This is a genomic window from Komagataeibacter medellinensis NBRC 3288 (assembly GCF_000182745.2).
Taxonomy (GTDB): Bacteria; Pseudomonadota; Alphaproteobacteria; order Acetobacterales; family Acetobacteraceae; genus Komagataeibacter; species Komagataeibacter medellinensis.
Genome location: NC_016027.1, coordinates 1,417,501 through 1,531,749, shown reverse-complemented (window position 1 = coordinate 1,531,749; position 114,249 = coordinate 1,417,501). Strand labels below are relative to the sequence as shown.

Here is a 114,249-nt window from a genome sequence, read left to right as displayed (position 1 = left end):
AGGGCAAGAAGGCCGCTCCCTGCATCATCTTCATTGACGAAATCGATGCTGTTGGCCGCCATCGTGGCGCGGGTCTGGGCGGCGGCAATGACGAGCGCGAGCAGACCCTGAACCAGATGCTGGTCGAGATGGACGGTTTTGACAGCAATGAGGGCGTGATCCTGATTGCCGCGACCAACCGCCCCGACGTGCTTGACCCCGCCCTGCTGCGGCCTGGCCGCTTCGACCGGCAGGTTGTGGTGCCCAACCCCGATGTGGCGGGCCGGGAGAAGATCCTGCGCGTGCATATGCGTAAGGTGCCGCTGGCATCTGACGTGGACCCCAAGGTCATTGCCCGTGGCACCCCCGGTTTCTCGGGTGCGGATCTGGCCAACCTTGTCAACGAAGCGGCCCTGATGGCTGCCCGCCTTGGCAAGCGCACGGTTGCCATGCTGGAGTTCGAGAACGCCAAGGACAAGGTGATGATGGGGGCCGAACGCCGGTCGCTTGTCATGACCGAGGATGAAAAGAAGATGACCGCCTATCATGAAGGTGGTCATGCGCTGGTAGGTATCCTGACCCCTGGTTCCGACCCGGTGCACAAGGCTACCATCATTCCACGCGGCCGTGCGCTGGGTATGGTGATGAGCCTGCCGGAGAAGGACCGTTATTCTGAAAGCCGGTCGTGGTGCATCGGCAAACTGACGCTGGCCATGGGTGGGCGTGCGGCGGAAGAAATCATCTTTGGTCCAGATAACGTGTCTACTGGTGCTTCGGGTGACATCAAGATGGCGACCGATGTGGCCCGCCGCATGGTGACCGAATGGGGCATGAGCGAAAAGCTGGGCATGGTTGCCTATGGTGGTAACGGGCAGGAAGTTTTCCTTGGCCATAGTGTGACGCAGAACAAGAATGTGTCTGAAGAGACGGCACGCGAGATCGATAACGAGGTCCGCAAGCTGATTGATGCTGCCTATGACCGCGCCCGGACCCTGCTGCTTGATCATATTGACCAGTTGCACAGGCTTGGTTCCGCCCTGCTGGAATATGAAACCCTGACCGGTGAGGAAATCCGGCAGGTGCTGCGCGGTGAGAAGATCGAGCGCGTGGTGGTGGATGACCCGATGCCGGAAAATCGTCGCCCGTCCGTGCCGCCTTCGGCCCCTTCAGCCCCCGTGGCACCGTTGCCCGTGGCAAAGGGAGATGATGGCGTGGGTACTACGGCCCCGGCGGGCTAGTCCTGCGGGCCTCTGTATGGAGAAAGCATGGCGGGGTGGCCGGTGGCTGTCCCGCCATGTCTGTTTGTAGTGCACCGGAACCGGACCCGCAGGATAAGGCATGGATAACCCGCTGATCGAACCCCTGGCGCTGCTGCGTGGCAGTGCAGCACAGCAGGCCGTGGCGGCGGGGCAGGCGCGCTGGCTGGCAGGGGGACCACACGCCTATGCGCTGGCGCGACTGCTGGGAGGTGATGGCGCGGGGCGGATCGTACCGGCCTGCATGATCGCGCCGCATTGGGCGGAGGCGGCCCTGCGCGTCAGCCTGCCAGCACCTGACGCCGGCCTGCCACCGGGGCCGCAGGTGATGGGGATCATCAACGTGACCCCCGACAGTTTCAGTGATGGCGGGCAGCATTATCGGGTACGCCCGGCCCTTGAATCCATACAAGCCATGTATGCGGCTGGTTGCCGGATTGTTGACATTGGTGGCGAAAGCACCCGCCCCGGTGCCCCGGCTGTGTCCGTGGATGAAGAATGGCGGCGCATCGGGCCGGTCATTCGCGCAGTCAGGGACTGCTCCACACTGGCTGACCTGCGGTTGTCCATTGATACGCGACAGGCTTCGGTCATGGATCGTGCACTCGATGCGGGGGCCGATGTGATCAATGATGTCTCGGCCCTGACCCATGACCCCGCGGCTCGCACGGTGGTGGCGCGTCATGGCTGCCCGGTCATGCTCATGCATATGCGCGGCACGCCGGCCACCATGGCGGCACATGCCGAATATGAAGATGTGGCGGTTGACGTGCTGCGTGAGATATCCGTCCGGGTGGATGAAGCCGTGGCGGCAGGTATTGACCGGGCGCGGATACTGGTTGATCCCGGTATCGGTTTTGCCAAGACCATGGCGGACAATCTGAACCTGCTGGCGCGCCTGCCGCTACTGGCCAATCTGGGTTGCCGGGTTGTCGTGGGGGTATCACGCAAGCGGATGCTGGGCGAGATCTGTCACGAACCCGATGCACTGCTGCGTGATCCGGCCACGGTGGCGGCAAGCCTGTCGGCCATGGTGTTTCCCCATCCCGTGCTGCGTGTTCATAATGTTGGTGCGATGATGCAGGCCGTCCAGGTCAGTCAGGGGCTGGATCGGCCCTGATAGGTAAGGTAGGTCGATGTACGACAGGAACGTATCTGGAGATCCCCGTTAATGGTAAAGACACGCAGGCTTTTCGGCACGGATGGAATTCGGGGTACCGCCAACCGTTTCCCCATGACGGTCGAAGTGGCGCAGAAGCTGGGCCAGGCTGCCGGGCTGCGGTTCATACAGGGTACGCACCGTCACAGCGTGCTGCTGGGCAAGGATACGCGCCTGTCGGGCTACATGATCGAATGCGCGCTTGTATCGGGCTTCCTGTCGGCGGGCATGGATGTGACTCTGGTAGGCCCCATGCCCACACCGGCCATCGCCATGCTCACCCGCTCGCTACGGGCGGATTTGGGGGTCATGATCTCGGCATCCCACAATCCGTATGGTGATAATGGCATCAAGCTGTTCGGGCCGGACGGGTTCAAGCTGTCAGACGAGACGGAGGCCGGGATCGAAGAAGATATGGGCATGGACCTGACAGACAGGCTGGCCGCCCCTGACCAGATCGGCCGTGCCTCGCGCCTTAATGATGCGGCGGGCCGGTATGTTGAAAATGCCAAGTCTGCCTTCCCGCGCGGGCTGCGGCTGGATGGGTTGCGCATCGTGATCGACTGCGCCAATGGCGCCGCTTATCGCGTGGCCCCCACTGCCCTGTGGGAACTGGGGGCGGAAGTCGTACGCATTGGCTGTGACCCCGATGGCATCAACATCAACGAAGGTTGTGGCTCCACCCGGCCGGAGGCGCTGTGCGCCGCCGTGCTGCGCCATCGCGCCGATATCGGCATAGCGCTGGATGGGGATGCGGACCGGGTGCTGATTTCCGATGAAAAGGGGCGGCTGATCGACGGGGACCAGATTCTGGCACTGATTTCCACTTCCTGGGCGCGGCAGGGGCGCCTGTCGGGGCGGCATATCGTTGCGACCGTCATGTCCAACATGGGACTTGAACGCTATCTGCACACGCAGGGGCTGGAACTGGTGCGCACGGCGGTGGGCGATCGCTACGTGGTGGAAAAGATGCGTGAACTGGGCGCCAATATCGGGGGTGAACAGTCTGGCCACATGGTACTGTCCGATTTCGCCACTACGGGTGACGGGCTGATCGCAGCGTTGCAGGTGTTGGCCGAGGTAGTGGAGACAGGTCGCCCCGCCAGTGCGGTCTGCCGCATGTTCAGGCCCTATCCGCAGTTGCTGCGCAATATCCGGTTTGTTGGCAAGAGCCCGCTGAACGAACCGCAGGTGCATGAAGCCCGCAAGGCGGCGGAAAAGCGGTTGGGCGAGCACGGGCGCCTGCTGCTGCGTGAAAGCGGGACCGAGCCGCTGGTGCGCGTCATGGTGGAAGCGGAAGACGAAGCGCTGGTAAAAGAAGTGGTGGAAGACATGTGCGACTCCATCAACGCCATCCAGATGGCGAACTGAGACCATGCGCGGGCGTATTCTCATCATGGCTGGCAGTGATAGTGGCGGTGGCGCGGGTATTCAGGCTGATATCAAGACCGTGACGGTTCTGGGCGGCTTTGCCATGACCGCCATTACCGCGCTTACGGCACAGAATACGCTTGGCGTGCACGATGTCATGCCGGTCTCGCCTGAATTCATTGTGGCGCAGATGCGCTGTGTCATGGATGACCTGGGTGTGGATGCGTTCAAGAGCGGCATGCTGGACCGACCGGAAGTGATCGAGGCGATCGCTGCCGTGCTGATGACATCGGCTGACATCCCTTACGTGCTTGACCCGGTCATGGTGGCCAAGGGGGGCGCTGCCCTGCTGCATGATACGGCGCTGACGACCCTGCGTGACCGTCTGGTGCCGCTGGCCACCGTGCTTACCCCCAACCTGCCCGAGGCCGAAGCCCTGCTGGGCCACACCATTATTGGCCGGCCGGATGGAATGGTGGCGGCTGCGCATGACCTGCTGGCCCTTGGCCCGCGTGCCGTACTGCTCAAGGGTGGGCATATGGATGGGGACGACCTGGTGGACATACTGGTGGAACAGGGCGGGCGGATGGAAGCCTTTGCCGGGACGCGCATTCCCACCCGGCATACCCATGGTACCGGCTGCACGCTTGCCAGTGCCATTGCCACCGGGCTGGGACAGGGCATGACGCTACGCGATGCGGTGGTACGGGCACGGACCTATGTTCGCAAGGCGATTGCAGCCGCTCCCGGCTATGGTGCGGGTGCTGGGCCGCTGGATCATGCGGCGGGCGCGTTCAGTTAACTGTTTATTAATTAAATATAAATCTTTTAATTCATAAAACGTATTAAATGCTCCTAATATATTGTCAACTTTAGGTTGTTAAAATTAATACTCACACCTATAGGTAGATACAGGACAAATATCTACTGGATGGTCGATATGCGGATTTTGCTAGTTGAGCCCTGTGCCAGAAAGGTCGAAGAGACCACCCGGCATATGGAAAAAGCCGGATTTACGGTGGATCATGTCGACACCGGTCATGATGCCCTGGGGATGTTAAAATCCTATAATTATGACCTTGCAGTCATGAACGTGGATCTGCCCGATATGGATGGGTTTGAAGTGATCCGCATAAGCCGTGCCGCACGGCTCCCCACCCCGGTCATGATCCTGTCGGAGGAAAAGGCAGCGACCTCGAAGGTAAAGGCGTTTTCAACTGGCGCGGATGACTATGTGACCCGCCCCTATGAATCCATGGAACTGACCGCGCGGATGCAGGCGGTCATTCGCCGCTCGAAGGGGTACAGTGAGCCGACTCTGCGTGCTGGCCACCTGGAACTATGCCTTGGTAGCCGGGAGGTCAGCGTGCACGGGCATGGGGTGCACCTGACGGGCAAGGAATACATGATCCTGGAACTGCTGCTGCTGCGCAAGGGCATGGTCCTGACAAAAGACGCCTTCCTCAACCACCTGTATGGCGGCATGGACGAGCCGGAAATGAAGATCATTGATGTCTTCATCTGCAAGCTGCGCAAGAAACTGCAGAGCGCGGGCACGGGGCATCTTATCACGACCGTATGGGGGCAGGGCTACGTACTGCGTGATGAAGTCAGCCCCGTGCACATGCATCAGGGCAACGCGATGGCGCAGGCCACGACGGCCTGAAAACAGCCCGGCTACCATCCAGGTATCATGATCCTTTTCTGCCCGTGCGGGGCGCGAACAGGCAGGTGTTCATAAAAAAATGGCAGGCTCCCATGAAAGGAACCTGCCAAGGTTTTTAAGTGATGATTCGATATGCGATGCCCCCATCGCCCTTATGTTATGGCATTGGCGTTCCCGTTCTGGACATGAGATAAATCAAACTCTACGGGAATAATGCATCTGTTTTTTCCGTCACGTCTTTATTCCGTGCGTGGCATGAGACAGGATGCACCCATTAACCATGATGGAAATAGGCAGCATGTCGATCGGAATAAAAAGGGTGCTGAGTCATCTTTATGCAGGCAGTGCTTTGCTGCTGGTTGCATCTACCGGGCTTGCAGGGTGCGAAAGCGTGCATGACCAGATTACGGACAAGGAAAACAGCCTTGCCGCTGCTGGTTTTGTGGCCCGGCCTGCCAACAACCCTGAGCGGCAGTTGATGCTGCAGAAACTGCCACCCAACCGGTTCCTGCAGAAATCATTCGGGGACCACATGCTCTACATCTATTCCGATCCCAAGGTCTGCAACTGCCTGTATGTTGGCAATCAGGCAGCCTATGGGCGCTACATGTCCTATGTGCAGGCGCAGAATCTGGCTGACCAGCAGCAGATGACGGCTGATATGTACCAAGATGCCTCATGGAACTGGGGCATGTGGGGTTGGGGCGGCGGCTGGGGCGGGCCGTGGGGCGGCGGTTGGTGGTGATAGCCAACCGATACATGCGCAACGGCTGAATATTCAGCCCGGTTTGTGGCGGTGGTCGGCATAGACGATCATCTGCCATGCCTCTCTCGTGCCAAGCCGGTGTGGGTGGGCATGGATAGAGGGGAGCAGTTGCCCTTCCACCACCGCTATTTCTACCCCGCAGCCCACGCAGCGGTAAATGCCGGAATGAGGGGCAACAGTACGGGGAGGATGGATCTTGTCGAATTCAGGATCTGTCCACAGGTCGATAAACTGTGCCGACTGGTAGAGCGCCATCCCTTTCTCCATGATTTCCATCAGTTGCCCGGACTGCCCTGCATATCTCAGGTCTTATAAAATTACCTTTAACATGCATGTTATGTTTCCCTATGGGAACAGCCCTGTATCGGTTCCATGGTGGGTTGTATACCCCCGGTGGGGGTAAAGGCCACGACTGAAACGGAGTAAGCGCACCCCTAAAATATGGCCCTGCCGCCATGCCGCCCGGTTCAGGGCATGTCGGGCGAATGCAGGGTTACCGCCTGATCAACCGTCTGTGTGACAATGGCGTTTATGCCGCCACGCGCCGCGATCTGCTGGAAGGGATCGGCATCGTTATTGAATGTCGGGTCAAGCTGCTGGTCATGCACGGTACCATAAACCTGGAAATACATGTCAGGACGGGCAGGAATGCTTTCCATTGTCCATGTCCAGTCAGCGGACAGGAGCGCCTGCGCTCCAATGCGGGCGCAGGGATGGGCGGGTGACAGCGTCACGGCGCCGGTGGTCATAAGACCGGCCTGGGGGCGGTGATAGGCGCCATCTCCCCCGATGTCTTCCATCTGCAGGTTACGGCGGCGGGTTTCTTCCGTAGGGGAAATGCCACGCCAGCCATCTCCATCAGGATTGGCATGCGCCCGGTCAAGCGGGTCGTCGGCCGGGCCAAACGCATGGCCCGCGTAATTGAATACGGTACCTGCGGGCACTGGCACGGATTTCGGTTCAGGCTGGGCCTGCACGAAGCTATTGTTCACGGGATGGCGCTCGAGGCAGAGCATGATCTCACCCGCAGCGCGGGCAGCTTGCGTGGGCAGGCCGATGGCTACCCCGACCATGCCCGCCCCGACTAGCAGGACAGGCAGGGCAGGGCAGTGCATCGACATGACTGGGAACAACCAGCAGGTCAGTTGTTGGCGGCTTTTTTGCCGTGACCCGTCGGCTTCTGGCCGTCAGGCGTGCCGACCATGTCTTCCGATACGAAGCGGATGCTGTTCTGGGCTTCCTGCAGGGCGTTGTCGGCCCCCTTGGTATCCTTGCCCGCCAGCAGGTTGGTGGCGCGGTAGACATCGCTGGCGCTGGTATCAAGCGGGGCGATGGCCAGAACGAAATCAACATCCACAGCCGCAACCTGCAGGTTCTGCGCCGCCTGTGCGGGCTGGCCCTTGTTCAGGCTGGTATTGGCGGAAGTAACGGCAGTGGCCTTGGTGGAGCTGGGCTCAAGGTCTTCGGTTACGATGTATTCGCCATCAACCGGCAGCCAGGCGACCGGCTTGGTGGAGGCGGCAGCCGCAGGGGCCGGTGCGCCAGCCGGGGCCTTCTTGGGCGGGGTCAGCTGGGCTTCGGCCTTCATGAACACCTTGTTGTCGCTTTTGGCGCGCTTGAGGGCATTGTTGGCGTCGGTCAGCAGTTTTACGGCACCGGCTGTGTCGTTGTTGGCCAGTGCCGTGCGGGCCATGGCAATGTCGTCAAACGCGCGGCTGCCATCGACCGACAGCTTGGCGAAATCACGGTTGACCGCACGCCCGGCAGACGGCGTGGCATGGGCAGCGCCAGCCGCCGTTCCAAGCATAAGCAGGGCGGCGGGCAGCAGGGCGATTTTCTTCATGGGTCATATTCTCCGGTCTTTGTCGGGCCATCATTGCCCGCCGCTTCACGTAACAAAAGATAGCACAACGCAATGCGGCTGCCCTGTCATCGCATGTCAGGCCGCAAGGGGCGGGGAGATGTAAAATGCGGTATGGTCATGTTTCAGGCATGCGGTAGTATGGGGATGCGCCGTCCCCATCTGGAGCGGCCCTGTTTATCAAGGAATGAACCATGTCTGACTGTACGACCAAGTGCCCCTCCAAGTGCCCCAGCATGAAGGGCATCCTGGTTTTCGGCGCGATTGCCGGCCTTATCGTATTTTTCCTCAAGAAAAAGAAGTGCAACGGCTGATCCAGCCTGATTGCCTGCCGGCCGTGCCCTGCGGGGGCATGGCCGTGCAGGGTTGCAGCCCCGGTGTGGCATGACGCAGGCGTGCCGCCGAATCATCCATGTGGACATGGATGCATTCTACGCATCGGTGGAACAGCGCGACAATCCGGCCCTGCGTGGCCGACCGGTTGCCGTAGGCAGCGCCGGACGCCGTGGCGTTGTGGCTGCAGCCAGTTATGAAGCCCGGCGCTTCGGGGTCCGATCTGCCATGCCTTCGGTCACGGCGCTGCGCAAGTGCCCTGATCTTGTGTTCGTGCCACCCCGATTTGAGGTGTACCGTGCGGTCTCGGCGCAGGTGCAGGCAATCTTTGCCCGCTTTACCAGCCTGATCCAGCCGCTTTCGCTTGATGAAGCCTATCTGGATGTAACGCAGCCGCTATTGCCTTACCCATCGGCGACCGCCATGGCTACTGCCATCCGGGGGTTTATCCATGCCCAGACGGGGCTGACCGCATCGGCGGGTGTATCCTACAATAAATTCCTGGCCAAGCTGGCATCGGATTATCGCAAGCCCAATGGCCAGTTTGTCATTACACCGGCCATGGGTGCGGATTTTGTGGCCAGCCTGCCGGTGAGCAGCTTCCATGGTATCGGGCCTGCTACTGCCGCGCGCATGAACGCGCTGGGCATTCGCACGGGGCTGGACCTGCGTAGACAGCCGCTATCGCGCCTGCTGCGGCATTTTGGCAAGGCCGCCGGTTTTTATCATGGTATTGCGCGCGGAATTGATGACCGTCCCGTGGAGGTCAACCGCCCACGCCGTTCCGTAGGGGCTGAAAAGACGTTCGATACCGATATCCATGAATGGCTGGCAGCGCAGGCCAGCATTCATGATCTTGCGCACAAGGTCTGGAACCGCTGCCAGGCGCGTGATCTGACTGGCGTGACCGTAACCGTCAAGGTCAAGTATAATGATTTCAGGCAGATCGTGCGCGGGCGCACCGGGCCGGATGCAGTGCGTGATGCGGCCGACGTGCAGCAGCGTGCCGCCTTGCTGTTCGCACCATGCTTTCCGCCCCCGCGCGGCATACGGCTGATGGGCATTACGGTCTCGGGGTTACGGACCGCCGGTGGCATGCCTGCGCCGCAGCAACTGGCCCTTTTTGGCTGAAGTGAAAAGGGAATAAAAGTTTTTGAGTGCTACCTTTTTTCAAAAAGGCAGCGTTCTTCGCAGCTTATTGAAAAAAGCTTCACCAAAAACTTCTCTACGTTTTCTGGTTTATAGAGCGGGCAGTGGCGTGGGGCGCAGCGTGCCGGGCAGGTAGAGTGGGTGCTCGGGCCGGCCCGAGCGCGCACTCAACCGCATGGCGCTTATGGTTATGCCGTGCTTCTGCAACATGCGCACCACTTCCGGCCCACGTGGCAGCAGGCTTTTGATCTGGGGTGAGCCATAGGCTGCCACCACCAGGTCGGCCCGGCGCGCCATGGCCAACAGGTTGGTATCGTTTTCGGGGCCGACCGGGTCGGGCACTTCAGTCAGGCGCTTCTGGTCGGTGCAGCGGTAGGCGAAGGTGTTGCCAACCAGCAGCGTGCCGTAACCCCAGGCGCGGGCATAGCGCTGGCACTTGGCCACGGTGCGGTCATCTCCATCTTCCGTGGCAACGGATGGGTTCATCATGAGCCACATCACGGCGGGGCGCGATGCATCCCATGTCCGTGTCAGGGCATAGCGGTAACATTTGTCCGGGCCGCCATAGATGGCATGGCTGACAACATCATCGGCCAGACGCAACGGGCGCGAGGATCCCACATTGTGGGCGGAAGGCTGCTTGGTATCCATGGCCGTATTCATACGCATGGCCGCGCGCAGGTCCACCCCGCGGCACGGCCATGCCATGTACCAACCCTGTTACGATCAGCGCGGTGTGCCGATCTTGTGGGGGGCGACCATCAGTTCACGGCCCTTGAGCATGCCATCCCAGTACAGTACCGGCATCACCCATTCCTTGAGGAACCATGCCATATGGGTGGGCTTGCGGCCATTGAGCAGCCATGTCGGCAGGGTGGGGTCCAGCTTGCCGCCATAGGCGAATTCGGCCAGTACGATCTTGCCGCGCTCCACCGTAAGCGGGCAGGCGCCATAACCATCGTAATCGGCAGCCATGGGCTTGTGGTCCAGTGTGGCCAGTACGTTGACCGCAACCACCGGCGCCTGCACGCGCACGGCGGCGGCCGTCTTGGCGTTGGATGTGCCCGCTACATCGCCCAGTGCGAAAACATTCTCGAATTTGGTGTGGCGCAGGGTGGCGGGATCAACCGATACCCAGCCGCCATCGCCCGCAAGCGGACTGTTGCGGATCACTTCAGGCGCGCACTGGGGCGGGACGACATGCAGCATGTCGAATTCGGTCTCGGTGGTGGTCTTGCTGCCATCCTCGGCCACGTTCTCGAACGTGGCGATGCGGTTCTTGCCGTCCACCTTCTTCAGGTTGGATTTCAGGCACAGGTCAATGTGGTAGCGGTGGATGTATTCCATCAGCGGCGGCACGAATTCCTTCACCCCGAACAGCCCCGGCGTGGCGGTGTGGAAGGAGACGTTGATATTGTCGGCAAGCCCGCGCCTGCGCCATGCGTCACAGGCCAGGTACATCGCCTTCTGCGGTGCGCCCGCGCACTTGATGGGCATGGGCGGCTGGGTGAATACCGCGTTGCCACGCCCCAGTGTCTGCACCATCTGCCAGGTGTAGGGGGCCAGGTCGTAGCGGTAGTTCGACGTAACGCCATTGCGGCCCAGCGTCTCGCTCAGCCCCTCGATCCCATCCCAGTTCAGGGTCAGGCCGGTAGCCACCACCAGCACGCTGTAGCGGATGGAGGACCCGGTGGACAGGTGCACGAGGTTGGCTTCAGGCTCAAACCCGGTAGCCGCCGCCTGCACCCAGTCGGCACCGGCCGGGATCAGCCGGCTTTCCGACCGCCGCGTCTGGGACTGCTTGAACACACCGCCGCCCACCAGTGTCCAGCCAGGCTGGTAGAAATGCGAGGTAGAGGGCTCGATGATGGCAACCGTAATGCCGCCGCGGCGCTTGAGGATGCTGGCGGCGGTGGACAGGCCCGCAGCCCCTCCGCCCACCACGACAACGTCATAGGTCAGTCCCCGCACGGCGCTGGACAGGCTGGGGGCGGATGGCGCGGTGTCTGTCATGAATGATCTCCGTAAGCACGATAAGGGGGAAAGTAATTAAGGATACAGGGCCTGTCAGGAACCGCTGACCGGTATCTTGATGTAACTTACACCATTGTCTTCCGGTTCGGGCAGGTGGCCGCCGCGCATGTTGACCTGCACGGATGGCATGATCAGGTTCGGCAGCGACAGCGTGGCATCGCGTGCCGTGCGCATGGCAACGAATGTTTCTTCATCCACTCCATTATGAACGTGGACGTTATGGGCCCGTTCCGCGCCGATGGTGGTTTCCCATGCATAGGTGTCGCGCCCCGGTGCCTTGTAGTCGTGACACAGGAAAAGCCGTGTCTCCTCGGGCAGGGAGAGAAGCCTGCGGATGGACTGGTATAGCGTGCGCGCATTGCCGCCCGGAAAGTCGGCCCGCGCCGTACCGTAGTCGGGCATGAACAGGGTATCGCCAATGAAGGCGGCATCCCCGATCACGTAGGCCATATCCGCCGGTGTGTGGCCGGGCACATGCAGGGCGATGGCGGGCAGGCTGCCAAGCGTGAAGGTCTCGCCATCATGGAACAGGTGGTCGAACTGCGAACCATCACGCGCAAAGCGCGTGCCAGCGTTGAACAGCTTGCCGAAGATATTCTGTACGGTCTTGATATCGGCGCCGATGGCCAGCCTGCCACCCAGACGTTCCTGCAGCCAGGGTGCTGCGGACAGGTGGTCGGCATGGACATGGGTCTCGAGCAGCCAGTCCACCTTCAGCTTTTCGGCTGTGATATAATCCACCACTTCCTGCGCCATGGCGTAATCGATTTTGCCCGATGCGGGATCGTAGTCCATCACGCTGTCCACCACGGCACAGGCGCGTGTGGCCGGATCGTGCACGATATGGGTGGCGGTGAAGGTCGGGTTGTCAAAAAATGTTTTGATAACGGGTGCCCTGCCTGTTGCGCGGCATGTGGCAATCTGGCGCGTGGCGGCCTGAATGGCAGGGTCTGGCATGGAAAGTCTTCCATAGTTTATGAATTACATAATAAATGTATGTTATGAGATGGCTTGCGTCAAGCCACGTCAGATGCAAAAGGGCAGAGGATGAATACCGAGGGTAGCATATCCACAGGTGGCAGCGCGCTTGCGATGCGTCCGTTGCATATTGGCGATATGGCGCCTGATTTCACGGCCCGTACCACCAGAGGGGAGATACGTCTGTCGGATTTCCGCGGGCGCTGGCTCCTGTTTTTCTCGCATCCGGCTGATTTCACGCCCGTCTGCACCAGCGAATTCATGGCGCTGGCCAAGGCTGCCGACCGTTTTGAAAAACTGGACTGTGCCTTGCTCGGCCTGTCGGTTGACAGCCTGTACGCCCATCTTGCCTGGCTGGAGACGATACAGGAACGTTTTGGCGTGCAGATCCCGTTTCCGCTGGTGGAAGATCCATCCATGGCGGTCTGCCGCGCCTATGGCATGCTGGACCAGACCGCGCAGAACAGCGCGACGGTGCGGGCAACCTATGTGATCGATCCGCACGGGGTCATCCGCGCGCTGGTCTGGTACCCCATGTCGGTTGGCCGTTCGGTGGAGGAGCTGCTCCGCCTTGTCGAAGCCCTGCGCCGCAGCGATGGCAATACCGTCATGACCCCCGAAGGCTGGACACCGGGCTGCGATGTGGTCAGGCCCGTACCCACCACGCAGGCTGCCGTAAGCAAGGCCACGGGCCGGTGCTGGTTCTATGACACCATGCCCGATACGGACCGTACGCGTTAGCGCCATGGCGGGAAGCGGGAGAAAGCATCATGCCCGACCGTAAGCCTGCCCCGGACAGGGGCCGTGGCGCGCGCGGGCAGGCCATGATGGATGCGGATATGCAGTCCGCCGGTTTCCGTCAGGCGCGTCTGGCGCGCAAGACGGCGCTGGTCGAGGATTATGTCGAACTGATCGCCGACCTGCTCCATGACGGGCAGGAGGCGCGTCAGGTCGATATCGCGACAAGGCTTGGCGTCTCGCAGCCAACGGTGGCCAAGATGCTTGTGCGGCTGGAGGCGGAAGGACTGGTCACGCGTCGTCGCTACCGTGGCATTTTCCTGACTGATACCGGCCATGACATGGCGCGCGAAAGCCGCGAGCGCCATGTGGTGGTCGAGCAGTTCCTGCGTGCGCTGGGTGTGAGCGAGGCCAGCGCGTGCGTTGATGCCGAGGGCATGGAACATTATGTAGGCAAGGAAACGCTGGCGGCCCTGCGCCATGCGCTTGATGCGGGGCTCGCCACCTTCATGCAGGCAGCATCCCGTCGTGACTGATCCATCCCGCCGGGCATGGCGGGCGGCGGATACCCCGCAGGCCACCCCATGACCCGGCGCGCGGGTGCTGCCGACCTGCCGCTCCATACCGGCCGGGTGCCCGCATGGCTGGGCCAGCGCATGGCCCGGTTGGGTGCGGTCATCACGCAGGCGGTCATCCATCATTACGGGCGTGACGAATTCCTGTGCCGCCTTGCCCATCCGTTCTGGTTCCAGTCCTTTGGCGCGGTTATGGGCATGGACTGGCATTCATCAGGCATGACCACCGCCGTGATCGGGGCGCTCAAGCGCGGGCTGGCCCCGCTATCGGGTGAATTGGGGCTGTATGTATGCGGCGGGCGTGGCCGCCATTCCCGCCGTACGCCTGATGAACTGCGGGCGATTGGGGATGCGACTGGCCTTGATGCGGCCCCGTTGGTGGCAACCAGCAAGATGGTGGCCAAGGTGGACAGTGCCGCCGTGCAGGACGGGTTCGACCTGTACCTGCATGGTTTTGTTGTGGCGACGGATGGCCGGTGGGCAGTCATCCAGCAGGGCATGCATACCGGGCAGCGCATGGCGCGGCGTTATCACTGGCTTTCTGAAGGGCTGAACAGTTTTGTTGAGACCCCGCATGCGGCCATTGATGGGCGCAGGGCAGGCAGCGCGATCATGAACCTGACGGACCGACGCGCCGCTCCTTCGCGCCAGGGGCAGATGGACCTGCTGCATGCTATGGGGCCGGACCGTCTGGTCCAGGAAGTCATGCGCATCGAAGGCAGGGCGCCGCCTGCCCCGGTGCAGGCGGAACTGCCGCACCTGTTCCTGCCCGCTCACCATGATGTACGTCCGGCAGATGTGAACATGCGCCGCCTGCACGGTGCGCTTGCGGCGGCAAGCGAGGCGGGACCGCAGGATTTTGCCGACCTGCTGCGCGTGCCCGGCGTGGGGGCGCGCACGGTGCGCGCGCTGGCGCTGGTGGCGGAAGTGGTGCATGGCGCGCCATGCCGTTTTTCTGATCCGGCGCGTTTCTCCCTTGCCCATGGTGGCAAGGACCGTCACCCCTATCCTGTGCCGGTGGCGGTGTATGACCGCACGCTGTCGGTCATGAAGGCGGCCATCTCAGCCGCAAGACTGGGACGGGAGGAACGGCTGGAAGCCATCCGCAGGCTGGACAGTGCCACACGACGGCTGGAGCGGAAGGCGACCGGGCCTTCGCTTTCCGCAATTATGGCAGGGGAACGTGAGCGTTCGCATGAATATGGCGGCCGGTCGGTATTCGGATACGAACCCCCACCGTCCCGACGGGTTTCAGAAGGGCAGGGAAACCGGGTCGTGCGCCATGATGACCAGCCACAGGACCAGCAGCGACATGAAGGTGATGCGTCCCGCCACGCGGGATAGGGGTGCGTCTGTCATGCAGGCATGATACCGGGCGAAATGCGGCAGAACTGCGGAGCATTCCGGCCCGCGATGTTACAGGGGCATCACCATTTCATGACGACACCCACCAGTTATCCGACCGAACAGCCGCCCCGGCCCGACCATGCGGATGCGGCCATCCTTCAACGCTACCGTCACCGCCCGCTGGCCTTTATCGGCCATTATGTGCGGCTGCATGCGCGCTGGCATGCCATCATCATCACCGCCATCGCGGTTGCGGTTGCGTGCAACGTGGGCATGTCCGCCATCATCCGTCATCTCGTCAACGGCATGACGCAGGGCGGGCAGGGCATGGGGGCAGTGTGGGTGTCCATCATCCTGTTCTGCCTGACCATCGTGTGTGACAACGCCGCCTGGCGCGTGGCGGGGTGGATGGCATCGGGCGTGTTCGTGCGCGTGGGCAGCGATGTACGCCAGGACCTGTTCCGCTACCTGACCGGGCATGCTGCTACCTATTTTGCCGACCGGCTTTCGGGCGCGTTGGCGGCCCGTGTTTCGGCTGCCGCCAATGCCGTGGTGGCGCTGGAAAACATGGCCGCGTGGAACCTGCTGCCTTCCGCGCTGAACATGGTGCTGGCTATCATCACCCTTGGCACCGTCAGCCCGCTGATGGTGGTGGTTCTGGTGGGCATGACCGTGTTGCTGGGGCTTGGCATCTACCGGCTGGCGGGCCGGGGGCAGGGGCTGCATCTGGCTTATGCGGCGGAAGCGGCGGAGGTGGATGGCGAGATGCTGGACGTTATGCAGAACCTGCCACTGGTGCGCGCCTATGGCATGATTGGCACCGAGCACGGGCGCATGCGCGCGCGTATTGGTGGCGAGACCGCGCTGCATACGCGCTCGCTGCGGTACATGGAAAAGCTGCGCATGATCCATTCCATTGTCACTGCCGTCATGACCACGGGGCTGCTGTTGTGGGCGGTGCTGCTGTGGCGGTGGCACAAGGCCACCACGGGCGACGTGGTGATGGTGACCACGCTGGGCTTCCTGATCCTGAACTGCACGCGCGACCTCGCCTTTTCCATGGTAGAGGCGATGAAGCACGTCACCCGCCTGGATGAGACGCTGGGCCACCTGCTGGTTCCGCATGAGCGCAGTGGCGTGCCCGAGACCGTGCGCCTGCATCCTGCCGACTGCCACGGTCACGTCAGGCTGCGCGACGTGACATTCGCCTATCCCGGTGCCCCGCCGGTCCTGTCCCATTTTGACCTGGATATTCCGGCGGGTATGCGCGTCGGGCTTGTCGGGGTGTCGGGTTCGGGCAAGAGCACGGTGCTGGCCCTGCTGCAGCGCCAGCGCTTTGTGCAGGAAGGAGCGGTGGAGATTGATGGCATCAACATCCTTGAACTAGACGAGGCCAGCCTGCGTGCCAGCATGGCGGTGGTGCCGCAGGATGTGTCCCTGCTGCGCCGCTCGGTGCTTGAGAATATCCGCTACGGCTGTCCCGATGCGTCCGATGCGGCGATCAGGGCCGCAGCGGAAGCAGCAGGGTGTACCGGTTTCATCGCTGCCATGCCGCACGGGTTCGATACGGTGGTGGGGGAGCGTGGGGTCATGCTTTCGGGTGGACAGCGCCAGCGCCTTGCCATTGCACGCGCCTTTCTGCGCAATGCGCCGATCCTGATACTGGATGAGGCGACCAGTGCGCTTGATGGCGAGAGCGAGCGCCATGTGCATGCCGCCCTTGAACGGCTGATGGTCGGGCGCACCGTGATTGCGGTGGCGCACCGGCTTTCCACCCTGCGCGGGTTTGACCGTATTGTGGTGATGGAACACGGCCAGATCGCCCAGCAGGGCAGTATGGCAGAACTGGAGCGCGTGCCCGGTCCCTATCGTGATCGGCTGCTGGCTGTTGGGCTGGCATAGGCCATTGGATCTTTTGGTGAAGCTTTTTTAAAAAAACTTTGAAGGATATTGCCTTCCCGCACAAAGAAGGCACGCAGGAGCCTTGATCGGTAAACCGCCGGATGTTCAGTGTGCGGGTGCCTGCGCGCCGGAGGTGGGTGCAGGCGTGTCGGGCTGGATCAGGGTGCGCACCTTCACGCTATCTGGCACGGGCATGGGTAGGGGCTGCGGTGTGTCAACCATGCGGGCGATGGCGGTGCGGGTGCTCAGCATGCCGTGCGTGGCCTGTCCCCGGTCATCGGGGGTATCCTGCTGCGGGGTCAGGAACAGCATGTTCTGCGGGAAGGCCAGCAGGACGCGCCTGCGACGCAGGAAGTTCATGGCCAGGATGCTGTAGCTGGTCTTTTCCACATTGACGTCCAGCGCAAAGTCCCGCCCGCCCCCCAGCATGACATGGTCAAAATGGTGCCGCCGCCCGTTCAGGATCCTGCCCGCATTGGTGCGGACATGCATGTCCTCATGCAGGATGGCGGGTGTCAGGCCCAGTGTTTTCGCATCCCGCCGTGAGAGGGAGGATATATCCGCCCCCGGTTCAATCTCCATCCGCACGGCCTGGTCGCCCACCTGCATGACAACGCCGGTCATGCGACCCATCGAGTCGGGCAGAAGGGGCATACCCATACCGTCCGTGCCCAGCCACTCAGCCACAGGGGGGCAGGCCGGGGCATGCACGGGCATGAACATGACCATGCGGCGCTGCTGGAAATCCAGCAAAAGGTCGTAATTGCCCAGCACATCGTAGCCGATCACGCCCAGTACCGGTTGGGTGCCGATATGGGGCAGGGTGGAGCCGATCAGCAGGGCGGGGACGTCACTGGCTACACCGTTGCTGATGCGCAGGGTATGCAGCGTCGTGGCGTAAGTCGTATCCTGACCCGCGATGGTGCGGATGTTCACGACGGATTCGACCGGGAATTCCTTTCCCACCGTGCCATAGACGCCTATTTCGTCCTGTGTCACGCTCAGATAGGCCAGTCCGGTGGTGTCATTGAAGGTGGCAGGCACGACGGGGCTGCCGCTGTTGGTCAGCAATGGCGCGGTAATGACATGGCTCAGGCAGGCAGCAGGCAGACCATACAGCATGGCCGGGATCGAGGCTGGGGTCTGGGCTTGCAGGGGTATGGTATGGCGGGCATGCGGGGCCGCGCGGGCCACGCCTGCGGGGCAGGTACCGGCCATCAGCAACAGTACCAGCGCATGCAGGCGCCGACTGGGCGCCCTATGGCCCATAGGGCGCTCAGTCGGGCTGGTCGGACAGGTATTCCGCGCGGATTGCGTTTTCATCCTGTGGGGATTCGGTATGGTCAAAGCGGGTATAATCAACGGTGATCCGCCCATCCGGCCCGGCGTTTATGATGTCAACGAAACGATGATTATACAGCATCCGGTCAAATCCGTAAGCCGAACGTGCGAAGACTGTCTGGCCAGAGGCTTCATCCGTGCCGGTCAGACTGACGATGACTTCCGCCTCCTGCGCTGCGAGGTCGGCTTCGCTCAGGCCATGCAGCGGGCTTTGCGTGTTGATGATATGGGTGGGCATGCAGGCAAAGCGTAGTACGGGCACATGCGACTGTTGCAATACCAGCGGGTCGAACTGGCGCACAACTCTTCCTGTGGGCATGCGGATCAGGCGGGCCAGGGCGAACTCCACATCAACCGACAGGATCGGGCTGCGTCGGCAGTTGGCAATGCGGATATCAAGGTGCATCTGCCCGTTTTCAAGCAGGATGAGCGCCTTGTCGCTGAACATGACCCGCGCGCGCGGGCGGGAAAAGCGGGCAAAGATCAGCCCCGTGGCCAGGGCATTGATCATCATGCCGCCCAGCACTTCGAATGTTGCGATCAGGTTGGCGGTGCGGCTGACCGGGACCATGCCGCCATAACCGACGGTGGAAAGTGTCTGCACGCTGAAAAAGAAGAAATCGGCAAAGCTGTCCGCCTGCGCGCCCCTGACCCCGTCGCCATCAACCATGTAAAGCAGCGCAAAGATCAAATTCACCACCACATAGACCAGCAGCGAACCCCAGAAGAACGTGCTCCATGGCGCGGTCAGCGCATGGTGGTAGAAATCTGACCAGATCCGGTCCACCTGCCCTACGCGCACGATCCTGTCGTGGCCATGGTCCTCCACATGGTGGGGGTGTCGGGTCTGGCGGGATAGCGGGTCGGTGCTGTCGGGTGGGGAAGGGGGTATGGGCCCGGCGGTGCGTGCCATGGCATATCCTGTCTGTGCATGACGGAGTGAGTCAGTTTCGGGAAACCTGACAATGTTTGTAATATTACAGCATATGTCTATCTGCAATGTCACTTCTGTCTGGACAGGTGTGTGCACGCTTCGCATACCCATGAAATCCCGCCAGGAGAGATGATGCATGGATGATCCAGCCGTAACCGATCCCGACCCCGTGCAGATGGAACGGATGGCCCGTACGCTGGAAGGCAGCGGGCGTTACCGTATCCTGCGCCCGCTCGCCCCGCGCGTGCTGGAACATTACCCGGCGGATGATGGACCGCAGGGTAGTGGCACGCGGCTTGGCATGTTTCTTGACCTTGAGACAACGGGACTGAGTGCGGCGAAGGACGAGATCATCGAATTTGGTATCGTACCCTTCGTTTACACGCTTGAGGGGAAAATTCTGGGCACGCTGGAACCGTTTAGCCGCCTGCGCGAGCCGTCCTGCCCCATCCCCCCCCAGATCACGTCGCTGACCGGCATCACGCCCGAGATGGTGGCCGGGCAGAGTGTTACGGCGGATGAAGTGGCGCAGTTCGTCGCCCCCGCCTCCCTGATCATTGCGCATAATGCCAGCTTTGACCGTAGGTTTGCCGAGCGTTTCAGCGCCGTTTTCATCACCAAGCCCTGGGCATGTTCCATGCAGGATGTGGACTGGGCGGCGGAAGGGTACGAGGGGCGCAAGCTGTCCTATCTGGGCATGCAGGCAGGGTTCTGGTTTGACGGGCACCGCGCGGCGGATGACTGCCAGGCGGGTATTGCCATCCTGGACCGGGTGTTACCGGTATCAGGTCGTCCGGCGCTAGCGGCGCTGCTGGAAAACGCACGCCAGATCCGTTGCCGGATCTGGGCTGAGAACGCCCCTTATGAATACAAGGACATACTGCGCCAGCGTGGCTACCGGTGGAATGACGGTACCGATGGCAACCCGCGCGCGTGGTCCATCTCCCTGGTCGAAAATGCCGTGGAGGCGGAACTGGCTTTCCTTTCGGCTGAGGTATACGGCCACCCGGTGGAACTGCCCGTAACCCGCATCACGCCGTGGGACCGTTTTTCTACCCGTTGCTAGCGGGCAGATGCATCAGCGCATGAACTCATCACCCAGATAGGCCGGTGGGCCACCATCCAGCCCTTCAGCTTCAAAGCCGTCGTCATATGGGCCGGAATAATAGCCCATGCCGTAATTATGTTCATTCCAGTCATTGTTGGCGATCGGCGGTCCATCGGGGCCTGTCAACTGTGGTCCGGTGGGGCCTGCGCAGGCCGCAAGCGGTGCCGCCAGTATCACGAGCAGTGCGGCAAGGCGCGGGGTAGGCCGGGCCTTCTGTTCTGGCATGGGGTGGGTCCTGTCATGGTGTGGAGGGGTTTTCTGGTTCAGGGCAGGCTGGCCTGATGCTGGCCAGGTAGCGGGCCAGGGACCAGCCTGCCATGGTGCCACACCTGTCGCAGGCGGTCGAACGCACGCGGGTCCGCCAGCGGATCTCCCTGTACCACCAGCAGGTCCGCCAGTTGTCCCGGCGCGATCGTGCCCCGGTCGGATAGCTGCATGAGGCGGGCCGCATCGCCCGTTGCCAGGGTTATGGCCTGTAGTGGTGTCAGTCCCGCCATGATGGACAGGTGCAGTTCCCGATGTTCCGCAAAGCCGGGAATACGGGTGGGCGTTGCCCCCGAATCCGTGCCAAAGCCGATGGTAATGCCCGCGCGGTACAGCGTGAGCAGGTTGTGCATGTTCAGCGCCAGCGCCTTGCGTGATGCTGCGGTAAGCGGGGCGGCCAACACTTTGTGCCGCCACGCGGGATCGGCAAACTGCTGGCGCAGCGCGGGTGACAGCCCGTAGGACAGGAAGGGATCATCCAGCCATTCCGGGTGTTCGGCAAAGATGTAATTGGCTTCATCAAGGTCCAGCGTTGCGATGTAGCTGGTGCGCTGCTGGGTCATGGCGCTGATCAGGGCTTCATCAACAGGTTTGTCGCGCACGCCGTGGGCCAGGATGTCCACGCCTGCCGCCACCAGCGCGCGGGCATCGGACAGGTCATGGATATGGGCTGCTACCCGTTTGCCGCGCAGATGCGCCTGCGCAATAACGGCGCGGTATATGACAGGCCGCATCTTGGGCAGGGGATGCGCGCCGGGTACGCCATTGCGGAAGTCATCCACCCACAGCTTTATCAGGTCCGTGCCTTCATCGGCCATTTTATCGACGGCCGCCCGGGCTTCTTCGGGGGAGGTGGGGCGGAAGATCTGGTCGGCGCCCAGATGGAACATGTTCTGCGGTGGTACGCCATCGGGCGCGCCAATGCCCTGGTCCACGCCATACAGGTCGGCGCCTGGGTTGAGGGCGGCATGCTGCTCATGGCGCAGGTCATCGAACAGGGGCGAGCGGTTGAGGCCCAGCGCGGTAATGGTCAGCACGCCATAATGTTCGTACTGCGCCAGTGCGGCCAGGATGTTGGCACGGGTGTAGTTGACTTCCCCGTTCTGCATGCCGCTGACCTGCCCCACATGGCTGTGGTCGGAAACAAGCCCCGGCAGCACCGTCTGACCGCGCAGTTCAACCACGCGGGCATGGGCGGGTACGGGCAACGCGTGGCCTACCTGTGTGATGTGCCCCTGCTGTATAAGGATATCCGTATCGGGTCGGGCGGCACTGCCGGTCCCGTCGATGACGGTGGCGTTGCGCAGCAGGACCGGCCTGTCATCCGCACGCGCCGAGGCCGCGCAGGCGGGCAGAGCGGCATGGGTGGCCAGCAGGCCGGTTGCAAGGACGATCAGAGCATGGCGGCGGGGGGACATGGCGGGAACTCCATCCGGCTGTGGTGGGCAGTGTTGTGCACACGCCCCGCCCGCGTCCAGTCACGTCTATGACGGCAGGGGCTGGGCGCCGCCTTCAATCAGGTCCGTGTAAGCATCGGGCACATCTCCGCTTTCGGGAAAGCAGACAAGGATGTCGTCACTCTCCGCCTTTGCCGTGCGCGCGGGGGTGATCACGCTGTCCCATTCCCCCGCCAGTGACGTAACGGTGCCGATGGCAGGTTCCACAAACTGCCATGATCCACCCCTGGCCGTTGAGCCCATAACGGTTGTCAGCAAAAAGACGGCCGCCTGCGCGGGCCGGGGTGAGGGCACGCGCCGGAACTGGTAGATCGTGCCGGATTTTCCGAACAGGGTGAATGAAGTCCACGGTTCCATGAGTTCTGTCTACCTCGTTGAAGGATGGGGCAATATGCCACGATCTGGGGCGGCAGGGGGATGGGTCGTGCCCGTACACCAGCCATGCGGCGACAATGCAGGGTTGTCCCTTGCGTGCTTGAATAGGGATTACGGACTATGTTGTTTATAAAATTAAATTAAAATATTTTGTTTTAATAATATTTTAATTGAATTTAATGAAAATATTTCAAAAAAAGACATAATTATTTCAAATGTTCAGGTTTTTACAGGATTCCTGCATGACTGAACTTCCTCTGCTGCGTGAACTTGAGCGACCGGATTCGCCAGTACTGGACCGGTTGGGGCAGCATTATGCAACCGCACGGCCCTTTCCGTATCTGGTTATGGATGATCTGTTTCCGGCAGACCTGCTGGAAAGCGCGTTGCGGGAATTTAACCTCTCCAGACTAAATGACGTGAATGACTTCCGTAACCAGATGCAGACCAAACGTTCCACCAGCATGGCCACCGTCCTGCCGCCGACCGTGCAGCGGTTTTTCAATATCGTACATGCGGCGCCGTTCCTGCGCCTGCTTACGCGCCTGACCGGCATAACGGGGCTGGTGCCTGATCCGTATCTGTATGGTGGCGGCATGCATGAAGTGGCGGGGCAGGGGCATTTTCAGGTGCATCTTGATTTCAGCCACCATCCTGTCACCCAACTGGAAAATCGCCTGGTCCTGATTACCTACCTCAATACGGACTGGAAGCACGACGATGGCGGCGGCCTGGAACTGTGGCACGCTACGCCCCGGCGGCGGGCGGTGGCAATCCGTCCGTCCTTTGCGCGCACGGTGCTGATGGAGCAGTCGGCCCGCTCATGGCACGGGCATCCGCAGGTGGTGCGGTCCGGCCGTGTGCGGCGGGCGTTGATCGCGTATTTCTATACCGCCCCCCGCACCGGGGCGGGGGCGCGCAGCAGGCAGACGCAGTACCTGACCACTGCCGGGCAATCGCTTTCACAGCGGCTTGAAGTGATCCTGCGCCGCCTTGCTCCCCCGCTGCTTATGGATGTCGCCCGTGCACATCGTCGCCGCCATTAACCTGCGCGGGGCAGATGGCATGTACACGTAACGCCTCCCTGCGATCGGCGGGAAGGGATCGTGTCATTCATCCGGTCAGGAAAAGACCTATGCCGGAACTGCTTTCATGCCAGGCAGGACGGTTAGGGCCAGTCTCCTGTCGAGGAGGCATGATGTGTTATGCCGTAGGGATGGTGTTATGCTTGGTGGTGCCTGTAACAGGCGTCCCTGACGGATTCATCTGGGCAAGAAGCTGCTCGGCTTCCTGTGGCCGTCCCGTGGCGCGATACAGTACGGCAAGACTGTCCACCGTTATGGCGGCATGATCGGAGAACCGCCGTGCGTGATGAAAACACGCCGGACTGGTTGCCTGATAAACTATAAAACAGGAAAAGTGCCTGTAATTCAGCCAATACCCGCATAGACTGCGGCGAAGTGGCTGGCGTCCCGTACGGGATTCGAACCCGTGTTGCCGCCGTGAAAGGGCGGTGTCCTAGGCCTCTAGACGAACGGGACTAAAGGCGTGAGCGGTAGGTATCCCGACACAGGGGGAGCGGTCAACCCCCTGTAGCAAAAATATTGAAATTATTGGGCGATGGCTACGTCACGGATGAAGAATGTGGCTGATGTGCGCCCATTCCAGCTTTCCGCGCGCAGCCAGCCCGCAAGATGCAGGGGCGGGGCATCGCGGTCTTCCAGCACGGGGGCAAGCGGGCTTTCATTGGCGCGGAACACCAGCGCTTTCAGCCGTGGGCCACGGCCTTCTCCCTCCAGCGTCAGGCGCAGGGTATTGCGCTCGCTGCCAATACGCTCGGCATAGGCTACGCGCACGCGGGGCAGGGCGATCAGCGGTTCATCATTGCCGGTGCCAAAGGGGGCCAGCCGGTTCATGTCCTCGGCCAGCGCCACGTCGGCGGCGGCCACATTCACCACCGCATCGATGGTCAGGTCCACCGCATCGGGCAGGTTGGCGGCGGTGGCCAGGTGGCGGTCAAGGAATTCCTGCAATGCGGCAAGACCCGTGGCTGGCAGGCCAAAGCCCGCCGCCATGGCATGGCCCCCACCGGTGGACAGCAGCCCCGCCTGCCGTGCGGCAATGATGGCGCCCCCAAGGTCCTGTCCGGGTACCGAGCGGGCGGAGCCTTTCACGCTGCCATCATCCAGTTCCGCGCCGACCAGCACGGGACGGTTGAATTTTTCCTTGATACGCCCGGCCACGATCCCCACCACGCCGGGATGCCAGTCCCGCCCGCTCAGTACCAGCACGGCATGGCCCTGCGCGCGCTGGGCGGCGGCCAGCTCCATCGCACGGTCCAGAATGCCGGATTCGACACCCTGGCGGCTGTGGTTGACGGAGTTGAGCCGTTCGGCCAGCACGCGGGCCTCGGCGGGGTTGGTGCACAGCAGCAGGCGTAGCCCCAGTCCCGAATCGGCAATGCGGCCGCCTGCGTTGATGCGCGGCCCCACCCCGAAGCCACAGGTAAAGGCGGAAAGCGGGTTGCGTGCCCCCGCCACCTCCAGCAGGGCCGCCAGCCCCACGCGCTGGCGCCGGGCCATGATGGTCAGCCCCTGTGTGACAAAGGCCCGGTTCAGTCCGCTCAGCGGCATCACGTCGCATACGGTGGCCAGCGCCACCAGGTCCAGGCATTCCATCAGGTCGGGCTTGGGCCGGGAGGCAAACCATCCCGCCTCATCCAGGGCGCGGCGGGTTGCGACAAGGGTCATGAACGTGACCGCCGCCGCACACAGGCCATGCAGGCGCGAGGGGCAGTCCGGCCGGTTGGGATTGACCGTCGCCACCACTTGGGGCAGCGGGCCCTGGACCTGGTGGTGATCGAGAATGATCACATCACTGCGCAGGCTTGCATGCTCCAGCACCTCTACCGCCGCCGTGCCGCAGTCCAGGCATATGATCAGACTGGCACCATTATCCTGCATGGCGGCAATGGCGGGGGTGTTGGGGCCGTAGCCTTCCGTCATGCGGTCGGGGATGTGGGTCAGGACCGTGCAGCCCTGTTCCTGTAAAAAGGTGGCCAGCAGGGCGGTGGAACACGCGCCATCCACGTCATAATCGCCAAACAGGCCCACCGTTTCACCATTGCGGATGGCGGTGGCAAGGCGACCTGCTGCGGTTTCCATCTCCACCATCACGGATGGATTGGGCATGAGTGCCCGTAGGGTAGGGGAAAGGTAGGTAGCCACCTGTTCGGGGGGGACACCCCGCAGAGCCAGCATCCGACCCACGATTTCAGGCAGGTCCGCCTGCTGGGCAATGGCCATACCCATGCGGTCGGTCTGGCTGGCCTGGCTGCCTGCGCGCCAGTGCCACTGGCGGCCTGTCACGCTGCATGTCACACCCAGAACGACCGGTGTCTGCCCGTCCTCTCCGACATGTGTGGCGGAAGGGGAAGGCAGCAGGTCAGCGGGCATGGAATCGATCCTTTTGTACGGTCACCGGATAAAAATGGGACAGATGGCCTCGAAAACCGCCCGGTCCCGCAAGGACTGTCTGAAAGCAACCGGTGATAAAAAAAGTTTCCGGTGCCTCCTCTTTCCTCAAAGGCGGCCTTCCCTGGCGTTTCCGGAGGGAAGGCTTGACCAGAAACGAGCGTATGGTTGCTTGATGTTTTCCAGGCAGGTTTTTCAAACAGCTGCCTGATTCAACCTGCCTCGATGCGGATCAGGGCAGGTTCGTCCAGAACTGCTTCCAGTTCGGCAATGTGATGCAGGGCGTGCTGCATGGCGGCTTCGCTGGTTTTGTGCGTCAGCAGCACCAGGGGCACGGCATGGGTGCCATCGGGGCGGACTTCATGGGCATCCGCGTGCTGGAGCATGCTGCGCAGCGATACGCCGTTATCACGCAGTACCGCCGTAATGTCGGCAATCACACCTGGACGGTCACGAACATTCAGCCGCAGGTAGTACTCACCCGTAAACGCCTTCGCCGGCAGGGCCACGGCCTGTGTCAGGCTGTCGGCATCGCAGCCCCAGACCGGAATGGCGGCACCACGGGCAATGTCGATCAGGTCGGCACAGACGGCGGTGGCTGTTGGCCCTTCACCCGCTCCGCGACCTTCAAGCATCAGGCGGCCAACAAAGGCGCCTTCCGCCACCACGGCGTTGAACACGCCGTTGACCTGTGCGAGCGAAGCATCCTGCGGCACCAGGCAGGGATGCACGCGGGCCTCGATTCCGTCTTCGCGCTGGCGGGCGATGCCCAGCAGCTTGATACGGTAGCCCATCTTGTGGGCGAACTGCAGGTCAAGCGCACCAATGCGGCGGATCCCCTCGATATAGAGCGAGGCGAACACCACCGGCCGCCCGAAGGCCAGTCCCGCCAGGATAGCCAGCTTGTGGGCGGTGTCGATGCCGTCCACATCGGTCGAGGGATCGGCCTCGGCATAGCCCAGCTTCTGGGCATCGGCCAGGATCTCGGCAAAGTCGCGCCCGGTCTCGTGCATGACGCTGAGGATATAGTTGCAGGTGCCATTCAGGATGCCGCCAATCCGCAGGATGCGGTCGGCCGCCAAGCCCTCACGCACGGTCTTGATGGCGGGAATGCCACCGGCCACCGCTGCCTCGAACATCAGCGGCACACCGGCCTGCTGCGCCGTGCAGGCCAACTCCGCCCCATGGATGGCGATTAGCGCCTTGTTGGCGGTTACTACGGGGCGGCGGTGCTCCAGCGCGCGGCTGACGGTCAGCCGCGCAGTGCCTTCTGCCCCCCCGATCAGTTCGGCCACCACATCCACATCGGGGTGGGTGGCCAGTTCCTCGGGTGTGTCGCACCATGCCACGCTGGACAGGTCGATGCCGCGGTCGCGCGTGCGGTCGCGTGCGCTTACGGCGGTTACGACCAGTTCGCGGCCCGCGCGGGCGCGGATCAGGGTCGCATTCTCGCGCAGCAGCCTGACAACGCCGGCGCCAACCGTGCCAAGCCCCGCAATGCCGATGCGCAGGGGCTTGGGTTCAGACATGGGGGGAGTAGATGTCATTTCTTTTCCGTTAACCGATAGGGCAGTCATGAATGGGCGGGCTGTTCATCAGGCAGGGGCGGGGCCTGCTGCGTGGTGGGGGCAATGCCGCCATGCTCCGCCATGAAGTGGCGGATGGAGCGCGTGGCCTGACGCAGGCGCTGGGTATTTTCCACCAAGCCGATGCGCACGAAGCCTTCGCCGTGTTCACCAAAACCAAGGCCGGGGGCCACGGCCACGCCTGCCTTCTGCAGCAGAAGCTTGGAAAAGCCGACACTGCCCAGTTCCCTAAACCGCTGCGGAATCGGTGCCCAGGCGAACATTGAGCCTTCGGGCGAGGGTACGTCCCACCCCGCTGCGTGCAGGCCATGGATCAGCACGTCGCGGCGCTTGCGGTAGATGTCACGAATTTCGGCAACGCAGTCCTGCGGGCCGCTCAGGGCGGCAACGGCAGCGACCTGGATGGGTGTGAACGCGCCATAATCCAGATAGGACTTGATGCGCGTAAGCGCTGCGATCAGCTTGGGGTTGCCCGCGGCAAACCCCATGCGCCAGCCTGCCATGGAATACGTCTTGGACAGTGACGTGAACTCCACCGCAATGTCCTTCGCCCCCGGCACCGCCAGGATCGAGGGTGGCACATTGTCGCCAAAATAGATTTCGGCATATGCCAGGTCGGACAGGATCCAGATCTCGTGCTTGCGGGCAAATGCCACCAGCTTGCGGTAGAAATCGATGTCCGCCAGGTAAGCCGTGGGGTTGGAGGGGAAGTTGACGATCAGCGCCGTGGGCTTGGGCACCGAATGGCGCACCGCACGCTCCAGCGCCTCCAGCATTTCATCATCCGGTGTGGCCGGGATGGAGCGCACGGAGGCGCCCGCAATGATGAAGCCGAACTGGTGGATCGGGTAGGACGGGTTGGGCACCAGGATGGTGTCGCCCGGACTGGTAATGGCGGAGGCAAGGTTGGCCAGCCCTTCCTTGGAACCAAGGGTGGCGATCACTTCCGTCTCGGGGTCGAGCTTTACGTTGAAGCGGCGTTCGTAATACCCTGCCAGTGCCCGCCGCAGGCCGGGAATGCCGCGGCTGACCGAATAGCGGTGCGCACGCGGGTCGGCCACCGTCTCCACCAATTTCTGCACGATATGCGGTGGGGTGGGGGTATCGGGGTTGCCCATGCCCAGGTCAATAATATCCTCCCCCCGCGCTCGGGCCTGGGCCTTGGCCTTGTTGACTTCAGCGAAGACATAGGGCGGCAGGCGGCGGATACGGTGGAATTCTTCGGTCATGGGACGCTCTGTTGAGGGCGCACGATACGCGCGCCAGGTTGGAAAACAAGGCCGGTACTGCCTGGGGGCAGGCCCGCCGCGCCAGTCTAGCGCACGATGGCCAGTCTTGCACCATTACCAAAGGCATGGGCGTGCACCGTGATGCGACTGGCGGGTACGCCACGCGCCTGCAGCAGGCGCGAAAGCGTGCGGGCACGCAGTATGGCAAGCTTCAGTGCCGCGGTCTGTCCTTCTGCCGTGGCGGTGGCGGCATTGCCATAACCGTTTACGATCACGAATTTATTGCCGCGTTCCTTCACGGTGGCATCCACCACGTCTTCTTCCCCCGGCTCGATCTGGTCCGATCCGGGCAGGAAGTGCACGGAGGTGCCATCATCGGGGCTGGCAAGGTGGTAGGTGGGCAGGGTCATGCCATCGCGCGGCGCGTTGTCGGGCAGGTTGATCCCGCCCACGCTGGGCAGTTCCGGCGGGGCAGCGGCAACAGGAGGCAGGTTGGCCGGCACCGCTTCGGGGTGGTCGGGCACCGTTGTGGTGATTTCGGGCATGAGCAGTTGCCCGTTACCGTCACGCGCGGGTTCGGGCTGACCCGCCATGCCGCGCGCGCTCCGGGGCGTGTCATGGGTGGCAGGGCTTCCCCCGGTCGTGGCGCCGTTTCCGGTCCCGCCAGTGCTGTCGGCTGCCTGGAGCGAGGCGGACTGGCTGCCCGCTGCCGGGTGGGTGGGAATGGGCGGGATGTCAGCTGCCGTGGGCATTGTGCCCATGATCGCGTCCTGGCGCTGGTTGAGTTCGCGCTGGGCCTCAAGGTCGGCGGTAATGTCCTCGCGCAGGTCAGGCGAGGGGAGTTGCGGCAGCCTGTTCGGCCCCAGCCCGATCTTGGGATAGGGCTGGTGTGTGCCCGGCGGCGGTGGGCGCTGCTCGCTGATCACGCCGCCCTGGTAGCGGTGGTACCAGTCCGACAGGCTGTCGACCGTATCTTCATGGTGCGCGCACGCCCCCAGGCCCATGACCAGCAGTGCTGCGCATGCGGCCCGTGCGGGGGGTATGAGTCCGGCTGGCGGAAAAAAAAATCTTCCGGGACTTGGCGATGCGGCCCGCTTTCCCAATCTCTAGCTCCCATGGCCGGTTTCGGCCTGCACACGACATAACGCGGACAAACTAGCCTGCAATGCCGATCTTAGCGAGGGGGTAAGCCCTTACGGCTGTGCCACCGGGGGACTTGGCACCGGGCGCAAGGCGGCGCAGGATAAGGGCATGACCAGGACAGTCCCGGAGAATAGGGAGAACCCGATGAACGGCATGCAGCCGAAAGACCGCATCCGCATGGATGATGAAGATCCGAGAGATCCCGATATCCCCGAACCCCAGGGTCCGGAAACCGAGGAACCTGACAAGAACCGCACGCTTTCCTCGCCCATTGGCGAACTGGAAAACCGCCTGTTCGATCAGCGCAAGGTTCTGGTGTTCGGCCCGATCAACGACAAGATCGCCCGTGATGTGACCGGCCGCCTGCTTGCGCTGGCCGGGGCGTCGGACAAGCCGATTGATGTGTACGTGAACTCACCCGGCGGCCATGTGGAAAGTGGCGACACCATTCACGACATGATCCGCTTTGTCGATTCGCTTGCTCCGGTCAACATAATCGGAACGGGCTGGGTCGCTTCCGCCGGTGCGCTGATCTTTGCCGCGGGCAACAAGGCACGCCGTTTCTGCCTGCCTAATACGCGCTTCCTGCTGCATCAGCCCATGGGTGGCGTGCGTGGACCAGCGACCGATATCGACATCGAGGCACGCGAGATCATCAAGATGCGCGCGCGCCTCAACCACATCTTCGCGCGTGAGACCGGTCAGCCTTACGAGAAGGTCTGCAAGGATACGGACCGCAATTACTGGATGTCCGCCCCCGAAGCGATCGAATACGGCCTGGTCACCCGCGTGATCGACAAGATCTCCGACCTGCATTGATCCAGAACAAGGCGGCCGTTCCGGCTCGCCCATAATGCTGGCGTTGTATCCGGCAGGGGTGCCTCCGGGTGTTCCCTGCAGGTTTTCGATAACAGTACGGCACCGGTTGGTGTCTTTAAATGAACGGGAACCGGCGACAGGGGTGTCAGGCCGGGGGGATGTACGCCGCCGCGTGCGGCATATCCACCCGACGCCGGTCCGAGCAGCGAGCCGACATGACGAAATCACTTTCCGATATTTATACAACCCTGCCCGAAGCCCGTGATCCGGGTGCTGCCACCGCCGATGCGGTGGCGAAGGCCGATTTCAACGCCCGCCACTGGTCCAGTCCGGTGCCGGGACCGCTCAAGCCGGGGTCGAATGCACACAAGAAGGCAGTGGCGGACATGTTCCGCGATACCTTCAATCCCTACAAGCCATCGGTTATTGAATGGCCGAAGCTGGACCCTGAAACGCTCAAGCGCGTGACCTCGCTGCCCATCTGGGATATTGCGGTCCAGACCGAAGGCAAGGCCCGCCTGCGTATGGCCGCCTATGCCCGGCTGATCGATGACCCGGACATGAAGGATGCCCTGTCCCGCAATGCGTGGGAGGAAAACCGCCATAAGGAAGTCCTGTCCAAGATGGTGGCGGCCTATGACATCCCGCTGGCATCCGAACCGCCCTACATCGAGCCGCGCGATGTGGAATGGGCCTATATGGTTACCGGTTTTTCGGAATGTGTGGACAGCTTCTTCGCCTTTGGCCTGTTCGCCATTGCCCAGAAATCCGCTTTCTTCCCTCCCGCGTTGATCGATACGTTCGAGCCGGTGATGCAGGAGGAATGCCGCCATATCCTGCTGTTCGCCAACTGGCTGGCGTGGCACCGCGCCACCATGCCGCTGTGGAAGCGCCCGTGGTTCGAGGCGCGTGTGATCGGCGTGTGGTTCTTCCTGCTGTACGAGCGGCTGGGCATGGTCACCACCTTCGATGCCGATGGCAACAAGCACGAGCAGGACAACAACTTTACCGTAAATGGCACCAAGGAAGTAGCCGATATTGATGTGCCGCTGCGCGACATGATCGATATCTGCCTGATCGAGAACGAACGCCGCTTCTCGGGTTACGATCCGCGCCTGCTGCGGCCGAAACTCGCACCCAACCTTGCGCGCTTCATCCGGCTGTTCCTCAAGCGCACGCCCAATTCAGCCAGCCTTGAAAGCCAGCCCGGCGCGGCATGAGCCATCTACCCCTTTGCGCCCATGGGCCTTGCCATGGGCGCAAAGGCGGGAAGAGTTCAGCCCAGCGTAGGCACGGCGGGCCCTGCGCCAAAATCAAGCTGGCCCAGATAGGCGACCCGGGTTGCGGGCACGATCTCGCCAATCCGTCCGCCTTCGATGTGGGCATAGGCGGAGACCTTGCTTTCCTCTTCATCGGATGAATTGATGGCCAGACCTACGAATTCCTTGCCGGATTCATCGCGCAACTGCCATACGTCGCCCCGCACCACGGCATCATATTCATAACGGAAGCCGGGCAGGATTTTCGTCAGCAGCAATGGCATGACGGCGGTTACATCCAGTGCGGTACGAACGAATGCCGAGCAGGCGTCGTCAGGCACGAAATAGCCCTTCGTCTTGGCTGCCATCATGATCAGGCCGGGCGTTGAGCCGCTGGCCGAGATCTGGCGGCTGCGGATGACGATCTTCTGCTCGTCACGCGATTTTTCGGAGGTGATCATCACCGTGCCGACGGGGGCGGCCAGCAGGTCGGGCACGACGGTCATCTGACTTAGGGGGAGGGTGGCGAGTGTGGTCATTCTTGCTGTCTCCATCACGGTACGGACCATTAGTACAGTGGCATGGACTGTGCGCCCCGTTCCGTTTCATGACAACCATGCGCCCGCCCATGTGTTTCATGCTGCATGGCACACGCGCGTGACATGCGTGGCAGAACTGTCCCGATCTGCGTGCAGGCGCGGTAATGTTGATCTGTCGAGGCAGGTGTTCCCATGTAGATGTGAAACACCATGGAGCACGCACCATGGCATGCAACGGGAGAGAAGTCAGATGTCGGTTTACATGAAGAAGAGTCTTGTGGCGCTGGCCATCGGGGTCATGCTTGCAGGGAGTGCCGGGGCCGCGCAGGCACGTGGGCAGTCAGGCGGCAGTACTGCTGGCGGTTACATGCCGGGCGAGACGGCAGGCCAGAGTGCTGCTGCTGGCGTATCGCGCTACAGCGCGCCGGAAACAGGCGCAGGCGGCGATATGCCGCAGTTCGGTCAGGAAGGCAACGGTGAAGCCGACCAGATGACCGGTGCGATGATGATGCCCGGTTCCGCTTCCGGTAGCCGTGCCCCCGGCATGACGGATGGCAGTTATTCCAATATGAATATCGGTGGCGAGGACAGCGCCCTGCTGCCCGGCGTCAACTGAACACGGCAACGCGGACCGGCCCCTGCGGGCCGTCTGTAACAACCGGCCATTTGGATCATGGGTGACCGAAATGACCGTACATTCCCCTGCTTCCCCACGGCTGCCCGTGCGCTACAGCTGGGAAACCCGTTGGCTGCACTGGCTGACCGCTGTGCTGGTGATCGAACAGTTTGCCGTGGGGCAGGTGGGCTGGCACCTCCTTGACCACGGGTTGCCGTTGCGTGCCTTCCTTGTAACGACCCATACGTCTTTGGGCGTGGTGCTGGCGGCCGTATTCGTGACCCGCATTGCGTGGGGCCTGACCGGGGGGCGAGCTATTCGCTTTCCTGTCATAACCTTTCAGGAACGCGTGGCGCGGAGCATGCACCGGGTGCTGTATCTGCTGCTGGGGGGTGAAATCATATTTGGCTACATGGCGCGCTGGTCTGCCGGTCGCCCGGTAATGGCCTTTGGCGTGCCGATCAATTCGCCTTTTCCTGTCCTGATACGCGGAACGCATTCCTTTTTCGCATGGTTACATCACTGGAATGCATGGTTACTGGTTGTTGTGGTGCTTTTGCATGCGGGTGCCGCCCTGTACCATCTGTGCGTCCACCGTGACCGGATATTCCAGCGCATGTTACCTTGATTGGGCCTGATATAAATGGGCCTTTGTGTAAATTCCTATGGAATTGCAATTCACTGGATAAGTGTAACATATACAAGTATAAATATAGGAATATAAACCTATAACTTGTTATGAAGAGGCTATTGCGTGCTGGTGAAATGGTTGACCGCTATGCACTTTTTGCAGAAATTCGTAACATATCGCTATTAGAGTGGTCACCAATATTTTTTTGTTGCATATGAGAAGAATGTTTACTAACATCTGGTTAATCTCAGCAAATAAAAAATAAAACAGCTGAATCGCCTGTTTTGATGTCCCTGTTGTAGGCGGTTAATGCCATATAATTTTTCGCATTTTTCCCATGCGGCGTCAGATATTATCCAAAATCTGCCGATTGTTGTTATGGTAATGGCCGCTCAAAAATGGAAACCATGAGCAATCATATTTATGAATTGAGGGTTTATAATCCCTTCCTGCTTGCTGGCGCGTTCATTGTCTGCCTGGCCGGTGCGTGGATTACCATGCGCCTGGTTGTTCGTGTGTCGGAAACCGCGGGCAGGCAGCGTATCGGCTGGTATTTCCTTGCGGCTATGGCGGGTGCCAGCTTTGTGTGGTGCACGCATTTCGCCGCCATGCTGGCTTATAACTGCAGTGCCAGTGTCCATCTTGATCCGTTCGAGACGGTACTGTCCTTGCTGGCCATGTTTATAGCCATTCCATTCGCGATCATGGCGGCGGTCCGTCTGCATGGCCGTGGTGGCTGCCTGCTGGGTGGTGTGATCCTCGGGCTCGGCATCGCCAGCATGCACTACATCGGCATGCTCGCCTATCATGTGGATGCCCTGGTGGTATGGAACCCGTGGCTGGTTGGCCTGTCGGTCGTGATCGGCATCGGGCTGTCGGTGGTTGCGCTTACGCTTGCGCTGCAAAGCGCAAGCCTGCACCGCCAGGTCGAGATGACGCTTGCCATGGTCGGTGCCGTGGCCGGGCTGCATTTCACCGGTATGGCCGCCATGCATATCGTAGCCCAGCCCCACATGGACATGACGGGCGACAGCGTCCAGTTCCAGGCCATCGGTTTTGCGGTTATCGGCGGCTCCATGCTGACGATCATCGCCGGGATCGCCTGCTACGTGATTGACGGCAGCCTGCGGCAGGATTCCTACCGCGAACTGCACCGCATGGCGATGTCGGATGCGTTGACGGGGCTGCCCAACCGCATCAGTTTCAATGAACGGCTGGAGCAGGAAGTCGCGATGGCCGACCAGAGCGGCCAGCAGTTCGCGCTGATCGGTATCGACCTGAACAAATTTAAGGAAATCAATGATACCCGTGGCCATGCGGCAGGCGATGTTGTCCTGATCACGCTTGCGGAGCGTTTCAGCGCCCTGCTGGGTAAGGGGGAGTTCGTGGCCCGTCTGGGTGGGGATGAGTTCATTGCCATCCATCGCACTTCCGACCGTGCCGAACTGCATGATTTTGTCGAGCGCATCCGGCATGCGCTCAACCAGCCCATTCCCATTGATGATTATATCGTAACCAGTGGGGGCAGTATCGGTGTTGCGGTCTATCCGGTCGATGCGAAGGACAGTGAAACCCTGATCTCGCGTGCGGACCTGGCCATGTATCGTGCCAAGACCGACCCGCACGAGACCGTATGGTATTACGAAAGCTCGCTTGACCGGAATATCTGCGTCCGTCGTGCCCTGGGTGAGGATCTGAAGAAAGCCATGGCGGAAGGTCAGCTTTCGCTGTTCTTCCAGGTTCAGACCGTGGTCGCCACGGGTGCGGTATCGGGCTACGAGGCCCTGCTGCGCTGGGAACATCCGGTGCGTGGCGCCATTGCGCCAGAGGAGATACTGGAGCTTGCTGATGAGCACGGCCTGATCATCCAGTTGGGTGAATGGGTGCTGGATCGTGCCTGCCATGCCGCAGTGAAGTGGGACGGGAATGTGCGCGTTGCGGTCAACATGTCCGCCACCCAGTTTCTCCAGCTCGGTTTTGACCAGATCGTGGCTAATACCCTTGCCAGCAGTGGCCTGCCCGCTGACCGGTTGGTTATCGAGATCAGTGAAGCCACGGTGCAGCGTGACCGCCGCCGTGCGCTTGCCATGGCGCACAAGGTGCATGCGCTGGGGGTACGTCTGGCGCTTGATGAGTTCGGTGGCCCGCATTCCGTCCTGTCGATGCTGTGCGACTTCCCGTTCGACAAGATCAAGATTGACCGTTCCATCATGCAGAAGGTGGATACCGATCCTGCCATGGCCGAACTGGTCCGTTCGGTCCTGGTGGCGGGGCATGCGCTGCGTATTTCCGTGCTGGCGCAGGGAATCGAGACGGCGGCCCAGCTTGCTGTGGTATCGGCCAAAGGGTGTGACGAAGGACAGGGCTACCTGCTGGGCCTTCCGGATCAGGTGGTAGCCGTGCCTCTCCGGTCCCCGGCCTGATGATGCACATGGCATGCGCCAGGTCTTTGCTGGCCGCCTGCTATGGGCAGTAGCCCTTTCGCTTTTCTGTCATCCCGAGATCTGAGCGTCCCGGAACCCCTCATGAAACAGTACGAGCATGTAATGAACCTACATGAAGCACCCCTGACGACTGAAGAAAAACCGGCCGACCGTGAACTGGACATGACTGCTGATGTCAGCCTGCAGCTTCTAGAGCAGGCGACGGACGGCGTTGTCATCATTAACGAACGCAACGAGGTGGTATTCTTCAATCCGGCTGCGGAAAAGTTGTGGGGCTTTACCGAAAGCGAAGTGCTGGGTCGCAATGTCAGTTGCCTCGTACCTTCCGTCTACCGTGGCGATCATGACAGCTATATCTACAAGAACCGCAAGACCGGCGTGAACCGCATTGTCGGTACCTCGCGTGAGGTCACGTTCGAGAACAAGGCCGGGGATTACATCTCGGGTGAGATGTCGATTTCCACAGCCCTGCTCGGCCCGGAGAAGAAACGCTATTACATGGCCTTCATGAAGGGCGTGACCGAGGAGAGCCACCGCCGCAAGCTGCTGGACCTGCAGAATACGGTGTTCCAGGCCATCTCTAACGACATGCAGGTGGAGGACGTGGCCGATCTGGTATGCCGCGAAGTGGAAAGCTTCGTGCCCAATACCGTATCCGTCATCATGCTGCTTGATGAGAACAACCGGCTGAGCATCCTGTCCGGTCCCGGCCTGCCACGCCGCTATGCTGCCGCACTTGAGAACATGTCGCTGACCGAAGGCGACCTTGCAGCGTTGGGCAATGACCTGTCGGAAGCCAACTCCATCGTATGGGACAGCTACCGCTCGCTTGGCATCTCGCTGGGGCTGCATAACTGCTGGGCATCAGCAATCAAGTCGCGCAACGGGCGGATTTCGGGCATTTTCGCACTGTATTCGCGCAACCAGTACAAACTGAGCGACTGGCCTCAGAAGATCGTAAGTGGGTGCGTGCCGTTCTGTAGCGTGGTGATTGAGAACTACGAAGCCCAGCAGCACATCTCGCAACTGGCCAACCATGATTCCCTGACCGGTTTCCTCAACCGCACGGCGATCCACAAGATCATCAAGTCAATGATCGACCGCCCGGGCGATAACCAGTTCGCGGTCTTCATGATTGATATCGACCGCTTTCGTGACATTAACGATACCCTGGGCCACATGAATGGCGACGCCTTCCTGCGCGCCATTGCCGAGCGGCTCAAGATGATGTCGCGCAGTAACTACATCCTCAGCCGCTCGGGGGGGGACGAGTTCATCATTGTCGTGCCCGACAGTGATGAGGAAAGGGCAACCATCTTTGCCGAAAGCCTGATCAAGGCCATGCAGGAACCCATCGAGATCGCGGGTAACCTGCTGGTTGTATCCCTTGGCATCGGCATCAGCCTGTTCCCCGAGAACGGGCCGGACGGGGAATCCCTGCTTGGCCATGCCGAGATTGCCATGCGCCGGTGCAAGAAGGAATCCCGTGGCGGGTACTGTGTGTCCAGCACCGCAGACAATCGCGCCGCACAGGACCGCCTGCTGCTGGGTTCCGCGCTGCGTGAATCCCTGGCCAAAGGCATGCTCAACCTGCACTACCAGCCGCAGATCGATATCCAGACCGGGCGCCTGTATGGTGTTGAGGCGCTGTCGCGATGGAACCACCCCACGCTGGGCAACATCTATCCCTCGCGCTTCATTGCCGTGGCGGAAGATACTGGCCAGATCGAGACGATTGGCACATGGTCGCTGGAGGAGGCGACGCGTCAGATCCTGGAGTGGGAAAGCAAGGGCCTGCATGTTCCCACCGTTTCGGTCAACCTTTCCGCCGCGCATTTCCGCAATCGTGGGCTTCCCGCGCTGATCGAGCGGATTCTCAAGGAGCGCAGGCTCTCGCCCGAGCGTCTGTGTGTTGAAATCACGGAAAGCGTGATGATGGATGAAAACGAGGATACGATGGCCGGCCTTGCCGCCATCCGCAACCTTGGAGTCGGTCTGTCGATGGACGATTTCGGTACGGGATATTCCAGCCTGTCGCGCCTGACGCGCCTGCCATTGACCGAGATCAAGATTGATCGCAGCTTCATCATGAACCTTGAGCATGATCCCAATGCTCAGGCTGTTACAACTGCGGTAATCGGCATCGGCAACCGCCTGGGCATGACGGTCGTGACCGAGGGTGTGGAGACCGAGGCCCAACTCAAGTTGCTGCAGGGGCTGAACTGCGATGTGGTACAGGGCTACCTGTTTGCCCGCCCCATGGCGCCGGGGGACCTGTTGGAGTGGTCACGCGGGGCTGGTCGCCTGCTGGAGGCCAGTATAAGCGAGGCCACGGCGCGCGAAGGCGGACAGACGACATAAACCCTGCCATGATCACATGGCTGCCTCTTTATCCCGGTACCTGGTTGGAAACAGGTGTTCATCATTTTGGATTACCATGAAACCCAAGAATTCCATTCCTCTACCCGCCGCTGAAACCATTCCTGACATTAGTTTCGAACTGCTTAGTCAGGCAAAGGATGGCATGGTCATCATTGATGACCACAATACGATCCTCTATGCCAACCCGGCAGCCGAGACATTATGGGGGTATGACCCGGGTGTGCTGGCGGGCAAACCGGTCAGCGAACTGCTTGCGGCGTCGGTTGAAAACAGCCGCCTGCCATTCAGCATGGAAGCGCCGGACAGCACGCAGGAGCCTGTTGCGGGCGAGGTCACGTTCGAGAACCGTAGCGGCGATTACATCTCTGCCGAGGTCAGCCTGAGTGCAGCCAGAGTTGGGGCGTCGGGCCGGAATTACCGGCTGATGATGGTGCGCGGCATTACCGGTGCGGGCCATCGCAGCCGGGTGATGGAACTGCAGAACACGGTTTTCCGCTCGCTTTCCAGCGAAATCCAGATCCAGGACGTGGCCGACATGGTCTGCCGCGAAGTGGAAGTGCTGGTGCCCAACTCGGTCGCCGTACTGATCCTGCTGGATGAGCAGAACCGTCTGCGTATCCTGTCCGGCCCCGGCATGCCGCGCCGCTTTGCCGCAGCACTGGAAGAGATGCGCCTGACGGAGGCAGACATCGCGGCACTGGCTAATGACCTGAATGAGGCCACCACCATCGTGTGGGACAGCTATCGCTCCGTTGGCATCTCGCTGGGGCTGCACCATTGCTGGGCGTCGGCCATCCGTACGCGTAATGGTCGCATTACCGGCATCTTTGCGCTGTATTCGCGTTCCGAGCGTAATCGTGGGGAATGGCCAGCGCAGATCGTGAGCAGCTGCGTGCCCTTCTGTGGTGTGCTGATCGAGCAGCATGAGGCGCGCCAGCACATCTCACAGCTGTCCAATTTTGATCCGCTGACGGGTTTCCTCAACCGTACCGCCGTGCATAAGGTAATCCGGTCCATGATCGGCCAGCCCGGTGACAACCACTTCGCGCTGTACATGATTGATATCGACCGCTTCCGCGATATCAATGATGCGCTGGGCCATATCAATGGCGACGGGTTCCTCAAATCCGTGTCGGAGCGGCTGAAGGGTGTCTCACGCAGCAACTACGTACTCAGCCGGTCCGGTCCGAACGAATTCCTGATCATCGTGCCGAACACCCGCAAGGAAGATGCGGTCAAGTTCGCCACCATGCTGCATGATTCCGTCAAGCAGCCGATCGAGATCGGCGGCAACATGATCGTGCCCACGCTGGGTATCGGCATCAGTGTCTTCCCCGAAAACGGGCCGGATGGCGAATCCCTGCTCAGCTACGCCGAGCAGGCCATGCGCCATGCCAAGCGCGCGGGCCTGGGCATGACCCACCTTGCCCGTTCGGAAGATAACAAGGCGGCGCAGGACCGGCTGCTGCTGGGGTCTGCCCTGCGTGAATCCCTTGCCAAAGGGCTGCTCAACCTGCATTACCAGCCGCAGGTCGACGTACGTAACAACACGCTGTATGGCGTGGAGGCGCTCTCGCGGTGGAACCATCCCACTCTGGGCAACATCTATCCCTCACGCTTCATTGCGGTGGCGGAGGAGACCGGCCAGATCGAGGCGATCGGCACATGGTCACTTGAACGCGCTGTGCAGCAGATACTGGAATGGGATGCCCATGGCGTGCATGTGCCCACCGTTGCGGTCAACCTGTCGGCTGGGCATTTCCGCAATCGTAACCTGCCCGGTTTTATTGCCCGCCTGCTCAATGACAGTAAACTGGAACCGCATCGCCTGACGGTGGAGATTACCGAAAGCGTCATGATGACGGAAAACGAGGATACGAACATGGTCCTGCAGGCCATCCGTAACCTCGGCGTAGCCCTGTCCATGGATGATTTCGGCACGGGATATTCCAGCCTGTCGCGCCTGCCGCTGACCGAGATCAAGATCGACCGTAGTTTCATCATGAACCTTGAGCATGATGCTAATGCACAGGCGGTCACTACCGCTGTGATCGGCATTGGTGGCCGTCTGGACATGACGGTGGTGACGGAAGGGGTGGAAACCATTCGCCAGCTTGACCTGCTGTGCCAGCTCGGGTGTGACGTGGTGCAGGGTTATCTGTTTGCCCGGCCCATGACGCCGGACAAGTTGGAGGAGTGGATTCGTGATGGCAGGCTGGCGGCCGTGCTGAAGGAAGCAAAGGAGACTTCGGTCGCCATTCCTTCAGGCGAGTGAGCCTATTGTCCGCACGTAGTGCCAATGCACCCCGGTCCGCATGGATCGGGGTGTTTTTGTATCCGGGGTGCATATGGTTTCATGTATTGGCCCGAACGGTTTGCACGCTGGCGGGTGCATGCCATACATCGAATGACCGGCATGTGGGGTCACGCAGCATCTGGCCCACCACGCCATCCGTTGCCCGTATCCCGCCCTTGGGCTGCGGGACATGACCACAGGATATGTCCATGACCCTCCCCGTTTTTGATCTGTGCCTGAAAAATGGCAGCGTTGTCCTGCCTGATGCCACGGTCGTGACCGATGTGTACGTGCGTGATGGACGCATTGCCCGCATTGGCGGGCAGGGTGATGCGGGGCGTGTGATCGATTGCACGGGGCTGACCATCCTGCCCGGCGTGATTGATACGCAGGTCCATTTCCGTGAACCCGGCCTGACTGGGGCGGAAGACCTGGCAACGGGCAGCATGGCCGCCGTTATGGGTGGTGTGACTGCCGTGTTCGAGATGCCCAATACAAAGCCCGCGACCGACTGCCCCGAAGCCGTGGTGAGCAAGCTGGAACATGCGCGTGGGCGCATGTGGTGTGACCATGCCTTTTATGTTGGCGCCACGACCGATAATGCCGATCGCTGCGGGGAGCTGGAAATGTTACCCGGCACGGCGGGGATCAAGATCTTTATGGGCTCATCCACCGGCAACTTGCTGGTATCGGATGATGGCGTGCTGGAGCGTGTGCTGCGCTCGGGCCGCCGTCGTGTGGCCATCCATGCCGAGGACGAGAGCCGCCTGCATGAACGCCTGTCCGAACGCAGGCCGGGCGATCCGTCCTCCCACCCCGTATGGCGCGATGATGAGACGGCGCTGCGGGCTACGCGGCGTATCGTGCACCTGGCGCGGCGCACGGGGCGGCGCATTCATGTGCTGCATATCACCACGCCTGCCGAACTGGAATTCCTGTCAGGCCACAAGGATATCGCCAGTTGCGAGGTAACCCCCCAGCACCTGACGCTGGCGGGAGAGGAAGCCTATGCTGAACTGGGTACGCTGGCGCAGATGAACCCACCCATTCGTGGCCGGGCATGGCGTGACGGGCTGTGGTACTGGCTGGGGCAGGGGGTACCCGACATCATCGGTTCCGATCATGCCCCCCACACGTTGGAAGCCAAGCAGCGCAGCTATCCTGAAACGCCTTCAGGCATGCCCGGCGTGCAGACCCTGCTGCCGCTCATGCTGGATCACGTGGCCCATGGGCGTCTGTCGCTGCGCCGGGTGGTGGACATGACATCTGCCGGCCCGCAGCGGCTGTTCGGGCTGGTGCGCAAGGGGCGTATCGCGGTGGGATATGATGCCGATTTCTCGGTAGTGGACCTTGCCGCGCGCTGGACGGTGCAGCAGGAATGGCTGGCCTCGAAATGTGGCTGGTCGCCGTTTGTCGGGCGGGAACTGATGGGCCGCCCCATGGGTACGATCATTCGTGGCAATGTGGTGATGTGGGAAGGTCAGCTTGCCCCGACCGCACAGGGCGCGCCGCTGCTGTTCGAGGCCACGGATCGCCCGCAGGGCGCGTGAGTGGCATGACCTGCCGATAGAAAGCGATAAAAGTTTTTGGGTGTCGCCTTTTTTCAAAAAGGCGACGTTCCTGAAGCTTTTTGGAAAAAGCTTTACCAAAAACTTCTTTATGTTTTTGAAGGGTATGGCGTTGAGCCGTCCTGCTAGATGACATGCGGGCAGGACACGGGCATCGACCGATCCGTAAGAAACTATTATTTTTTAAGGGAATTGAATGGTGCCCAAGGGCGGGATCGAACCACCGACACTGCGATTTTCAGTCGCATGCTCTACCAACTGAGCTACTTGGGCACCGGGCCGTCTGTCCGGCTTAATCAGAGCAACCAAGGCCGCTCTGACGTTGGACAAGCGTTTAACCTACCTCATCATCGGGATCAACCCGTCTTGTGTATTTTTCATCCGCTTCGGATGGAATCTCTGTCGAGGGAACGCGGTACTGGCCGGAAAACCAGCGGCCAAGGTCCACATCCGCGCAGCGGCGCGAGCAGAACGGCCGGTAACGCGCCTGCGCGGGCTGACCGCAGATGGGGCAGGAGGGCAGGGTTGTCGTGGGTTCAGTCATGACCAAATCTCCAGCCATTGGCAGGTAGCGCCGGGTCGGTAACAGGGTGCAGCACGCGGCCCGTTAGCCGCACGAAATCCGCTACCCAGCCCGGATGGGCCTGCATCAGTCGCATGATGGCATGGCCACAGGCCAGAGTTACGGGCTGTCCCGTCGGCGGCATGCCACGATAGACCTGCATCTGCCCGCGCAGGGCACTGAGCACCCGCCCTTCGGGTGAATGCAACAGTTCATGCAGTGGCGGATGCACGCGTGGGCGTACGATTTCCGCAAGCCCCAGCGCGGTAAAGCCGAGGAAGCGCGGGCGTAGCGGATCCTCTTTCAGCACGGTCTCCACCGTTTCCGTCAGGGCGCGGCGCTTGCGTATGGCCAGACCCGCCACATCCACAATGATCGCCCCCGACAGGTTGCGCAGGCGCAACTGGCGCAGCAGGTCGGGCAGGGCATCACGGTTGGCGGCGAACTGCGCGGTCTGCTTGGGGCGGCGGTCCATGCTGGCGGCTCCGCCATCCATGTCGATCGCAACCAGTGCCGGTGTGGGGGTAATGCTGGCCGACATACCGCCGGGCAGGGCTACGACCGGGTCTTCCAGCGCATCAACCCGTGCGCGGATATCGCTGTCGAATGCGGCCCCCGAGCGTGTTAGGCGGGGATGGAGGTTGGCGGGCAGCGCTGCGGCAATGGCAGCATCATCAAGGACAATGGGCGCATCAGGGTAGGACCGGGCCAGCCGCTCCAGCGGGGTCGGGCCGCAGCGCAGCAGGCTGGGTTCGGACCCACCGGGCAGGTCGGGCGGGAGGTTGCGCGCACCCAGTCGCACCCCCTTGCCGCCCTGTGCGCTGCGGGTCACGCTAACCAGTACCGTCTGGCCCTGTGTCAGTGGACCCAGCCCTTCCGAATCGGGCAGGAATCCGGCATGTTCCAGCCCCGGCAGGGTAATGAAGGTGCCCCCAAGGGCCGGTACGTGCGCACTGACACGTGCACGGTAGATATCGCCCACGCCATCGGCCATGTCCGGCCGCCATAGTGCGAAATCAAGCAGGCTGTCCCTGTCGGTTACGGCAATGCGGACCTCTCCGGGGCTGCTGCTGGCGCAGATGCGCATGCTCACCGCAGCCAGCACCCCTTCTGCCCGCGCAGCATCTGTGCCGTCTCGAACAGGGGAAGGCCCACAATGCCGCTATAGCTGCCCGACATGAACCGCACAAACGCCGCTGCATGGCCCTGTATGGCATAGCCGCCAGCCTTGCCCTGCCAGTCCCCCGCTTCGATCAGCGCATCGATCTGCCGTGGGGTCAGGCGCGCGAAGGCGACCGTGCTGGCCACCAGTCGGTTGCCCGCGCGCCCGTCCTTCCATGCGGCGGTGGGACGCAGGGCTACGGCGGTAAAAACGGTATGACGCCGCCCAGAAAGCAGGTTAAGGCAGGCGCGTGCCGTTGCCGCATCCTCTGCCTTGGGCAGGATGCGCCGACCCAGGGCAACAACGGTGTCGGCTGCAAGGACGAGAGCCGGAATATCCATCAGGCCTGCCACATGATCGGCCTTTTCCATCGCAAGGCGCTGGGCATATGGCCGGGGCAGTTCGTCGCGTCGGGGTGTTTCATCAAGATCGGCCGGGCACACCCGGTCGGGAATGATCCCGATCTGGCGCAGGAGTTCAAGCCTGCGGGGCGAGGCCGAGCCAAGGATAAGTTGCGCGCCCGCATCCGCCCCGGTGGGAGCGGTGTTTTCGGTCATGACCGGCAAGGGCGGCTTACTTGAAGCGGAAGGTGATGCGACCCTTTGTCAGGTCATAGGGCGTCATTTCCACGTTCACGCGGTCACCCGCCAGTACGCGGATACGGTTCTTGCGCATCTTGCCGCTGGTATGCGCCAGGATGGTATGCTCATTATCCAGTGTAACGCGGAACATGGCGTTGGGCAGCAGTTCGGTAACTGTGCCGCTGAACTCAATCATGTCTTCTTTCGACATCGTGTCCTTCAATCATCAAGGTTTGCCGTCCTGCGGCAAGGGCTGCACGCAGTACGGTTGGTTTATGTGGGGATGCACGCGGTCCGGGTCAAGCTCCGTTGTGCGCGTGCATCAGGCTGTCAAGCCGGATCGACACGCTTAGCGCATGGGCATCAAGGCCTTCCGCCTCGGCCAGGCTTACGGCGGCGGGCCCGATTTCACGTAGCGACTCGGCCTGTGCTTCAATGAACGTGGTGCGTTTGATAAAGTCGAACACCGACAGGCCGGATGAGAAACGCGCCGTGCGACTGGTTGGCAGCACATGGTTCGGACCACCGACATAATCGCCAATGGCTTCGGGACAGTACCGTCCGATGAAGATCGCGCCCGCGTGTCGCACCCGCTCGAAAACCGGCTCAGGTGTGTCCACCATCAGTTCCAGATGTTCGGGTGCGATCTCGTTTACAAGGTCTGCCGCCTCATCAAGGTTGCGTACGGTCATGATCGCGCCGTGGGCATCCCAGCTGGCACGGGCGATTTCGGCACGCGGCAGGGTTTCAAGCTCGGTCGCGACGGCGCGTGCGACCCTGTCCGCCAGATCTGCATTGGGCGTGATCAGGATGGACTGGGCCATGGGGTCATGTTCCGCCTGCGCCAGCAGGTCGAGGGCGATGGCGCGTGGGTCATTGTTGGCATCGGCTATCACCACGACTTCCGATGGGCCGGCAATGCTGTCGATTCCCACCTTGCCGAACACCTGCCGCTTGGCTTCGGCCACATAAGCGTTGCCCGGACCCACCACGCGGTCAACCGGGGCGATGGTGGCCGTGCCGTAGGCCATGGCGCCTACGGCCTGCGCTCCACCCACGCGGTAGATTTCGGTCACGCCCGCGCGGCGGGCCGCCGCCAGTACCAGCGGGTTGAGCACGCCATCAGGTGTTGGTACGCACATGGCAATGCGCCCCACGCCTGCCACATGGGCGGGGATGGCGTTCATTAGCACGGAAGAAGGATAGGCCGCCTTGCCACCGGGCACGTAAAGGCCAACCGAATCCAGAGCCGTCCAGCGCATGCCCAGCGTAACCCCGGCACCATCCACGTAACGCAGGTCGGCGGGCATCTGCGCGCGGTGGAAGGATTCAATACGGGTGGCGGCTACTTCAAGGGCCGCCAGCAGTTCGGTCGGCACCTTGGCGCAGGCGGCCTCGATCTCGGCTTCGGTAATGCGCAGGGTGGCGGGGGTGACACGGGTGCGGTCAAAGCGGTTGGTGAATTCGCACAGGGCTTCATCACCACGCGCGCGCACGGCGGCCAGGATCTCGGTTACCGGGCCATCAACGCGGGCGGTGTCGCTGTCACGGTCAGCCAGCAGTGCTGCAAACTGGGCACGGAAGTCGGGCTGCGTGGTATCGAGGCGCTTCATGCCTGCTGGTCCTTGGCTTGCGCTGTGCCAGAGGCCAGCGCCGTACGGAATCGGTTGATGATGGCGGTAATGCGCTCGGGCTGGGTCTTGAGCGCCGTACGGTTCACGATCAGGCGGCTGGTGATGTGGGCGATGGTGTGCGTTTCTTCCAACCCGTTGGCGCGCAGGGTGGAGCCGGTATCCACCAGGTCCACGATCAGGTGCGAAAGGTCAAGCACCGGGGCCAGTTCCATCGCGCCATGCAGGTGGACGATGCTGGCGTTGATGCCCCGCGCCGCGAAATGCCGCCGCGTCAGGGCGGGGTACTTGGTCGCCACCCGTACCTGTGAGAGGCGGTTGGGGTTGTCTTCGCGCCCTGTGCGGTCCTTGGGCTGGGCGATGGAAATGCGGCACCCGCCAATCCCCAGGTCAAGTGGGGCATAGATTTCGGGGTAGTCGAACTCCATCAGCACATCCGCGCCGCAGATGCCGACCTGTGCGCCGCCAAAGGCCACGAAGGTCGCGACATCGAACGAGCGCACGCGCACCACGTCTATGCCGGGGTCGTTGGTTTCAAAGCGCAGCAGGCGGCTTTTCTCGTCATTGAAGTCCGGTCCGGGCACGATGCCCGCCATATGCAGAAGCGGCGCCGCAGCTTTGAGGATACGGCCCTTGGGCAGGGCCAGTATCAGCGGGCTATCCGTTTGCGGAACGGCGTTGTGGGCCGGTGACAGGACGGTCAATGCATTCTCCGACATGAAGGCACGCACCCCCACAATACAGGGCACGCCTTTGGTGACATGCGCGCATACCACATTCAGCCATCATGCAGGAAGGGCAGTTTTCTCGGGGCAGCGGCCCGTCAGCCCGAAACGCGCTCGATATGCGCGCCACACTGCGCCAGCTTGCGTTCCACCGCTTCATATCCCCGGTCCAGGTGGTAGACACGGCTCAGGATCGTCTCGCCATGGGCGGCAAGCCCCGCAAGGATGAGCGAGAACGAGGCCCGCAGGTCAGTTGCCATGACCGGCGCGCCCGAGAGCGAGTGCACGCCCCGGATAATGGCCGAGGAACCATGTACGTTGATGCGCGCACCCATGCGGTTGAGTTCGGGTACATGCATGAAGCGGTTTTCGAAAATGGTTTCGGTCACCATGGATGCCCCTTCGGCTACCGAGAGCAGCGCCATGAACTGGGCCTGCATGTCGGTCGGGAAGCCGGGATAGGGCTCGGTCATGATATCGACCCCGCGCAGCGCGCCGGTGCGCTGCACACGTACGGCACCTTCTTCCTGCACCATTTCCACGCCAGCTTCCTCCAGCGCGCGCACCACGGCGCCAAGGTGCTCGATCTGCCCGCCAACCAGCCGCAGTTCACCCCCGGTAATGGCGGCGGCACAGGCATAGGTGCCGCATTCGATCCGGTCGGGCATGACACGGTAACGCGCACCATGCAGCCCTTCTACCCCGTCAATCACCAGCTTGCCGGTGCCAATGCCGGTAATCCGCGCTCCCATGGCGTTGAGGCAGCCGACAAGATCCCCGATTTCGGGCTCGCGCGCGGCATTGACGATCTCGGTCCGCCCTTTTGCCAGAGTTGCGGCCATGAGCAGGTTTTCCGTGGCTCCGACCGAGGCGAACGGCAGGATTACCCGCTCGCCCTTCAGTCCGTTCGGGGCTTCGGCATGGATATAGCCGTTCTCGAGCGTGATTTTCGCGCCCAGCGTTTCCAGCGCCTTGAGGTGCATGTCTACCGGGCGGGTGCCGATGGCGCAGCCACCGGGCAGGGACACGCGCGCTTCCCCACAACGGGCCAGTAGCGGGCCGAGCACCAGGATGGAGGCGCGCATCATGGACACGATATCGTACGGGGCTTCGGTATTGGTAATGGCACCGCCTACCGCCAGCGTGCCGCCATCGCCGTTCACATCCTCCACATCCAGCCCATGCTGCGCGAGCAGCCTGCGCATGGTACGGATATCGGCAATGCGGGGCACGTTGTCCAGCACCAGGCGTTCGGGAGTGAGCAGTCCCGCCACCAGCAGCTTGAGGGCGGAATTCTTCGCCCCGCCAATAACAATGTCCCCACGCAGCGGGTGGCCACCGTGAATAATGAAACGGTCCATGATATGCGCTTCCTGCCCTTACATACGCGGAGGGGCGACGCCAACCTGCCCCATGTATTTGCCCTTGCGGTCGGCGTAGCTGACTTCACATGGCGATGCGCCCTGGAAGAACAGGAACTGGCAGATCCCCTCATTGGCGTAGATGCGCGCGGGTAGGGGGGTGGTGTTGCTGATCTCGATCGTGACCTGGCCTTCCCATTCCGGCTCCAGCGGGGTCACGTTCACGATGATGCCGCAGCGCGCATAAGTGGACTTGCCTAGGCAGACCACCAGCGTGTCACGCGGTATGCGGAAATACTCGACCGTATGCGCCAGCACGAAGCTGTGCGGCGGGATGGTGCAGCATGCGCCCCGTCGGGTGACGAAGCTGTTCTCGGCAAAGTTCTTGGGATCGACCACCGCGTTGTCCACATCGGTGAAAATCTTGAATTCGTTGGCAACCCGCGCATCGTAGCCATAGGAGGACAGGCCGAAGGAGATCACGCCCTCGCGGCTCTGCTTTTCCACGAAGGGCTCGATCATGCCCTGTTCCGTGGCCATGCGGCGAATCCACGTATCAGGCATTATTGGCATGGAATCCCTTCCCTTGGCATGAGTGGCGCGGGCACACGCGCCGCAGGCCGATCCCTAACGAAGTGACCGCCCGACCGCAACCGCCAATCACGCTTCGTTGCGGGATATGTCGTGGCCCGCAGGCGGTGTGGGTCCATCGGTCGGGGCGGCGCGGGCGCGACTCTGCTGCTTGCGGCGGCGCAGGTTGGCGCGCAGGGCCTCGGCCTCGCGCTGCTGGCGGCTGCGCCGGGCTTCTTCTGCCCGGTCGGTCAGGCGGGGTGTGTCTGGCCGTTCGGTCATGGTGCGTGTTTCGTCAGGCTGGAGGAAGCCCGCCCCGAATGGGGCGAGGCGCGGGATCAGACTGTAGTGGGGGCTGTGGCAGGGGCTGCGGGTTTTGTATCCGGCCGGGTGTCGTCGTCATGCGCGATGCCGCAGCGTGCCAGCAGTTCGCGCAGGCCCACTACAACGGGGAAAATCTCCACATTGCGGTCATGGCCCACTTCATTCCATGCCGCCTGCTCCAGTTCCACGATTTCCTTGTCCTCAAGGAAGATGCGGTTGGTGAACCAGCCGAGCGCCGGCCAGATCAGGTCGATCAGCAGCGGGGTCTGCGGGCGCAGGATGGACAGCAGGCCAAAGGATTGGGTCACGCGCTGTTCCTTGTCCACCGGCACGTAGGCGGTCCACAGATCCATGATCAGGTCACCGTCCTTATCGGTGATGCGCAGGGTCTGGTACGGGTATTCCGTGCGGATGGTCACAACTTCCTCAACGGGCTGTTCCTTGCCCTGCAGGTCCTTGTGCTTGCCAAAGATCAGGCGTTCGGCCAGCGGCTGCTGCCCCGCGCAGCGCATGAAGCTGTAACGCGCCTCGATAAAGTTTTCGCCCTTGTCCTGCCCCAGGAAACGCGCCTTGATCTGCCCCATCTGGCGGCGGTGCAGGAACTGGTGGTTCATGTCCATCAGGTTCTCGTGCATGAATGTGTAGTGGCAGTTCACGCGCGGGCTGAAATGCTTGGTCTTGTATTTGGGGTTGTCGGTCTGCGCCAGCTTGGGGAAGGGCACGGTATCAGCTTTTTCCGGGTCACCGGGAAAGATGAAGATCAGTCCACCCGCTTCGCGCACGGGGAAGGTGCGCACCCCGTTGGGCAGCTTGCCCTTGCCCAGATAAGGTACGTCAATGCAGCGGCCCGAGCGGCCAAATGCCCAGCCATGGTAGCAGCAGCGCACGGTCTGGCCGTTCACGGTGCCCTTGCTCAGCGGTACCTGGCGGTGGGGGCAGCGATCATACAGCGCGAACACGCTGCCTTCTTCGGGGCGGACCAGCACGATGGGCGTGCCCGCGTAGCTGACCGCCAGCGTCTTGTCTTTTTTCAGGTCGGCTGACCACGCCACGGGGTACCAGAAATCCGGGTCGCAATCGACCCGGCGCAGGTCGGGCCGGGGAGCCTTGGGTGCGGTGTCTGCCTGGACGGGGGAAATCTGGTTCATGTGGTGCGGTCCCGAATATTCGCGTTGCAACGGCGGGCTACGGGCGTTGCCCGTCCGCCAGATGGAAGAATGCGCAATGGGTGAAGAATTTTATTCGTGTTGTCGATTGTAAAACCACAAGCTGCATAAGGCTCATGCTTAATGCAGGAAGCTCATCCGGGGTTTCCGGGCAGCTTGTGAGCCAGATCAAGGCTCGCTGCCGCCAGATGTGGCAGAGTGTTCCGGCCAGTCCGGCCTAGCCTGCTTCAGGCAGAGCTTCCTCATTCCACGGGCCGTCTCCTGCCATGTTGTAGTAAAAGGTATCGGCAAGCCGGGTCTGTAGAAGTTCATCATACACCGTCAGGGTCGCGTACTGCATAGCCTGGGTGGAATAATGCGTGCGCACGTTTTCGCGCGCATGCCCGGCCAGGATCGCGCGCGCCGCGCTGTCCAGTCCGGCTACATGCTGGATGCATGCGGCCAGCGCCGTTGTGTCATCAGGTGGGAAGGAGAATCCGGTCACGCCGTCTTCTACTGTTTCCAGTGCCGCGCCATGGCCCGATACGATTACGGGGCGCCCCATGGCCTGAGCTTCCACCACCACGCGCCCGAAGGGTTCGGGCCGGCGCGATGGCACGATGACCATGTCCGCCAGCATCATGGCGGCCGGCATGTCCGCACAGTGGCCGGCAAAGCGCAGGTTGGCCGCAATGCCGCCCTGCTGGGCCAGGGCTACGAGTTGCCTGCCCTCCCTGGCGTTCGTCTCACCTACGAAAATGCATACCCAGTCGCGCGCGAACCCGCCGGTCCGGTGCAGGTGGGCCAGTGCCTCGATCAGGACCGCATGACCTTTCCACGCCGTTACGCGCGCGGGCAGCATGATGACGGTGGCCCCATCGGGAATGTCCCACAGTCCCATCAGCTTCTGGATCCGGTTACCCCGCACGCTGGCAGGGTTGAAACGCATCATGTCCGCCCCACGCGGGATCAGGCGCAGGCGGTCGCTGCCCACCTTGTATTCCTCGCTCAGGCGGGTAGCGATGTAGCGGCTTATGGCAATGACCCGCGCGCCCGATGCCAGCACGCTGTTGTAGCGCTTCTTGCCCGGCAGGTTGGCTTCATGCACCCCGTGCCAGGTCGTGACCATGGGCACGCCCAGCCGCCCGCACGCGAAATGCGCGGCCCATGCGGGCGCGCGTGAGCGGGCATGGACAAGATGTACGCCATATTGCCGCATGACCTGTCGCAATCGCCCAGCATTGCGCATGATGGAAACGGGGTTCTTGGCCCCCAGTTCCATTTCCACCGGGATGGCGCCGATATATTTCAGGCGCGGCACAAGGCGGCCGCCAGCGCTGGCCACGATGGCGGTGCCGCCCGCCTGAACAATGGCCTGTGCCATTTCCAGCGTGCCATGTTCTATCCCGCCGGATTCGAGCGCGGGCAGCGCCTGCAGTATGACAGGTCGGTCGGAAACGGTTTGCATCACATTCCTGCATATCACGACCGTAGCGAAACTGCACGGGGCCAGCAGCAACAGGGGCTTTGCACTTGACGTGCGCTGTCGCTGGGCCGACGAATGCGTTGATGAGAGTTTCCGCGTGCCTGCCCGTTTCCCTGTCTTTCATGCGGGTACAGCCCCATGCCGCCTCCGTGCCCTGTCGTGTTGCGTCCCGGCGGGGGAGCCGGTTCGTGCCATATGTCCTTGCAGCGGGGGGCCTTGCGGTCATGCTGGCGCTGCCTGTGGTGCTGGCCTGCCGGTGTGCATGGGCTACGGCGGAAGCCCCGGCCGCCGGTGCGCCACCTGTCACCGCCCCCGCTGCTGCGGATACGGAACATGAGGCGTGGACCTTCTCACGCTGTACCGCCACCCTGGCCGATGACCCGGAGGGCGCCCTTGATTATGCCGAGGACTGGCAGGGCCATGGCGGCGGCCTGGAAGCCGGGCAGTGCGCGGCACTTGCCCGCATGGAAGTGGGAGATGTGGCCACTGCCGCCGCATCACTCGACCGACTGGCCCGCATGCCCGGCTGGCCCGCGGGCGTGCCGCAGGGGGCACGCGCCCCGGCAGAGGACACACCGCAGTCCCTGCGCCGCCGCGCCACGGTGGCGGAGGAGGCAGCCCGGGCCTGGCAGGCCGATGACAGCCCGAAACAGGCGATGGACAGCGCGACCTACGGGCTGACGCTTGCCCCGCAGGATACCGCGCTGCATCTGGTCTATGCACGTGTCGCGGTGGAACTGGGCCAGCCCCAGCGCGCGATCGACATGTTGACCCCGCTGCCCACAGCCCCTGCCGCGCGGGATGACGCGCTGGTCGTGCGCGCTGGCGCGTGGCGGCAGTTGGGACGGATTGATCAGGGCATGGTCGATATTGATGTGGTGCTGGCGGACATGCCGCATAATGTCCCGGCCCTGCTGGAACGCGGTATCCTGCACCAGCGCGAGGGCCAGATGGAAGCCGCCCGCGCCGACTGGCAGGAAGTGGTGACACTGGCCCCGGATTCGGATGAGGCCGATCTGGCACGCCAGGATCTGTCCCTGCTGGAAACTGACCCCGAGGCACCCTGACCCCATGGCCCGCATTCTTGTAATCCGGCTGGGCGCGCTAGGGGATTTTGTCCAGTCTTTCGCCCCCTTCGCCACCATCCGCGCCCATCATGTTCATGATGTGGTGGACCTGCTGACCCAGGAGTCCCTTGCCGGACTGGGCCGCCAGTCCCCATGGTTCGACCATGTGGTGGTGGACCACAGGCCGCCATGGCATGACCTGCGCGCCGTGCTGGCGCTGCGCCGCGTGCTGCGCTCATACGATTTCATCTATGATTTGCAGACATCGGGCCGCAGTACCCGCTACCTGCGGCTATCAGGGCTGAGCGCATGGTCGGGAATCGGGCGTGGCGGTTGGGCGGTGCATGACAACCCCCAGCGCCGCTTCATGCATACCCGTGCCCGCCAGCGTGACCAGTTGCGCCGTGCAGGACTCGCGCCGCTGTGCACCCCGGACCTGTCATGGCTGGCCGCCGGTGGCCCGGTGCTGCCCGCGCCCTATGGCGTGCTGGTGCCCGGTGCCGCAGTTCACCGCCCGGCCAAGCGCTGGCCGGTGGCGCGTTATGCTGCCCTTGCCGCGCAGATGCACGCACGCGGCCTGCTGCCGGTTATCGTGGGTGGAAAAGGCGAGGCGGAACTGGCCGCCACCATACGCGAAGGCTGTCCCCCGGCAATGGACCTGACCGGCCGCACCACGCTGCCCGAACTGGGTGGTGTGCTGGCGCGCGCGCGCTGCGCCGTAGGCAACGATACTGGTCCCATGCACATGGCAGCAGCTCTGGGCGTGCCGTGCACCGTGCTGTTTTCCGCCGACAGCAACCCCGCCCTGACCGCCCCGGTAGGGCAGCATGCAGGGCAGGTAAAGGTGATTTATGTGCACGATCTGGCTACCGTGCGCGTGGACAGGGTTGCGGCGACGCTCGCCTGACGCCATTACAGCGGAATATCTTCTTACCGGAGCAATGAAACCATGCCTGCCATAACCCTGCCTGACGGATCCGTTCGCCGCTTTGACGGGGCAGTGACGGGCACTACCGTGGCACAGTCCATTGGCGCGGGCCTTGCGCGCGCGGCCCTTGCCATGGAAGTGGATGGCAAGCTCATGGATATCGGCCGCGAGATCGACCATGACGCCACGGTCCGCTTTGTTACGCGCAAGGACCCTGAAGCGCTGGAAATGATCCGCCACGATGCCGCCCATGTGCTGGCTGAAGCGGTGCAGTCGCTCTTTCCCGGCACGCAGGTCACCATCGGTCCGTCGATTGAAAACGGGTTCTATTACGATTTCTATCGTAACGAGCCGTTCAGCCCGGAAGATTTCGCCGCGATTGAAAAGCGCATGGGCGAGATCGTGGCCGCCAACGAACCCTTCGTGCGGGAGGCATGGCCGCGTGAGAAAGCCATCGAATTCTTTGAAAACAGAGGCGAGCGCTTCAAGGCCGAACTGATCCGTGACCTGCCCGGAGACGAGGAAATCTCGATCTACCGTCAGGGCGAATGGCTGGACCTGTGCCGTGGGCCGCACCTGCGTGGCACGGCCGATGTCGGCACGGCCTTCAAGCTGATGAAGGTGGCCGGGGCCTATTGGCGCGGCGATCACCGCAATCCCATGCTGACCCGCATCTACGGCACCGCATGGCGCGACCGCAAGGAGCTTGAAGCCCACCTGCACCAGCTTGAGGAAGCCGAGCGCCGTGACCACCGCCGCATTGGCCGCGAGATGGACCTGTTTCACATCCAGGAAGAAGCAGTGGGCCAGATTTTCTGGCACCCCAAGGGCTGGCGCCTGTATTCGGTGCTGCAGGACTACATGCGCCGGGCACAGAACAGTAACGGCTATCAGGAAGTGCGCACCCCGCAACTGGTGGACCGTGCCCTGTGGGAAGCCTCCGGCCACTGGGATAAGTACCGCGAGCACATGTTCATCGCCACCGTGGAGGACGAGGACAAGACCCTTGCGCTCAAGCCGATGAACTGCCCGTGCCATGTGCAGATTTTCCGCCATGGCCTGCGTTCGTATCGTGAACTGCCGCTGCGTATGGCGGAATTCGGCGCATGCCACCGGTATGAGCCGTCCGGTGCGCTACACGGCATCATGCGCGTGCGTGGCTTCACGCAGGATGACGCGCATATCTTTTGCACCGAAGATCAGATTGCCGATGAAACCGCACGGTTCGTGCGCATGCTGGCCGATGTGTATCAGGATCTTGGATTCGAGCATTTCCGCGTGAAATTCGCTGATCGCCCCGAACAGCGCGCCGGTGATGACGCGACATGGGACCGTGCGGAAAACGCGCTGAAGGTCGCGTGCGACATGGCAGGCGTAGAGTATGAGCATAATCCGGGTGAGGGCGCGTTCTATGGTCCCAAGCTGGAATTCGTACTGCGCGACGCCATTGGTCGTGACTGGCAGTGTGGCACGCTACAGGTCGATTACGTGCTGCCCGAACGCCTCGATGCCTCCTATGTGGGTGAGGACAGCGCACGGCACCGGCCCGTCATGCTGCATCGGGCGATCCTGGGATCGTTTGAGCGGTTCCTTGGTATCCTGATCGAGCAGCATGCCGGCCGTTTCCCGCTATGGCTGGCACCGGTGCAGGTGGTTGTTGCCTCCATCGTGACCGATGCGGCGCAATATGCCCAGCAGGTGGCTGACAGCCTGCGCAAGGCGGGCCTGGTGGTGGAAGCCGATCTGCGCAACGAGAAGATCAACGCCAAGATCCGGGAACACAGCCTGGCGCGCGTGCCGGTTATTTTGGTGGTTGGCCGCAAGGAAGCGGAGGAAAAGACCGTTGCCCTGCGCCGCCTTGGCGGCAAGGCGCAGGAGGTGCTGCCGCTTGAGGAAGCGGTATCCGCCCTTGCATATGAGGCCCTGCCCCCCGATGTTCGTAGGGCACGCGGTTGATCCATCTGGTTCCGTGCCGTGATTGCATGGCTGTTTTCGCAGCTACGGGACAAGACAGTACTTGATCTGGGGCGCGTCTTTGCGTCACATATCTTTCCATAATGTAAGGTCATGCCCTTGGCCCGCGCGTTTTTTGTGGTGTTAGCCACGAACACACGGGTATGTGGGATGGCCTTATCTGCAGTTTGAATGAAACAGTTACAGGAGCTGACCATAGCCAGACCCCCGATGCCCACTCCGCCAAATCGAGAGGGCCCCCGTGTCAATGAAGAGATCCGCGTACCGCAGGTCCGTCTGATCGATGAAGAAGGCGAGATGCTCGGCATCATGTCCACACGGGATGCGCTTGCGCGCGCTTATTCCGTAGGGCTTGACCTGCTGGAAATCAGCCCGAACGCCGAGCCGCCAGTGGCGAAGGTTCTGGATTACGGGAAGTTCAAGTACGAACAGCAGAAGAAACGCAACGAAGCGCGCAAGAAGCAGAAAGTCATTGAAATCAAGGAAGTCAAGGTTCGCCCGAACATTGACGAAAATGACTATCAAGTGAAAATGCGCGCCATGAAGACCTTCATTGGCGAGGGCGACAAGGTGAAGGTCACCCTGCGTTTCCGTGGCCGTGAAATGGCGCATCAGGATCTGGGTGTTAAGGTTCTGGAGCGTATCCGTGCCGAAATGGATGAACTGGCCAAGGTCGAGCACATGCCCAAGCTTGAAAACCGCCAGATGATCATGGTGCTTGCACCGCGCTGATATGGCGTATCTGCAAGTACGGTAAGCAAAAAGGCCCGGGAGAGGACAACTCCACCGGGCCTTTTTGCTGTCTGCGCCGCCAGTCAGGGGAAAGCGTCAGGACAGAACACCTGTTTGAAAAAGGTGATCCCTGGAAATTCTATTATTTCTTACCAACAGACTGTTTCAAAACAGTCTCCTATTCCGTGTCCTGCAAAATCAGCGTCGCGTGCACGGTGGCGGTAACGTCCTGCATGGCTGCCGGGGCTTCGGGGGCGGTCATGTCCGCGCTGGCCATCCTTGCCATCATCATCATGGGCCGCGGGCGCGGAAAGTCTTGGTCATCCAGCGTGACGGTGCGGATCGCGCCGATCTTCAGCTTTAGCGTCTCGGCTGCAGCCTGCGCGCGCTGCTGCATGTCCTGCAGGGCAAGGGTTTCGGCCTTGCGGGTCAGTTCCGCCCGCCGTGGCGCAGAGAGCGACCAGTCCAGCTGGGTGAGCACAAGGTTATCACCCTGCAACTGTGCGACCAGTGGCAGGAGTCCTTTCCCCTCGGGCGCGGTCAGGCGGATGGTCTGGCGGGCAATCCATTGTGACTGCCTGCGGTTCTGTTTTGGATCGGCATCTTCATGATGTACGGAATACGACTCGGCATTGACACTGAGTCCGTCCGTGTGCCCGGCGGTTGCAATGGCCTTGGATATCTGTGTGTTCACCTGCGCCTGTGCGGCAGCGGCCGTATCGGCCCGCGATTCGGCGTAAAAAACGGCCGTCAGTTCATCGGGCTGGGCATGCACGGTGCCAGAGGCCGAAAGCTCCAGCGTGGGTGCCGTGGGGGCGGTGGTGGAAGAGAAGATCGGCCGCTGTGCCATGGCGGCCAGCGGGTGCAGGGACATGCCCGCCACCATGATTGCGAGGGCGGGCAGCGCCGTGCGGGCGGCGGCATGGAAAGGGAGGGTTATCATGAATGTGTGGTCTCTTTCAGTTCCACCAGTGCGCGGCGCAACCGCACAATGCCCGAACGGATACGGCCCTCCCGACACATGTCGGCCCCCTGCATGCGCAGGCTGTCCACATCTTGCGGCAGGGTGGGACCGTAGGCATCAATGATGTTGAGGAGCCGGTTGCAGTAGGCCTTGGTATCGCTGGTAATGATGACAGGTTTGTCCGCGCCATCGCGCGCCGTGGCCACGCGCATCATGCTGCTGTCTGGTTCCGCCGGGACGGGCGTTGCGCCACACAGGCAGAAACTCATCACGACGAGGGCGGGCGTCATGGCGGGGTGCAGGTTCATGCTGTCACTTTACGCTACTATGTGTGTCATGCTGATGGGGGAAAGATGACGTTTGCGTCATGCCTGATATGCTCTGCGGAAATGGGCAGTCCCGTCCGTCATCCGACAGCGCGCAGGCGGCAATGGGCAGTGCCATCGAGACCGTAAGGCCGGGATTGTGCGCCGACAGGTGCATCCGCCCGCCATGCAACTGCACGATGGCGCGCACCATGGATAGGCCCAGCCCGGCTCCTGGCGTATTGCGGGCCTTTTCCGCGCGGAAGAAGCGTTCTGTGGCGCGCGCCATGTCGGCCTCGCTCATGCCGATTCCCTCATCACTGACCGACAGGTCCACCATACCCTCGCCCGTAGGCCCGGTAATCTGTCCGGGTGCCAGTTCGCGTATCTGGGCGCGCAGGTGCACCTTCCCGCCGGAAGGGGAGAATTTGATGGCGTTGTCCAGCATGTTGGCCACGGCCTGCTGGATCAGGGAGCGGTCGCCATAGAAGGGCAGATGCTCAGGCAGATCAAGCGTCAGGGTGATGTCATGATCCTCGGCTACCGCTTCATACAGATCGGCCACATCCAGCAGCACCGGCACCATGTCGAACGCCATGAAGGCGGAGCGGCGCGCCCCGGCCTCGATCTGGGCAATGCGCAGCAGGGCTTCGAACACGGCGGTCACATTGTCCAGGTTGCCTACCGCGCGCTCGATCGCGCCACGCAATTCTTCTGGCGTGGTGGCGTGGAGTGCCGCATCCTCAAGTTGGGTGCGCGCGCGTGCGATGGGGGTACGCAGGTCATGGGCAATGGCGTTGGAGACCTGCCGTACGCCATCCATCAGGCGTACGATGCGGTCGAGCATTTCGTTGATGGCCTCGGCCACCTGGTCCATTTCGTCGCCATTGCCCACCAGCGGCATGCGGCGGCTCAGGTCGCCATGGGCAATGGCCGACGTGGTGCGCGCCACGGTTTTGACCATGCGGCGGAAGATGCGGTGCACCAGCACCGCCCCGCTTACCGCCAGTAGCGTGACCATGACCCACGCCCATAGCAGCGAATCGGTCAGCAGATGGCGCAGGATGCCGCGCGCGCGCACATCGCGCCCCACCAGCAGGCGATAGCCACTATCCAACTGGCCCGCCGTATGGGTCTGTTCCGTGCCAGGCAGGTTGTAGGCGTGCAGTTCAGCCATGCTGCGCAGGCCTGCGCGGGTATCGGGCAGGGAATACCAGCGGTCGGTGTATTGCACCTTACCCGGCCAGGCCGAGACGTTGCCGGTCAGGTAATTCCCCTGCGGGTCGATGACGAGATAGATCGCATCATCATCAAGATTCTGCTCAAGCCGGTCCTCGATGGTCAGGGCCAGCGTGGGCAGGCCGCCCATCACCCAGCGTTCGGCCAGGGCGCGGGCATCGGCGTTGATGGCGGTCTCCACCTGCCGTTCAAGGAACCCGATCGTGCCCCACCACAGGAAGGACATGAACAGGATGGAGGACATCGCGAACATCAGCCCATAAGCCAGTGCAAAGCGCAGGCTGGCCGACCGCCATGCCCGCCAGCGCGAACGTCGGGGCGGGGGCTGGGGAAAGGATGCCGCCGTCACGCGCGGCCTGCGGGCTTATTCCGCACGCAGCATGTAGCCCGCATTGCGGATGGTATGGATGAGCGGCGTGCCGAAGGGCTTATCCACCTTCTGGCGCAGGCGCGAGACATGCACGTCGATCACGTTGGTCTGCGGGTCGAAGTGGTAGTCCCATACACCTTCGAGCAGCATGGTGCGGGTCACGACCTGGCCTGCGTGGCGGGTCAGGTATTCCAGTAAGCGGAACTCACGCGGCTGCAGGTCGATCTTCTGCCCCGCGCGCCGCACGGTGCGCGAAAGCAGGTCGATCTCCAGGTCCGCCAGTTCCAGCTTGGTCTGGGGTGCTACCTCGGTGCGGCCACGGCGGCCGAGGGCTTCCACGCGCGCCAGCAGTTCGCTGAAGGCAAACGGCTTGGTCACGTAGTCATCGCCCCCTGCCTTGAGGCCCTGCACGCGGTCATCCACATCCGCCAGTGCCGAGAGCAGCAGCACGGGGGTTGCGTTGTTCTGCGCGCGGATGGTCTCAAGCAGGCGCACGCCGTCAATGCCGCCGGGCAGCATGCGGTCGAGTATGATCAGGTCGAACTTCTCGCTTACGGCCATGAACAGGCCGTCCTTGCCGTTATCGGTCAGTTCAACCAGGTGCCCGGCTTCCTTCAGGCCCTTGGCCACGAAATTGCGTACGGTGGGGTCATCTTCAACAACAAGAATATGCACGTTGCCTCACGTCGTTTGGGGCGGGGTCGTTCAGTCGTCCCTGGGTCTTTCAGTCGTCCATGTCTTCGTCGGGGCGGTGGCCGACGCAGGCATTCAGGCTCATCAGGTCATGGCGACGGCGGATATGCAGCGCCACCGTCGATCCCGGCCGCTTTGCCGCGATCGAGCGGATCAGCATGCGGGACGTATCGATTGGTTCATCATTCACGGCGGTAATCACATCGCCAATATGCAGGTGCGCCTTCATGGCCGGGCCATTGCGGTCTATGCCCACGATCTGTACCCCGTTGCGCCCCGGCCCGTCCGCCAGTGTAACACCCAGCCAGCCACGGTCTATATGGCCATTGCGGCGCAGTTCTTCCACAATGGGTGCCACAATTTCGGACGGAAGGCCAAACCCGATCCCTACCGAGCCGCCGGTGGGTGAGACGATGGCCGTGTTCACCGCCACCACCTGGCCCGCCAGATTGAACGATGGGCCGCCCGAATTGCCGGGGTTGATGGGCGCGTCTATCTGGAAAAAATCGTCAAACGGGCTGGTGCCGATATCGCGCCCGCGTGCCGACACGATTCCCGCCGTAACGGAGGAGCCAAGCCCGAACGGGTTGCCCGCCGCCATGATCCAGTCCCCGATATTGACCAGCCTGCTGTCCCCCCATGGCACGAAGGGCATGGGGTGAGGGGCATGGATCTGGATCACCGCGATATCCGTCAGGTCATCGCTGCCAACCAGTCTGGCCGGGAATTCCGTGCCATCGGCCAGCGAGACGGTAATCTGGTCAGCCCCCCCCACCACATGCGCGTTGGTCACGATCACCCCGCCCGGGTCGATCAGGAAGCCCGAGCCGGCCCCCAGCATTTCCTCCCCATGCGCGCGCATGCGTTCACGGAATTTATGCTCGAACGGCGTGCCCTTCACGCTGGGGGGCAAGGGTTGGTGGCTGTTGGTCGCCACCTTGGTATCCTGCGCCTGCGAGACTGCGATGTTCACCACTGCCGGTCCCACCTGGCGCACCAGTGGCGCAAAGGTCAGTGGGCCGGATGCCACCACGGGGGGCATGGGCGGAGCAAACAGCGAGGGATTGGGCGGCACGGCCGATGAAGCGGCAGCCCCATCCTGCGCCAGTGCCGCCACGGCCTGCCCGGTCATGCCCAGCAGCAGCATCGGTAACAGGCGGCACGCCGGGCGGGCCATGGCGATACGGGTCATGTATGGCGCAAGCGAAGTACGTTCATGATGACGCATGTTATCTGAAAAAAGCGGCAATGCCATGTCTGCATGTCAACGTGGCCATAAATGCATGCAGTTTTATGGCCTGCGAGGCTGGCGCGGGGGTGGCGGGCTGGCGGTGGCCGGGTTTTCCGGCCAGTCGTGGCGGGGGTAGCGGCCACGCATGTCACGGCGCATGTCCGCCCATGAACCGGCCCAGAACCCGGCCAGATCTGCGGTGATGGCCTGCGGGCGGCCCGCGGGGGAAAGCAGGGCGATACGCAGGTCCACACCGCCACCGGCAATGCGGGGCGTGTCTGTTACACCATAGAAGGTCTGGGCACGGGCCGATGCCACCGGCACGGGCTGAAGGTAGTCGATGCCCACCCGCCCGCCGGGCAGGTCCAGATGGGTTGGCAGCGTGTGGTCCAGCCATTTCAGGCTGGCATGGTCCATGGTGGCGCGCAGCATGGCCAGCAGGTCCATCTCTGCCAGGGTAGACAGGCGGTTCACGCCCGCAAGCCATGGGGCAAGCCACGTATCGGTGGTGGCTGCCAGCGCAGCGTTGGACAGGTCGGGCAGGTCCGGGCGGTCAAGCCGGGTGCGCGCCAGTTCCACACGCGCCTGCAACTGGTGGCAGGCATCGCTCCATGTCAGGCTGGCGGCAAGGTTCTGGGCCGCCTGCTGGCACAGCAGGGCACTGACTTCATCAGTACTGGCGGTAACCGTGCGGTCGCGTAGTATCAGGTTGCCCAGCCGCAGCCTGCGCCGGGCCAGAACGCTGCCGGTGATGGGGTCGAGCGTGGTCTCCACCTGTTCATGCGTACGGGCCAGCAGGGTGGGCGGCAGGTTGTCGCGGTCCAGCGGGGCGGCAAGGCAGATCTCGGCGGTCTTGCGCACATGCATGCCCGCTACCGCCAGCAGGGCGGTGCGGGCCAGTTCATCGGTCTTGGCAAGCCGTGCGCTGCCGCCACCCGCCAGGCGGAAAGACCCGGCATCGCCACGTGACTGGGCCACCCGGTCGGGGAAGGCGGCGGCAATCAGGGCGGCGGGGTCGCCACCTGCCGCAATGTCGCGGCCCAGCCCCAGTCGCCTGCGGTACTGCCGGGCAGCATGGCGAATACGTGACAGGGCCGCGCGGTCAGCATCAGGGTGGTCGCCACCGGCCAGCAGGTCCAGCCGCAGGCGGATATCGGCAGGGGCCGCAGGTGGCGCATTCCTGCTGCCACCTGCGGGGCGGCGGGGGCGCAGCGGGTCGCGTTCTTCCAGCAGGGCCGCGATATCGCAGGCCAGTGCGCGCTCCGATGCGGTGCGCGCGGCCAGCATCATGGCGGCAAGACGCGGGTGGGCGCCAAGGGCTGCCATGCGGGTGCCCTCGGGGGTAATGCGTGCATTGTCATCCAGCGCACCCAGGGCCTGGAGCAGGCTACGCCCGGATTCGAATGCGCCATTGGGGGGGGTGTCGGGGAAGGGGAGGTCGGCAGGGTCCGTGCCCATGGCATCCTGCCACGCCGCTGTATCCAGCCGTAGGCCGGTCAGTTCGGCTTCCATCATTTCGGGCTGGTCATGGGGTGGCATGGCGCGGGTGGTCATTTCCGTCCATAGCCGGATAGCCGTGCCCGGCGCCACGCGCCCCGCACGGCCCGCGCGCTGGTTGGCCGCCGCGCGCGAAATGCGCACCGTATCGAGTCGTGTCAGCCCTGTGCCCACATCCAGCCGGGGTACGCGGCGAAAACCGCCATCAACCACAATGCGTACGCCCGGCACGGTCAGAGATGTCTCGGCAATCGATGTGGACAGGATCACCCGCCTGCGCCCATCGGGGTGGGGGGACAGGGCCAGATCCTGCTCGGCTGGCGGCAGTTCACCATAAAGCGGCAGCACGTCGGCATTGATCCCGGCCAGGAGGGTGCGCGTGCGCTGGATCTCGCCCACACCGGGCAGGAAGGCCAGCACATCGCCTTCCTCCTGCGCAATGGCGGTGCGGATGGCGGCTGCCATGGCATCGGGCAGGTCGCGGCGGTGGATAAGATCGCGGAGCGCGTGGCGGGTTTCCACGGGAAACATCCGGCCCGCGCTTTCCACCAGTTCGGCATCCATGCGGCGCGACAGGGCCGCGCCATCCATGGTGGCGGACATGGCGACAAGTTTCAGTTCGGGCCGCAGGCTGCGCTGCAGGTCAAGGCAGAAGGCCAGGGCGGCATCCGCATCGACCGAACGTTCATGGATTTCATCAAATATGACGCACGCCACCCCCTCCAGCATGGGGTCGGACAGCAGGCGGCGCACCAGCAGGCCCTCGGTTATCACCTCAATGCGCGTCTGTGCTGATGTCGCGCCATCCAGCCGGGTGCGATAGCCCACCAGCCCGCCCAGTGGCTCATCCACCAGTTCCGCCATGCGCTGGGCGGCCGCCCGTGTGGCCAGCCTGCGGGGTTCAAGCATGACGATCCGCCCGTCGCCACGCCATGGGGCGGCAAGCAGGGCCAGCGGCACCAGAGTAGTCTTGCCAGCCCCCGGCGGGGCGACCAGCACGGCATTGGCGGCGTGTTCCAGCACATCGCGCAGCGCGGGCAGGGCGGCGGCAACGGGCAGCGTGCTGGATGCATCCGCCACAAGGGTATCAAGTCGGTTTTGCAAGGTCGGGTCGAAAGCCATATCCTGATCTTATGGCGTTGGGCATGGTGGCGGGGCAATCCTTGCCGTAATGCGTGGGTGTGTTTTTTCTCTTTAACATTGTGTGGCGGAGTACTGTCGGTGCCCTATCAGTGGCTTGTATCGATCCTGTGCATGGTGCTGCTTGTCGCACCGGCCGCGCGTGCCGCGCAGAGCGCGGCCGTAACCAGCCCGCGTGCAACCGTCACGCTGGTTACGGATGATGACACCTACCAGCCCGGCCGCGCGCTGCATGTGGGCCTGCAGATGCACCTTGCGCCCGGTTGGCACACTTACTGGCTTAACCCCGGCGATGCGGGGGAGGCGACCACGTTGGCCGTCACCGCGCATGGCGGTGCGGGTGGGCAGGCCAGCATCATTGAATGGCCTGTGCCGCGCGTGCTGCATGACGGTCCGCTGACCTCCTATGCCTATACCGGCGATGTACTGCTGCCGGTCACCCTTATGCCTATGCAGGCAGAAGGGGATGGTCCGCTCACGCTCAGTGCCGTGGCAGACTGGCTGGTCTGTGCCGAGGTCTGCGTGCCCGAGCACGGGGCATTCACCCTTGTCCTGCCACGCGGTGCGCCACAGCCTTCGGCGCAGGCGGCGGATTTTGCCCGCGCCAGCGCGCAGCGCCCCGTGGCCTCGCCCTTTGCTGCCCGGCTTTCGCCCACCGGGCTTTTGCAGCTTTCAGGGCGTGGCCTGTCGGCCGATGCGGTCACGGCGGCGTGGTTCATGCCCGACGTGTCCGGCGCGATCGATCAGGATGTGGACCAGCCATTGGTGGTGGACGAGGGCGCCGTGCAGCTTGCCCTGCATCCTGGGCCGGAATTTCATAACGGCGCCAACCTGTCGGGTATCGTGGTGCTGCGTGATGGTATGGGACGTGAGCGTGGCCTTTCGGTCCGGCCGGTAGTGGGCGCTGTCCAGCCGCTTGCGCCACCGGCGGTGGCGGGCAGGCAGGCCAGCGGTATCGGGATGCTGGTCATCATGGCCTTTGCGGGCGGGTTGATCCTCAACCTCATGCCCTGCGTGTTCCCGGTACTGGCCATGAAGGTGCTGGCGCTGGAGCGCATGGCACGTGGGGAACGCCGGGCAGCGCTTGGTGGAGCCGCGGCCTACGCGGCGGGTGTTGTGGGGTCGTTCGTGGTGCTGGGGGGCGCTGTTGCGGCCCTGCGGGTTGCAGGCCAGCAGGCGGGGTGGGGGTTCCAGTTCCAGTCCGTGGGGTTTGTCATCACGATCTGCCTGCTGCTGTTCGCGGTTGCCCTTAACCTGCTTGGGGTCTTTACCATCGGGCTGCGGCTTATGGGGGTGGGTAATGCCCTGCCCGCACATGCGGGGGATTTCCTGACCGGTGTGCTGGCGGTGGTGCTGGCATCGCCCTGCACGGCGCCCTTCATGGGGGCGGCAGTGGCCGGGGCGCTTGCGGCTTCGCCGTTTGTGGGGCTGCTGGTCTTTGCCGCCCTTGGCGTGGGGCTGGCTGCCCCCTACCTGCTGCTGGCCGCCATGCCGGGGCTGCTGGGCTGGCTGCCCCGGCCAGGACGGTGGATGGAAACCGTACGCAACCTGTTGGCCGTGCCCGTTCTGGCTACCTGCGTCTGGCTGGCCTGGGTGGCCCGTCTGGAAGGAGGCACGGATGCGCTCTACCTGTTGGGGGTGGGGCTGGTGCTGGTTGGTTTTGGCTGCTGGTGCCTGCGGCGCGCCACGACCATGGACCTGCTTGATGCCATGCAGGGCCGGGCGGGGCTGTATCGGGCTGCGGCTATCCTTAGCCTGCTGGTTGCTTTCGTGGGGGGGGGCGTCGTGCCGCCGGGCAGCGTGCATGACCATGGGGCGGACCGGGTAGCGGACGGGAGTTCGGCCTTCTCTCCCACCCGACTTGCCGAACTGCGCCGGCAGGGTCGCCCCGTGTTTGTGGACATGACGGCAGCATGGTGCATCTCATGTCTGGTGAATGAGCGCGTGGCCCTGTCCACCCACGCGGTGCAGGCGGCATTCGCGCGGCAGGGCGTTGTGTACATGAAAGGCGATTGGACGCTGCGCGATGCAGCGATTACCGCCTTCCTGCAGGCCCATGGCCGCGATGGAGTGCCGTTCTATGTCTATTATCCCGCTCATGGGGCAGAGGTGGTACTGCCGGAGATTCTCTCCCCCGGCATTGTGCTGCACGAGATCGGTGCGGATGGCTGACCCGTGTTGGGAGCGAACGGGCGCTCCCAACACGGGGCCAACCGGTCAGTTGCTGCCGGGCAGGGTCAGGTTGCCCGGTGGCGGGGAGCGGAGTTGCGGGGTTGCCGGGGCGGCGCTGTCCGCATCATCGGAGGAGTAGCCGGTGGGGAAGATGGCGTCAGGCCCCTGGTCGGCCATTTTGGGCCTTGCCGGTTTTGGTAGGGCAGGTGTGGCCGCTGTCTCGGGGTGGTCAGTGGTCGGGCCACCGCCAATGGTCATGGTGTCGCCTGTGCTGGTGGTCGGTGCGCTGTCGCTGCCATCAAGAGGCTGGGCGGCAACACTGCCGGGCGCCTGTGGCGTGACCAGCCAGTTGCCCAGGTTGGTGCGGATCTGGTTTTCCAGTTCCTGGTTCATGTCCTGCAGCATCATGTTGGTCAGGGCATTCAGGTTTTGGGGTGTATCGCTGTTGCCGTGCTTTTTCTTGGGATCATAGGAGCGCGTGACCTGGGCCACGGCGTAGCCGGTTCGCCTGCCATCGGCGGAAGTCACGTCCAGATGCACGTTGAGCTGCCCGTCCAGTATGCCGCCGGGTTCATGCAGGATGGACGCGCGGTCGATGGTGAACACGCCTTCCCCCCCGCTGCCCGCGGTCAGCAGTCGGTTATGGGCAAGCTGCTTGAGCAGTTCGTCGGGCGGATTGGGCGCACGGCCCGACAGGTCGCCCGGCACCAGCCCCGGCTGGCCCCGGTCCACGATGGAGAGTGAGGCGATATTGAGGTTCAGCGGCGGGGTATCGCCATATTGCGGCCCCTCGAATGTGGTCGGTTCCTCGGCATGTTTACGGCAGTAAGCGTGCTCGCTCATGGTGGCCAGCGCAAGGAAAGGCAGGCTGGCTGCCAGTACCACGCGCAGGGTGCGGCGTGATGGCAGGATGCGAAGCGGCGAACGGTTCGGTCGCATGGAATATATCCCGGTAACGGCTGGCGCCCATGGCGCGATCGGTAGGTCAGGGGAAGGATCGTGCCATGTTCCGCGCCGGGCGAACAGGGGCAGGACAGGTTCAGGCCGCCCGGCCACCAATCTCGTCGCGCTGGAAATGGAAGCTGTGGTTGCAGAACGAACAGTGCATGGTGATCGTACCGTCCTGGTCCATGTGGTCCAGATCATCAAGTGGGAATGTTTCCAGAATGCCCGACAGCCGGGCGCGTGAGCACCGGCAGCCAAACGCCAGCGCGCGTGGCTGGCCCGCCATCAGCCCTTCGGCGTGAAACAGGCGGTACAGCAGGTCGGCTGAGGAAAGGCTGTCATCCAGCACCTCGCGCGCCGTCAGCGTGGAGGCGAGGGTGACGGCGGTCTCCCAGGCGTCCTCGCCTTCTTCTGACGTTAGTGTGGAGTCGACGCCCCCATCGGTTGCGATCTTTTCCATCACCAGCGCGCCCGCGCGCCAGCCAGACAGCGTTTTTTCGCAGAACAGCCTGATCCAGCAGGCATGCTGTTCACTGGTGGCAAAGTAATGGGCCGACATTTCGGACAGGCTCTCGCCATTCATCTCGACAATGCCCTGATGGATATCGGTATCCGGCCCCTGATCCACACTGAAGGCGATATAGCCTTTGCCCAGTAGCTGGGCCGCCGTGGGGTTGGGTGTGGTTTTCAGCAGTTCGGCTACCTGCGCATCATCCGAACGGGCATGGAAGCGCAGCGCACCCGAATCGGTGCAGTCCGCCAGCAGCAGTTCCACCGGTCCATCGCCCTTGGCCTGAAGGGAGAAGGAGCCCTGGAATTTGAGCGATGATGCAAGGGCCGCGACCAGCGCCAGTGCCTCCCCCGCCAGTTGCAGCACTACATCGGGGTTGTCATGGCGGGTCAGCAGGGTGTCGGTCAGCACACCGGGGCGCACCAGCCTGCCGCGTACGGGGCGCTGGTCCAGATAGAACGGCAAGATCCCCTGCGGCACGACCAGATCGGGTGTATCCGGGCGGCTGGCATCAAGGAATGCGGGGGAGGGAGGCGTGGTGGTCATGGCAGAAATCCGCAGCGGTGGTCCCTTCCGTGTGGGGAAGGGGCCCGATCATCAGATATTGGCGGTAATGTCGGCCTCCAGCGCGGCAAGGCGCTGGTCAAGGTCGTGCAGCGGGCTATCGGCCAGCAGGCCATCCGCCTGCAGTGCGGTCATGGCGCGCTGGCGGCAGCGGTCATGTTCCATGTCCAGATCCTGCGTGCGGCCAGCACCTGCCAGGCAGTCCAGGTAAGCATCGCGGATCCGGTCAATGCGGGTATCCTGCACGGGCAGGGCGGCAAAGATGTCGCGCACGCTTTTTTCCGCCCATCCGGGGACTTCCGGTACATCTTCCGTGCTGGTGGGCAGGGCGGGCTGGGTGGCCGGTCCGGTCATGCCGTGGGTTCCTTTCCATAGTGCTGCCAGTCCGCACCACACAGCGCCCAGACAAGGATGCCCTTTTGCGCGTGCAGGCGGTTCTCGGCCTCGTCAAACACGACGGATTGCGGTCCTTCAAACACGTCTTCCGTCACTTCCTCCCCGATATGGGCAGGCAGGCAGTGCAGGAAAAGGGCATCGGGGGCGGCATGCGCCATTAATGTGGCATTGACCTGGTATGGCTCGAACGCGCTGATGCGCTGTGCCGATTCCTTGTCGGACATGCTGACCCATGTATCGGTAATGACCGCATGCGCCCCTTTTACAGCTGCCACGGGGTCGGTCGTGACTGTGATCTCCGCCCCTCGCGCGCGGGCCCATGCCACGGCGGCCGTATCGGGCGCATGGGTTGCCGGCGTTGCCAGCCGCAGGTGGAAGCCGAACAGAGCCGCCGCCTCGATGAAGGAGGTGGCGACATTGTTGCCATCCCCCACCCAGGCCAGCGTGCGGCCTGCGATCGGGCCGCGATGTTCCTCGAACGTCATGATGTCGGCCATGATCTGTACCGGGTGCGAATCCGGTGTCAGGCCATTGATCACCGGCACGCTGCTCCAGCGCGCAAGTTCGCGCAGGTTCTCGGTCCTGCCCGTGCGCAGCACGATGGCATCCACAAAGCGTGACAGCACGCGCGCGGTATCGGCAATGCTTTCGCCACGGCCCAGTTGCATGTCGGATGGGGCCAGCAGCACCACATTGCCACCAAGCTGCTGCATGCCGACTTCAAACGAGACGCGGGTGCGGGTGGAAGGCTTGGACAGCATCAGCCCCAAGGCGCGCCCGCGCAGCGGCAGGGCCGGATGCAGCGGGCGGGCACGGCCGTGCTGCATGCGCTTGATGCCTGCCGCCACATCCAGGATGGCGCGCAGCGTGGCACCGTCCAGTTCCTTGAGGTCAAGGAAATGGCGCGGGATGATGTGGGTGGGAGTCTGGAGCGCGTTCATGCTACGGTCTCCGCCTGTGCGGCCATGTGGGCGCGTACGCGCTGTGCGGCACGCTCCAGCATGGTCAGGGCCTGATTGCAGTCCGCTTCGGTTACCGTAAGCGGCGGGAGCAGCCGCAGTACGTTGTCGCCCGCCGTGACACTCAGCATGCCTTCATGCATGGCCGCGTTCTGTACCAGTGCCACATCTGCGGTGCATTTCAGCCCCAGCAGCAGGCCAAGCCCGCGCCAGTTGGCGAAGATGTCGGGGTAGAGGGCGATCAGCCGGTCAAAGCCCGCCTCCAGCTGCGCGGCGCGGCTGCTTACCCCTTCAAGGAAGCCGGGAGCCAGCACGATGTCCAGCACCGCATTGGCCGCGGCACAGGCCAGCGGCCCACCGCCAAAGGTCGTGCCGTGGCTGCCCGGTGTCATGTGCCGTGCAATGGTCTCGGTGGTCAGCACCGCCCCCATGGGGAAGCCACCGGCAATGCCCTTGGCCGTGGACAGGATATCAGGTGTTATGTCCGACCATTCATAGGCGAACAGGCGGCCGGTACGGCCCATGCCGCACTGCACTTCATCCACGCCCAGAAACAGGCCGTATTCATCGCACGCCGCGCGCAGTTCGCGCATGAAGCGGAAATCGGCAACGTGGATGCCGCTCTCCCCCTGCACCGGCTCGACCAGGATGCCGGCCGTCTGCTCGTTTATGGCGTCGCGCACCGCGTTCATGTTGTTGAGCGGCACATGGTCGAAACCTTCTACCCGGGGGCCGAAGCCATCAAGGTATTTGGCGTTGCCTGTGGCGGATAGCGTGGCCAGCGTGCGGCCATGGAACGCGCCGTTGAAGCAGATGATGCGGGTGCGCTCGGGGTGGCCGGACTTGGCCTGCGCACGGCGGATCATCTTGATCAGCCCTTCATTGGCCTCGGCACCGGAATTGCAGAAGAAAGCGCTGTCGGCAAAGCTGTGGGCGACCAGCCGTTCGGCGAGGCGTTCGGCCTGTGGCACGCGGTACAGGTTGGACACGTGCATCACGCACTGCGCCTGTTTTGCAATGGCGCCTACCAGATGTGGGTTGTTGTGTCCGACCGAGGATGTGGCGATTCCTGAGCCGAAATCCAGGAATCGTCGCCCGTTTGCCGCGTACAGCCAGGCGCCTTCGCCACGCTCGAAAGCGAGGTCGGCACGATTGTAGTTCGGCATCAGGGCGGAAATCATGGAATGGCCTTGTGATTTCGGGTCAAAGGAAAAGGCTGCGTAATCCAGAAACGAAAACGGCCCACCACCGCAAAGGGGCAGGCACATCTCTTTTCCGGCTTTCCCGGTCCGGGCGGTGATGCGATTCGTTACGAATCTGGTATCCACATCACGGATCAGGAAGAAAGAAGGATATGGTTCACCCGCGCGAAATGCAACCTTAACCCGCCCGGCTTATGAGCAGCGCATCGACCGGTGGAAGGCGAAAGCGCACGCGCATGGGTGGGTGGCATGGCATGTGCATGCGACTCTGGGCGCGCGTGGCGGGTTGTGGCACAGTGCGGGCATCATGGTGGCCCGTCCTTCCCGTTCCGCTCCCCGCCCGCTTGCGCCCGCGCCGGACGCGGCCACGCTGCGCGCCGTAGCGCTGGCCTATCTGGCACGCTTTTCCGCAACCCGGGCGGGTGTGGAGCAGATGCTGGCCCGGCATATCGACCGCTGGGTGCGCCGGGCAATCGCTACCGGCATGGAGGCGGAGGATGCCACCCGTGCCGTTGACCCCGCGCGCGCCGCCGTTGCACGCATCGTTGCGGATATGGAAGGGCTGGGTGCGGTCGATGATGTGCGTTTTTCGCAATTCCGTGCCCGTTCTCTTGCCCGCGCCGGCCGCTCGCGCCGCATGGTGGCCGCCCACCTGAGTGCGAAGGGCGTGGATGAGGCCATAGTGGGCAGCGCGGTGGAGGAAGCCCTTGGCCAGCGTGATGGCGAGGGGCAGGAAACCGAACTGGCCGCGGCCCTGGTCTTTGCGCGCAAACGTCGTGCCGGCCCTTTCGTGCGGCCGGACGCGGATGGGGAGGAAGCGCACAGGCGCTACCGCCGCGCGCTTGATGCCATGGCGCGTGCCGGCTTTGCCCACGGTACGGCCCGGCAGGCGCTGGACATGGACCGGGAGGAAGCGGAAGACAGGATCATGCGCATGCGCTCGGCATGAAAATGGCGGAAGGGAGGGGATTAAGGTGGGGCGACTGACGTGGCGGCAGCAGGTTGGCGAGCATGCGGTGTGGGCGCGGATGGTGGCGGGCGGCGCAGTACTCTCGCTTGCGGCGTGCGCGGGGGGCAGCGGGCAGGGGTGGCATGGCGCGTTGCAGTGTGCGCCCTATGCACGGCAGGTCACGCACATGCAGATGCAGGGGGATGCGGCATCATGGTGGGGGCAGGCGCAGGGTCGCTACCCGCGCGCCCATGCCCCCAGAGCCGGTGCCGTGCTGGTTTTCCGTGCGACAGGCCGCCTGCCAGACGGGCATGTATCGGTCGTGCGCGTGGTGCGTGGCCCGCGTGAGGTGCTGGTGGACCAGGCCAACTGGGTGCCCGGCCGCATTGGCCGGAACGAACCGGTGATGGACGTATCGGCGGGCAATGACTGGTCGCGGGTCAAGGTATGGTGGTCCCCCATTCACGGCATGGGTAAAACCGTCTATCCTGCTTACGGGTTTATCCTGCCCGCAGGTTGATGCGGCCTGCATGGGTGCTTGCATATCCTGTGTACGCGCCTCACATAGGCGGGTACGGGCAGGCCGTGGCCATGTTGTATGGCAGGCGGGCAATACGGTATTGGCGCGTCACGGACGCGGATGGGGGATGCTATGGGTAGCTTGAGCTGGGGACATTGGCTGATCGTGCTGGCAGTGGTGCTGGTGCTGTTTGGCGGCGGCGGCAAGATCAGTTCGCTCATGGGCGACATGGCGCGTGGCATAAAGTCATTCAAGAAGAACATGGCCGATGATGCGCCTGAAGCCCCGGTGCCGCCGGGGCAGATCCAGGCTCCGGGCAAGGAAAAGGACGCATCCTTTGCCGAAGCCCCGCAGCATTCCACCAACAACTTGAAATGACAGGGACCGCGCCCGGGTGGATGGCATGATGGACAAGGCAGCATTCCCCGCAGGCGCGTATTGCGATGCGGTGGCCCGGATTATTGCCGCGGGCCAGCGGATGGACCGCTTTGGCTGGGTGCCCGCAACGGCGGGCAACATTAGCATCCGCCTGCCCGATGGCACCCTGGCCATCACGCGCTCGGGCGGGCACAAGGGCCTGCTGGGGCCGCAGGGCGTGATCCGTGTCGATGCGGCGGGCGCGCCACTCCTGCCCGCCGATCGTCCCAGCGCCGAGACGCTGCTGCACTGTCAGGTCTATGCCCATGACCCGGCGGCGGGTGCCGTGCTGCATGGCCATTCCGTCGCCTCCACCGTGCTGTCCATGGCAGGTGGCAACGAACTGGTGCTTGAAGGCTACGAGGTGCAGAAGGTCTTTGCCGGTCAGGACACCCATGCTGCCCGCGTGTCTGTGCCGATATTCGACAACGATCAGGATATTGCCCGCCTGTGCCGCGTCGTGGCCCCGCATCTGGATGCGATGCCCGCGGGCTACATCATTCGCGGGCATGGCGTGTATGTGTGGGGTGCTGACATGGACGTGGCGCTGGCACGGCTGGAAGGGCTTGAATTCCTGTTGGCTTGCGAACTGGAAAGAAGGAGGATGCGATGAGCCGCCTGCGTGTCTATGCCGATAACAATCCCGGAACCCCCATTATACAGCTGGGTGATCCCGCGCGCATTGCCATGGAGCTTGCGGGCATTGGCGTGCGTTTCGAGCGCTGGGATGCCCCCGTCGTGCCCCCGCGTGATGCACCGGAAAGCGCCGTGCTCGATGCCTATCGCCCCTATCTTGACCAGTTGATGGGCGAGACGGGTGCCGGTTCGGCCGATGTGCTGCGCGTGGGGCCTGATACCCAGGGCTGGGCGCAGGCGCGCAGCAAATACCTGTCCGAACATACTCATAGCGAGGACGAGGTGCGTTTTTTCGTACACGGGCAGGGCGATTTCATCCTGCATGTGAACGGGCGCGTGTACGATGTGCGCTGCACGGCGGGCGACCTGATTTCGGTGCCGGCGGGCATATCGCACTGGTTTGACGGTGGCGAGACGCCCGATTTCGTCACGCTGCGCATCTTCACCAACCCCGATGGCTGGATCGCGCAGTACACCGGCAGCGATATTGCAACCCGCTTTCCTGCCGAAGCCTGAATCCAACAAGTACCCCAAGGGAGATGAGTAACGTGACCCAGACCACGCAGCCGCCAGTGCGCGCGGTACTGCTGGATATTGAGGGAACGACCCTGCCGGTCTCCTTCGTCCATGACATCCTGTTTCCCTATGCCCGCAAGGCACTGCCCCACCTGCTGCGCACGCATGCCGATGACCCGACGGTCAAGGCACAGTTGGCCGAAATAGAACGCCTTGCCCCCGGTGTTCCGCCCCTGCGCCAGTTGGAAGCCTGGATGGACGCGGATGCCAAGGTCGCGCCGCTGAAGGCATTGCAGGGGATGGTCTGGGCGCAGGGTTATGCCGATGGCGTGCTCAAGGCCACGCTCTTCCCCGATGTGGTGCCTGCCCTGCGCTGCTGGGCTGCGGCGGGGCTGGCGCTTGCGGTCTATTCATCGGGTTCGGTTGCCGCCCAGAAGCTGATCTATGGCCACACGACCGAAGGTGACCTGAGCAGCGTGTTCGTGGGTTTTTATGACCTGCAGGTGGGCAGCAAGCGCGAGGCGGACAGCTACCGCCACATCGTGCAGGACGCACAGTGGAAGCCGACCGATGTGCTGTTCCTGTCCGATGTGGTGGCCGAACTGGACGCGGCAGAGCAGGCGGGCCTGCGTACCTGCCAGATTGTGCGCCCCGCCGATGGCACGCAGCCGGGTACCACCCACCCCGTGGCGGCTACCCTGGCCGAGGTCGCGGCCCGCTTTGGCCTGCCCCGTGCGGAGGCGGCATGAGAGCGCAACTGCACACCGACTGGCGTGCCATTCCCGATGTGGCCCGTGGTATGGTGGCGGCTCTGGGCAATTTTGATGGGGTGCATCTTGGCCATGCCCATCTGGTCCACGCCCTGCATGCCGCCCGCCCCGAGCGGGAACTGGCGGTCGTAACCTTCGAGCCGCATCCACGTGAACTGTTCCGCCCGCAGGACCCGCCCTTCCGCCTGACACTGGAGCACGAGCGCTTTGCCGCGCTGGCCGCGCTGGGTGTAAAGCATGTGTTCCAGATCGGGTTCGACCGCGAATTCAGCGCCATGAGTGCTGAGGATTTCGTCACCCGTGTTCTGCATGAGGGCCTGGGCTTGCGGCATGTGGCCTGCGGGCTTGATTTTGCATTTGGCCACCGCAGACGGGGCAATGTGGATTTCCTGGCCGAGCGCACCCGGGAACTGGACATTGGGCTTACGGTGGTGCCGCCCCTTTCCGATGGACTGGGGCCGTATTCCTCCACCCGTATCCGCAGGCTGCTGCAGGATGGCTACCCCGAGCGCGCGACCGAGGAACTGGGTCGCCCATGGTCGATTCGGGGCGTGGTGCAGCATGGGGACAAGCGTGGCCGCCTGCTGGGCTTTCCCACCGCCAACATTCCCCTTGGCCGCCATCTGGAACCCGCGCGCGGCGTATATGCCGTAAGCGTGCGGCTGGCCGATGGCACGGTGCACCCCGGCGTTGCCAATATCGGGCGCAGACCTACCATCAACGATGGGCAGGAAAGCCGGCTGGAAGTGCATCTGCTCGGCTTTGCGGGCGACCTGTACGGGCAGTCCCTGTCGGTGGCGTTGCATACGCTTTTGCGCGCTGAACGCCGCTTTGACGGGTTGGACGCGCTTAAGGCCCAGATCGCCCGGGATTCAGAGCAGGCCGCAGCCTACCTGTCGGCCCGCCACAGTGGTGCCATCGCCACCAGAACTTGACCATAGCGGGGCGTGATCCCCATAAGGTTGCCTTGCGCGCGGGAGCCATGGTTCCGGCATGCGCTCCCCTTACCAGAAGAACAGAACAGCCCATGTCCGAGTCAAAACCACAGGATCTCTATCGGGAAACGGTATTCCTGCCGACCACGTCCTTTCCCATGCGTGGCAACCTGCCCCGGCGGGAGCCGGAGATTCTGGCGGGATGGGAAAGCGAGAAACTGGACGCACACCTGCTGGAGCAGGCGCGCGGGCGTGACGTATTCATGCTGCATGACGGGCCGCCCTACGCCAATGGCCACCTGCATATCGGTCACGCGCTGAACAAGATCCTCAAGGACGTGATCAACCGCAGTCACCGCATGGCGGGCTACGGTATCCATTACGTGCCCGGCTGGGACTGCCACGGCCTGCCGATCGAATGGAAGATCGAGGAAGAATACCGCAAGCGCGGGCAGGACAAGGACAGCGTGCCGGTGCTGCAGTTCCGTGCCGAATGCCGCGCCTATGCCCAGAAATGGCTGGATACGCAGGCCAGTGAGTTCCGTAGGCTGGGCGTGCAGGCGCAGTGGGCGGACCGTTACGCCACGATGGATTTCTCATCGGAAGCGGCAATCGCGGGCGAGATCGGCAAATTCCTGCTCAATGGCCTGCTGTATCGTGGCCTGCGCCCGGTCATGTGGAGCCCGGTTGAAAAGACCGCTCTGGCCGAAGCCGAGATCGAATACCGCGACCACGAATCTACAGCCATCCACGTGGCCTTCCCCTTCGTAACCGACCCGACACCCGCCCACGCGCTGGAAGATGTGGCGGCCGTGATCTGGACCACAACACCGTGGACCATCCCCGCCAACCGCGCCATCGCCTATGGCCCGGAGGTGACTTATGCCGTGGTGCGCGTTGATGGCGTGAGCGAGAACGCGACCCTGCAGCCCGAGGCCCGCGTGCTGGTGGCCGAGGACCTGATCGCACCGTTCTGCGAAGCTGCGGGTGTTACTGCCCATCATGTGCTCTACACCCTGCCAGGCAGCGCGCTGGAAGGGGCGGTCTGCGCCCATCCGTTACGCGGACAGGGCTATGACTTTGATGTGCCGCTGCTGCCCGGTGCCCATGTTACTACCGAAGCCGGTACGGGGCTGGTTCACACTGCCCCCGCCCATGGCGAGGACGATTTCAACCTTGGTCGTGCCCATGGACTCGAAATCACCGAACTGGTGATGGATGATGGCCGCTATGCCGATTGGGTGCCGCTGTTTGCCGGTGGCCATGTGTTCAAGGCGGCCGAACCCGTGTGCCAGGCACTGCTTGAGGCCATGCAGCGCGCCGATGCGGCGGGCACAGCTCCCTGCGGTCTCGTGGCGCGGGCAACACTGGTTCATTCCTACCCGCATTCATGGCGTTCACGCGCACCGATCATCTATCGTGCAACACCGCAGTGGTTCATTCGCATGGATGGGGAAGGCCAGTTGCGCAAGCGTGCGCTGGCGGCACTTGATGACGTGACTTTCGTGCCCGCGCAGGCGCGCAACCGCCTGACCTCCATGGTGGCGGGCCGCCCCGACTGGTGCATCAGCCGCCAGCGCGCGTGGGGCGTGCCGATTGCCGTGTTTGTGGAGAAGCGCACCGGTGAGGTCCTGCGCGATGCGGCGGTGATGGCGCGCATTGTGGAAGCCTTCCGCGCGGAAGGGGCGGATGCGTGGTACAGTTCCCCCGCCTCGCGCTTCCTTGGCGAAGGCCGCAACGCCGATGATTACGAACAGGTGTTCGATATTGTGGACGTGTGGTTCGAAAGCGGTTCGACCCACGCCTTCGTGCTGGGCCATGGTGACATGAAATTCCCCGCCGACCTGTATCTGGAAGGCTCGGACCAGCATCGCGGGTGGTTCCAGTCCTCGCTGCTGGAAAGTGTGGGTACGCGGGGTGTCGCGCCTTTCCGCGCGCTGGTCACTAACGGCTTCGTGCTTGATGAGCAGGGCCGCAAGATGTCCAAGTCCCTTGGCAACGTCATTGCGCCGCAGGACGTGAATGACACGCTGGGTGCCGATATCCTGCGCCTGTGGGTCATGAACTCGGACACCAACGAGGATCTGCGCATCGGCAAGGAAATCCTCAAACAGCAGGGTGAACTCTACCGCCGTCTGCGCAATACCCTGCGCTGGCTGCTGGGCGCGCTGGACGGCTTTACCGAAGCCGAGCGCGTGCCTTACGCCGAACTGCCCGAGCTTGAGCGCTGGGTGCTGCACCGTCTGGGTGAACTGGGCGGCCTTGTGGCGCGCGCGGTGGAAACGCATGAATGGGTAGGTGTCTATCCCGCGCTGCACGGTTTCTGTGCTGCTGACCTGTCGGCCTTCTATTTCGATGTGCGCAAGGACACCATCTACTGCGATGGCCCTGCCAGCCTGAAGCGCCGGGCGGCCCGCACGGTGCTCGATCACCTACACCGCTGCCTGTGCACCTGGCTTGCCCCCGTGCTGGTCTTTACGGCCGAGGAAGCGTGGCTGGCCCGCCCCGGCAATATTGAAAGCGTGCACCTGCAGGCCTTCCCCGAACTGCCGGTGGAGTGGAACGACCCCGAACTGGGCGAACGCTGGGCCATGCTGCGCGCCGTGCGGCGTGTGATCACCACCGAGATCGAGACCGCGCGGCGTGACGGACTGGTCAAGTCCTCGCTGCAGGCTGCACTCGAACTGCCGCTTTCGGAAGCGGAAGCCGCCCGTTTCGCGGGTATTGACTGGGCGGAACTGACCATCGTGTCGCAGGCAGAGATCAATGTCATCGCCGGTGCGGGGTCGATCTATCTGGGCGAGGACGAAGCACAGGAAGGCACGCCGCATGGCATCCCGTCGGTCAGTGTGGCGTCGGGGCATAAATGCGCGCGCTGCTGGAAGGTGCTGGAGGAAGTGGGGACAGAGAGCTCCCACCCCGAACTGTGCCTGCGCTGTGTCGATGTGGTGCAGGGCAGGGCGTAAGGGCCATGAGCAACCGCGTTGTGGGACTGGGGTGCCTGTTGGGCGCACTGGTGGCCGATCAGGCCAGCAAGTACTGGATATTGTACATTTATGACCTGCCCGCACGCGAGAGCGTGGCCCTGCTGCCGGGGCTGAACCTGACCATGGTGTGGAACCATGCCATCACGTTTGGCATGCTGGGGGGGGCGGGTGCTGCCGGGCGCATTATCTTTTCCGTCGCGGCATTATTGATCGTGACGGGGCTTGGCGTCTGGCTTGCACGTACTACGCGGCGGTGGGTAGCGGTGGCGCTGGGCCTGATCATAGGCGGTGCGATTGGCAACGTGATCGACCGGCTGCGCTTTGGCGCGGTGGTCGATTTCATCCATGCGCATGCCTATGGCCATTCATGGCCGGTGTTCAACATAGCCGATGCCCTGATAGATTGCGGCGTTGCGATCCTGATTATCGACAACATGCGTCATCGCGATGCAGACTAGGACGGGGATGGCGCGCGCATGCTTGCCGAACCGTTTCACTCACGGTAATAGGCGAGATATGGCGATTCCTGCTTTCAGACCCCTTTCCTGTGCATTGCTTGTATCCAGCGGCTTTATGCTGTCGGGTTGCACGGGCGCTGATGTTTCGCGCGCCTTCGGGCTGGAGCGGAGCCTGCCGGATGAATACACGGTTACGACCCGTGCGCCGCTGTCCATGCCGCCTTCGGATGAACTGGGCGCGCCCAACAGCAACGCCGTGCAGCGTGCGGAAGATACAAACCCGCGCATGCAGGCGTTGGAAACCCTCTCCCCTAATGTTGCCTTTCAGGGTGCCGATGGCTCCGGCAGCGCCGGCCAGACTGCGCTGGTGGGTGCGGCGCAGGAAGCCTCCAACGAACCAGACCGGGGCGAAATGGGCCGTGCGGACACGACGTTTGTTGACAAGCTGATGTTCTGGCATGGGGGCGGCGCGGGCAACCTCGTCAATGGCAAGGCGGAGAATGCCCGCCTGCGTGAGGATTCTGCGCTTGGTCGCAACCTGACCAAGGGGGCCACGCCCACCGTGAGCGGTCCCTCCAAATAACAGGGTATCGTGTCCGGGCCTGTCGGGGCCGGGCACAGGGCCTGATGGCTGAGATCCGGTTCCTGTCATGAATACGCATTTAGGTAACGACCTGCCGGTCATCCGCCGCCTGTCCGAACAGGTGGTCAACCGCATTGCCGCTGGCGAGGTGATCGAACGCCCGGCGGCGGCGCTGAAGGAACTGGTGGAGAACGCCATCGATTCCGGCGCGCGGCGGATCGAGATCCGGCTGGACCATGGCGGGATCGACCGGATCGACGTGCGCGATGATGGCTGTGGCATGTCGCCCGATGACCTGCTGCTTGCTGTCGAGCGGCATTGCACCTCCAAGCTGCGTGACGAGACGCTGGTGCGTATTTCCACGCTTGGCTTCCGTGGTGAGGCCCTGCCTTCCATTGGCGCTGCGGCGCGGCTTACGGTCATGTCCCGGCAGGCGGGGGCGGATTCGGCATGGTCCATCCGGGTGGAAGGCGGCGTGGTCAGCGCACCGGAACCCTGCGCGGGTGCGCCCGGCACGCGCGTTCTGGTGGAGGATATGTTCTTTGCCACTCCCGCGCGCCGCAAGTTCCTCAAAAGCCCGCGTGTCGAGTCCAGCCATGCTGAAAACGTGGTGCGCAGGCTGGCCCTGTCTGTGCCGCATATCGCCTTCCGGCTGGAATTCGATGACCGCCTGATTCTTGACCTGCCAGTGCAGGACAGGCCCGCCCGCGTTGCGGCCATTCTGGAGTCGGGACAGGCGGATGGCCTGCTGGAGGTGGAAGGCCAGCGCGGTGACCTGAAGCTGAGCGGTTATATCTGCGCGCCATCGGTCCATCGCGCCACGGCCAACGGGCAGATGCTGCTGGTCAACGGACGGCCGGTAGTGGACCCGGTACTGCGCACGGCGGTGCGGGTTGCATATCGCAACGTGATGGAGCACGGGCGGCACGCGGTGGTGGCCCTCTCGCTCGAAATCCCGCCCGAGCAGGTGGACGTGAACGTACACCCGGCCAAGACGGAACTGCGCTATGCGGATTCGGCCGCCGTGCGGGCGCTGGTCATTGGCGCGCTGGGGCGTGCGCTGGGCACCGGTGCGGGCGTGGCGGGTGTGCGGCCTGACCTGCTCCAGTCACGCGGACCTTCGTCCGCGCGCATCTGGTACCCGCCCGAACGTGACGCGGATGCTGCGGACCTGTCCGCCCGCCTGGCGGAACCGCCTGCTATGCCGCGTGCCGATATGGGTCTGCCGCCCGGTTTTTCCGAGTCGTCCCTGCCGCTCGCCGGGCTGCCCGCCGCCCGTAAGGTCGTGCCTGATGGCGTGGATAATCCGCTGGCGTCCGAATCTGCCATGGCGCACCCGTTGGGGGCGGCCGTGGCGCAGGTGCTGGGCACCTATATCGTATCCCAGACGGCGGATGGCGCGCTGGTGCTGGTGGACCAGCATGCCGCCCATGAGCGCCTGACCCACGAGATCCTGCGCCAGCAGTATATGGGCGGCGAGATCCGCGCCCAGCGCCTGCTCTTGCCTGAAGTGGTGGACCTGCCTGCCCGGCAGGTGGCGGTGCTGCTGTCTTTTGGCGCGGCGCTGGCCCGTCTGGGTGTCGAGATTGAACCCTTTGGTGGCACCGCCGTGCTGGTGCGCGCCATGCCTGCCCTGCTGGGCAAGGAAAACCCCGGTGGCATGCTGCGCGACCTGGCGGAAGAACTGGAAGCCGATGATCTGGATAGTCCCGCGCAGGCCGATGCGCTGGATGCGCGCATGGATGCGGTCATCGCGCGCATGGCCTGCCATGGCAGTGTCAGGGCAGGCCGCAAGCTAACACACGAGGAAATGAACGCCCTGCTGCGTGACATGGAACGCACCCCCCGCGCGGGCACCTGCTCGCATGGTCGGCCAACATGGCTGAAGCTGGAAAAGGCCGATATTGAGCGGATGTTCGGCCGCCGCTGACCTGCGGCACACTGTATGACCAGCCTGCGTTGCAGGGTCGGCGTGGCGGGGGCAGGATGCATCCTCTGCATAATGTGAGCGCGGCCTTACTGGATTCCTATACCGCAACGCTCCTAGACTCACGCATTCCCCATGGATGATGTGAGACCGAATGTGCATCCGATCCTGCTTTCGTTAGTGACCTACCTGCCCCTTGCCGGGGTTGTGGCCATACTGCTTACCCGTGGCACGCCCCAGACGGTTGAGACCGCCGCGCGCTGGGTGGCGCTGTGGACCAGTGGCATTGTGTTCGCGCTGGCCGTGATCATGTGGGTGGAATTCGATCCCTCGCGCCCGGGCATCCAGTTCGAGCAGCAGGTGGGCTGGGCCAGTGGTGCTGGCATATCCTACCATGCCGGGGTGGATGGCATCAGCTTGATGTTCGTGCTGCTTTCCGCCTTTCTCACTCCGCTTTCCATTATTGGCGGGTGGCGGCAGATCACCGGGCGGGTACGCGATTACATGATCGCCATGCTGTTGCTGGAAACCACGCTAATCGGCCTGTTCTCGGCACTCGATATGGTGCTGTTCTATGTCTTCTATGAAGCCACCCTGCTGCCTGCCAGCCTGATGGTGGGGGTATGGGGCGGCCCGAAGCGGGTCTGGGCCTCGCTGCAGTTCTTCCTGTTCACCTTTGGCGGTTCGCTGTTCATGCTGCTCGCCCTGCTGGCGATGTGGAATGTGACCGGCACGACCGACATCATGGCCTTGCAGCACCACGGTTTTTCACCTGCCATGCAGTGCTGGCTGCTGGCGGGTTTCATCCTGGCTTTTGGCGTCAAGCTGCCGCTGTTCCCGCTGCATGCGTGGCTGCCCGATGCCTATACCGAAGCGCCTACAACGGCATCTGTCATGCTCTCGGGCGTGCTGTCCAAGGCAGGCGCTTACGGGCTGCTGCGCTTTGGCGTGCTCATGTTTCCCGATGCCGCCCGCCTGTTTGCCCCCGTGGTGCTGACGCTGGGCGTGATTGCAGTGATCTATGCCGCCATCATCGCCCTGGCACAGACGGACATGAAGCGGGTCATCGCCTATTCCTCGTTCTCACATATGGGGGTGATCGCCATCGGCCTGTTCACGCTCACGCCAGAGGGAATCGATGGTGCGATCTTCCAGATGCTGTCGCATGGCATCGTGATCGCGGCCCTGTTCTTCTGTGTCTCCGCCGTGTCATGGCGGGCGGAAACGCGTGAGATCAGCGCCTTTTCCGGTGTGGCGCACAGGATGCCGGTGCTGGCCACGCTGACCATGCTTTTTGTCATGGCCAATATCGGCCTGCCGGGCACGGGCGCATTCGTGGGTGAGTTTCTGGTCATGGTCGGCGCGCTGCATGTATCGTTCTGGCTGGCCTTCCTCGGCGGCACGAGCATGATCCTGGGGGCAGTGTATATGCTGGTGCTTTATCGCCGGGTGCTGTTCGGTGCTGATCGGGGTGGAGTGATGGCCCTACTGCGTGACTTGACGGGACAGGAACTGGCGGTGCTGGTGCCGCTGGCGGTCGTGACGATCTGGATGGGCGTGCATCCCGGATCGTTCCTGCGGGTGTTTGACCCGGCTGTAACCAGTCTGCTGCACCCGGTGGCGGCGGTTGCCACGGTGGACCCGCAGCAGGCCCTGCATGTGGCGGATGCGGGCTGATAAAAAAGAACAGAAGTTCCCGGGTGCCGCCTTTTTTCAGAAAGGCGGCGTTCTTTGAAGCTTTTTGAAAAAGCTTCACCAAAAACTCTCGCATTTGCCTGTTATGAAAAAGGCCCGGTCCCCTACACTAGGAGAGCCGGGCCTTTGTGGTTCTGGCTGTCTCAGACGTCGAGGTTATCGACCTGGCGGGCATGGTCCTGAATGAAGCGGAAGCGCAGTTCAGCCTTGCGGCCCATCAGGTGTTCCACGCGCTCCAGTGTCAGCGCCCTGTCTTCTGGCGGGGTGATGACCTTGAGCAGGGTGCGGTGTCTGGGGTCCATGGTGGTCTGCTTCAGGTCCGCGGGTGGCATTTCGCCAAGCCCCTTGAAGCGGGAGACCTCGACCTTGCTATTGGGCTTGAAGTCTTTCTTCAGCTTCCTCTCGCGGTCAGCATCGTTCATGGCGTAAACGCTCTTGCCGCCCTGCGTCAGGCGGTACAGTGGCGGTTGAGCCAGGTACAGGTGCCCCGCCCGGATCAGGCCGGGCAGTTCACGGTAGAAGAACGTCATGAGCAGGGAGGCGATATGCGCGCCATCCACATCCGCATCGGTCATGATGATGATGCGGCCGTAGCGCAGCTTGGTGGCATCAAAACGCTCGCCCATGCCGCAGCCCAGCGCTTCTACAAGGTCGCGCAGTTCCTGGTTGCCGCGCAGTTTTTCTGTTGAGGCGCTGGCCACGTTCAGGATCTTGCCCCGTAGCGGCAGCACGGCCTGCGTCTCGCGGTTGCGGGCCTGCTTGGCGGAGCCACCGGCCGAGTCGCCTTCCACCAGGAAGATCTCGGTCTCGGCCGCGTTCTCGCGCGTGCAGTCGGTCAGCTTGCCCGGCAGGCGCAGGCGGCGGGTGGCACTCTTGCGCGGGGTCTCTTTTTGCTCCTTGCGGCGCAGGCGTTCCTCGGCGCGTTCGACCACAAAGGCCAGCAGGTTGTCCGCCTGGGGCGGGTTGCCCGCCAGCCAGTGGTCAAAGCGGTCGCGTAGTGCGGTTTCGACCAGCTTGCTGGCCTCCCCACTGGTCAGCTTTTCCTTGGTCTGGCCCTGGAATTGCGGGTCGCGGATAAAGACTGACAGCTTGGCGGCAATGCAGCCCATGATGTCATCGGCATTGATACTGGTTGCGCGCTTGTTGGCGCGCTGTTCGCCCCAGTTGCGCAGGCCCTTGAGCAGGGCATTGCGAAAGCCCGTCTCATGCGTACCACCATTGGGCGTGGGAATGGTGTTGCAGTAGGAAGCAAGGGTGGCCGTGCCCTGCTCCAGAAAGGCGATGGCCCATTCCATGCGCCCGGTATCCGCGCCGTCTGGACCGGTTGGCAGGTCGGCATCGCCTGCCCACAGGTCGGTCAGCAGGGCGGCCTTGTCCCCCAGCTCGTCGCGCAGACTGTCCGCCAGACCGCCGGGGAAGTGCAGGACTGCTTCCGCCGGAACGTCATCGCCCTTGATCAATGACGGGTCGCACGACCAGCGGATGGTAACACCCCGGAACAGGAACGCCTTGGAGCGACACAACCGGTACAGTCGCGCTGGTGAGAAGTGCAGCCGCCCGAATATTTCAGGATCGGGTGTGAATCGGATCTGGGTGCCCCGGCGGTTGTTGATGGGACCGATCTTTTCAACACTGCTCAGCGGATGGCCGCGTTCATAGACCTGCCGCCACAGTTCGCGGTCACGCGCGATCTCCACTTCCATGCGCGATGCCAGCGCATTGACCACAGATGAGCCAACACCGTGCAACCCGCCCGATGTGGCATAGGCCTTGCCCGAGAACTTGCCGCCCGCGTGCAGCGTGGTCAGGATGACTTCCAGCGCCGAGCGGTCGGGAAAACGGGGGTGTGGGTCCACCGGTATGCCGCGCCCGTTGTCGCGTATGGTCAGGCAGTCTCCGGCTTCCAGCGTTACATCGATGGTGGTGGCGTGGCCCGCCACGGCTTCGTCCATTGCATTGTCGAGGATTTCGGAAGCGAGGTGATGGTACGCCGTCTCATCCGTACCACCGATATACATGCCGGGGCGGCGGCGGACGGGCTCCAGCCCCTCCAGCACCTCGATGGCGCTGGCGTCATAGGTGTCAGGACCGTTTTTCGCGTTATCTGCTGGCATGGCGGGAGGGGAAACCTTGCGTCGAGTCGGTTTGCCGGGGCTGGCTGGCGCGGAAAAAAGATCGTCGTTCATGAAGCGTTCTTTGTTCTGTCGGGTCGCGTCCTGTCAAGCCATAAAGCCCCGCACGCCTGTGGACTATGCCTGCTGTTACCGGCATGAAAAAGGCCGGACACAGGTCCGGCCGCATTTTCCTTCATGCCAGCGCAGGCTGACGGATCAGCTGCGCACCGTGCGGCGGGTGGTGGTGGTGCGGCCCGTGCTGCGCGCGCGGCTGGTGGCTGCCGGACGGTTGGGCGCGGTGCAGGTCAGGTAGGAAGCCGGCTGGAGAATGTCCTTCGCCTGGGCGTAGCTGGACAGGTCGGCTGCTGTTTCCAGTTCCGTCACCTCATCGAACATGGACAGGCGCTGCTGGCAGAATGCGCTGCCCGACTTCAGCCCGCGCTCGGACTGCACGTTGGCCAGCTGGGTAATGTAGTCATCATGCTGGCGCTGGGCGTTACGGCCATAGGTGCTGCTGAAATAGCCGTTGAGCACATGTTCCTCGCTGGCCAGCTTGGTGCGGAATTTCATCACGAAATTATTGTACTTGTCCTGCGCGCCGCACGAAAGTGCGGTGACCATCAGCTCGCTTTTCAGGCCCTGTACGTCAAACGCCTCATGCGCGGGGGAGGGGGAGCAGGGGCCGGCAGCCCATGCCTGTCCACCAGTGACCAGCCCGGCAAGGGCAAGTGCAGCGGCGCCAGCGCGCCAGATCGACATCGACATCAGGACAGGTTCTCCAGACTATTGGGGCAGGCGTTCGGGGATGCAGGGATCCCGCAACTTTCGGTGGGAATGAAATCCGGATCAGGTCTATAGCGCAAACCCGTCCTTGCCAAAAGGGAGGGATATAGCTTCACGTTCAAAAAGATGCGCCCCACCGCCACCGTGGGATGACAGCATGCCGGCGGGCAGCTATGCCATACGAGCGGGGCCTGTGTGCCTGCGTAAAACGGCCAACAGGTCTTTCCCGGCGGGGTGCGTTGTTCTACAGCATATGCCAAAGCGGTCTGGCGCTGTGCCGATCATGCCCGTTACGGGGCGGCGCGGGCGTAACTGTTCTTATAACGGGTGATGTATCAAATACAGCGGAGCTGACGAGTGCGACTGCGATTGTCTGCAATCATGATGACGACGGGCCTTCTGCTCGCCGGATGTGACAATAAACCGGGCGTGAACCTGGGTGGTATCGGTGGAACCCCCAATCCCTACAATTACATGAAGGCTTCGGGGCAGTGTCAGGTCGGTACACCTGTCGCCGCGGGCAAGAACACCCGGACCGCCACCATGCAGGTCCGCAGTGATGACGGCTATTGCGCGATCGAGACGCGTGTTTCCGCAGGCCACCCCTATGCCTCGTTTGGCGTGTCGCCTGCGCCTGATCACGGCAAGGTTTTCATCTACAATTATAACGATCACACTTATGTGACGTACACCGCCAATACCGCCTATTCCGGCGAAGACAAGTTCCGCGTCGTGCTGATCCCCGGTGGCAGTCAGCCGCGTGAATACATGGATGTGACCGCAACCGTCACGGCGCCGGTCGTAAGCGGGGCGAAATAAGCCTTGAGGGAACGGCCATGTCGCCCAGGCGCATGGCCCGTTCCCTCAGATCGAGAAGGTGATGGGTTCGGGCAGGGGGCGGCGCATGCCGGCGTGTTCCGCCCGACGTACAAGGTCATCAAGGCTGATCTTGTTGCATTCCGCGCCGACCATGTCGTCAAAATGCTGCCAGCACGGCTCGATCACTTTCTGGAACAGATCTCCCACGGGGCCATCGTCCCTGTTATCTTCCGCCGTGATGACGGACAGAATATCGGCCAGCAGGATATCGCGCCGCGGGCGGCCGAGCCTGTAGCCACCGCGTGGGCCGCGCACGCTTTCCAGCAGGCCGGAGCGTGACAGGGTCTGCAGCAGGGGTTCGATGCCACGGCGGGCAAGGCCCGCGCGCTCGGCTATGTCTGCTGCACTGATGGTGCCGTTCCGTCCGGCGTGAAAGGCAACATCAAGCATGATCAGTATGGCGATCATGGTCCTGTCCCGCCGGAGCAGCATATCGTTCAGCCTCGCTGTATGATGGATGGTGAAAGCAGTATGCTTCAGTTAGCAGCTATTGACTGATTGATCCACGCTTCTGTTGGGGGAGATGGTGGATTATGTCAGTCTGTACGTGTGAATTAAGTCATCTGCATGGAATGGAGTGATACCGCATGACCAAGACTACCCCACAGGAGCGTACGTACGGTTTTGCCGCACCCCGCGGCAGGGTGTACGATTCCATTGTCGAGACCGTGGGGGGGACGCCGCTGGTGGCGTTGCCGCACCTGACCCGTGAGGACGGGTTGCAGAGCCGGATATTGATGAAGCTGGAGTTCTTCAACCCGCTTGCCTCGGTTAAAGACCGGATCGGGGCCGCAATGATCGAGGATGCGGAAAGCCGGGGCGAGATCCAGCCTGGCAAGACCACGCTGGTGGAACCAACATCGGGCAATACCGGCATCTCGTTAGCCTTTGTGGCGGTGGCGCGGGGCTATCGGCTGATCGTAACCATGCCCGAAGGTGCTTCCATCGAGCGGCGCAAGATGCTGCGCCTGCTTGATGCGCAGCTGGAACTTACCCCCTCACGGCTTGGTATGGCGGGTGCCATTGCCCGGGCGGAAGAAATCCTGAAGAAAACCCCCAATGCCTGGATGCCGCGCCAGTTCGATAATCCCGCCAACCCTGATGTGCATGCCGCCACTACGGCGGAGGAAATCTGGGTCGATACGGCGGGTGAGGTCGATATCGTCGTGGCTGGTCTTGGCACGGGGGGGACGGCTAGCGGCATTGCACACGGCCTGAAGGCGCGTAAGCCCGGTGTGCAGGTCTATGGCGTGGAGCCGATGGAAAGCGCCATACTGAACGGGGATGAGCCGGGTCCGCACGGTATTCAGGGCATCGGGCCGGGCTTCTGTCCCCGCACGCTGGATCTTGCGGCACTTGATGGTGTCCTGCCGGTATCGGAGCGCGAGGCGATTGCGGCCGCACGTCGGTGTGCACGGCTGGATGGCGTGCCGGTGGGTATTTCATCGGGGGCGGCACTGCATGCGGCCGTGCAGCTTGCCGAGCGGCCGGAAAACAAGGGCAAGACGATTGTCACGATCGCACCATCCTTTGCCGAGCGTTATCTTTCCACGTCGTTGTTTACCGGTCTGGTCTGATCGGGGCAGATGAACAGGGAATAGAAGTTTTTTGGGTGCCGCCTTTTTCAAGAAGGCGGCATGCCTTATGGATGATGCGCATGAAAAAAGCGGCTGCCCGAAGGGTACCGCTTTTTTTCATGATCTGGCTGTATGGGCAGGCATTCAGTGCAGGATGATCTCTACCCGGCGGTTCTGTGCCTCACGTGTATTGGCTGCAGTCTGGACCAACGGGTTGGCATCACCATAACCGTTAATGCCAATAGATGGGCCAGGCACGCCGTCACGTACCAGCTCCGCCTTGATGACCTGCGCGCGCTTGAGGGAAAGCGCCTGGTTGTAGCGTTCCCCCTGCGGGCCGGGACGGGCTGCGGAATTGTCGGTATAGCCGTTGACCTCAATGCGCGTGGTCTGCGTGTTGGTCGAGGCCTGGGCCGCCACGGCCACGATGGCGCGCGCCCGGTCGGTCAGGTCGCTGCGGTCCCAGTCGAAAAAGACGAGATAGGTACGGTTTTCCGCAGGTGCCGGGGCAGCAATGGCGGAAGGCGGCGGGGGTGGCGGCGGTGCCGGATTGAACTCGTAGCGCAGCCCGAGCATGAGCGAGTGGTTAAAATCGGTCCGGCTGTCACGATTGCCGTTGCGGAAGCCGTAATCGCTGTTCATGGCGCTTAGCGCCGTGCTGCTGCCCGATACGATGGAATGGTGCGACTGCGGGCCAAGCATGGTCCAGAACCGGTATTCCGCCGTGGCTGACAGGCCAACCGCGAACGGCATGGGGAAGGACAGACCGAAAATGCCCTGATAGGCGAAGTTTCCGTATGTGCCGCCCACATGCTGGCTGTAGCTCTGGCCATTCACGTTGCCGGTTATGGTGGTGTTCATGTTCTGCCAGCCATAGCCGATACCCGCACCAAAATACGGGAACAGCCAGCTCTTGCCGATATCCATGTCGAACAGGGCATTGGCCATGACGCCCGATTCCTGCTGTCTGCCATCGGCATGGGCATGGTAGGCCGCGTTGCCGCCTACGGTCTTGAGGTCATTATTGCGGTAGAGACCTTCCACCTCAACCCGGAAACCGTTGCCCAGGCCCCAGCCAATGCTGCCGATGCCGGTGGCGCCGGTCTTGAACTCATCACGTGCGGAAGAATGACGTATGACCTGACCCTGGTTGAAACTCGCGCCGCCTTCACCGCTGATATAGAGGCCCTGCACAGGCTGGGCGAATACCGGAGTGCAGACCAGCACGGAGCCCAGGGTAACCGCGGCAGTCAATAAAGACCCTGCAAGCAATCCGTACCGCAGTTTCATACTCTTCTTCTCCCTTCGACGGGCCTCTTCCGGCATGTCGGCCCGGTCGGGTGCACGTGCCATATTCCTTGGAATGATCAGCATCAGCATTCTTTTGCTGAAAGAAACCAGTCCTGACAATCCATTGTCGCCACCTTTATCCACCACCTGGGCGGCTTGGCCAACTGTCACGCTCAGGTGTGTGCGAGATGCCACACCCTGCGCCGGACCAGGTTTCGTGCTTTCATCCCTGTGGGATCACGTCTTTTATATCAGCCTTGTTTCAAACGGTGGCGTCAGATCAGGTGCATCGAATTCAAGAACCCATAAATCCGGGTCCCGTTCCCTCTGCCTTGAGACATAGGCATCGACACTGGCCTGATCCACGGCCGCCTCTCCTGTAGCGCGGAACCATGCCTGCCGTCCATCGGGTGTGCGTGTCTGGGCCAGCACACACATGTGTCCTCCACGCCCCAGCAACACGATTATGGCACTACCGGCATCGTCGTCACCATGATGCAGCACCATGCCCGGATTTCCGGTTTGTCCAGCCTGGCGCAGCATTGCCTTGACCCATATGCCGGTTTTCAGGCGGGCTTCTTCCATTGTCAGTACCCTCTCCGGTAATGCAGAAAAACACAGGGAGGCATGCAGGAATAGCAACGTGCCCCACCACGGTTACGGCTCATCCCCCGCTGGGTGGGCCGCTTTCCTCTTCGGGTATGGTCGTCAGGGCAGCGCGATACTCGACCGGGTTATCCAGTAGCGAATAGGCGGCATCCAGGTCGCTATCCGTGCCAATGGCAGCGGGGCAGGCCTTGCGGATGGTCAGGATGTGCGACAGTTCCACAGGGTAGCGGACCTGCCGGGCAGCAGTAACCCACTCCTTGCTATCGGCCGTGCCTTCGGCCAGATCCTGCAACTGGCGGTCGAGTGCCGCCTCGCCCAGACTCGTGCAGACCTGCGGCATGACCCCAAGCCCCTGTAGCGGCCAGCCCAGCGGGGCCAGCACCCGACTCCATGTAACAAACAGTTCCCCGCCATTGGGTAGCTGTCCGATGGTCTGGACCAGCCCCTTGCCCAGCGTTGCGCTGCCCACCACCACGCCGCGCTTCTGGTCGGCCAGGGTCGCGGCCAGGATTTCGGCGGCGCTGGCGGTGCGGCCATCAACCAGCACGATGATGGGCAGCCCGTTGGTCATGTCGCCGCCCTGCACCGCCCAGACATGATTGGCCTGCGGGTCCCGCCCCTGTGTGATCGCCGCAACCCCGTGGTCGAGCATGAGGGCTGATGTGGTAACCGCCTGCTGCAGTACGCCGCCCCGGTTGCCGCGCAGGTCAATGACCAGCCCCGACAGGCCGGGCACGTTCATGGCTTCGTCCAGGTACTGGCTCATTTCTTCCGCAGTATTGGTGGAGAAGGCGGTGATGTGCAGCACCACATGCTTGCCACTGGTATAGGCGAACACGGTCTCGGGCGGGGTGGAGGCACGATGCAGGGCAACGGTTGTCTGCCGGCCCCGTGCTTCCACCGTTATGCGCACCAGACTGCCGGCGGGACCGTTGAGCCAGGCATTGACGGTGTCGAGGCTACGGGACTCGGTCGGGCGGCCGTTGATGGCGCGCACGATCTGCCCCGCCGCCAGCGTGGTGGGCCAGGCTGGACCGTTGGCGTTGACCGCCGTGATCATGATTGTGTGGTGGTCCATCCCCAGTGTCAGCCCTGCCGTGGCCTCGCCTCCGGTGCGGGTGTTGCGGTCCGACACCGCTGCCTGGGGCGGGATGTAGCGTGAATAGGGGTCGAGATGATTGAACAACTCGTCAAAGAAACCCTGCAGCACGCCATCGGCCCCGGTACTGCGCATGGCAGGCGAGTGATGCCACGCTACGTCCAGTATGCGGGTAATGGCGGCACTCCATCCCGGCACGTCATCGGCGGCGGGTACGGGCAGGGCCAGTACCGTCTTCTGGGTGGCGGTCAGTTGCAGGAAGCCGTGCTGTTCCTCGATGCTTAGCGAAGGATCGAGCGCGCTCAGTCCGTTCAGGCCCCACAGGGCAAAATCATGGATCTGGTAATTTTCCAGTGTACGGGGCTGGAGAAAGGCCAGACTCGCCTGCATGACGGAAGAGATGACCGCAAGGTCCATGCCCGCGCCTTCGGCCGTGTCCACGCTGCCTTCCTGCACGGGGGGCTGTGGTGTGGGGCTGCGTGGGGGGCTGGGCGTATCATCGGCGCAGGCCGCTGTGGTCAGGCGCGCGATGATGAGGAGCAGGATGAACGTGTCACGCGGGATATGGCCCAGCGTGGAGATCCGGCGGCGCCATGTAGCCGCACTTTCACCGCCCATGCCCATGGGGCGCAGGATGATGACCGGAAACCGGCGGCGTTTCATGCCCGCCGTCCCTGCCGGGCGGGTGGAGAATCGGGAAGGGCCAGCAGGACTGTTCCCCGGATCGCGCATGCTTCTTCTATCCGTACGCGCAGGGCCTGACCGGGGCGGAATGCCATGGTCTTGTCGCGTGCCAGCAATGTCTGCGTTTTTTCATCGTGATGCCACTGATCTTGTGGCAGGGCAGACATGGGCAGAAGGGCGGATGTGCCGGTGGCGTCCAGTACCGTGAAAATACCGAATCGCGACAGGCTGGAGACATGCGCCTCCATGACCGTGCCCACGCGGACCTGCAGCCATGTAGCGGCGTAACGCTCCAGCGTTTCGCGTTCGGCCTGTGCCGCGCGGCGCTCGGTGCGGGTTATGGCCTCACCTGCATCTTCCAGTGCTTCGTGCGTGGGTGCCGGGCCGGGTTCCAGCCCGATGGCCACCAGCAGGGCGCGATGGGTCAGCAGGTCCGCATAGCGACGGATGGGGCTGGTAAAGTGGCTGTAGGCCGCAAGCGACAGGCCGAAATGCCCGATCGGGTCGGGGCTGTACTCCGCCTGGTTCTGCGCGCGCAGGACCAGTTCGTTCACCAGCGCCGCCTGATCGGTATTGCGCGCCTGCTGCAGGATCCGATCAAGGTCGGCGGCACGCAGGCTGCCCACGGGCGGTAGTTTCAGGCCCATCGTATCAAGCGCGTGGCGCAGGTTTTCCAGCCGTTCGGGCGTGGGGGGCGCGTGGATGCGGTACAGGCAGGGCAGGTGTCGCCCTTCAAGGTAGCGCGCGGCGGCAACATTGGCCGCGATCATGAACTCTTCCACCACCCGGTGGCTGTCCAGGCGGATACGTGGTGCAATAGCGGTAATCTGGCCCTGGTCGTTCAGCCGGACCAGCCGTTCAGGCAGGTCAAGGTCCAGCGTGCCACGTTGCGCCCGTGCGGCGGCAAGGCACCGCCATGCACCGAACAGGCTGTCCAGCAGGCCGTCAGGCAGGGTCGCGATGGCGGCATCGGGTGGCGCGCCGTCACGCGCGGCCTGCACCTGTTCATAGGTCAGGCGGGCGGCACTGCGCATGATGCCGCGCCCGAAGCGGGCATTGGCCATTGTGCCGTCGGCGGCCACATCCATGGTCACGAACAGGCAGCCCCGGTCTTCTCCCGGCCTGAGCGAACACCAGCCGTTGGACAGTGCCTCAGGTAGCATGGGAATGACCCGGTCGGGAAAATAGACGGAATTGCCGCGCAGGCGGGCTTCGCGGTCCAGCGCAGTACCGGGGCGGACATACCAGGCCACATCCGCGATGGCGACGGTGATGCGGAAGCCTGTCCCATCTGGCTCGGCATAGATCGCATCGTCAAAATCGCGGGCATCGTCGCCATCTATGGTGACAAGCGGCATGTCACGCAGGTCGGTGCGGCCTGCGGGGGATACGGCGCGGGCGGCTTCGGCCTGCGCCAGTGCTTCGGTGGGAAAGGCATGCGGGATGCCCAGCATGGCAATGGCCACCATGCTGATGGTCCGTGCATCCCCCTGCGGGCCAAGGCGTTCGATGATCCGTGCGGGGTGCAGCCCCGGCCCGGCCTGGGGCAGGGGGGTGGCGATAACGATCTCGTTATCCGGTGCGCCCGCATCTTCCCCCTGTGGAATGACCCATTGCGCCTTGGCCCGGCGGTCGGCAGGTGTCAGCCGGCCTGCGGGGCGGAAGCGGGCTGGGGCGCTGGTCGCCGGATCATCCGCCGCCAGCGTGCGGAACAGGCCCACGACCTGCATCGGCGCATCGGTCAGACGGCGCAGCGTGCGGCCTTCATATTTTCCGGGGCCGATGCGGCGCAGGCGCGCGACCACGCGCTCGCCAGGTGCCAGGGCGGCACGTCCGCGCAGTTCGGGGTGCATGAACACAACGGGGGCGACGCCTTCGCCATCCCACTGCACGGGGCGGGCCACTGGGTCGCCATCGGCATCAGTGCCGGTAACCTGCACCACCATGGATTCGGGCAGCCGGGCCGAGACACGGAAACGCCGGGCACCCGCAGGCGCCAGCGTGCCATCCAGCGCCATCTCGCGCAGCATCTGCCGCAACGCCTGCCGGTGTTCGGGGCCAAGGCCGAATTCCCGGCTGATCTCGCGCTTGCCGATCCGGCCGGTGGCGTTCTCGATAAATGCGCGGAGCTGTTCACGATCAGGCAGGCCCCCCCTACGGGCGTGCGGCGTGCCCGTGGGCAGGCGGTCCGGCATCTCGGAAGTTGCTGGACGCTGCCTTTTCATGATCAGTCGCTCTCGCTTTCGGCCTTGGCCGGGGTAGCCTTCTTGCGTGTCGTCGTCTTGGTGGCCGTTTTGGCCTTGCTGGCAGCCTTGCGCGGTGCTGCCTTTTTCTTCGGCGCGGCCCCGGCATCCTCCGTACCTTCGGCAGCCTTGGCTTTGGTCTTGCGGGCAGCGGGCTTGCGGGTGGTGGTGGCCTTCTTGCCCTTCGCCTTGAGGGGTTTGCCCTTTTCGTTCAGCAACGTCAGGGCTTCCTCCATGGTCACATCCGCCATGTCCTGCCCGCGCGGCACGGTGGCCACGATGGTGCCGTGCTGCACATACGGACCAAAGCGGCCCTTACGCACCATGACCGGCTCGCCATCCTTGGGGTGGGGACCGATGGTGCGGATGGAGGCCAGTTTCTTGGCCAGTGCATCCACCGCGCGGTTCAGGCCCACGGTCAGGACATCGTCATCCTTGTCCAGCGAGCCATAGATCGCACCCATCTTCACATACGGCCCGAAGCGGCCCAGGCCCGCCTCGATCGGCTCGCCCAGTTCGGGGTGAATGCCCACGATGCGCGGTAGCGACAGCAGGCCCACGGCCTGTACCAGCGTGATCTTGTCCCCATCCAGCCCGCGCGGAATGGTGGCGCGTCTGGGCTTGGCCTTCTTGTCCTCGGGGTCGGGCTCGCCCTGCTGCACGTACAGCCCCCATGGGCCACGGCGCACGGTCACTTCCTCACCCGTAGGGGCTGTGCCCAGCACGCGCATGCCGTCCTTCAGGGTTGCGGCGTCCTCGCCTTCCTTGGAGGGGTCAATCACCAGTTTGCGGGTGAACTGGCAGGTGGGATAGTTGGAACAGCCGATGAACGCGCCATAGCGCCCCAGCTTCAGTCCCAGCCGCCCCGTGCCGCAGGCGGTGCATACGCGCGGGTCCTGCCCGTCCTCACGGTCGGGGAAGAAGTAGGGAGCAAGGTCAGCATCCAGCGCGGTAATGACGTCGGATATCTTCAGGTCCTTGGTCTGGTCCACCGCATGGGAAAAGTCGGACCAGAAGGCGGACATGACATCACGCCAGTTGGCGCGGCCGCCCGATATGTCATCAAGCTGTTCCTCAAGCCCTGCCGTAAACTGGGTATCGACATACCGCTCGAAGAAGGAGGTGAGGAAGGCTGTGACCAGCCGTCCCCGGTCCTCGGGCACGAAACGTCGGTTTTCCAGCTGCACGTAGTTGCGGTCGCGCAGCACGGTCAGGATGGAGGCGTAGGTGGAAGGACGGCCGATGCCGATCTCTTCCATCTTCTTGACCAGGGACGCTTCCGAATAGCGCGGCGGCGGCTGGGTGAAGTGCTGGTCCGCCGCCACTTCGCCACGCCCGATGGCATCGTGCTCGCTCATGGCGGGCAGCATGCGGTCCTGGTCATCATCACTTTTGGCGGGCGAATCATCGCGCCCTTCGCTGTACAGGCGCAGGAAGCCGTCAAACGCGATGATGGAACCCGTGGCGCGCAGGGTCACACGCTGCTGGCGGTCGGTGATGTCCACCGCTACCTGGTCCAGTTCGGCGGACTGCATCTGGCTGGCGACCGAGCGCTTCCACACCAGATCATACAGCTTCTTCTGTTCGGGCGAGAGGTAGCGTGCCATGTCCGCTGGCGTGCGGCGCACGTCGGTCGGGCGGATGGCTTCATGCGCTTCTTGTGCGTTCTTGGCCTTGGTGGAATAGATGCGCGCCTTCTCCGGCACGTATTCCGGCCCGAAGCTATGGCCGATATGGCCGCGGATGGCCCCAATGGCTTCGCCTGCCATCTGCACGCCATCGGTTCGCATGTAGGTGATCAGGCCGACCGTCTCACCACCAATGTCGATGCCTTCATACAGTTGCTGGGCCGTGCGCATGGCCACCTGCGCGCCCATGCCCAGCTTGCGTGAGGCTTCCTGCTGCATGGTCGATGTGGTGAACGGTGGCGGCGGGTTGCGGCGGACCTTGCGGCGCTCGACCTTGTCCACGCTGTAGTCGCCTGCTTCCACCGCGGCCTTGGCAGCCATGGCGCGGGCTTCGTCCCCCAGGTCGAACTGGTCGAGCTTGTGGCCATCAAGATGCGTCAGTCGTGCCGAGAAGGCTGCCCCGGCCGGCGTGGTCATGCGCGCGGTGATCGACCAGTATTCCCGCGGTCTGAAGACCTCGATCTCGGCTTCGCGCTCACAGATCAGGCGCAGCGCCACGGATTGCACGCGCCCCGCGCTGCGCGATCCGGGCAGCTTGCGCCACAGCACAGGCGAGAGCGTGAAGCCCACGAGGTAGTCCAGCGCGCGGCGGGCCAGATAGGCCTCGATCAGCGGAAAGTCGAGTTCACGTGGGTGGGCCATCGCAGTCTTGATGGCGCTTTTGGTAATTTCGTTAAACGTGACGCGCTGCACGTCGATACCCTTGAGAAGGTTCTTCTCCTCCAGCATCGAGCGTACATGCCACGAAATGGCTTCCCCTTCGCGGTCGGGGTCAGTGGCAAGGTAGAGATGCTTGGCCCCGCGCAGGGCCTTGGCAATGGCCGCGATCTGGCGGCTACCGCGTTCATCGGCTTCCCACTTCATGGCAAAGCCTTCGTCGGGCAGCACGCTGCCGTCCTTGGGCGGCAGGTCGCGCACATGTCCGAACGAGGCAAGAACCGTGTAGTTGTCACCCAGATACTTATTGATCGTTTTCGCCTTGGCTGGCGATTCGACCACCACGACGTCAGTCATTCTGTCTCCGGATCACGATTCTCAAACCTTGCTTTTTCTATGCTCAGGCGGGTGGTGGACGTCGCACGACCATGTCCCCCGCAAGGAACTCGATCATGCCCGCAATTTCCATTTCCGACAGGGCGGCCAAGACTGCTGCTGTCGAGAACTGGCAGCGCCGTACGAGATCGTCAACAGGCGATGGCGTGAAAGATAGAAAACCTTCTATCATTTCATGCAGGTCAGCTTCTCCCACCATGGGGGTGCTGGCGGGTGGCGGCGGGACTGCTTCCGACCTCTGCACGGCTGTTTCCACCCGCCGGGCCACCGGGGGATGGGTGGTAGGGGCCTGATATGAAAAAAGCCCGGTTTCCCCAGTTGTTTCAGGAAGTTCACGCAAAATGTCGCGTTCATTTTCCGTCAGTATCGCGCCTTGTCGCAGTAGGTCGTTGCTGCCATGGCAACGCGGGTCAAGCGGCGATCCGGGCACGGCAAAGATGGTCCGGTCATAGTCCAGAGCCATGCGTGCGGTAATCAGGCTGCCTGAGCGCAGCGCAGCCTCGATCACCACGCAGCCCAGCCCCAACCCCGCGATCAGCCGGTTGCGGCGCGGGAAGTGCCGCGCCTGTGGCATGGTGCCGAGCGGGGCTTCGGTCACTACGGCGCCCGTGCGGGCGATCAAGGCCTGCAGGTCAGCATTTTCGGGCGGGTAGGGGCAGTCAAGACCGCCGGCAATGGCGGCGACCGTGCGCCCCGCCGTCATGGCGCCACGATGGGCGGCGGCATCAATTCCGCGTGCAAGGCCCGATACGGTATCAACCCCGTGGGCCGCCAGCAGGGCGGACAGGCTTTCCGCCAGGCGGATGCCACCCGCTGAGGCATTGCGGCCGCCCACGATCCCCACCATGCGCGCCGAAAGCAGACTGGCATCACCCAGCACGGCCAGTACCGGCGGGGCATCATGCAGGGCGGCCAGCAGGGGTGGGTAGCCGGGTTGGCCATGCGCCAGGAACCGGCCGCCCATGGCGTGCAGGTGCTCGATTTCGCGTAGCGCGTCATCGCGGCTGCAGGGGCGGCCGATGCCACGGCCGGAGCCTGCGCCGCGCTCCAGCATGCCCAGTGCGGCCTGCACGCTGCCATGCGTGCGTACAAGGCGGCGGTAGCTGACCGGTCCGATGCCCTCCGTGCGGGCCAGTCGCAGGCAGGCCAGCAGCATTTCGGCATCGGGTACGCTCATGTGCCTTTCTGACCTATCCGGGGCTCGGTGCCCTTGATGAGGCGGATGATGTTGGCATGGTGGCGGCACAGGATCATCACCGCGATCAGGCAGCCCGCCAGATAGGCGGGGGAGGCGAAGTCAATCCGTCCCGGCCGGATCATGAGCAGTGGCAGTGCGGCAAAGGCGATGATTGCGCCTGCCGATGAAATGCGCGTGACCTTGGCAAAGATCAGCCACAATGCACAGCAGCACAGCCCCACGCCCGGCATCAGCGCCAGCACGCAGCCCAGACCCGTGGCCACGCCCTTGCCGCCTTTGAATTTGAGCCATACCGGAAAGCAGTGGCCCGCCACGGCAAAAAGGGCGGCAAGGGATTCGGCGGCCAGCGTGTGGAACGGGCACAGCACGAAGGCGCAGAACACGGCAAACGCGCCCTTGGTGCCATCCAGCACCAGCGTGCCCGCCGCAAGCCCCTTGCGCCCGGTGCGCAGCACATTGGTCGCACCGATATTGCCCGAGCCGATCTTGCGGATATCCCCCCCGCCCGACAGCGCGGTCAGCACCAGCCCGAACGGGATGCTGCCGATCAGGTAAGACAGGAATGCCACCCCGGCCATGAGTGGCAGGTCATAGGTCGGTATGCCGTAGATCATGCGGCCTGCGCGCCGAATACACGGCGGCCCTTCTTCCATGTCCCCACCACGCGGCCTTCCAGCGCACGGCCGTCAAACGGGGTATTCTGTGCCTTGCCCGGCAGGTCACCCGCGCGCACGACCCAGCCCGTGTCGGGGTTGAACAGGCACAGATCGGCAGGTACGCCCACGGCCAGCGTGCCGGCATGGCTGCCCAGCACGCCAGCGGGGCGATGGGTCAGCAGACCCAGCGCGTCCATCATGCCAAGGTCGCCTCCATGCACCTGTGCCAGGGTTACGGCCAGTAGCGTGCACAGGCCTGTCCCGCCAGCGGAGGCCACGGCAAAGGGCTGGCGCTTGTCATCCGCATCGCAGGGCATGTGGTCGGATGCGATGGCGTCGATCGTACCATCCGCCAATGCGGCGCATACGGCGCGCCGGTCCGCTTCCGCACGCAGCGGCGGAGACAGCTTGGCATAGGTGCGGAAGTCACCGATCACGGTTTCGTTCAGGTCGAAATACGGCGGGGCTGTATCGCATGTCACCCGGACGCCATCGGCCTTGGCCGCGCGGATCAGGTCCAGCCCTTCGGCGGTGGAGACATGGCCGAAATGCAGCCGTCCTCCCGTCATACGGGCAAGACGCAGGTCACGCGCGATCAGGATGGCCTCGGCTGCTGCCGGGATGCCAGGCAGGCCAAGGCGGGTTGCCAGTTCGCCGTCCGTCGCGCATCCGCCACGCGCCAGAGACGGGTCTTCGGGGTGCTGGACGATCAGCGCGTCGAACCCTTTAGCATAGGTCAGCATCTGCCGCATGGTGCGGCTGTCGGCAATGGCGTGGGGACCGTCGGTAAAGGCAATGGCGCCCGCTTCGGCCAGCAGGCCGATTTCCGCCATTTCCCTACCCGCGCATGCGCGCGTCAGCGCGCCATAGGGCAGGATGTCGATCATGCCCGTTTCCACGCCGCGCGCGCGCAGCAGGCGGGCAAGGGCAGGGTTGTCGATGGTCGGGCTGGTATTGGGCAGCACGGCGATGGTGGTGATGCCGCCTGCAACCGCAGCCTTTGCCGCGGACAGCACCGTCTCGCGGTATTCATAGCCGGGTTCGCCAATCGTGACCCGCATGTCCACCAGGCCGGGACACAGCACAAGCTGGCCGCCACCATCAATGATCTCGGCCCCTTCCGGCACGCCTTCGGCCTGCGGCAGGTCGGTGCCAGCAATCACGCCATCCTTCACCAGCAGGCGGCCGGGGCGGTCAAGAGTGCTTGCAGGGTCGATCAGGCGGACATTTTCAAACAGGACCGGCTTCATGCGCCCTCTCCTCCACGTGAGAGGATGTCCAGAACCGCCATGCGTACGGCAACCCCCATTTCCACCTGTTCGCGGATCACGCTCTGATCGGAATCGGCGACACGACTGTCGATTTCCACGCCCCGGTTCATCGGGCCGGGATGCATGACAAGCGCCTGCGGCCTTGCCAGCGCAAGACGCTTGTTATCCAGCCCGTAGAAACGGAAATACTCACGCGCGCTGGGCACCTGCGTGCCCTGCATGCGCTCGCGCTGCACACGCAGCATCATCACCACGTCCACCCCGCGCAGGCCATCTTCCATCGTATGGTGAATACTCACCCCCAGCGCTCCGATGGCGCCGGGCACCAGTGTTGGCGGTCCCACCACGCGCACCTGGCAGCCCATGGCGGTCAGCAGGTGGATGTTGGAGCGGGCGACACGGCTGTGGCTGACATCACCGCATATGGCAACGGTCAGTCCCTCGAACATGCCGAAGTGGCGGCGGATGGTCAGCGCGTCCAGCAGTGCCTGTGTCGGGTGTTCATGTGTGCCATCACCGGCATTGACCACACTGGCCTGCACCTTCTGCGCCAGCAGGGCGGGTGCGCCGGACTGCGAATGGCGGACCACCAGCAGGTCGGTATGCATGGCGTTCAGCGTTGCGGCCGTGTCCAGCAGTGTCTCGCCCTTGTTCACCGAGGAACTGGCGACTGTCATGTTCACCACATCGGCACCCAGCCGTTTGCCCGCCAGTTCAAACGAGGTGCGGGTGCGGGTGCTGTCTTCGAAAAACAGGTTGATCAGCGTGCGCCCGCGCAGCAGGTCACGCGGTGTTTTGCGCGACCGGTTGAGCAGGGCATAATGCTCCGCCAGGTCAAGGAAGGGCGTGATCCGGCTGGGATGCATGCCCTGCACACCCAGCAGGTGGCGCGCCGGACGGGTCAGGAAGACGTTGCTGCCATGGCTGCCGCGCTCACTCATGGGCGGCAACCGCATTGATGCGCGCCAGTACCTCGTCCTGGCCAAGGGCTGCCAGCGTGTCATCAATGCCGGGTGACATGGTGCTGCCGGTAACTGCCGCGCGTAGCGGTTGTGCAACCTTGCCCAGCTTCATTTCATGCGTTTCGGCAAACTGGCGCAGGGTCGCGTCGATGCCTTCCCTGTCAAACGGCTCGGTCGCCTTGAGGGCAGCCCCCAGTTTGCCCAGCATGACGCGGTTTTCGGGGGTGAGCTGCTTTTCGGCCTTGGGATCAAAAGAAAGCGGCAGCGAACGGCCAAGGAAGGCAGCGTTATCCGCCAGTTCCACAAGCGTCTTCGCCCGTTCCTTCAGCCCCGGCATAAGGGCCAGCACCTTGGTGCGTGTGGTGTCGGAGGTATCGACACCTTCCATTTTGCCCAGCCGTTCCATCACGTCATTGGTCAGGCGCGTGTCATCGGCCTGGCGCATCCATACGCCATTGATGTGCAGCAGCTTGGCGTAATCCATGCGTGAGGGCGAACGGCCCACACCGTCGAGGTCGAACAGCTTGATCTGCTCTTCGCGCGACAGGATTTCGGCATCGCCGTGGCCCCAGCCAAGGCGCAGCAGGTAATTGTTCAGGGCTTCGGGCAGGTAACCCATATCCCGGAATTCGACGACCGACTGCGCCCCATGGCGCTTGGACAGCTTGGCCCCATCCGGTCCGTGGATCAGCGGCAGGTGGGCAAAATGCGGCAGGTCCCAGTCCATGGCGCGGTAGATCATGGCTTGGCGGAAGGTGTTGGTCAGGTGGTCATCGCCGCGGATGACGTGGGTGATGTCCATGTCATGGTCATCCACCACCACGGCAAGCTGGTAGACCGGGGTGCCATCGGCGCGCAGGATGATCATGTCATCGAGTTCGGCATTGGCAACGCATACATCGCCCTGCACCAGATCGTGAATGGTCGTCTCGCCCTCACGCGGGGCCTTGATGCGGATGGTGTAGGGGGTATTGGCGGGAGCTTCGGAGGGGGCGCGGTCGCGCCACATGCCATTGTAGCGGGGGGGGCGGCCCTCGGCCATCGCCTTCTCGCGCATTTCCTTCAGTTCATCCGCCGTGCAGTAGCAGCGGTAGGCCAGTCCCTTTTCCAGCAGTTCATGCGCCACTTCGGTATGGCGTGCCTGACGGGTGGACTGGAACACCGGCTTTTCATCCGGGTGGATGTCCATCCACGCCAGCCCGTCGAACAGCACATCGACCGCTTTCTGAGTCGAGCGTTCTCGGTCGGTATCCTCGATCCTGAGCAGGAACTGGCCGCCGTGGTGGCGGGCATAGAGGAAATTGAAAAGGGCGGCACGGGCGTTGCCGATATGCAGCAGGCCGGTGGGGCTGGGAGCGAAACGCGTACGGACAGTCATGAGCCGGTTCTTTAGCATGTTTTCGCCCTGCTGACAGGGGGCTGTCTGGCGTGCGGGCCATCTTGGCCGGTAGGGTATGCATTCTGGCCACGCAGGGGCATGCCCGGCCATGGCAGGCAGGTCATTATGGAGGATTCGCTCTCGTACCAGTACGTTTCGCACATTCAGGCCGTATTTTCACGCATGCAGCAGGCACTGGCCGCGTGGCTGTGGGGGCAGCATGGCCGCTTTGTGCTCTGGCTGCCGGTTCTGCTGGCCGCTGGCATCGCCGTGTATTTCGCCCTGCCGTGGGAGCCGGGTGGCATGGCGGCCTTCGGTGCGGGGATGATGGCCATGGCATGCCTTGCGGGCAGGCTGCTGTGGCGCGACAGCCTGCCCGTGCGCATGGGGTGCGGCATGGTGGGGGCATGTGCGGTGGGGTTATTACTGGCGTGGGGGCAGGCGCACCGCATGCCGCCCTTTCCTGACCTGCCGCGCCGGGCGGTGCATCTGTCGGGGCGGGTGACGGGAGTGAACGCGCAGACCCTGCGCGATGGTACGCAGGCCCTGCGTGTGGGACTGGCCGATGTACGGTTTCTTGAGGGCATCAATATCGGCATGCCCCCCTTGCGCCGCCAGATCGCCCTGCGCCTGAGACCCGATGACCCCTCTATTCCGGTGGCGGGAGATACGCTTTCTGCCCGCGTCATGCTGACTCCACCCGCCTTTCCCGCCATGCCGGGTGGTTATGATGCCCAGCGCCGGGCGTGGTTTGACGGGCTGGCGGGCCATGGCCGCGCGCTGGACCGGGTTGCATGCGCGCACCCGCCCGTTACACCAGCCATGAGTGCCCGCCTGGATATCCTGCGGCAGGGGCTGGGGCAGCGGATCAGCGCTGCCCTGCCAGGCCCGCGCGGCACGGTTGCGGCAACCGTGCTGGTGGGGGCGGATGGGGTGATTGCGGCGGATATGCGCCAGTCCTTTGCCGATGCGGGGCTGGCCCACCTGCTGGCCGTGGCAGGGCTGCACCTTGCCATTGTCATGGGGCTGACCATGACGGTCGTACGCACGGGGCTGGCGCTGTCTGAACGTGCGGCGCTGTTTTGGCCATGCCGACAGATTGCCGCCCTGTGCGCGCTGCTGGCGGGTGCGGGCTACGTGCTGCTTACGGGCGCGCACCTGCCTGCGCAGCGGAGCCTGCTCATGGCCGCACTTGCGGTCGGGGCACTGTTTGTGGGCAGGCGGCCGCTTTCCATGCGCGCGCTGGCGGTGGCGGCAGCCGTGCTGATGGGTCTTGCACCCGAAGCGGTGGTCGAACTGCCGCTCCAGATGTCAATGGCCGCCGTCATGGCGCTGATTGCCGGGTTTGACGGGCTGCGCCCTGTTCTGTCGGCATGGGCGCAGCATGAGGTCTGGTGGCGGCGGATGGGTGCGCGCGTAAGTCGCCCCCTGCTGGCCAGCATGCTGGCGGGCGGCGCGTGCGTGCCCGTGGGCATGGCGCATTTTGGCACGGTGCAGCCATGGTTCGTGCTGGCCAACCTGCTGGCCGTGCCGCTCATGTCGGTCTGGATCATGCCGTGGGGGCTGGCCTCGCTGCTGCTCATGCCACTGGGGGCGGAAAAGCTGGCGCTGGTGCCCATGGGCTGGGGCATTGGCGTGGTGGCGTGGCTGGCACGCCTTGTGGCGCACCTGCCTGTTGCGCATGTCAGCGTGCCCGCCATGGGCAGTGGCGGGCTGGTTCTGTTCTTTGCCGGGTTATGCTGGCTGTGCCTGTGGGCGGGGCGGGCCCGGTTTGTGGGCGTGGTGCCGGTTGTAATGGCGCTGCTCTCGCCCTTTATAGGCCGGATGCCGGTCGTGCTGGTCTCGCCCGATGCGCGCATAGTGGGGGTGGTAACGGGGCAGCGGTTGCTGAGCGGACCGGGCATGCATCCTGATCCCTTCATATTGCGGGAATGGCAGCGGGTGACCGGACTGCGTGCGGGATTACTGCCTGTGGATGGCCGGCAGGATGGCGTGGCATGCCATGGTGGGGTGTGCCGCGTGGCGGGGCAGGGAGGCGATATCGTGCTGCTGCTGGGCGCACGTCTGTCCGATGCGGCGCTGTGCCTTGGGGCGGAGGCGGTGGTGAACCTGCACGGGCAGACCGGCTGCCCGGGTGCGGACAGGATCGGGCGCTTTGATGTGTGGCGTGAGGGGGCGTATGCGCTCTACCCGCGCGCCGGGGGCGGCCTGGTGGTGAAGCGTGACCGTGCGGTGCGCGGCGCACGGCCATGGGTCATGCGACCGGGAGGGGCAGGCATGCCAGACCTGCCACTGGCGCAGGCGGAGTAGGGTCAGCCCGTCGGGGCTTCGGCGCGGATATCGGCCTTCAGGCGGTACTGGCAGGGGTCAAAGGCCGGGCAGCGCCAGCATTCGGGCTTGCGCGCCTTGCAGATGTAGCGCCCGTGCAGGATCAGCCAGTGATGGGCGGGGCGCAGCATGTCGGCCGGAATGCGGCGAACGAGTAGGTCCTCCACCGCGCGCACGCTCGCACCCGGCGCCAGCCCCGTACGGTTGCCAATGCGAAAGATGTGGGTATCAACCGCCATGGTGCTGTCACCAAAGGCCACGTTCATCACCACGTTCGCCGTCTTGCGCCCCACGCCGGGCAGGGATTCCAGCGCCGCGCGGTCATAGGGCACCCTGCCATCAAAACGCTCCAGCAACTGGCGTGACAGGGCAACCACATTGCGTGCCTTGGTGCGCCACAGCCCGACAGTGCGGATGTGCTCGCCCACTTTTCCCTCCCCCAGTTCCACCATGGCCTGTGGGGTTGGTGCATCGCGGAACAACCCGACTGTTGCCTTGTTGACGGAGGCATCGGTCGCCTGCGCCGACAACACCACGGCGACCAGAAGCGTATAGTCATCCACAAAGTCGAGTTCGCTCCGCGCATCGGGGTTGGCGGTGGCAAGTTGGGTGATGAAGGCGCGGACTTCCGCCAGGGTCATGGCGCGGCGGGCGGGCTTTACGGGGCGGGCAGGGGTTTTCATGGATAGCCTTGTGCGGGTGGATCGCGGCGCATTGTGCGGCGTTGGAATGGTTCGTGCAAATCACTACGAAAGGTCATCGGCCTTGCATGCGGGGCGACCGGCGGCTAGTCGTTCCAGCCCCACCTGCACGCCTACCTGCCGTGGCGGGCTTGCGTGGCTTTCCTGCATCATGGCGCGTTGGCAATGGCATCCTTCTTTTCCCGCCCGGTATCGGGGCGACATGAATTTTCCGCTGTGCTGGGGTTTGTCTGGCGGCGCTGGCGTGCCCAGCCCGCCTTTCTGGTGTGGACGTTGGCGGGTATTGCCATGGCTACGGTGGCTGATGTGATGATGCCGCTGCTGGCGGGCTGGCTGGTCGATGAGGTTTCTCACCCCGTCATGGCGGCAACGGCGCGGCGCGCGGTGTGGGATGTGGTCGGGCTGACCGTGCTGGGCGTGGGCGGGATCGCGGCCCGGCGTACGGCCTATATTGCCATTTCTCACCTGACATCGCGCGCCATGACCGGCATCGTGACCGAGGCATTTGCCCGCGTGCAGCGTTTTTCCAGCGAATGGCATGCCAGCAACTTCGCCGGCTCCACCGTGCGGCGGATCACGCGCGGCATGGGAGCGATGGATACGTTGGGCGATACCATACTGCTGATGCTGGTGCCGGAGGTGATCGTGCTGTGCGCCACCACCGCCGTGCTGGCCTTTCACTGGGCATTGATGGGGCTGGTGCTGGCGGTGGGGGCCGTGGCGCTGGTTGGCCTTTCGGTGGTGCTGACACTGCGTTATGTCGCCCCTTCCGCACGGCTGGCCAATATGTGGGATACCCGCATGGGCGCCACCCTGTCCGATGCGGTCACATGCAACGCCGTGGTCAAGGCCAGCGGGGCGGAAGCGCGTGAAGATGCACGGCTGGCATGGGTGGCGGGACGGTGGCGCCAGCGCACCGTGCGCTCATGGCTGCGCGGGACCGACAGCGCCAACCTGCAGAACCTTGCCGCCCTGCTCATGCGCATGGTGCTGATTGCGGGCGTGGCCCTGCTGTGGCTGAAGGGCCGCGCGGGACCGGGCGATGTAGCCTACGTGCTGACAATGATGTTCGTGATCCAGGGCTACCTGCGCGATATTGGCCAGCAGATATCAGTCGTTCAACGTTCGGTTAACGAGATGGAGGAACTGGTCAGCCTGTTTGCCATGCAGCCTACCGTGGCCGACCGGCCGGGTGCGGGTGTGCTGCGGGTAACGCAGGGTCACATCCGTTTCGAGCATGTGCGCTTTGGCTACGAACGCCAGTACGGGCGCGTGCTGTTTGATGACCTGGACCTTGATATCGCACCGGGCAGCAAGGTGGCGCTTGTTGGGCCATCGGGTTCGGGCAAGACTACACTCACCCGCCTGCTGCAGCGGTTTTATGATGTGCAGGCCGGGCGCATCATCATTGATGGGACCGATATCACCACGGTTACGCAGGCCAGCCTGCGCGGGCAGATTGCCGTCGTGCCGCAGGAGCCACTGCTGTTCCACCGCACATTGGCGGAAAACATTGCCTACGCCCGCCCCGATGCAACCCCGGCGGAGATTGCGCATGCCGCACGCCAAGCCAATGCAGCGGACTTCATTGACCGCCTGCCGCGCGGCTATGCCACCATGGTGGGGGAGCGCGGGGTCAAGCTTTCGGGTGGGGAGCGGCAGCGCATTGCCATTGCGCGCGCGTTCCTAAGCCATGCCCGCATCGTGATCATGGACGAGGCGACCTCCAGCCTCGACTCCCGCTCTGAAATGCTGGTGCAGGAGGCCATGGAGCGGCTGATGGCGGGGCGGACCGTGCTGGTCATCGCCCACCGGCTTTCCACCGTCATGGGGCTGGACCGCATTATCGTCTTTCGCCATGGCCAAGTGTGCGAGGACGGCCCTCATGCTGCACTCATGGCGCGTGAAGGGGGGCTGTATCGCGGGCTGTTTGAGCTTCAGTCTTTGTAAAAGGAGTTTTTGGTTAAGATTTTTGCAAAAATCTTAACCATAATGCCGCCTTTTTTCAAAAAGGCGGCACCCAAAAATCTTTATTCGTTTTTTAGTTATTCGCGGATTTCAGCCCGGCAGCATGGACCCAAGAGCGCGGCCACCGAACAGGTGCACATGGAAGTGCGGTACTTCCTGCCCACCCTCGGCTCCCGTGTTGGAAACAAGCCGGTAGCCCGGTGCATCCAGCCCCAGGTCACGCGCAACCATCCCCACGGCGCGGATGAATCCTGCGATTTCTGCCTCACTCGCTTTGGCGCTGAAATCGGCAAAGGAGACATAAGCCCCTTTCGGGATCACCAGCACATGCACCGGGGCCTTGGGGGCGATGTCGTGAAAGGCGAGGGCGTATGCGTCCTCATACACTTTCTTGCACGGCAGTTCGCCACGCAGGATGCGGGCGAAGATGTTCTGCGGGTCGTATGGTCCAATGCCGCTTACGGCCATGGGTATTCTCCTGTGCGCAGGGATAACGGATCAGGCCAGCGGGTCGTGCGGGCGGGATGCCTTTTCGGCAACACCGCTGGTGCCTTCGCGCCGCAGAAGTTCGGCCCAGACATCGCCGGGTTTCACGCCGGCATCCACCCACATCACCATCAGGTGGTACAGCACGTCGGCACTTTCGCCCACCAGTTCGTCACGGTTGCCCGCAACGGCTTCGATCAGGCATTCCACGGCTTCTTCACCGAATTTCTGCGCAATCTTGCGCCGCCCGCGTGCCAGCAGTCGGGCAGAGTGGCTGATGGCGGGATCGGTCCCACGGCGCGATTCCACCACTGCGAACAGCCGGTCCAGTACATCCGGGGTTGCAGGCCCTACGGCTTCGGGCTTGGCGGCGGCGGATTTGGCCGGGGCGTTTTTGCGGGATTTTTCTGTCTTGGCCATGATCAGGGCTCCGATAGGATCGAATGAAGGGATCAGTCCGTCTGCCGGACCGGCAGGCCGGCTGCTGCAAGTGCCTGCTTGACCTGTGGAATGGTGAACTGGCCAAAATGGAACACGCTTGCGGCCAGCAGGCCGGTTGCCCCCGCCCGTGCGCCTTCGACAAAATGTTCCAGTTCCCCCACCCCGCCCGAGGCCACGATGGGAATGCGCACCGCCGCATTCGCCGCGCGCAGCAGGTCCAGGTCAAAGCCCTTGCCCGTGCCGTCGCGGTCCATGCTGGTCAGCAGGATTTCACCGGCACCCCGCTGGGCTACTTCTTGGCACCAGTCTATCACGTTGCGCCCGGTGGGGGTGCGGCCGCCATGGGTATGGACTTCCCACCCGCCATGGCCGTCGCTGCGGGCATCAATGGCTACGACCACGCACTGGCTGCCGAATTTCCGTGCTGCCTCACTGACCAGTTCGGGACGCGAGACGGCGGCCGAGTTCATGGCGCATTTATCCGCTCCCGCCAGCAGCAGGCGCCGCATGTCATCGGTGGTGCGCACGCCGCCACCGACCGTAAGCGGCAGGAAGATGCGTTCCGCTGTGCGGCTGACCACATCAAGTATGGTATCACGGTTTTCATTGCTGGCGGTAATGTCGAGGAAGGTCAGTTCATCCGCCCCCGCCGCATCGTACACGGCCGCCTGCTCCACCGGGTCGCCCGCATCGCGTAGCGAGACGAAGTTCACACCCTTGACCACCCGGCCGTTCTTCACATCCAGGCAGGGGATGACGCGTAGCTTCAGCATCAGGCCAGGGCCCGCAGGGCTTCGCCCAGGTTGATGCGCCCGTCATACAGGGCGCGGCCCACGATCACGCCCTCGATCCCCGGCGCCTGTGCGGTCGCCGCCCGGAGGGCTTCCAAATGGCCAAGGTTGCCCACGCCCCCGCTGGCAATGACCGGGATGGACAGCGCATTGGCCATGTCCGATGTCTGCTCGATATCAATGCCGGTCAGCATGCCATCGCGGCTAATCTCGGTAAAGATCACGGCGGCCACACCAGCATCCTGCATGCGCAGGCCCAGTTCCACGGCCTTCATTTCCGATGTTTCGGCCCAGCCTTCGGTTGCGACCTGGCCGCTGCGGGCATCGATTCCCGCCACAATCCGGCCGGGGAACAGGCGGCATGCCTCACGCACCAGTTCAGGGTTCTTGACCGCGATGGAGCCAAGGATCACGCGGCTGATCCCGGCATTGAGCCATTTGCCGATGCTCTCAAGGTCACGCAGGCCACCACCCAACTGCACCGGCACGGAGGCATTGGCGATGATCGCCTCGATCGCTTCGGTATTGGCCGAACGCCCGGCAAAGGCACCATTAAGGTCAACTACATGCAGCCAGCTGCATCCGGCATGGATCCAGGCCCGCGCCTGTGCGCCGGGATCATCGGAATAGACGGTGGCGTTGTCCATCTCGCCGCGGCGCAGGCGCACGCAGTGGCCGTCCTTGAGGTCGATGGCGGGGTAGAGTGTCAGGCTGTGTCCGGTCACGGGGGCATGTCCTGCTGCGGGAATGGGGGTTGCGGCATCCTGCGGGTGGGCGGGGACGATCCGCTCGTCCGCCTGCAGGCGTTTGGTAAAGAACAGGCCACGTACGGTGCGGCCGTCCATGCGGGCGTAACTGGGGTGGGTGCCCCAGTGGTGGAAACCGCTGCTGCGGAACAGCCGCACGGCTTCCGCCTGGGTTTCACGCACATCAAGGTTTATGATCTGATAGCCCATGCTGCGCGCGCAGCTTTCCACTTCGGTCAGCAGCAGGCGGCCCAGTCCCATGCCGCGCGCATAGGGGGCGATGTAGAAGTGCATGAGGGTTGCACTCATCGCCTGTGCCTCGTTGTTGCGGGGCGGGCGGACAAGCTGGGCAGAACCCACGATCATGTCGTCAAGGCGCGCCACGAACATCTGGCGCTCGGGTACCAGCAGCACACCACGGAAGTAGCGTTCCAGCGTCTCGCGCGGGGGTGGGGCCAGCCAGCCAAACCCGCCCCCTTCCAGTATGGCGGCGTTGGTGGCGTCGAACAGGGCGTGCAGGTCATCATCATGCATGGCCTGCAGGCGTTCGGCCTCAAGACTGCCTGCGGGCGGGTTGGGCCGTGTCATGGCTGACCACCCGCTTCGGGGGTCCAGCGCAGGAAGTTGGACAGGATGCGCAGACCCACCTTCTGGCTCTTTTCCACATGGAACTGCGTGCCCGCGCGGTTGCCGCGCGCCACGATGGCGGGCACCGTGCTACCGTAATCGGTCGTGGCCACCATGTCCGCCGCATCGTAGCCCCGCAGGGCGAAGGAATGAACGAAGTAGCCGTGGGCATCCGGCTCCAGACCGTCGGTTAGCGGATGGGCGCCGGGGGTGAAGGTCAGTTCGTTCCAGCCCATCTGGGGCAGGCGCAGGCCAGGAGCCTCCATCAGTGCTATCTCGCCCGCAATCCAGCCAAAACCGGGGGTTACGCCATGTTCGCGCCCGCGTTCAGCCATCAGTTGCATGCCCACGCATATGCCCAGGAACGGCGTACCGCCATCCGTTGCCTCCACTATGGCATCGCGCAGGCCGGGTTGGGCGGCAAGGCCTGCCGCGCAGTCGGCAAAGGCGCCCTGGCCAGGCAGGACAATACGGTCGGCCGTGCGGACCGCCTGCGGGTCCGCTGTTACGGTAACGATGGCAGCAAGACCGCTATCGTGCGCGGCACGGGTCAGCGCGCGGGCGGCAGAGGCAAGGTTGCCGCCATTATAGTCGATCACCACGATGGATTGCGTAGGAGAAGGCGCGGGCATGGGATGCCTCATGATACGGAAGGAAGGGAACGGGGGCGGTTCTGGTCCATCCAGCGCAGCAGGGCAGCCTGCGGACCTGTGGCGTAAACGCCGCGTACGGGCCGGTAGCCGCGCAGCCGCAGTTCCCACTGCCGCAGTTCCGCGGCATTTAGCGCAAGCAGCAGATGGCCACCTGCCACAAACGGCAGGGCAAGGGTGGGTGGCAGGAACTGGCCCAGCAGGATGAAGCTCCCACCCGTCACGAACCCGCTGACAATACAGCCCTGCAGTACGAGCCCCAGCCCCCCGGACAGCAGCACCAGCCACGACATGCGACACGCCACCATGACCGGACGGGCATCCGGCCCACCGGTATGGTCGGGGGGCAGCATGGCGCTGTAGAAGATCACAGGCTGCCCTTGGTGGAGGGGATGATGCCGCCTGCGCGGGGGTCGGGTTCGCTGGCCGCACGCAGGGCACGGGCGAGTGCCTTGAAGCCGGCTTCGGCAATATGATGGCAGTTATGGCCTGCGCGCTGGATGACATGCAGGGTAATAAGGGCACTCATGGCAAAGGCGCGGAAGAATTCCTCGAACAGTTCGGTGTCCATCTCCCCGATCTTGTCACGCCCGAAGGTGACCGACCAGGCTAGGAAGGGGCGGCCCGAAATATCGACCACTGCCTCGCACAGTGCCTCGTCCAGCGGTACGGTGGCGCTGCCGTAGCGGCGGATACCCCGCTTGTCGCCAATGGCCTGCGCAAAGGCCTTGCCCAGCGCAATCCCGGTATCCTCTACCGTATGGTGGTAGTCGATATGCAGGTCCCCCTTTGCCGTAACCGTCAGGTCGCACATGCTGTGGCGACCAAGGGCGGTCAGCATATGGTCGAAAAAACCGATGCCGGTATCGATGTGGGTCTGGCCCGTACCATCAAGGTTGATGGTTACGGTAATGTCGGTCTCGCTGGTGGCGCGGTGGACCGTGGCTGTGCGCGGGGTATTCATGTCCTCTCTTCTATAGAAGCCGGAAGTGGGAATCCATACCGATCCCGCGCCCCGGCATTGTGCATGGCGGAGTGGATATTGGCAGGGCGGGGCATCTGCTGCATGGTGGCGCGTCATGGCGCGCGCCGTGCCGGCCCAGGCTGCGAGCGTGCACCCATAATATCTGTAAGGGCACGATCACATGACATCGCTCGATCTTCTCCTGTCACGGTTTTCAACCGATGCGCTGACCGAACCCGCGCCGCAGGGTGCCGTGCTGGACGCTATCCTGTCCACCGCCATGCGTGCGCCCGACCATGGCAAGCTGCGGCCGTGGCGCTATGTCATTGTACAGGGCGTGGCGCGGCCCATGCTTGCCGGGCGCATCGTCGCGAGCATGAAGCGGCTTGACCCGGAGGTGGCACCCGCCAAAATCGAAAAACGCCAGAGCCGCTTTTCCACCATGCCCATGATCATCGCGCTAGGCATGCACCTGCGCCCGGAGAACAAGATTCCCCTGATTGAACAGGAACTGGCGGTGGGGGCCGCAGCCATGAACATCCTCAACGCCCTGCATGCCACGGGGTTTGGCGGGGTGTGGGTGAGTGGTGATGTGGCTTATGACCCGGAACTTGCAGCCGAACTGGGCTTTCCCGCACCGCACGGGCTTGCAGGTTTCCTGTTTGTCGGCACCCCGATACCCGATGTCCGCGCGCCGCAGCGCAGGGGCGTGGAAGGCTACGTAGCCGAATGGACGGGTGCGCCCGTGCAGTTTGGCGCGGATGCGTAACTCGTTGGAAACCATGCGGACAGGAACAGCCATGACCGATCATGATGTGACCATACTGGGCGGTGGCCCCGCGGGCCTTGCTGCTGCCCTGTCGCTGGCGGACCGGGGTCTGTCCGTTGCCGTGCTGGAACGCGCGGGACTGCCAGCATGGGCGGAACCGGCCTTCGATGGGCGCGAGATTGCGCTGACCCATCATTCGGTCTCCGTGCTCAAGGCGCTTGGGGCGTGGGAGCATATTCCACAGGTGGCTATTTCCCCCCTGCGTGAGGCACGGGTGGAAACCGGCCGCAGCAACCATCCCCTTACATTTGATACGCAAGGGCGCGGGGTGGAGGCGCTGGGCTATCTCGTCTCCAACCATTGCATCCGGCGCGGGCTGTTTCTTGCCGCCAGCCGTCACTCCAATATCCGTCTGCTAGGCGCTACAGCCACCCGTCATATCCGTCGCATAGGGGAGGACATGACGGTGGTGCATGACGGGGGAGAAATCACATGCCGCCTGGCCGTGGGGGCGGATGGGCGTTTTTCCCAGTTGCGGCGCATGCAGCGCATCGGCGCGGTCATGCAGGACTTCAGGCGCTCCATGCTGGTCTGCCGCATGGCGCATGAACTGCCGCACCACCATGTGGCAACGCAGTGGTTTGATGATGGCCAGACAGTTGCGCTGCTACCCGTCAATGGTGGGGCTTCATCCGTTGTCCTGACCCTTCCGTCCGAACAGATTGAACGCCTGCGGATGCTGGATCGTGATGCCTTTAATGCCGAGATCATGGAACGGGTAGGCAACCGGCTTGGCAATATGCGACTGGTCAGCACGCGCCACAGTTATCCGCTGCGGGCCGTTTATGCTCACCGCTTTGCCGCCCCCGGCTTTGCTCTGGTGGGCG

104 protein-coding genes and 2 tRNA genes (2 of these 106 cut by a window edge) are annotated in these 114,249 nt (G+C 63.2%); 44 read left to right on the top strand and 62 right to left on the bottom strand.

Annotated features, from left to right (window positions below):
- The 6 genes from ftsH to GLX_RS06985 all read left to right on the top strand — a co-directional run.
- Window positions 1–1,217, top strand: the 3' portion of a protein-coding gene (gene ftsH / locus GLX_RS07010; RefSeq protein ID WP_014105290.1) for an ATP-dependent zinc metalloprotease FtsH. Its footprint begins 727 nt before the window's first position; the window shows 1,217 of its 1,944 coding nt (coding positions 728–1,944); its start codon lies beyond the left edge, outside the window; the stop codon is at window positions 1,215–1,217.
- 100 nt (window positions 1,218–1,317) lie between these two features.
- Entirely contained in the window at window positions 1,318–2,355 is a 1,038-nt protein-coding gene (folP, locus tag GLX_RS07005; protein WP_014105289.1) for a dihydropteroate synthase, read from the top strand.
- Window positions 2,356–2,406: 51 nt separating this feature from the next.
- Complete coding sequence (gene glmM / locus GLX_RS07000; protein ID WP_014105288.1) at window positions 2,407–3,765, top strand: phosphoglucosamine mutase; 1,359 nt, start codon at window positions 2,407–2,409, stop codon at window positions 3,763–3,765.
- Between the two features lie 4 nt (window positions 3,766–3,769).
- On the top strand, window positions 3,770–4,567 hold the full coding sequence (gene thiD / locus GLX_RS06995; protein WP_014105287.1) for a bifunctional hydroxymethylpyrimidine kinase/phosphomethylpyrimidine kinase: 798 nt from the start codon (window positions 3,770–3,772) through the stop codon (window positions 4,565–4,567).
- 138 nt (window positions 4,568–4,705) lie between these two features.
- Window positions 4,706–5,431, top strand: coding sequence for a response regulator transcription factor (locus tag GLX_RS06990; RefSeq protein ID WP_014105286.1), 726 nt, complete (start codon window positions 4,706–4,708; stop codon window positions 5,429–5,431).
- A 298-nt stretch (window positions 5,432–5,729) separates the two neighbouring features.
- Window positions 5,730–6,176 (top strand): hypothetical protein, encoded by a 447-nt coding sequence (locus GLX_RS06985; RefSeq protein WP_231850424.1) that lies wholly within the window; start codon window positions 5,730–5,732, stop codon window positions 6,174–6,176.
- 33 nt (window positions 6,177–6,209) lie between these two features.
- Here the strand turns inward: GLX_RS06985 and GLX_RS06980 are convergent, their stop codons facing one another.
- From GLX_RS06980 to GLX_RS06970, 3 genes are all read right to left on the bottom strand, one after another.
- Window positions 6,210–6,464 (bottom strand): hypothetical protein, encoded by a 255-nt coding sequence (locus GLX_RS06980; RefSeq protein WP_041247688.1) that lies wholly within the window; start codon window positions 6,462–6,464, stop codon window positions 6,210–6,212.
- Between the two features lie 200 nt (window positions 6,465–6,664).
- Complete coding sequence (locus tag GLX_RS06975) at window positions 6,665–7,318, bottom strand: hypothetical protein (protein ID WP_014105283.1); 654 nt, start codon at window positions 7,316–7,318, stop codon at window positions 6,665–6,667.
- Between the two features lie 20 nt (window positions 7,319–7,338).
- Entirely contained in the window at window positions 7,339–8,040 is a 702-nt protein-coding gene (locus tag GLX_RS06970) for a YfdX family protein (protein WP_014105282.1), read from the bottom strand.
- A 402-nt stretch (window positions 8,041–8,442) separates the two neighbouring features.
- Between GLX_RS06970 and dinB the strand changes: the two genes are divergently transcribed.
- Window positions 8,443–9,522, top strand: a complete 1,080-nt coding sequence (gene dinB, locus GLX_RS06965) for a DNA polymerase IV (RefSeq protein WP_014105281.1) — start codon at window positions 8,443–8,445, stop codon at window positions 9,520–9,522.
- Between the two features lie 108 nt (window positions 9,523–9,630).
- Here the strand turns inward: dinB and GLX_RS06960 are convergent, their stop codons facing one another.
- Genes GLX_RS06960 through GLX_RS06950 form a run of 3 tightly spaced genes read right to left on the bottom strand, consistent with a single transcriptional unit; the run spans window position 9,631 to window position 12,531 of the window.
- On the bottom strand, window positions 9,631–10,209 hold the full coding sequence (locus GLX_RS06960; RefSeq protein ID WP_193360679.1) for a DUF1643 domain-containing protein: 579 nt from the start codon (window positions 10,207–10,209) through the stop codon (window positions 9,631–9,633).
- Window positions 10,210–10,266: 57 nt separating this feature from the next.
- Window positions 10,267–11,553, bottom strand: a complete 1,287-nt coding sequence (locus tag GLX_RS06955) for an NAD(P)/FAD-dependent oxidoreductase (RefSeq protein ID WP_014105279.1) — start codon at window positions 11,551–11,553, stop codon at window positions 10,267–10,269.
- Window positions 11,554–11,607: 54 nt separating this feature from the next.
- On the bottom strand, window positions 11,608–12,531 hold the full coding sequence (locus tag GLX_RS06950) for an MBL fold metallo-hydrolase (protein WP_014105278.1): 924 nt from the start codon (window positions 12,529–12,531) through the stop codon (window positions 11,608–11,610).
- A 90-nt stretch (window positions 12,532–12,621) separates the two neighbouring features.
- On the opposite strand from GLX_RS06950, the gene GLX_RS06945 reads away from it, so the two are divergent.
- From GLX_RS06945 to GLX_RS06930, 4 genes are all read left to right on the top strand, one after another.
- Window positions 12,622–13,293: a peroxiredoxin gene (locus GLX_RS06945; protein WP_014105277.1), complete on the top strand. Its 672-nt coding sequence runs from the start codon at window positions 12,622–12,624 to the stop codon at window positions 13,291–13,293.
- A 29-nt stretch (window positions 13,294–13,322) separates the two neighbouring features.
- Window positions 13,323–13,826 carry a manganese-binding transcriptional regulator MntR gene (mntR, locus tag GLX_RS06940; protein ID WP_014105276.1) on the top strand — a complete coding sequence of 168 codons (504 nt, stop codon included), beginning with the start codon at window positions 13,323–13,325 and terminating at the stop codon, window positions 13,824–13,826.
- Between the two features lie 48 nt (window positions 13,827–13,874).
- Window positions 13,875–15,209 (top strand): DUF763 domain-containing protein, encoded by a 1,335-nt coding sequence (locus GLX_RS06935; protein WP_041247684.1) that lies wholly within the window; start codon window positions 13,875–13,877, stop codon window positions 15,207–15,209.
- 93 nt (window positions 15,210–15,302) lie between these two features.
- Window positions 15,303–17,114, top strand: a complete 1,812-nt coding sequence (locus tag GLX_RS06930) for an ABC transporter ATP-binding protein (RefSeq protein ID WP_041247683.1) — start codon at window positions 15,303–15,305, stop codon at window positions 17,112–17,114.
- A 105-nt stretch (window positions 17,115–17,219) separates the two neighbouring features.
- On the opposite strand, the gene GLX_RS06925 is transcribed toward GLX_RS06930, so the two are convergent.
- Window positions 17,220–18,332 (bottom strand): retropepsin-like aspartic protease, encoded by a 1,113-nt coding sequence (locus GLX_RS06925; RefSeq protein ID WP_231850423.1) that lies wholly within the window; start codon window positions 18,330–18,332, stop codon window positions 17,220–17,222.
- Between the two features lie 58 nt (window positions 18,333–18,390).
- Window positions 18,391–19,368 carry an ion channel gene (locus tag GLX_RS06920; protein ID WP_041247252.1) on the bottom strand — a complete coding sequence of 326 codons (978 nt, stop codon included), beginning with the start codon at window positions 19,366–19,368 and terminating at the stop codon, window positions 18,391–18,393.
- A 157-nt stretch (window positions 19,369–19,525) separates the two neighbouring features.
- On the opposite strand from GLX_RS06920, the gene GLX_RS06915 reads away from it, so the two are divergent.
- Complete coding sequence (locus GLX_RS06915; protein WP_014105271.1) at window positions 19,526–20,455, top strand: 3'-5' exonuclease; 930 nt, start codon at window positions 19,526–19,528, stop codon at window positions 20,453–20,455.
- 12 nt (window positions 20,456–20,467) lie between these two features.
- Here the strand turns inward: GLX_RS06915 and GLX_RS06910 are convergent, their stop codons facing one another.
- The 3 genes from GLX_RS06910 to GLX_RS06900 form a co-directional block, all read right to left on the bottom strand.
- A complete protein-coding gene (locus GLX_RS06910) occupies window positions 20,468–20,722 on the bottom strand; it encodes a hypothetical protein (RefSeq protein WP_041247251.1) in 255 nt (84 codons plus the stop codon).
- Between the two features lie 38 nt (window positions 20,723–20,760).
- Window positions 20,761–22,179 carry an amidohydrolase family protein gene (locus GLX_RS06905; protein WP_014105270.1) on the bottom strand — a complete coding sequence of 473 codons (1,419 nt, stop codon included), beginning with the start codon at window positions 22,177–22,179 and terminating at the stop codon, window positions 20,761–20,763.
- 66 nt (window positions 22,180–22,245) lie between these two features.
- Window positions 22,246–22,575 (bottom strand): hypothetical protein, encoded by a 330-nt coding sequence (locus tag GLX_RS06900; protein ID WP_014105269.1) that lies wholly within the window; start codon window positions 22,573–22,575, stop codon window positions 22,246–22,248.
- Between the two features lie 260 nt (window positions 22,576–22,835).
- On the opposite strand from GLX_RS06900, the gene GLX_RS06895 reads away from it, so the two are divergent.
- On the top strand, window positions 22,836–23,639 hold the full coding sequence (locus tag GLX_RS06895; RefSeq protein WP_041247250.1) for a 2OG-Fe(II) oxygenase: 804 nt from the start codon (window positions 22,836–22,838) through the stop codon (window positions 23,637–23,639).
- A 419-nt stretch (window positions 23,640–24,058) separates the two neighbouring features.
- Here GLX_RS06895 and GLX_RS06890 read toward each other — a convergent pair.
- From GLX_RS06890 to GLX_RS06865, 5 genes are all read right to left on the bottom strand, one after another.
- Window positions 24,059–24,134: transfer RNA gene (locus tag GLX_RS06890), tRNA-Glu, on the bottom strand.
- Window positions 24,135–24,203: 69 nt separating this feature from the next.
- Complete coding sequence (gene recJ, locus GLX_RS06885) at window positions 24,204–26,048, bottom strand: single-stranded-DNA-specific exonuclease RecJ (protein ID WP_014105267.1); 1,845 nt, start codon at window positions 26,046–26,048, stop codon at window positions 24,204–24,206.
- A 230-nt stretch (window positions 26,049–26,278) separates the two neighbouring features.
- Window positions 26,279–27,613: a homoserine dehydrogenase gene (locus GLX_RS06875; RefSeq protein WP_041247248.1), complete on the bottom strand. Its 1,335-nt coding sequence runs from the start codon at window positions 27,611–27,613 to the stop codon at window positions 26,279–26,281.
- 26 nt (window positions 27,614–27,639) lie between these two features.
- Window positions 27,640–28,881, bottom strand: a complete 1,242-nt coding sequence (locus GLX_RS06870; RefSeq protein ID WP_014105265.1) for an LL-diaminopimelate aminotransferase — start codon at window positions 28,879–28,881, stop codon at window positions 27,640–27,642.
- A gap of 86 nt (window positions 28,882–28,967) precedes the next feature.
- On the bottom strand, window positions 28,968–29,885 hold the full coding sequence (locus tag GLX_RS06865) for an OmpA family protein (RefSeq protein WP_231850422.1): 918 nt from the start codon (window positions 29,883–29,885) through the stop codon (window positions 28,968–28,970).
- Window positions 29,886–30,168: 283 nt separating this feature from the next.
- Here GLX_RS06865 and GLX_RS06860 point away from each other — a divergent pair, with 283 nt between their 5' ends.
- The gene (locus tag GLX_RS06860; RefSeq protein WP_041247247.1) at window positions 30,169–30,843 is read left to right on the top strand and encodes an ATP-dependent Clp protease proteolytic subunit; all 675 of its coding nucleotides are present in this window, start codon (window positions 30,169–30,171) and stop codon (window positions 30,841–30,843) included.
- Window positions 30,844–31,058: 215 nt separating this feature from the next.
- Window positions 31,059–32,063, top strand: a complete 1,005-nt coding sequence (locus GLX_RS06855) for a ferritin-like domain-containing protein (protein ID WP_041247681.1) — start codon at window positions 31,059–31,061, stop codon at window positions 32,061–32,063.
- Window positions 32,064–32,119: 56 nt separating this feature from the next.
- Here GLX_RS06855 and GLX_RS06850 read toward each other — a convergent pair whose 3' ends face one another.
- Window positions 32,120–32,641 carry a hypothetical protein gene (locus GLX_RS06850; protein WP_041247680.1) on the bottom strand — a complete coding sequence of 174 codons (522 nt, stop codon included), beginning with the start codon at window positions 32,639–32,641 and terminating at the stop codon, window positions 32,120–32,122.
- A 250-nt stretch (window positions 32,642–32,891) separates the two neighbouring features.
- Between GLX_RS06850 and GLX_RS06840 the strand changes: the two genes are divergently transcribed.
- The 5 genes from GLX_RS06840 (at window position 32,892) to GLX_RS06820 (ending at window position 40,989) form a co-directional block, all read left to right on the top strand.
- Window positions 32,892–33,257 (top strand): hypothetical protein, encoded by a 366-nt coding sequence (locus GLX_RS06840; RefSeq protein ID WP_041247245.1) that lies wholly within the window; start codon window positions 32,892–32,894, stop codon window positions 33,255–33,257.
- A gap of 70 nt (window positions 33,258–33,327) precedes the next feature.
- Window positions 33,328–33,885: a cytochrome b gene (locus GLX_RS06835; RefSeq protein WP_014105259.1), complete on the top strand. Its 558-nt coding sequence runs from the start codon at window positions 33,328–33,330 to the stop codon at window positions 33,883–33,885.
- A 410-nt stretch (window positions 33,886–34,295) separates the two neighbouring features.
- Window positions 34,296–36,311 carry a putative bifunctional diguanylate cyclase/phosphodiesterase gene (locus GLX_RS06830; RefSeq protein ID WP_148268551.1) on the top strand — a complete coding sequence of 672 codons (2,016 nt, stop codon included), beginning with the start codon at window positions 34,296–34,298 and terminating at the stop codon, window positions 36,309–36,311.
- A gap of 123 nt (window positions 36,312–36,434) precedes the next feature.
- Window positions 36,435–38,693 (top strand): EAL domain-containing protein, encoded by a 2,259-nt coding sequence (locus GLX_RS06825; RefSeq protein WP_050856096.1) that lies wholly within the window; start codon window positions 36,435–36,437, stop codon window positions 38,691–38,693.
- Between the two features lie 76 nt (window positions 38,694–38,769).
- A complete protein-coding gene (locus GLX_RS06820) occupies window positions 38,770–40,989 on the top strand; it encodes a sensor domain-containing protein (RefSeq protein WP_041247244.1) in 2,220 nt (739 codons plus the stop codon).
- Window positions 40,990–41,068: 79 nt separating this feature from the next.
- On the opposite strand, the gene GLX_RS18420 is transcribed toward GLX_RS06820, so the two are convergent.
- Complete coding sequence (locus GLX_RS18420) at window positions 41,069–41,221, bottom strand: hypothetical protein (protein ID WP_158309223.1); 153 nt, start codon at window positions 41,219–41,221, stop codon at window positions 41,069–41,071.
- On the opposite strand from GLX_RS18420, the gene GLX_RS06815 reads away from it, so the two are divergent.
- Window positions 41,220–42,560 carry a dihydroorotase gene (locus tag GLX_RS06815; protein WP_041247243.1) on the top strand — a complete coding sequence of 447 codons (1,341 nt, stop codon included), beginning with the start codon at window positions 41,220–41,222 and terminating at the stop codon, window positions 42,558–42,560. The two genes, GLX_RS18420 and GLX_RS06815, sit on opposite strands and share 2 nt — an antisense overlap.
- Window positions 42,561–42,775: 215 nt before the next feature.
- On the opposite strand, the gene GLX_RS06810 is transcribed toward GLX_RS06815, so the two are convergent.
- The 12 genes from GLX_RS06810 to GLX_RS06755 all read right to left on the bottom strand — a co-directional run bounded on the left by GLX_RS06810 (window position 42,776) and on the right by GLX_RS06755 (window position 52,107).
- A tRNA-Phe gene (locus GLX_RS06810) sits at window positions 42,776–42,851 on the bottom strand.
- 61 nt (window positions 42,852–42,912) lie between these two features.
- Window positions 42,913–43,122 carry a DNA gyrase inhibitor YacG gene (locus GLX_RS06805; protein WP_014105254.1) on the bottom strand — a complete coding sequence of 70 codons (210 nt, stop codon included), beginning with the start codon at window positions 43,120–43,122 and terminating at the stop codon, window positions 42,913–42,915.
- Complete coding sequence (locus GLX_RS06800) at window positions 43,115–44,227, bottom strand: ribonuclease E/G (protein WP_014105253.1); 1,113 nt, start codon at window positions 44,225–44,227, stop codon at window positions 43,115–43,117. Before GLX_RS06800 ends, GLX_RS06805 begins: the two co-directional genes overlap by 8 nt.
- A 2-nt stretch (window positions 44,228–44,229) precedes the next feature.
- Window positions 44,230–44,859 carry a Maf family protein gene (locus GLX_RS06795; RefSeq protein ID WP_014105252.1) on the bottom strand — a complete coding sequence of 210 codons (630 nt, stop codon included), beginning with the start codon at window positions 44,857–44,859 and terminating at the stop codon, window positions 44,230–44,232.
- 16 nt (window positions 44,860–44,875) lie between these two features.
- Window positions 44,876–45,094 (bottom strand): translation initiation factor IF-1, encoded by a 219-nt coding sequence (gene infA / locus GLX_RS06790; protein WP_010508114.1) that lies wholly within the window; start codon window positions 45,092–45,094, stop codon window positions 44,876–44,878.
- 88 nt (window positions 45,095–45,182) lie between these two features.
- Entirely contained in the window at window positions 45,183–46,496 is a 1,314-nt protein-coding gene (gene hisD / locus GLX_RS06785; protein WP_014105251.1) for a histidinol dehydrogenase, read from the bottom strand.
- The gene (gene hisG, locus GLX_RS06780) at window positions 46,493–47,290 is read right to left on the bottom strand and encodes an ATP phosphoribosyltransferase (RefSeq protein ID WP_041247241.1); all 798 of its coding nucleotides are present in this window, start codon (window positions 47,288–47,290) and stop codon (window positions 46,493–46,495) included. The genes hisD and hisG overlap by 4 nt, the downstream gene beginning before the upstream one ends.
- Window positions 47,291–47,337: 47 nt before the next feature.
- On the bottom strand, window positions 47,338–48,600 hold the full coding sequence (murA, locus tag GLX_RS06775) for a UDP-N-acetylglucosamine 1-carboxyvinyltransferase (RefSeq protein WP_014105249.1): 1,263 nt from the start codon (window positions 48,598–48,600) through the stop codon (window positions 47,338–47,340).
- A gap of 18 nt (window positions 48,601–48,618) precedes the next feature.
- Window positions 48,619–49,173: a dCTP deaminase gene (dcd, locus tag GLX_RS06770; RefSeq protein ID WP_014105248.1), complete on the bottom strand. Its 555-nt coding sequence runs from the start codon at window positions 49,171–49,173 to the stop codon at window positions 48,619–48,621.
- Between the two features lie 87 nt (window positions 49,174–49,260).
- The gene (locus GLX_RS06765; RefSeq protein WP_014105247.1) at window positions 49,261–49,452 is read right to left on the bottom strand and encodes a hypothetical protein; all 192 of its coding nucleotides are present in this window, start codon (window positions 49,450–49,452) and stop codon (window positions 49,261–49,263) included.
- A 56-nt stretch (window positions 49,453–49,508) separates the two neighbouring features.
- Window positions 49,509–50,642, bottom strand: coding sequence for an aromatic ring-hydroxylating oxygenase subunit alpha (locus GLX_RS06760; RefSeq protein ID WP_014105246.1), 1,134 nt, complete (start codon window positions 50,640–50,642; stop codon window positions 49,509–49,511).
- Window positions 50,643–50,877: 235 nt separating this feature from the next.
- Complete coding sequence (locus GLX_RS06755; RefSeq protein WP_014105245.1) at window positions 50,878–52,107, bottom strand: glycosyltransferase family 4 protein; 1,230 nt, start codon at window positions 52,105–52,107, stop codon at window positions 50,878–50,880.
- A gap of 206 nt (window positions 52,108–52,313) precedes the next feature.
- Here GLX_RS06755 and GLX_RS06750 point away from each other — a divergent pair, with 206 nt between their 5' ends.
- From GLX_RS06750 to infC, 4 genes are all read left to right on the top strand, one after another.
- A complete protein-coding gene (locus GLX_RS06750) occupies window positions 52,314–53,192 on the top strand; it encodes a tetratricopeptide repeat protein (RefSeq protein WP_231850421.1) in 879 nt (292 codons plus the stop codon).
- A gap of 4 nt (window positions 53,193–53,196) precedes the next feature.
- Complete coding sequence (locus GLX_RS06745; protein ID WP_014105243.1) at window positions 53,197–54,099, top strand: glycosyltransferase family 9 protein; 903 nt, start codon at window positions 53,197–53,199, stop codon at window positions 54,097–54,099.
- Window positions 54,100–54,141: 42 nt separating this feature from the next.
- Complete coding sequence (gene thrS / locus GLX_RS06740) at window positions 54,142–56,076, top strand: threonine--tRNA ligase (RefSeq protein WP_014105242.1); 1,935 nt, start codon at window positions 54,142–54,144, stop codon at window positions 56,074–56,076.
- Window positions 56,077–56,304: 228 nt separating this feature from the next.
- Complete coding sequence (infC, locus tag GLX_RS06735; RefSeq protein ID WP_014105241.1) at window positions 56,305–56,826, top strand: translation initiation factor IF-3; 522 nt, start codon at window positions 56,305–56,307, stop codon at window positions 56,824–56,826.
- A gap of 178 nt (window positions 56,827–57,004) precedes the next feature.
- On the opposite strand, the gene GLX_RS06730 is transcribed toward infC, so the two are convergent.
- The 6 genes from GLX_RS06730 to hrpB all read right to left on the bottom strand — a co-directional run bounded on the left by GLX_RS06730 (window position 57,005) and on the right by hrpB (window position 64,247).
- Window positions 57,005–57,769 carry an SIMPL domain-containing protein gene (locus tag GLX_RS06730; protein ID WP_014105240.1) on the bottom strand — a complete coding sequence of 255 codons (765 nt, stop codon included), beginning with the start codon at window positions 57,767–57,769 and terminating at the stop codon, window positions 57,005–57,007.
- Window positions 57,766–58,098: a hypothetical protein gene (locus GLX_RS06725; RefSeq protein ID WP_014105239.1), complete on the bottom strand. Its 333-nt coding sequence runs from the start codon at window positions 58,096–58,098 to the stop codon at window positions 57,766–57,768. The genes GLX_RS06730 and GLX_RS06725 overlap by 4 nt, the downstream gene beginning before the upstream one ends.
- A gap of 4 nt (window positions 58,099–58,102) precedes the next feature.
- A complete protein-coding gene (locus tag GLX_RS06720) occupies window positions 58,103–59,587 on the bottom strand; it encodes a sensor histidine kinase (protein WP_331396572.1) in 1,485 nt (494 codons plus the stop codon).
- Window positions 59,588–59,698: 111 nt separating this feature from the next.
- Window positions 59,699–60,379 (bottom strand): winged helix-turn-helix domain-containing protein, encoded by a 681-nt coding sequence (locus GLX_RS06715; protein WP_014105237.1) that lies wholly within the window; start codon window positions 60,377–60,379, stop codon window positions 59,699–59,701.
- Between the two features lie 49 nt (window positions 60,380–60,428).
- A complete protein-coding gene (locus tag GLX_RS06710; protein ID WP_014105236.1) occupies window positions 60,429–61,652 on the bottom strand; it encodes a S1C family serine protease in 1,224 nt (407 codons plus the stop codon).
- Window positions 61,653–61,688: 36 nt separating this feature from the next.
- A complete protein-coding gene (gene hrpB, locus GLX_RS06705; protein ID WP_014105235.1) occupies window positions 61,689–64,247 on the bottom strand; it encodes an ATP-dependent helicase HrpB in 2,559 nt (852 codons plus the stop codon).
- Between the two features lie 93 nt (window positions 64,248–64,340).
- Between hrpB and GLX_RS06700 the strand changes: the two genes are divergently transcribed.
- Window positions 64,341–66,437 carry a protein-disulfide reductase DsbD family protein gene (locus GLX_RS06700; RefSeq protein ID WP_041247675.1) on the top strand — a complete coding sequence of 699 codons (2,097 nt, stop codon included), beginning with the start codon at window positions 64,341–64,343 and terminating at the stop codon, window positions 66,435–66,437.
- Window positions 66,438–66,482: 45 nt separating this feature from the next.
- On the opposite strand, the gene GLX_RS06695 is transcribed toward GLX_RS06700, so the two are convergent.
- From GLX_RS06695 to GLX_RS06675, 5 genes are all read right to left on the bottom strand, one after another.
- Entirely contained in the window at window positions 66,483–67,376 is an 894-nt protein-coding gene (locus GLX_RS06695; RefSeq protein ID WP_014105233.1) for a RodZ family helix-turn-helix domain-containing protein, read from the bottom strand.
- A gap of 100 nt (window positions 67,377–67,476) precedes the next feature.
- Window positions 67,477–68,439 carry an Hsp33 family molecular chaperone HslO gene (hslO, locus tag GLX_RS06690; RefSeq protein WP_014105232.1) on the bottom strand — a complete coding sequence of 321 codons (963 nt, stop codon included), beginning with the start codon at window positions 68,437–68,439 and terminating at the stop codon, window positions 67,477–67,479.
- A 51-nt stretch (window positions 68,440–68,490) separates the two neighbouring features.
- Entirely contained in the window at window positions 68,491–68,811 is a 321-nt protein-coding gene (locus GLX_RS06685) for a hypothetical protein (protein ID WP_014105231.1), read from the bottom strand.
- Window positions 68,808–69,794: an ornithine carbamoyltransferase gene (gene argF / locus GLX_RS06680; RefSeq protein WP_014105230.1), complete on the bottom strand. Its 987-nt coding sequence runs from the start codon at window positions 69,792–69,794 to the stop codon at window positions 68,808–68,810. The genes GLX_RS06685 and argF overlap by 4 nt, the downstream gene beginning before the upstream one ends.
- Window positions 69,791–70,993 carry an aspartate aminotransferase family protein gene (locus tag GLX_RS06675; RefSeq protein ID WP_041247674.1) on the bottom strand — a complete coding sequence of 401 codons (1,203 nt, stop codon included), beginning with the start codon at window positions 70,991–70,993 and terminating at the stop codon, window positions 69,791–69,793. The genes argF and GLX_RS06675 overlap by 4 nt, the downstream gene beginning before the upstream one ends.
- A 328-nt stretch (window positions 70,994–71,321) precedes the next feature.
- Between GLX_RS06675 and GLX_RS06670 the strand changes: the two genes are divergently transcribed.
- The 12 genes from GLX_RS06670 (at window position 71,322) to GLX_RS06615 (ending at window position 83,389) form a co-directional block, all read left to right on the top strand.
- Complete coding sequence (locus tag GLX_RS06670; RefSeq protein ID WP_014105228.1) at window positions 71,322–71,963, top strand: RecX family transcriptional regulator; 642 nt, start codon at window positions 71,322–71,324, stop codon at window positions 71,961–71,963.
- Window positions 71,964–72,042: 79 nt separating this feature from the next.
- A complete protein-coding gene (locus GLX_RS06665) occupies window positions 72,043–72,483 on the top strand; it encodes a CHAP domain-containing protein (protein ID WP_041247673.1) in 441 nt (146 codons plus the stop codon).
- 132 nt (window positions 72,484–72,615) lie between these two features.
- Window positions 72,616–72,861 (top strand): twin-arginine translocase TatA/TatE family subunit, encoded by a 246-nt coding sequence (locus GLX_RS06660; RefSeq protein WP_041247672.1) that lies wholly within the window; start codon window positions 72,616–72,618, stop codon window positions 72,859–72,861.
- Window positions 72,862–72,889: 28 nt separating this feature from the next.
- On the top strand, window positions 72,890–73,513 hold the full coding sequence (locus tag GLX_RS06655) for a methylthioribulose 1-phosphate dehydratase (RefSeq protein WP_041247671.1): 624 nt from the start codon (window positions 72,890–72,892) through the stop codon (window positions 73,511–73,513).
- A complete protein-coding gene (locus tag GLX_RS06650) occupies window positions 73,510–74,052 on the top strand; it encodes a 1,2-dihydroxy-3-keto-5-methylthiopentene dioxygenase (protein WP_014105224.1) in 543 nt (180 codons plus the stop codon). Before GLX_RS06655 ends, GLX_RS06650 begins: the two co-directional genes overlap by 4 nt.
- A 23-nt stretch (window positions 74,053–74,075) precedes the next feature.
- Complete coding sequence (gene mtnC / locus GLX_RS06645) at window positions 74,076–74,801, top strand: acireductone synthase (RefSeq protein WP_014105223.1); 726 nt, start codon at window positions 74,076–74,078, stop codon at window positions 74,799–74,801.
- The gene (locus GLX_RS06640) at window positions 74,798–75,757 is read left to right on the top strand and encodes a bifunctional riboflavin kinase/FAD synthetase (RefSeq protein ID WP_014105222.1); all 960 of its coding nucleotides are present in this window, start codon (window positions 74,798–74,800) and stop codon (window positions 75,755–75,757) included. Before mtnC ends, GLX_RS06640 begins: the two co-directional genes overlap by 4 nt.
- A 92-nt stretch (window positions 75,758–75,849) precedes the next feature.
- Window positions 75,850–78,723, top strand: coding sequence for an isoleucine--tRNA ligase (gene ileS, locus GLX_RS06635; protein ID WP_014105221.1), 2,874 nt, complete (start codon window positions 75,850–75,852; stop codon window positions 78,721–78,723).
- A gap of 5 nt (window positions 78,724–78,728) precedes the next feature.
- A complete protein-coding gene (lspA, locus tag GLX_RS06630; protein ID WP_014105220.1) occupies window positions 78,729–79,202 on the top strand; it encodes a signal peptidase II in 474 nt (157 codons plus the stop codon).
- 94 nt (window positions 79,203–79,296) lie between these two features.
- Complete coding sequence (locus GLX_RS06625; RefSeq protein ID WP_041247240.1) at window positions 79,297–79,785, top strand: DUF3035 domain-containing protein; 489 nt, start codon at window positions 79,297–79,299, stop codon at window positions 79,783–79,785.
- 67 nt (window positions 79,786–79,852) lie between these two features.
- The gene (mutL, locus tag GLX_RS06620; RefSeq protein ID WP_014105218.1) at window positions 79,853–81,715 is read left to right on the top strand and encodes a DNA mismatch repair endonuclease MutL; all 1,863 of its coding nucleotides are present in this window, start codon (window positions 79,853–79,855) and stop codon (window positions 81,713–81,715) included.
- Window positions 81,716–81,847: 132 nt separating this feature from the next.
- Window positions 81,848–83,389 carry an NADH-quinone oxidoreductase subunit M gene (locus GLX_RS06615; protein WP_014105217.1) on the top strand — a complete coding sequence of 514 codons (1,542 nt, stop codon included), beginning with the start codon at window positions 81,848–81,850 and terminating at the stop codon, window positions 83,387–83,389.
- A gap of 161 nt (window positions 83,390–83,550) precedes the next feature.
- On the opposite strand, the gene parE is transcribed toward GLX_RS06615, so the two are convergent.
- Together parE and GLX_RS06605 are read right to left on the bottom strand one after the other, a co-directional pair.
- A complete protein-coding gene (gene parE / locus GLX_RS06610; RefSeq protein ID WP_014105216.1) occupies window positions 83,551–85,593 on the bottom strand; it encodes a DNA topoisomerase IV subunit B in 2,043 nt (680 codons plus the stop codon).
- 144 nt (window positions 85,594–85,737) lie between these two features.
- On the bottom strand, window positions 85,738–86,286 hold the full coding sequence (locus GLX_RS06605) for a hypothetical protein (protein ID WP_014105215.1): 549 nt from the start codon (window positions 86,284–86,286) through the stop codon (window positions 85,738–85,740).
- A gap of 399 nt (window positions 86,287–86,685) precedes the next feature.
- On the opposite strand from GLX_RS06605, the gene GLX_RS06600 reads away from it, so the two are divergent.
- Window positions 86,686–87,123: a hypothetical protein gene (locus GLX_RS06600; RefSeq protein WP_041247239.1), complete on the top strand. Its 438-nt coding sequence runs from the start codon at window positions 86,686–86,688 to the stop codon at window positions 87,121–87,123.
- A gap of 45 nt (window positions 87,124–87,168) precedes the next feature.
- Here the strand turns inward: GLX_RS06600 and GLX_RS06595 are convergent, their stop codons facing one another.
- Complete coding sequence (locus tag GLX_RS06595) at window positions 87,169–87,615, bottom strand: RrF2 family transcriptional regulator (RefSeq protein WP_014105213.1); 447 nt, start codon at window positions 87,613–87,615, stop codon at window positions 87,169–87,171.
- Between the two features lie 155 nt (window positions 87,616–87,770).
- On the opposite strand from GLX_RS06595, the gene cysK reads away from it, so the two are divergent.
- On the top strand, window positions 87,771–88,760 hold the full coding sequence (cysK, locus tag GLX_RS06590; protein ID WP_014105212.1) for a cysteine synthase A: 990 nt from the start codon (window positions 87,771–87,773) through the stop codon (window positions 88,758–88,760).
- Window positions 88,761–88,904: 144 nt separating this feature from the next.
- On the opposite strand, the gene GLX_RS06585 is transcribed toward cysK, so the two are convergent.
- The 10 genes from GLX_RS06585 to gltX form a co-directional block, all read right to left on the bottom strand.
- Window positions 88,905–90,050, bottom strand: a complete 1,146-nt coding sequence (locus tag GLX_RS06585; protein ID WP_014105211.1) for an OmpA family protein — start codon at window positions 90,048–90,050, stop codon at window positions 88,905–88,907.
- Window positions 90,051–90,296: 246 nt separating this feature from the next.
- Entirely contained in the window at window positions 90,297–90,635 is a 339-nt protein-coding gene (locus GLX_RS06580) for a DUF1491 family protein (protein WP_014105210.1), read from the bottom strand.
- A 79-nt stretch (window positions 90,636–90,714) separates the two neighbouring features.
- The gene (locus tag GLX_RS06575; protein WP_014105209.1) at window positions 90,715–92,421 is read right to left on the bottom strand and encodes a S41 family peptidase; all 1,707 of its coding nucleotides are present in this window, start codon (window positions 92,419–92,421) and stop codon (window positions 90,715–90,717) included.
- The gene (locus tag GLX_RS06570; RefSeq protein WP_041247238.1) at window positions 92,418–94,637 is read right to left on the bottom strand and encodes a ribonuclease R family protein; all 2,220 of its coding nucleotides are present in this window, start codon (window positions 94,635–94,637) and stop codon (window positions 92,418–92,420) included. Before GLX_RS06570 ends, GLX_RS06575 begins: the two co-directional genes overlap by 4 nt.
- Window positions 94,638–94,669: 32 nt before the next feature.
- Window positions 94,670–97,387, bottom strand: a complete 2,718-nt coding sequence (gene topA / locus GLX_RS06565) for a type I DNA topoisomerase (protein WP_014105207.1) — start codon at window positions 97,385–97,387, stop codon at window positions 94,670–94,672.
- A gap of 43 nt (window positions 97,388–97,430) precedes the next feature.
- Window positions 97,431–98,603: a DNA-processing protein DprA gene (gene dprA / locus GLX_RS06560; RefSeq protein WP_014105206.1), complete on the bottom strand. Its 1,173-nt coding sequence runs from the start codon at window positions 98,601–98,603 to the stop codon at window positions 97,431–97,433.
- Window positions 98,600–99,238 carry a glycerol-3-phosphate 1-O-acyltransferase PlsY gene (gene plsY / locus GLX_RS06555; protein ID WP_014105205.1) on the bottom strand — a complete coding sequence of 213 codons (639 nt, stop codon included), beginning with the start codon at window positions 99,236–99,238 and terminating at the stop codon, window positions 98,600–98,602. The genes dprA and plsY overlap by 4 nt, the downstream gene beginning before the upstream one ends.
- A complete protein-coding gene (locus GLX_RS06550; RefSeq protein ID WP_014105204.1) occupies window positions 99,235–100,530 on the bottom strand; it encodes a dihydroorotase in 1,296 nt (431 codons plus the stop codon). Before GLX_RS06550 ends, plsY begins: the two co-directional genes overlap by 4 nt.
- Window positions 100,527–101,492, bottom strand: coding sequence for an aspartate carbamoyltransferase catalytic subunit (locus GLX_RS06545; protein WP_014105203.1), 966 nt, complete (start codon window positions 101,490–101,492; stop codon window positions 100,527–100,529). Before GLX_RS06545 ends, GLX_RS06550 begins: the two co-directional genes overlap by 4 nt.
- Window positions 101,485–102,891 carry a glutamate--tRNA ligase gene (gene gltX / locus GLX_RS06540; RefSeq protein WP_041247668.1) on the bottom strand — a complete coding sequence of 469 codons (1,407 nt, stop codon included), beginning with the start codon at window positions 102,889–102,891 and terminating at the stop codon, window positions 101,485–101,487. Before gltX ends, GLX_RS06545 begins: the two co-directional genes overlap by 8 nt.
- A 99-nt stretch (window positions 102,892–102,990) precedes the next feature.
- On the opposite strand from gltX, the gene GLX_RS06535 reads away from it, so the two are divergent.
- On the top strand, window positions 102,991–105,201 hold the full coding sequence (locus GLX_RS06535) for a ComEC/Rec2 family competence protein (RefSeq protein WP_014105201.1): 2,211 nt from the start codon (window positions 102,991–102,993) through the stop codon (window positions 105,199–105,201).
- A gap of 2 nt (window positions 105,202–105,203) precedes the next feature.
- On the opposite strand, the gene nth is transcribed toward GLX_RS06535, so the two are convergent.
- Entirely contained in the window at window positions 105,204–105,902 is a 699-nt protein-coding gene (gene nth, locus GLX_RS06530) for an endonuclease III (protein ID WP_014105200.1), read from the bottom strand.
- Between the two features lie 183 nt (window positions 105,903–106,085).
- On the opposite strand from nth, the gene GLX_RS06525 reads away from it, so the two are divergent.
- Entirely contained in the window at window positions 106,086–107,870 is a 1,785-nt protein-coding gene (locus tag GLX_RS06525; RefSeq protein ID WP_014105199.1) for an ABC transporter ATP-binding protein, read from the top strand.
- A 108-nt stretch (window positions 107,871–107,978) separates the two neighbouring features.
- Here the strand turns inward: GLX_RS06525 and GLX_RS06520 are convergent, their stop codons facing one another.
- The 7 genes from GLX_RS06520 to hisB are packed head-to-tail and all read right to left on the bottom strand — an operon-like array spanning window position 107,979 to window position 112,593.
- Window positions 107,979–108,356 carry a histidine triad nucleotide-binding protein gene (locus tag GLX_RS06520; protein ID WP_014105198.1) on the bottom strand — a complete coding sequence of 126 codons (378 nt, stop codon included), beginning with the start codon at window positions 108,354–108,356 and terminating at the stop codon, window positions 107,979–107,981.
- Window positions 108,357–108,386: 30 nt separating this feature from the next.
- A complete protein-coding gene (locus GLX_RS06515; protein ID WP_014105197.1) occupies window positions 108,387–108,794 on the bottom strand; it encodes a phosphoribosyl-ATP diphosphatase in 408 nt (135 codons plus the stop codon).
- Between the two features lie 32 nt (window positions 108,795–108,826).
- Window positions 108,827–109,588 carry an imidazole glycerol phosphate synthase subunit HisF gene (gene hisF / locus GLX_RS06510; protein ID WP_014105196.1) on the bottom strand — a complete coding sequence of 254 codons (762 nt, stop codon included), beginning with the start codon at window positions 109,586–109,588 and terminating at the stop codon, window positions 108,827–108,829.
- A complete protein-coding gene (gene hisA / locus GLX_RS06505) occupies window positions 109,588–110,940 on the bottom strand; it encodes a 1-(5-phosphoribosyl)-5-[(5-phosphoribosylamino)methylideneamino]imidazole-4-carboxamide isomerase (RefSeq protein ID WP_014105195.1) in 1,353 nt (450 codons plus the stop codon). Before hisA ends, hisF begins: the two co-directional genes overlap by 1 nt.
- A complete protein-coding gene (hisH, locus tag GLX_RS06500; protein WP_014105194.1) occupies window positions 110,937–111,611 on the bottom strand; it encodes an imidazole glycerol phosphate synthase subunit HisH in 675 nt (224 codons plus the stop codon). The genes hisA and hisH overlap by 4 nt, the downstream gene beginning before the upstream one ends.
- Before the next feature lie 8 nt (window positions 111,612–111,619).
- Window positions 111,620–112,000 (bottom strand): hypothetical protein, encoded by a 381-nt coding sequence (locus GLX_RS06495; RefSeq protein ID WP_014105193.1) that lies wholly within the window; start codon window positions 111,998–112,000, stop codon window positions 111,620–111,622.
- Entirely contained in the window at window positions 111,997–112,593 is a 597-nt protein-coding gene (gene hisB / locus GLX_RS06490) for an imidazoleglycerol-phosphate dehydratase HisB (RefSeq protein ID WP_014105192.1), read from the bottom strand. Before hisB ends, GLX_RS06495 begins: the two co-directional genes overlap by 4 nt.
- 181 nt (window positions 112,594–112,774) lie before the next feature.
- Between hisB and GLX_RS06485 the strand changes: the two genes are divergently transcribed.
- Both GLX_RS06485 and ubiM read left to right on the top strand, forming a co-directional pair.
- The gene (locus GLX_RS06485) at window positions 112,775–113,362 is read left to right on the top strand and encodes a nitroreductase family protein (protein WP_014105191.1); all 588 of its coding nucleotides are present in this window, start codon (window positions 112,775–112,777) and stop codon (window positions 113,360–113,362) included.
- Between the two features lie 31 nt (window positions 113,363–113,393).
- Window positions 113,394–114,249, top strand: partial view of a 5-demethoxyubiquinol-8 5-hydroxylase UbiM gene (gene ubiM / locus GLX_RS06480; protein ID WP_014105190.1) — the 5' portion only. The gene runs 326 nt beyond the window's last position; the window shows 856 of its 1,182 coding nt (coding positions 1–856); the start codon lies at window positions 113,394–113,396; the stop codon falls past the right edge of the window.

Coding starts and splice junctions, on each gene's coding strand:
- folP (WP_014105289.1), top strand. CDS start 1,318: ATGGATAACCCGCTGATCGAACCCCTGGCGCTGCTGCGTGGCAGTGCA.
- glmM (WP_014105288.1), top strand. CDS start 2,407: ATGGTAAAGACACGCAGGCTTTTCGGCACGGATGGAATTCGGGGTACC.
- thiD (WP_014105287.1), top strand. CDS start 3,770: ATGCGCGGGCGTATTCTCATCATGGCTGGCAGTGATAGTGGCGGTGGC.
- GLX_RS06990 (WP_014105286.1), top strand. CDS start 4,706: ATGCGGATTTTGCTAGTTGAGCCCTGTGCCAGAAAGGTCGAAGAGACC.
- GLX_RS06985 (WP_231850424.1), top strand. CDS start 5,730: ATGTCGATCGGAATAAAAAGGGTGCTGAGTCATCTTTATGCAGGCAGT.
- GLX_RS06980 (WP_041247688.1), bottom strand. CDS start 6,464: ATGGAGAAAGGGATGGCGCTCTACCAGTCGGCACAGTTTATCGACCTG.
- GLX_RS06975 (WP_014105283.1), bottom strand. CDS start 7,318: ATGTCGATGCACTGCCCTGCCCTGCCTGTCCTGCTAGTCGGGGCGGGC.
- GLX_RS06970 (WP_014105282.1), bottom strand. CDS start 8,040: ATGAAGAAAATCGCCCTGCTGCCCGCCGCCCTGCTTATGCTTGGAACG.
- dinB (WP_014105281.1), top strand. CDS start 8,443: ATGACGCAGGCGTGCCGCCGAATCATCCATGTGGACATGGATGCATTC.
- GLX_RS06960 (WP_193360679.1), bottom strand. CDS start 10,209: ATGCGTATGAATACGGCCATGGATACCAAGCAGCCTTCCGCCCACAAT.
- GLX_RS06955 (WP_014105279.1), bottom strand. CDS start 11,553: ATGACAGACACCGCGCCATCCGCCCCCAGCCTGTCCAGCGCCGTGCGG.
- GLX_RS06950 (WP_014105278.1), bottom strand. CDS start 12,531: ATGCCAGACCCTGCCATTCAGGCCGCCACGCGCCAGATTGCCACATGC.
- GLX_RS06945 (WP_014105277.1), top strand. CDS start 12,622: ATGAATACCGAGGGTAGCATATCCACAGGTGGCAGCGCGCTTGCGATG.
- mntR (WP_014105276.1), top strand. CDS start 13,323: ATGCCCGACCGTAAGCCTGCCCCGGACAGGGGCCGTGGCGCGCGCGGG.
- GLX_RS06935 (WP_041247684.1), top strand. CDS start 13,875: ATGACCCGGCGCGCGGGTGCTGCCGACCTGCCGCTCCATACCGGCCGG.
- GLX_RS06930 (WP_041247683.1), top strand. CDS start 15,303: ATGACGACACCCACCAGTTATCCGACCGAACAGCCGCCCCGGCCCGAC.
- GLX_RS06925 (WP_231850423.1), bottom strand. CDS start 18,332: ATGGCCGGTACCTGCCCCGCAGGCGTGGCCCGCGCGGCCCCGCATGCC.
- GLX_RS06920 (WP_041247252.1), bottom strand. CDS start 19,368: ATGGCACGCACCGCCGGGCCCATACCCCCTTCCCCACCCGACAGCACC.
- GLX_RS06915 (WP_014105271.1), top strand. CDS start 19,526: ATGGATGATCCAGCCGTAACCGATCCCGACCCCGTGCAGATGGAACGG.
- GLX_RS06910 (WP_041247251.1), bottom strand. CDS start 20,722: ATGCCAGAACAGAAGGCCCGGCCTACCCCGCGCCTTGCCGCACTGCTC.
- GLX_RS06905 (WP_014105270.1), bottom strand. CDS start 22,179: ATGTCCCCCCGCCGCCATGCTCTGATCGTCCTTGCAACCGGCCTGCTG.
- GLX_RS06900 (WP_014105269.1), bottom strand. CDS start 22,575: ATGGAACCGTGGACTTCATTCACCCTGTTCGGAAAATCCGGCACGATC.
- GLX_RS06895 (WP_041247250.1), top strand. CDS start 22,836: ATGACTGAACTTCCTCTGCTGCGTGAACTTGAGCGACCGGATTCGCCA.
- recJ (WP_014105267.1), bottom strand. CDS start 26,048: ATGCCCGCTGACCTGCTGCCTTCCCCTTCCGCCACACATGTCGGAGAG.
- GLX_RS06875 (WP_041247248.1), bottom strand. CDS start 27,613: ATGACATCTACTCCCCCCATGTCTGAACCCAAGCCCCTGCGCATCGGC.
- GLX_RS06870 (WP_014105265.1), bottom strand. CDS start 28,881: ATGACCGAAGAATTCCACCGTATCCGCCGCCTGCCGCCCTATGTCTTC.
- GLX_RS06865 (WP_231850422.1), bottom strand. CDS start 29,885: ATGGGCCTGGGGGCGTGCGCGCACCATGAAGATACGGTCGACAGCCTG.
- GLX_RS06860 (WP_041247247.1), top strand. CDS start 30,169: ATGAACGGCATGCAGCCGAAAGACCGCATCCGCATGGATGATGAAGAT.
- GLX_RS06855 (WP_041247681.1), top strand. CDS start 31,059: ATGACGAAATCACTTTCCGATATTTATACAACCCTGCCCGAAGCCCGT.
- GLX_RS06850 (WP_041247680.1), bottom strand. CDS start 32,641: ATGACCACACTCGCCACCCTCCCCCTAAGTCAGATGACCGTCGTGCCC.
- GLX_RS06840 (WP_041247245.1), top strand. CDS start 32,892: ATGTCGGTTTACATGAAGAAGAGTCTTGTGGCGCTGGCCATCGGGGTC.
- GLX_RS06835 (WP_014105259.1), top strand. CDS start 33,328: ATGACCGTACATTCCCCTGCTTCCCCACGGCTGCCCGTGCGCTACAGC.
- GLX_RS06830 (WP_148268551.1), top strand. CDS start 34,296: ATGAGCAATCATATTTATGAATTGAGGGTTTATAATCCCTTCCTGCTT.
- GLX_RS06825 (WP_050856096.1), top strand. CDS start 36,435: ATGAACCTACATGAAGCACCCCTGACGACTGAAGAAAAACCGGCCGAC.
- GLX_RS06820 (WP_041247244.1), top strand. CDS start 38,770: ATGAAACCCAAGAATTCCATTCCTCTACCCGCCGCTGAAACCATTCCT.
- GLX_RS06815 (WP_041247243.1), top strand. CDS start 41,220: ATGACCCTCCCCGTTTTTGATCTGTGCCTGAAAAATGGCAGCGTTGTC.
- GLX_RS18420 (WP_158309223.1), bottom strand. CDS start 41,221: ATGGACATATCCTGTGGTCATGTCCCGCAGCCCAAGGGCGGGATACGG.
- GLX_RS06805 (WP_014105254.1), bottom strand. CDS start 43,122: ATGACTGAACCCACGACAACCCTGCCCTCCTGCCCCATCTGCGGTCAG.
- GLX_RS06800 (WP_014105253.1), bottom strand. CDS start 44,227: ATGCGCATCTGCGCCAGCAGCAGCCCCGGAGAGGTCCGCATTGCCGTA.
- GLX_RS06795 (WP_014105252.1), bottom strand. CDS start 44,859: ATGACCGAAAACACCGCTCCCACCGGGGCGGATGCGGGCGCGCAACTT.
- infA (WP_010508114.1), bottom strand. CDS start 45,094: ATGTCGAAAGAAGACATGATTGAGTTCAGCGGCACAGTTACCGAACTG.
- hisD (WP_014105251.1), bottom strand. CDS start 46,496: ATGAAGCGCCTCGATACCACGCAGCCCGACTTCCGTGCCCAGTTTGCA.
- murA (WP_014105249.1), bottom strand. CDS start 48,600: ATGGACCGTTTCATTATTCACGGTGGCCACCCGCTGCGTGGGGACATT.
- dcd (WP_014105248.1), bottom strand. CDS start 49,173: ATGCCAATAATGCCTGATACGTGGATTCGCCGCATGGCCACGGAACAG.
- GLX_RS06765 (WP_014105247.1), bottom strand. CDS start 49,452: ATGACCGAACGGCCAGACACACCCCGCCTGACCGACCGGGCAGAAGAA.
- GLX_RS06760 (WP_014105246.1), bottom strand. CDS start 50,642: ATGAACCAGATTTCCCCCGTCCAGGCAGACACCGCACCCAAGGCTCCC.
- GLX_RS06755 (WP_014105245.1), bottom strand. CDS start 52,107: ATGCAAACCGTTTCCGACCGACCTGTCATACTGCAGGCGCTGCCCGCG.
- GLX_RS06745 (WP_014105243.1), top strand. CDS start 53,197: ATGGCCCGCATTCTTGTAATCCGGCTGGGCGCGCTAGGGGATTTTGTC.
- thrS (WP_014105242.1), top strand. CDS start 54,142: ATGCCTGCCATAACCCTGCCTGACGGATCCGTTCGCCGCTTTGACGGG.
- infC (WP_014105241.1), top strand. CDS start 56,305: ATGCCCACTCCGCCAAATCGAGAGGGCCCCCGTGTCAATGAAGAGATC.
- GLX_RS06730 (WP_014105240.1), bottom strand. CDS start 57,769: ATGATAACCCTCCCTTTCCATGCCGCCGCCCGCACGGCGCTGCCCGCC.
- GLX_RS06725 (WP_014105239.1), bottom strand. CDS start 58,098: ATGAACCTGCACCCCGCCATGACGCCCGCCCTCGTCGTGATGAGTTTC.
- GLX_RS06720 (WP_331396572.1), bottom strand. CDS start 59,587: ATGTTCGCGATGTCCTCCATCCTGTTCATGTCCTTCCTGTGGTGGGGC.
- GLX_RS06710 (WP_014105236.1), bottom strand. CDS start 61,652: ATGGCATTGCCGCTTTTTTCAGATAACATGCGTCATCATGAACGTACT.
- hrpB (WP_014105235.1), bottom strand. CDS start 64,247: ATGGCTTTCGACCCGACCTTGCAAAACCGACTTGATACCCTTGTGGCG.
- GLX_RS06695 (WP_014105233.1), bottom strand. CDS start 67,376: ATGCGACCGAACCGTTCGCCGCTTCGCATCCTGCCATCACGCCGCACC.
- hslO (WP_014105232.1), bottom strand. CDS start 68,439: ATGACCACCACGCCTCCCTCCCCCGCATTCCTTGATGCCAGCCGCCCG.
- GLX_RS06685 (WP_014105231.1), bottom strand. CDS start 68,811: ATGACCGGACCGGCCACCCAGCCCGCCCTGCCCACCAGCACGGAAGAT.
- argF (WP_014105230.1), bottom strand. CDS start 69,794: ATGAACGCGCTCCAGACTCCCACCCACATCATCCCGCGCCATTTCCTT.
- GLX_RS06675 (WP_041247674.1), bottom strand. CDS start 70,993: ATGATTTCCGCCCTGATGCCGAACTACAATCGTGCCGACCTCGCTTTC.
- GLX_RS06670 (WP_014105228.1), top strand. CDS start 71,322: ATGGTGGCCCGTCCTTCCCGTTCCGCTCCCCGCCCGCTTGCGCCCGCG.
- GLX_RS06665 (WP_041247673.1), top strand. CDS start 72,043: ATGGTGGCGGGCGGCGCAGTACTCTCGCTTGCGGCGTGCGCGGGGGGC.
- GLX_RS06660 (WP_041247672.1), top strand. CDS start 72,616: ATGGGTAGCTTGAGCTGGGGACATTGGCTGATCGTGCTGGCAGTGGTG.
- GLX_RS06655 (WP_041247671.1), top strand. CDS start 72,890: ATGGACAAGGCAGCATTCCCCGCAGGCGCGTATTGCGATGCGGTGGCC.
- GLX_RS06650 (WP_014105224.1), top strand. CDS start 73,510: ATGAGCCGCCTGCGTGTCTATGCCGATAACAATCCCGGAACCCCCATT.
- mtnC (WP_014105223.1), top strand. CDS start 74,076: ATGAGTAACGTGACCCAGACCACGCAGCCGCCAGTGCGCGCGGTACTG.
- GLX_RS06640 (WP_014105222.1), top strand. CDS start 74,798: ATGAGAGCGCAACTGCACACCGACTGGCGTGCCATTCCCGATGTGGCC.
- ileS (WP_014105221.1), top strand. CDS start 75,850: ATGTCCGAGTCAAAACCACAGGATCTCTATCGGGAAACGGTATTCCTG.
- lspA (WP_014105220.1), top strand. CDS start 78,729: ATGAGCAACCGCGTTGTGGGACTGGGGTGCCTGTTGGGCGCACTGGTG.
- mutL (WP_014105218.1), top strand. CDS start 79,853: ATGAATACGCATTTAGGTAACGACCTGCCGGTCATCCGCCGCCTGTCC.
- GLX_RS06615 (WP_014105217.1), top strand. CDS start 81,848: ATGGATGATGTGAGACCGAATGTGCATCCGATCCTGCTTTCGTTAGTG.
- parE (WP_014105216.1), bottom strand. CDS start 85,593: ATGAACGACGATCTTTTTTCCGCGCCAGCCAGCCCCGGCAAACCGACT.
- GLX_RS06605 (WP_014105215.1), bottom strand. CDS start 86,286: ATGTCGATGTCGATCTGGCGCGCTGGCGCCGCTGCACTTGCCCTTGCC.
- GLX_RS06600 (WP_041247239.1), top strand. CDS start 86,686: ATGATGACGACGGGCCTTCTGCTCGCCGGATGTGACAATAAACCGGGC.
- GLX_RS06595 (WP_014105213.1), bottom strand. CDS start 87,615: ATGCTGCTCCGGCGGGACAGGACCATGATCGCCATACTGATCATGCTT.
- cysK (WP_014105212.1), top strand. CDS start 87,771: ATGACCAAGACTACCCCACAGGAGCGTACGTACGGTTTTGCCGCACCC.
- GLX_RS06585 (WP_014105211.1), bottom strand. CDS start 90,050: ATGAAACTGCGGTACGGATTGCTTGCAGGGTCTTTATTGACTGCCGCG.
- GLX_RS06580 (WP_014105210.1), bottom strand. CDS start 90,635: ATGGAAGAAGCCCGCCTGAAAACCGGCATATGGGTCAAGGCAATGCTG.
- GLX_RS06575 (WP_014105209.1), bottom strand. CDS start 92,421: ATGAAACGCCGCCGGTTTCCGGTCATCATCCTGCGCCCCATGGGCATG.
- GLX_RS06570 (WP_041247238.1), bottom strand. CDS start 94,637: ATGCCGGACCGCCTGCCCACGGGCACGCCGCACGCCCGTAGGGGGGGC.
- topA (WP_014105207.1), bottom strand. CDS start 97,387: ATGACTGACGTCGTGGTGGTCGAATCGCCAGCCAAGGCGAAAACGATC.
- dprA (WP_014105206.1), bottom strand. CDS start 98,603: ATGAGCGTACCCGATGCCGAAATGCTGCTGGCCTGCCTGCGACTGGCC.
- plsY (WP_014105205.1), bottom strand. CDS start 99,238: ATGATCTACGGCATACCGACCTATGACCTGCCACTCATGGCCGGGGTG.
- GLX_RS06550 (WP_014105204.1), bottom strand. CDS start 100,530: ATGAAGCCGGTCCTGTTTGAAAATGTCCGCCTGATCGACCCTGCAAGC.
- GLX_RS06545 (WP_014105203.1), bottom strand. CDS start 101,492: ATGAGTGAGCGCGGCAGCCATGGCAGCAACGTCTTCCTGACCCGTCCG.
- gltX (WP_041247668.1), bottom strand. CDS start 102,891: ATGACTGTCCGTACGCGTTTCGCTCCCAGCCCCACCGGCCTGCTGCAT.
- GLX_RS06535 (WP_014105201.1), top strand. CDS start 102,991: ATGCCCGGCCATGGCAGGCAGGTCATTATGGAGGATTCGCTCTCGTAC.
- nth (WP_014105200.1), bottom strand. CDS start 105,902: ATGAAAACCCCTGCCCGCCCCGTAAAGCCCGCCCGCCGCGCCATGACC.
- GLX_RS06525 (WP_014105199.1), top strand. CDS start 106,086: ATGGCATCCTTCTTTTCCCGCCCGGTATCGGGGCGACATGAATTTTCC.
- GLX_RS06520 (WP_014105198.1), bottom strand. CDS start 108,356: ATGGCCGTAAGCGGCATTGGACCATACGACCCGCAGAACATCTTCGCC.
- GLX_RS06515 (WP_014105197.1), bottom strand. CDS start 108,794: ATGGCCAAGACAGAAAAATCCCGCAAAAACGCCCCGGCCAAATCCGCC.
- hisF (WP_014105196.1), bottom strand. CDS start 109,588: ATGCTGAAGCTACGCGTCATCCCCTGCCTGGATGTGAAGAACGGCCGG.
- hisA (WP_014105195.1), bottom strand. CDS start 110,940: ATGACACGGCCCAACCCGCCCGCAGGCAGTCTTGAGGCCGAACGCCTG.
- hisH (WP_014105194.1), bottom strand. CDS start 111,611: ATGCCCGCGCCTTCTCCTACGCAATCCATCGTGGTGATCGACTATAAT.
- hisB (WP_014105192.1), bottom strand. CDS start 112,593: ATGAATACCCCGCGCACAGCCACGGTCCACCGCGCCACCAGCGAGACC.
- GLX_RS06485 (WP_014105191.1), top strand. CDS start 112,775: ATGACATCGCTCGATCTTCTCCTGTCACGGTTTTCAACCGATGCGCTG.